This is a genomic window from Novosphingobium taihuense (assembly GCF_007830315.1).
Lineage (GTDB): Bacteria > Pseudomonadota > Alphaproteobacteria > Sphingomonadales > Sphingomonadaceae > Novosphingobium > Novosphingobium taihuense.
Genome location: NZ_VLKJ01000006.1, coordinates 111,857 through 226,278, shown reverse-complemented (window position 1 = coordinate 226,278; position 114,422 = coordinate 111,857). Strand labels below are relative to the sequence as shown.

Below are 114,422 nucleotides of genomic sequence, written 5' to 3'. Positions count from 1 at the left end.
AGACGCCCGGATCAACCTCCACGCCGACTTCGCATCGGTAATCGACACCGCGCTCACCGCGCTCGAAACCGCAGGCTCGCTGCCCGCCGGTCTGAACCGATCGGCGGTGACCTGCGAGCCGCCGCGAGATGTTTCGCATGGCGATCTTTCGACCAACGCGGCGATGGTCCTTGCCAAGCCGGCCGGCACCAATCCGCGCGCGCTGGCGGCGCTGCTGGTGGCCGAGCTGGAGAAGGAACCTCGCGTAATCTCGGCGGAAATTGCCGGGCCGGGGTTCATCAACCTGCGGTTGACCGACGATGCATGGCGCGGTGAGCTGGCGCTGATCGCTTCGGCCGGGGCAGACTATGGCCGTTCGACCATGGGCGGCGGCAAGGTCGTAAATGTCGAATATGTCTCGGCAAATCCGACCGGGCCGATGCACATGGGCCATTGCCGCGGTGCGGTGGTCGGCGATGCGCTGGCGGACCTGCTCGCCTACACCGGGCACAAGGTCATCAAGGAATACTACGTCAACGATGCTGGCGCGCAGGTCGATGTGCTCGCCCGCTCGGTGCACATGCGCTACCGCGAGGCGCTGGGCGAAGGCATTGAGATTCCTGAAGGTTTGTATCCCGGCGACTATCTTGTGCCGGTGGGCAAGGCGCTGGCCGAGGAGTTCGGCGACAAGTACGTCGGTGCGCCTGAGGGCGAATGGCTGATCCTGTTCCGCACCCGCGCGGTGGCGGCGATGATGGACATGATCCGCGCCGATCTTGCCACGCTCGGCATCCACCACGACCTTTTCTCATCCGAAGCGGAGCTTCAGGCTTCGGGCAAGGTGGACGCCGCCGAGAAGTGGCTGCGCGATCATGACCTTGTCTATGACGGCCAGCTTGAAGCGCCCAAGGGCAAGACGCTTGAAGACTGGGAGCCGGTGGAACTGCCGCTGTTCCGCTCGACAAAGTTCGGCGACGATCAGGACCGTCCGATCAAGAAGTCGAACGGGGCGTGGACCTATTTCGGCGCGGACTTGGCCTACCACTTCCAGAAGGCGCAGAATGCCGATGCTTTGGTGGATATCTGGGGGGCGGACCATGCGGGCACCGTCAAGCGGATCAAGGCGGCGGTGGCCGCACTGACGAGCGCCGATGGCGGCGTGGCAAAGCCCTTCGAGGTCAAGCTGGTGCAGATGGTGCAGCTGCTGCGCGATGGCGAGCCGGTGAAAATGTCCAAGCGTTCCGGCAACTTCGTGACGCTTTCCGACATGGTGGACGAAGTGGGCAAGGATGTGGTGCGCTTCACCATGCTGACCCGCAAGCCCGATGCGCAGATGGACTTCGACTTTGCCAAGGTGGTCGAGGCCAGCAAGGACAACCCGGTGTTCTACGTGCAGTACGCCCACGCGCGTATCTGCAGGAACATTCGCAAGGGTGCCGACGAAGGCTTTGCCCCGGCAGGAGAAAACCTGTCTCTCCTTGGCGAGGAAGAGCTGGCACTGGTGAAGCTGGCCGCGCAGTTTCCGCGCACCGTGGAAGCCGCAGCCGTGGCGCGCGAGCCGCACCGCATCGCGTTCTACCTCCACGACCTCGCTTCGGCGTTCCATTCCTACTACAATCTGGGGAACGACCGGCCCGAGAAGCGCTTCATTGTGGCACAAGACTCCGCAATGACCGCAGCCCGCCTTTTCCTCGCCCAACAAATCGGGCAGGTAATCCGCAATGGTCTCGCGCTGCTAGGCGTTGAGGCAGCTCAGGAACTTTGACGTCATTACGGGGCAGGGGCAGGCAATGATCGGTGAGAACGACCAAAACAGCTGGGACCAGGACAGCGGCGACCAGCAGCCAGGCAAGCCGTTCGACGTGTCCGCCGAACTGGCTGAACCTGTTGGCGGCGAACGCCTGGCGCTGGGCGACGAGGAGCGTCTACCCTGGCTCGAAAGCGCCGACGATATCGACGGCGAGGAAGAAGACAGCGGCAACGGGCGACTGATCGGCTTTGCGGTCATGGGCCTGATCGTGCTCGCCGCGCTGGTTGGCGGCATCTGGTATGCCAGCAACCGCACCTCCGGACCCGCGAACGCCGATGGCAGCCTGATCGAGGCGAGCAAGGAGCCCTACAAGGTCACGCCCAAGGACCCCGGCGGCAAGACATTCGCCGGCACCGGTGATTCGAGCTTCAAGGTGAGCGACGGTGAAAAGCCGATGGCAAACCTGGCTGACTCTGCCTCGCCGACGCCTGCAGTTGCAGCATCGCCAGCGGCCAAGCCAAGCGCGAGCGCGTCTGCCGCTGCGGCAGCACCCAAGCCCGCGCCTGCCGCAGGCGGGGTTGGCGTTCAGGTCGGGGCGTTCTCGTCCAATGCCGCGGCGGAAGCTGGCTGGCAGAAGCTCGTCGGAAATCACGATGCGCTCAAGGGCCTGTCGCACCGCGTGGTCGAGGGCAAGGCCGACATCGGGACGGTCTATCGCCTGCAGGCAGTGGCGGGCGATCTGGCTTCGGCCAGCGCGCTTTGCCAGAAGTTGCAGGCTGGTGGGCTGAAGTGCCAGGTGAAGCGCTGATCTGAGGCAAGCATCCAGTGGTGGAGGCCTAGGGGGCCCGTTTTCCCCCGCCTTCACCGCAGGCACCCTTGCCAAATCCGCGCTATTTCGCGCACTCAAACGCGATGTTGCCAGCAATTTTCGGGCTTTCGGGCCTGACCCTGACCGATGACGAGCGCGCATTCTTCCGCGATGCGGACCCGGCGGGGTATATCCTGTTCGGGCGCAATGTGGAGAGCCGCGCGCAGGTGCGGGCGCTGACCGACGAATTGCGCGCGCTGCATGGGCGCGAGCGCACGTTCATCTGCATCGATCAGGAAGGCGGGCGCGTTGCGCGAATGAAGCCGCCGGTCTGGGCGGCTTACCCTCCGGGCGAGCGGTTTGACCGGCTTTACGACGTGGCTCCTGCCAGCGCGATCGAGGCGGTGCGGGCCAATGCCCACGCGCTGGGACTGGATCTGGCCGAGGCGGGGATCAGCGTCGATTGCCTGCCGCTGCTCGATGTGCGGCAACAAGGCGCGCACGACGTGATCGGGGACCGGGCGCTGGGGTCCGAGCCGATGCGGGTGGCAGCACTCGGGCGGGCGACGCTCGACGGGCTGGCGCGGGCAGGTGTGGCGGGCGTGGTCAAGCACATGCCGGGGCATGGGCGTTCGATGGTGGACAGCCACAAGGAAACGCCGGTCGTGACCGCGAGCGCTGAAGAGCTGGAGCTGGATCTGGCACCGTTCCGCGCATTGAAGAACGCGCCCATCGCGATGACCGGGCATCTGCGCTTCACCGCATGGGATGCCGAGAATCCGGCCACGCTATCGGCTTTCGTGATCGAAGAGGTGATCCGCAAGGCGATAGGCTTTGACGGGCTTCTTCTGACCGATGACCTCGACATGCAGGCGCTGGGCGGCACGGTGCCCGAGCGTGCGGTGCGGGCACAGGCGGCAGGTTGCGACATTGCGCTCAACTGCTGGGCGAAGATGGACGACATGATCGGTATTGCCGAAGGGTTGACCGCCATGAGCGTCAAGACTGCCGAGCGGCTGGAGCGGGCATTGGCGGGGACGGGGGCGTTTGATGGGCCTGCCGATCTTGCCGGCCAGGCGGCTCTGATCGCGACGCGTGACCAGTTGCTGGAACTTGCCTGATGGTGGACGTCGTCGAACCTGCATTGTTTGACGGCGACGAGGCATGGGAAGGCATTGCCACGGCTCAGACCGGCGATGCCGCACTCTATCTCGAGCTGGATGGCTGGGAAGGGCCACTCGACCTGCTGCTGGAGCTGGCACGGAGGCAGAAGGTCGATCTGCGGACCATTTCGATCCTTGATCTGGTCGGCCAGTATCTCGACTATATCGAACGTGCCAAGGCGCTGAAGCTGGAGTTGGCGGCGGATTATCTGGTGATGGCGGCGTGGCTCGCCTACCTGAAGTCGCTGCTGCTGCTGCCGCGCGATCCCGAAGTGCAGCCGAGCCCGGAGGAACTGGCGCTGAAGCTGCAATTGCGGCTGCAGCGGCTGGGCGCGATGCGCGAGGCTGGCGGACGCCTGATGGGGCGCGACCGCGTGGGCCGCGATGTCTTTGTTCGAGGCAATCCCGAGGGCCTGCGGGTTGATCGCAAGGCGCTGTGGAAGTGCGATGTGTTCTCGCTCATCCAGGCCTATGGCGCGATCAAGCACCGCAACCGGCCTGTGGTGCATATGGTGCGCGAACGCGCGGTGATGACGCTGGATGCGGCGCTGACGCGGGTTTCCAGGATGCTGGGCGTGGCGATGGACTGGACCGATCTGCGCGCGTTCCTGCCGCTCGATGCCGATCCGCTCCTGCGCAAGTCGGCATTGGCATCAAGCTTTCTGGCAGCGCTGGAGCTGGCCAAGCAGGGCAAGGCGGAGATTGCACAGGACGAGGCTTTCGGGCCGCTGATGTTGCGGGCCGCGCGGGCATGAGCGAACGGCCTGGCGATCTGGAGCGCGCGGTGGAGGCGACGCTGTTTGCGGCAGAGCAGCCGATGACTGAGCTGGAGATTTCGGCGCATCTTGAAGGCGCAAGCGTTGGTCCGGTGCTGGAACGGCTGGCCGAGTTGTACTCCGAGCGCGGGATCAATCTGGTTGAGCGTGGCGGCCGTTGGCATTTCCAGACCGCTGCGGATCTTGCGCACCTGCTGCGGCGTGAGAAGGAAGAGCCGCGCCGACTTTCGCGTGCGGCGACCGAGGCGCTGGCGATCATCGCCTATCACGAACCGGTAAGCCGGGCGGAGATCGAGGCGATTCGCGGCGTGCAGACGGCAAAGGGCACGCTCGACGTGCTGCTGGAAGCGGGCTGGATTCGCATCGCCGGGCGGCGCGAGGTGCCGGGACGCCCGACGATCTATGCGACAACGCCCGATTTTCTCACGCATTTCGGGCTGCAATCGCGGCGCGACCTGCCCGGAATCGAGGAATTGCGCGCTGCAGGGCTGCTCGACCCGGTTGAAGAGGCGTTTGCCGTCTTGACGGGGGGCGACGATGGGGACACGGGGGCAGAAAGTCCGTCTGGCGAAGAAGACGCCGATTGACGCTACTTAAGAACTGGCAAGCGGGGCGCGCGATCCCTATCTAGGGGCTCGCAAAGGAGTTGGTATAATGGGTGGTCTTTCCCTTCCGCACCTGATCGTGCTTGCACTGGTCGTGTTGGTCCTGTTCGGCCGTGGCCGCATCTCCGAGATGATGGGCGATTTCGGCAAGGGCATCAAAAGCTTCAAGCAGGGCATGACCGACGAGGACAACAAGCCGATCGTGCCGCCTGCGCAAATCCAGCAGCAGGCCCCGCCGCCTGCGAGCCCTGCGCCGCAGCCGACCTCGACCGATCAGGCCCAGTAAGCCTCTCCTCGACAGCAAGGCGGCATAGCCGTGTTCGATATCGGCGCGTCCGAACTTCTGGTGCTGGTCATCGTGGCGATCGTGGTGATCGGCCCGAAGGACCTGCCGATGGCGCTGCGCACCGCAGGGCGGTGGGTGGCGAAGATGCGCCGCGTTTCCAACCACTTCAAGGCTGGCATCGAAACCATGATCCGCGAGGCGGAAATGGAGGAGATGGAGCGCAAGTGGAAGGAGCAGAACGAGCGGATCATGCGCGAAACGGCGGCGCAGGAAGCCGCTGCTGCACAGGGCCAGACCGTTGCCGCAGCCGAGGATCAGAACGACCCGTTTCCCGAACCGTTGCCGTCTGATGCGCCCGCCGCTCCTGCCGATCCGGTGATGATCGGGCCAATGCCGCCCGAGGAGAAGGTTTCGAGACCGGAGGCTCCGCAACCGTGATTTCGGACATCGACGAGACGCAGGCCCCGCTGCTCGACCACCTGCTGGAACTGCGCACGCGCCTGCTGCGCTGCGTATATGCGCTGGTGGCGACGTTTGCGGTGTGTTTCTATTTCGCCGACGACATCTTTGCGATCCTTGCTCAGCCGCTGGTTCATGCCTTCCCGCCGGGACAGGGCAAGCTGATCTATACCAAGCTTTACGAAGCGTTCTTCGTGGAGCTGAAGGTTTCGATGTTCGCGGCGTTCTTCGTGAGCTTTCCGGTGATCGCAAACCAGCTCTGGGCGTTTGTCGCGCCGGGGCTTTATGCGCGTGAGAAGAGGGCGTTCCTGCCGTTCCTGCTGGCCACGCCGATCCTCTTCACCGCAGGCGCCAGCCTTGCCTACTTCATCGTGATGCCGACTGCGTTCAAGTGGTTCCTCGGCTTCGAAGGCAACAAGGGCGGGTTGCAACTGGAGGCGCTGCCGGGGACGGGGGATTACCTCAGCCTGGTCATGCAGTTCATCCTTGCGTTCGGGATCAGCTTCCTGCTGCCGGTGCTGCTGATGCTGCTCAATCGCGCAGGGATCGTCAGCCGTGACCAGTTGGTCAAGGCGCGGCGCTATGCCATCGTGGTGATCTTTGCCGTAGCGACCGTGGCGACGCCGCCGGACGTGGTCTCGCAGTTGATGCTGGCGATCCCGCTGCTGTTCCTGTTTGAAGGAACGCTGATCCTGATGCGCTTTACCGAGCGGGCTGACGCCAGGCGGCGCGCTGAGGAAGAGGCAGAAATGCTGCCCGAGGGCGAGCGGCCTTCGCTGTTGCCATGAAGTGAAACGGGGGCCACAGCCCCCGTTTCGGTATTAGAGTATCAGAGCCGCATCAAGGGCTCGCGAAACCTCAGGAGAGAGGGCGGGTTCCGCGACGCAGCCATTGGGCAGCATCCGGAAAGATTGCCCCCCTAAGCCTTCCGCGTCGGCACCCTAACGCTTTGAGGTCGTTCCGGTTTCCATGCCTGTCTCAGCCGACCAGACCTTGCCCCCGCCAATCCAAGTTTCCAGCACTTTCGTCGCGCGGACCTGTGCAGGATTTGCGGTGAGCGGATCGGTATCGACCAGCACGAAATCGGCACGAAGGCCGGGGGCGAGGCGACCGAAGCGCGTTTCGGCGAAGCCCGCATATGCGGCATCGGCCGTGTAGGCGGCGAGCGCCTCGGCAGGGCTCACGCGCTCCTGCGGTTGCCAGCCGCCGGGTTGCTGGTCGTCCGGACCTTGGCGGCTGATCGCGGCAGAGAGGCCCGCCCAAGGGTCGGGCAGTTCCACCGGCGCGTCGGAGCCGAAGGCGAGGCGTACGCCTGCGGCCTTGAGCGACTTCCACGCATAGGCGCCAGCGAGCCGATCCGGCCCGAGGCGGGCTTCGGCCATCAGGCGGTCGGAGGTCTGGTGGACAGGCTGCATCGAGGCGATGGCGCCGCTGGCGGCGAAGCGGGCGAAGTCCTTGGGGTCGACGATCTGGGCATGCTCGATGCGCCAGCGACGGTCGCCCTTGTAGGTTTCGGCAAGGTCGGTGATTGCGCCGATGACGGTGGCATTGGCCTGATCGCCGATGGCGTGGATGGCGACCTGGAAGTTGTCCATCGCGGCGCGGCTCATCAGGTTGCCGAGCTGGGTCTGGTTGAGTTGGGGCAGGCCACGCGTGGTAGGCGCATCGGCATAGGGCGCCTTGAGCCACGCTCCTCGCGAGCCGAGCGCGCCATCGAGATAGAGCTTCACGCCGTTCAGGCGCAGGCGGTCCTGATAGAGCCAGGGCGAGGGGCCGGGGCCGCCGATCAGGATCATCTGATCGATGCCGCGAGCGTAGGCCATGATGCGGACGTAGAGCTTGTTGGCGTCGCCGGCACGGCGATAGGCCTGCCAGTCCTCGATACCGGTGCCCATGTCGGCGACGGCGGTGACGCCGCGCTTGAACAGGATCTGCTGCGCATTGGCGAGGGCAAGGTCGCGGTCTTCAGGCCGGGGGGTGGGGACCTTGGCGTCGACCAGTTCCATCGCGGCATCGACGAGGACGCCTTGGGGGGAGCCATCGGGCGCGCGGTCGATGCTGCCGCCCGCGGGGTCCTTCGTGGCGGCGGTGACGCCAGCGGCCTTGAGCGCGGCGCTGTTGGCCCATCCGGCGTGGCCGTCAACGCGCTGGAGCCAGACGGGGCGCGCGCCGGTCACGGCATCAAGTTCGGCGGCGGTGGGGAAGCGGCCGAGCTTCCACAATTCCTGATTCCAGCCGCGCCCGATGATCCATGGCCGGTCAGGGTGTTCCGCGCTGAACTTCGCGATGCGATTGAGGGCATCGGCAAGTGAGGTGGTGTCCGACAGGTCGAGGCTCAATGCGGCAAAGCCGATATCCATGACGTGGACGTGGGCGTCGATCATGCCCGGCAGCATGACGCGGCCCTGGCCGTCGAGGTGGTACTGGTACTCCTTGCGGGGCTTGGGCTTCTTGTCGCCCGCATGGATCACGCGCTTTACCACGCCTGCATTGTCGAACAGCAGGCCGGTGAAGGTTTCGACCTGACCGTTCGCGCCGATGGTCTGCCCCCGGACGTTGTCGATCAGGGTATCGGCATGGGCAGCAGAGGTGGTGGCGAGGAGCAGCGCGGCGAAGGCAGCGCGCTTCATGCCTTCTTGCTCCGGCGGGGCAGGCGGCGGATCAGGGCGGAGGTGTCCTCACGGCCGTAACCCATGGCCTGCACGTCGACATAGAACTGGTCCACGAGAGCGGTGACGGGAACGCTGGCGCCAAGGTTGCGCGCTTCGTCCATCGCGAGGCCGAGGTCCTTGCGCATCCAGTCGATGGCAAAGCCGAAGTCGAACTCGTCCTTGGCCATGGTGTGGAAGCGGTTGTCCATCTGCCACGACTGGGCGGCACCGCCCGAGATCGCTTCGAACACCTTGTCCATGTCGAGATGGGCGATCTGGGCGAAGCGGATGGCTTCGGACAGGCCGGCGAGCGCGCCTGCGATGCACATCTGGTTGGCCATCTTGGCAGTCTGCCCCGCACCGGACTTGCCGACGTGGACCACGCGCTTGGCATAGGCAGCGAGGATCGGACGCGCCGCATCGACGGCCTTGGCGCTGCCGCCGCACATGATCGCGAGCGTGCCCGCTTCCGCGCCGGACTGGCCGCCGGTGACCGGAGCATCGACGCAGAGCAGTTCCTTGTCACGCCCTTCGACCGCGATCTGGCGGGCAATGCGGGCCGAGACGGTGGTGTGATCGATATAGATCGCGCCACGTCTGAGCGTGGAAAAAGCGCCGTTGGGGCTGAGCACGACGTCGGCAAGATCATCGTCGTTGCCAACGCAAGTGATAACCACGTCCGCGCCCTCAGCTGCTTCGGCCGGGCTGGTGGCTATGCGCGTGGCAAGGCCGGGGTTGGCGGCTGACCATGCTTCGGCACGGGCCGTTGTGCGGTTATAGATCGTGAGGTGGTGCCCGGCCTTGCCGAGGTGGCGCGCCATGGCCCCGCCCATCACGCCAAGGCCGAGGAAGGAAACGTTCGCCGGTTCGGCTGCTGCTGCTGTATGTTCGCTCATGCAGGCATTCATATCCCGTTTTCGCGCCAGTGCCAGTGCCTGCGCCACGCTTGCCAAGACTGTTGCGGCGCAGCATAAACTGCGCCCCATGCAACGGCTTACGGATTTCGTCTCTCGCGCGGGCCGCGTGGCCTTCTGGCCTGCTCTGGTTTTCGCGCTGGTCATGGCGGTCCTGCCCAAACCGCCGACATTGCCGATCGACGATCTGGGCGACAAGTTCGCGCACATGCTGGCCTTCTTCACGCTCTCGCTGCTGGCAGGCGTTGGCTGGCCGAAAGCTTCGCTGCTGCGCGCGGCATTGTGGCTATCGGCGGTCGGGGCGGGAATCGAGGTGGTGCAGCTGGTCCCGTTCCTGCACCGCGATTCGGACTGGCGCGATTGGGTGGCAGACAGTGCAGCGATCGTTGTCGCCATGGTGCCGGTGCTCGGATTCCGCTGGCTGACAGCTTTGGGGTCCGATTCCGCAAAAGCTTGAGGTTTTCTTGGGGGCCGCTTTCCGTTAGGGCGCGGCCATGGAAAACGTAGCGCTCAAGCCCGAAACCCAGGGAACTTCCCTGCTGACCCTCGCCGATGTTCGCGCGGCGGCGGAGCGAATTTCGGGCCAGGTGGTGCGCACGCCCACGCTCTACAGCAAGACGCTGAGCCGGATTACCGGCGCGGACATCTGGCTGAAGTTCGAGAACCTCCAGTTTACCGCAGCCTACAAGGAGCGCGGCGCGCTCAATGCGCTGCTGCAATTGACCGAAGAGCAGCGCTCGCGCGGAGTGATTGCGGCATCGGCCGGCAACCATGCGCAAGGGTTGAGCTATCACGGCACCCGCCTCGGCATGCCGGTGACCATCGTCATGCCGCGCACCACGCCGACGGTGAAGGTGATGCAGACCGAGTCGGTCGGCGGCAAGGTCGTGCTGGAAGGCGAGACTTTCGACGAGGCTTATGCCCATGCACGCAAGCTTGAAGGCGAACTGGGGCTGACTTTCGTCCACCCGTTCGACGATCCGCGCGTTGCGGCAGGCCAGGGCACGGTCGCGCTGGAGATGCTGGAAGATGCACCTGAAATCGAGACGCTAGTCGTGCCGATCGGTGGCGGCGGACTGCTTTCGGGCATGGGCACAGCGGCGCGCGGGATCAAGCCGGGGATCGGGTTGATCGGCGTGCAGGCACAGCTGTTCCCTTCGATGTATGCAAAGCTCAAGCATCTCGACTTGCCGTGCGGTGGCGACACGCTGGCCGAAGGCATCGCGGTGAAGGAGCCGGGCGAGTTTACCTCGAAGGTCCTAGCGCAGATCGTCGACGACGTGGTGCTGGTGAGCGAGGCGGCGCTTGAGAGCGCGGTGGCGCTGCTGCTGCAGATCGAGAAGACCGTGGTTGAAGGCGCAGGCGCGGCAGGGCTTGCGGCGGTGATGACCCACAAGAAGCGCTTTGCCGGACGCAAGGTTGGCATCGTGCTGTGCGGCGGCAATATCGATACGCGCCTGCTTGCCAACGTGCTCCTGCGCGACCTTGCCCGCTCGGGCCGTTTGGGTCGTCTGCGCATCACGCTGCAGGACCGGCCCGGCGCGCTGTTCAAGGTGGTCGAGGAGTTCAACCGCCATCAGGTCAACATTCTCGAAGTCTGGCACCAGCGAATCTTCACTTCGCTTCCGGCCAAGGGCCTGACGGCCGAGATTGAATGCGAGGCGCGTGATCGCGAGCAGATCGACCGTCTCGTTGCCGGGTTGCGCGCCAAGGGCTACGATCTGGAGCAGGTCGAGCTGGGCTGAACCGAACTGCTTGCTGATCGGGTTAAGCTTTTGATCTGGCTGTGTCCCGAAACCGGACGCGGCCGATGGGCCCGGGGAAATCGCCGTTTCGGCCACGTTCTGGTGCCAATTTGTGCACCGGAACGTAGTTAACAGGCTTTTAGGATTCGCCTCGTTGATGCATGTTTGATGCTGACAGTCCGGACAGTCCGGTCTTAGGAGCATCATCAACGCCGTGACCGCGCCCGTCCGCTTCCCGCGCTTTTTCGTGACCAGCCCCGCGCCGTGCCCGTATTTGCCGGGCCGGAACGAGAGGAAGGTTTTCACCGAACTGAAGGGTGCCAATGCCGACGAGTTGAACGATGCATTGAGCCGGATCGGTTTCCGCCGCAGCCAGACCGTAGCGTACCGGCCGAGCTGCATCGATTGTTCGGCCTGCATCTCGGTCCGGGTCGTGACGAATGAGTTCCAGCCTTCGTCCACGCAGAAGCGCATCTGGAAGCGCAACCGCGATCTCGTGGCAAGTGTTTGCAAACCTTGGTCTACGCCGGAACAGTTTGAGCTGTTGCAGCGTTATCTCGCCGTGCGTCACCCGGGCGGGGGGATGGCAGCCATGGACGAGATGGATTTCGCGGACATGGTGGAACACACCCCGGTCAAGAGTTACGTCATCGAATACAGGGAGCCGACCACCGACGGTTCGCAGGGCAGACTGGTTGGGGCCTGTCTGACCGACGAGCAGGGCGATGGTCTCTCGATGATCTACAGTTTCTACGATCCACAACACGAGACGCGGTCCGGGCTTGGCACTTTCATCATCCTCGACCATATCCAGCGTGCAGCCCATGTCGGGTTGCCCTACGTCTATCTCGGCTACTGGGTCGAAGGCTCTGAGCGCATGCAATACAAGGTGCGCTTCCGGCCGATGGAGAAACTGGGCCGCGATGGCTGGGAACGGTTCGAACCTGCTGCACAGGCTGTCGCCATCGAGCGTGCTGTCTCTGCGCGGCATGCCCACGCTGGAGATAACGGGCGCCCTGCCATCGAGGGCGGGCTCAAGGATGGCGTTCACGGCGCGCAGGAGCGCTACGCTCACAGTTGAGCGGCCTCTGGTACGCGTTCTGGCTGCGCTGATCGCGCTGGCGCTGCCAAGTGGGCATGCCTTTGCCCAGTCCATGCAGGCAGATCAGGAGCTTGAAGCGCTGATCCCGGATTCAGCGGTGCAGGACCCGGAAAAGTGGGCGCAGGACACCGACGCTGCGCGTTCCGGAGCGCCCCCTTCGACGCTGATCGAGGAGATCGAGGCCGACACGGCCATGCCCGATATCCCCGGCATGACTATTGCCTGGCCCGATGGCAGTGAACTCCCCTCGATCGAACCGCTTTCGCCCGATCCCGACATCGAGGTGGCCGAGCAGTCCACCGATGAAGCGGTGGAGGCGCTGCCCGGTCAGCAGGATGCCGATGCGCCTGCGAGTGTCAGGCTTGCCGATGCCGATGTTTCACGGGTGGGCAAGCAGGTGGAAGTGGCGTTCCCCAGCGGCAAGGAGGCGATTGCCGAGGAAGGCCAGATCGTCAGCCGTTTTGCCGGACTGTCCAGCCTCAAGTCGTTCGATGATGACGAGGACAACCTCGCCCAGATCGTCCGCCGTGCGCGGACCGACCGCGAGACCCTGCAGGAGGTTATGCGGGTCTATGGCTATTACGACGCGCAGGTCTACCAGACGCTTGGCGGACTGGGCGAAAGCGCCGACGGCGAGACGGCTGCACCGGTGGACGTCGAGAAGGTCGTCGTGCGCTATGACGTGCAGCCGGGGCCGCAGTACCACGTCGGAAAGATCGCGCTGGGCGATCTTGCAGCGACGGGCACGGATTACGAGGGCTTACGCGGTGCGTTCAAGCTCAACACCGGCGATGCGATCAATTCGGACCGGATCGTGGCCGAGCGGCTTTCGCTGCAGACCGCGCTGGGCGAGACCGGCTATGCCTTTGCCAAGGTTGGCGATCCCGATCTGCTGATCGATCATGAGCGTCGCGAGGGCGATCTGACTGTGCCGGTAACGCCGGGTGGGGTCTATGCCTTCGGCAAGGTGAATTCCTCGCGCGAGAAGTTCCTCAGTTCGCGGCATCTGCAGCGGATATCGCGTTTCGATCCGGGCGACCGGTTCAAGCGTTCGGAAGTGGATGACCTGCGCCAGGCGATCCTGGCGACGGGGCTGGTGTCCTCGGTGACGGTCGATGCGCGCGAGGTGGCAAGCCCGGCGGCGGGTCAGCCGGGTGTGGTCGATGTCGACGTCAAGCTGACTCCGGCGCCCTTGCGCACGATTGCCGGGCTGATCGGTTATTCAAGCGGCGAGGGCTTCCGCGTGGAGGCGAGCTGGGAGCATCGCAACTTCTTCCCGCCCGAGGGCATGGTGCGCGTGCGCGCCGTCGCGGGTACGCAGGAGCAGCTGGCGGGCCTTACCTTCCGCCGCAACAACTTCCTGACGCGCGATCTCGTGCTGAATGCCGACCTCTATGCGCGCAACCAGACGAGCAGCGCGTTCGAGGCGCGGACGATCTCGTTCACGGCTGGGCTTGAGCGTCAGACGACGCTGCTGTTCCAGAAGCCGTGGGTGTTCGCGGCGGGGGTCGAAATTCTGGCAACCGGCGAGCGCGATGCGGCGGCGATCCTCGCCAACGAGCGGCGCAAGACCTACTTCATCGGCGCGCTCCCGATGCGCGCGGCCTATGATGGCAGCGACAACCTGCTCGATCCGACGCGCGGGTTCCGGGTGGGTTTGCGCGTATCGCCCGAAATTTCGGTGCTCAACGGCGTGCGGTCGAGCTATGGCAAGGCGCAGCTCGATGCGAGCTATTACCAGCCGATGGGCGAAAAGCTGGTCGTGGCCGGGCGCGTGCGGTTCGGCACGATAATCGGCACCGACATCACCAACATCGCGCCGTCGCGCCGGTTCTATGCCGGTGGCGGCGGGTCGGTGCGTGGCTATGGCTATCAGCTGATCGGCCCGCGCGACACGGCGGGTGAGCCGAGCGGCGGGCGCGCGCTCAGCGAGTTCTCGCTGGAGGCGCGCGTCAAGACGGGATTGCTGGGCGGGGCGGTGAGCCTTGTGCCGTTCGTCGATGCAGGTGCCGTCGATACGACGACGACGCCGCGCCTGCGCGATCTGAAGATCGGTGCGGGCATCGGCCTTCGCTACCAGACCAACTTCGGACCGATCCGCATCGACCTTGGCACGCCGCTCAATCCCTCGAAGGGGGATAGCAGGATCGGGGTCTACGTCGCGCTGGGACAGGCGTTCTGATGGCGGATGAGGTCACACCTCCGGCAGCCGAGCCGACGCCGCCCGCGCGGTCGCGCCGGTCGCGGTTCGTGCGCGGGTTTGCGCGGCGAGTGGCTATCCTGACGGCGGCGGGGCTGGCTTTGCTTCTGGCGGCGCTGGTGATTCTGGATTCATCGCTGGGCCATCGGCTGGTGGCAGACCGCATTGCGGCCATCACGCCCGGTTCAGGCCTGAGGATCGAAATCGGGCGGATCGACGGGTCGATCTATGGCGCGGCCAAGCTGCGCGATATCCGGGTGAGCGATCCGGAAGGGGTGTTCCTGACTGTCCCCGAAGCGGAGCTGGACTGGCGGCCGCTGGCCTGGCTGAAGACCGGGCTCGACGTCCGTTTGCTGGCACTGCACCGGGGCGTGCTGCGCCGCGCGCCGCGCCTTCGACCGAGCGAGGACAAGAACGCGCCGATCCTCCCGGATTTCGATATCCGTATCGACAAGCTGGTGATCGACAACCTGACCGTTTCCGAGGCCATGGCCGGGCAGAAGCGGCGGGTGGACGTGCTGGCCAAGGCCGACATTCGCGGCGGTCATGCCATCGTTGACGTTGCGGGCAAGATCGCCGGTGACCGCGTGCTGTTCCGGCTTGATAGCGAACCTGATCGCGACAAGTTCGAGCTGCGGCTTGCCTACGATGCACCCAAGGACGGCATGATCGCCAAGATGGCGGGCGCCGAGGGTGACATCCGTGCCGACGTGTTCGGTCGTGGCGGCTGGTCGCGCTGGGATGGGCTTGCCTATGCCACGATGGGCGGCAAGCGGCTGGCAGCGTTCCAGCTGGGCAATCAGTCTGGCATGTATCGGCTTGCCGGGCAGGCCTGGCCGGGCTCGCTGGTCAAGGGCACGGCGGCGCAGGCGGTGGGGCCAGCACTTTCGGTGCTCTATGATGGCACCTTTGCCGACAACGCCTTCGACGGCGCGCTGCGCACGGCTGGCGATGCTTTCAAGGTTTCGGCCAACGGAAAGCTCGATCTGGCGCAGAACGAGGCTGAGGATCTGAAGGTCCGGGCGCTGGTGCTCAAGCCCGGGAAGCTGATTTCGGCGCCAGAACTGGCGGGCGTGGCGATCGATGCGACGCTGGATGGGGCATTCTCCGACCTTTCAATCGAACACGACCTGCGCGTGCAGCGGCTGAAGCTCGGCACGCTCGATGCACAAGGACTGCGCTCCAGCGGCACGGCAACGTGGGACGGCAAGCGCTTCGTCCTGCCGCTGGCGGTGACGGCGCAGCGTGTTGTGACGGGCAACACGATGATCGACCCCCGCTTTCCGGGCGCGCGCATCGGTGGCGATCTGGTGTTCGAAGGAAGCAGGCTGACTTCGGACAACCTCTCGCTTGCGATGAAGGGCCTCGGGGCGCGACTGGCGCTGCGGGGCGACATGGCGCGGGGCGGCTATGCGCTGGCAGGGCCGGTGGTGGCGCGAGGCTTTGCGGTGCAAAACCTCGGTGCGGTGGATGGCACGGCCAAGATCCTGTTCAAGATCGGCAAGGGCGTTCCGTGGACGCTGCAGGCCAACCTTGCCGGGCGGATGACGCGGATCGACAACGAAACGCTGCAGACGCTGACTGGCGGCGGCGTGCGCTTTGCCGGTGGGCTGGCGCTGGGCGAGCGGGTGCCGATCACTTTCCGCAAGGCGACGATCAATTCGGCCAAACTGCAGATGGCGCTCGACGGCAAGGTCCTGCCCGGCGGCGCGGCTTCGCTGACCGGCAGCGGGCGGCATACCGAATACGGTCCGTTCACCGTCGAGGCGGCGATGACGGCCGAGGGGCCGAACGCAGTGCTGGTGTTTGCCAGTCCGCTTCCGGCTGCGGGGCTGAAGGATGTACGCGTGGCGCTTTCTCCCATCGCCGATGGCTTCCGCATCGAGACTGGCGGGGAATCGACGCTGGGGCCGTTTAACGGAACGCTGGGGCTGTTCATGCCGCCGGGCGGGGCGACGCGGATCGACATCCAGCAGTTCCGCGTGTGGCAGACCGATGTGACCGGCGGGGTAACGCTGGGCAAGGATGGCGTTGCCGGACAAATAGCGCTGGCTGGTGGAGGACTGAACGGCACCGTGGCGCTGGCTCCACGTGAAGGCGGGCAAGGTTTCGACGCCAACGTTACGGCGCGCAATGCCCGCTTTGGCGGGGCACGCCCCCTATCCATCGGCAATGCCAAGGTCGAGGCGACGGGTCTTCTCAAGGACGGACATTCGACCATCGAGGGCACACTGCTGGCCGAGGGCATCGGCATGGGCAAGGTGTTCATCGGCAAACTTTCGGCGGCCGCCTATCTGCAGGATGGTAGCGGTTCGGTCACGGCGGCAGTCTCGGGCCGTAGGGGCACGCGCTTTGCATTACAGGGCACGGCGGCGTTCTCGCCCGACCAGATCGTGGCATTTGTCTCAGGCGAATATGCGGGACGACAGGTTTCGATGCCCCGTCGTGCCGTGCTCACGCGTGAGGGCGAGGGCTGGCGGCTTTCTCCGACGCAGATTGGCTTCGGGCGCGGAATCCTCATTGCGGAGGGCCATGTGCTGGGCGGGCCGACGCAGATGCGCTTGCTGCTTTCGAAAATGCCGCTCTCGGTGGTGGACATCGTCGTGGCGGACCTTGGCCTTGGCGGCATTGCCTCGGGCATTGTTGAGTACAACAACGACGGCAAGGGTGCGCCTGCGGGCAATGCCGCGTTGATGGTGAAGGGCCTGTCGCGCTCAGGGCTGGTGCTCACCTCGCGTCCGGTGGACGTGGCATTGGTGGCGCGGCTCGATCCGGAGGCGCTGCAGATGCGCACGGTGATCCGCGAGGGCAGCGACATTCGCGGGCGGTTCCAGGCCATCGTCAGTGGATTGCCGCGGGGCGGTGGTTTCATGGACCGGCTGGAAGCAGGACGGCTTGCAGGGCAGCTGCGTTATTCGGGACCGGCCGATGCGCTGTGGCGGCTTACGGGCGTCGAGGTGTTCGACCTGACCGGGCCGGTTGGCGTGCGCGCCGACGTCTCGGGCACGATTTCCGCGCCGGTGCTGCAGGGCGCGGTCGCCTCGAAGGGGATGCGGGTACAGAGCACGCTGACCGGCACCGACATTGGGCAGGTGCAGCTCGCGGGCACCTTTACCGATTCCACGCTGCAGCTTGCGAGCTTCAGCGGGACAACAGCCAATGGCGGGCGAGTGAGCGGAAGCGGTACGATCGGGCTGGCCGAGCTTTCAGAGCACGGCCCTTCCATCGATCTCCGGCTTTCGGCGCAGAACGCGCAGCTGGTCAACCGTGACGACATGGCCGCGACCGTTACCGGTCCGTTGCGCATCGTCAGCAATGGCGTGGGCGGAACAATCGCCGGGCGCGTACGGATCGAACGGGCGCGCTGGGCGCTTGGACGGGCCAGCGCGGTTCAGGACCTGCCGGTTATCGCGACGCGCGAAGTTAATGCTCCGGCTGACGCTGCTCCGGCCAAGGCTGCATCCGCGCCATGGCGCTTCCTGATAGATGCGGCGGGTGCGAACCGGATCGACGTGCGCGGGTTGGGCCTCGACAGCGAATGGGGCGCGGACATTCGCCTGCGCGGATCGACGGCGGCGCCGCAGATTTTCGGCACGGCAGACCTTGTGCGTGGTGGCTACGAATTCGCGGGCAAGCGCTTCGAACTGACGCGCGGACGCATCCGCTTTGCCGGCGAAGTCCCGGTCGACCCGCAGCTCGACATCGTGGCCGAGGGGGATGCGAACAACATCAGCGCCAAGATCACCATTACCGGCACCGGCACGAAGCCCAATATCGCCTTCTCGTCGACCCCTGCGCTGCCTGAGGAGGAACTGCTCAGCCGCATCCTGTTCGGCAGCTCGATCACCCAGATTTCTGCGCCCGAGGCAGTGCAGCTTGCAGCTGCATTGGCGAGCCTGCGCGGCGGCGGCGGGCTCGATCCGATCAACAAGCTGCGCGCGGCCATCGGTCTTGATCGTCTGCGCATCGTGGGCGCAGACCCGACGGTGGGCTCGGGCACGAGCATCGCAGTGGGCAAGTACATCGGGCGGCGGTTCTTCGTGGAACTGGTGACCGATGGCGCGGGGTACAGCGCCACGTCGGTGGAGTTCCGCATCACCCGCTGGCTGGCGCTGCTTGGCACGATGTCGACGATTGGCGACGAAAGCCTCAACCTCAAGGTGAGCAAGGACTACTGACCGGGGCTGTCATGGCTCTTTCATCTGGTCCTCAAACTGACATCAGGCGGTGGCCAAGCATGGCGCATGAGCACGCCATCTGCCCCTTTGCTGATCTGTGACCTGACCCAGAGTTACGCGCCGCACGGCGGAGGGGGCATCGGCACTTACCTCCGCGAGAAGCAGCGCCATGTGATCGAGCGAACCGGCCATCGGCTGCTGCAGATCGTGCCAGGTCCGGAAGATCGCGTGATCGAGAATGGCCGCCACATCTGGGTCGAAGTCGGCGCGGAACAGGTGCGCGGCAGTCCGAACTATCGCTTCATCATGCGCACGAAAGTGGTGCGCGACGTGCTTGAGCACTATCGTCCCGACCTGATCGAATCACAGTGCCCGTGGGTGCTGCCATGGACCGCGATCAATTATCGCCGCGCATTTCCGGACACCGCGCTGGTGGCGGGATATCATACCGATTTCCCCAATGCGCATATCTATCGCGTGGGCTCTAGCCTGTTCGGCGAGTTTGTCGGGCGTGGTTTGCGGCGGCTCGCGATGGGTTACGCCGAACTGACGTACCGCGAGTTCGATCGCGTCTACACGCTGAGCGAAGCCATGGCCGATGTCTTGCGTGGCTATCGCATCGAGCATGTCGATGTCGTTTCGCTGGGCGTGGATACGGCGCTGTTTCATCCGGACCGGCGCGACCCTGAATGGCGCAAAAGTCTCGGCCTCAGTGCCAAGGGGCCGCTGCTGGTCTATGCGGGACGGATCGATAACGAGAAGCGTGCCGACCGGCTGCTGGCGATGTTCAGGCGCTTGCCGGTCTCGCTCGACGCCGGTCTGGTGATGATCGGTGATGGCAAGTTGCGCGAGGCATTGCAGGCCGAAGCGCTGGGGTTGCAGGTGGCGTTTCCGGGCTTCCTTGCGGATCGAACGGCCCTTGCCCGCGCGCTGGCATCGTCGGACATCTATGTTTCGGCGATGGCGGATGAGACGTTCGGCATTTCGGTGATAGAGGCACAGGCGAGCGGGTTGCCGGTGGTGGGCGTTCGCTCGGGCGCGATGATCGAGCGGGTCGTGCCAGGCACGGGAATCCTCGTGGGCGTTGATGACGCTGTAGCGATGGCAGCTGCGGTGGAAAGGATGTGGCAGGGCGGTCGTGCGCAAATGGGTGGTGTGGCGCGGGCCCACGTCGCAGGCCGGTTCGAGTGGTCGCACACCTTCGACGCTCTGCTGGGCGAGGTCTATCCAGAAGCCTTGCACAGAGCCCGGCAACGCACGAAGAAGGGCCGCGCCAGCGGCACGGCCCTTTCGTTGCTGGGAAACGGAATGATCAGGCGGGGAGGCCGCTGATCGCCTTCATTTCCATGAAGTCCTTGAGGCCATAAAGACCGCCTTCGCGGCCATTGCCCGACTGCTTGTAGCCACCGAACGGGGCGCCCGGAGTCGGGCCCCAGTTGTTGATCGCAACCATGCCTGCGCGCAGAGCGGGAGCGACTTCCGCCGCCTTGGCAGGATCGCCGGTGATGCAGGCCGAGAGGCCATAAGCGGTGTCGTTGGCGATCTCGATGGCCTGGTCGAGGCTGTCATAGGCCATGATCGTGGCGACCGGACCGAAGATTTCCTCCTGCGCGATACGCATGTCCGGCGTGACGCCCGAGAACACCGTGGGCTTGATGTAGTAGCCGCGGTTGACGTTGGCGGGCAGGTCGGGGCCGCCGGTCTCAAGCTTGGCGCCTTCGTCGATCGCGGACTGGATCAGCCCGCGGATCTTGTCGAACTGGGCCTTGTTGACGACCGGGCCGAGGTGCTGGCCTTCCTGCAGCGGATCGCCGACCGGGGTGGCCGAATACATTGCCGAGACGAAGGCAGCGGCTTCTGCCTCGCGCTCACGCGGCACGAGGATGCGGGTGGGCGAGATGCACGACTGGCCGGTGTTGACCAGCGGGCCGGAGGCGGTGGAGGGCAGGTGCGCGGCGAAATCGGCGTCAGGCAGGACGAGATTGGGCGACTTGCCGCCCAGTTCCTGATGGACGCGCTTGACCGTGTCGGCAGCGGCCTTGGCGACGAGGATGCCTGCACGGGTCGAGCCGGTGAAGCTGACCATGTCGATGCCTGGGTGCGAGCTGATTGCGGTGCCGACGCCCGGGCCATCGCCCTGGACGAGGTTGAACACGCCTGGCGGCACGCCTGCAGCATCGAGGATTTCGGCGAAGATCACGGCGTTGGTCGGGCATTCTTCCGAAGGCTTGAGGATCATCGTGTTGCCTGCGGCAAGCGCCGGGGCGACCTTCAGGGCGATCTGGTTGAGCGGCCAGTTCCACGGGGTGATCATCCCGACGACGCCGATGGGTTCGTAAGCGACCTTGTAGGCGCCGTTGTCTTCCATGAAGTTGAAGTTCTTGAGCGCGGCCATGGTGCCGAGGAAGCCGCCGATGCCGGCGCCGACCTGTGCGGTTCCGCCAAAGCTGACCGGAGCGCCCATTTCCTCGGCCATGGCAACGGCGAGATCAGGCGCGCGCTTCTTGAACTCGGCGACGATGCGATCCATCAGCGCGAGGCGTTCCTCGCGCGTGGTCTTGCTGAAAGACTTGAAGGCGCGCTGGGCAGCGGCGACGGCCTTGTCGACATCGGCCTGCGTGCCGAGCGTGATCGCGCAGATGGCCTCTTCGGTAGCCGGGTTGATCACTTCGTGGCGCTTGCCGCCTTCGCTGTCGACCCACTTGCCATCGATGTAATGCTGAAGCTTCTCGCGCATTGCCGTATCTCCCGATTGTGAGCGGGCCGGGCATGTCCTGCCCGGCCCCTAGCCTCATCGAAAGTAGGCAGCCGCGTTGCATTCTGCAACCTGCCGGCCGTGTCCGATCATGTCACCGAGAGGTCATCCTGGCGCGTCGGCTCAAATTCGTCGGCCGCGAAACAGGTGCACGAGACCGATCAGGATTGCGATGATCAGAACGATGTGGATGACAGCTGCCGTCACCTTGAAGGCGAAGACGCCAAGCGCCCACAGAACGAAAAGGATCAGGGCGATGGTCAAAAGCATAGAGGGACTCCGATGCGTTCCTCCCGCCCGCGCCCATTGGCCGATAAATCCGCGAAGCGGCGCGAAGTTCCTGTGTCGCAGAACCTATTCAGCGATAACCATTTATTCGGAACCGCTTGCTACGTCTTAGAGCATGGGGACGGGATCCACCTTCATGCGCGCCGGGATCCGGCACGATTCCGGCGCGGCAGGCGCCGCGTGGATCGTTGTCGGTACATTCCTTGCGCTGGTTGCGCTGACGGCAGCGCTGGTGGCGGCGTTCAGCAATTCGACGAGCATTGCCGACCGCTTTGCCCGGACCGAGGAGCAGAGGCTGGTCGCGCGATTCATCGAGCGTACCGAGCGTCAGATCCTCGAGGCAGACAAGTTGCAGATCGTCTGGGACGACGCGGTAGTGAAGCTCAATGGGCCCGATGCCGAGCAATGGGCGCGGAACTTCCTTGCCGGGTACTTTTGGGGCAGCCACCGGATCGACAGAATCTACCATGTGCGCTTCGACGGGACGGCGGTTCGGTGCTGGCGGGGCGCTCACCTGACGCAGGATTGCCGCTACGGCCAGCTCAGGTCGATGGTGAAAGGGCTGATCCGCCAATCGGTCAGTTTTGACGATGGTCAGAAGGTCGCCGATTTGCGGCCACAGGGCAGCGTTCTCTGGCCTTTCGACAGCAAGGGCCTGCCAATGTCGCGGGGGCTTTCGGCGGTGACATCATTCGATGGCCACCCGGCGATGGTTGCGGTGGCCTCTGTCGTGCCGGATGTGACGCCCTCGCTGATGCGTGGCGAGCCTGACTACATCGTGCTGGTGCGCTATGTCGACGAACGCGTGATCAGCGACTTGCAGTCCTCTCTGCTGCTGGACGGGGTGAAGTTCTCGACAGAGCCGGAAAACGACCCGGCGCGCAATTCGCTTGCTCTTAGCGATGCGCAAAGGCAGCAGATCGGATGGTTGTCATGGATATCCAAGCCGCCCGGCCCGGCGATCCTGCGCCAGACCGCGCCATTGCTGGCCATCTACATCCTTTTCTTCGTCGGCGTCGTGGCCGGCGGTGCGATCATCGTTCGTCGGATGCGGCGCACGACCAGCGAACTGGTGGCGAGTGAAGCGCAGGCACAGCACAACGCTCTGCACGATGCGATGTCCGGTCTGCCCAACCGCGCCCACTTCATGCAGCGTCTCCGTCAGGAACTGGCAGCATGTGTGGAACAGTCCGAGTTGGGCGATGTCTTCGTGGCCTATGTCGACATCGACCGGTTCAAGGTGGTCAACGATACGCTGGGCCACCATGTGGGCGACGAACTGGTGCGGCAAGTGGCTCTGCGGATGCGTCGCTCGCTACCGCCCGGTGATTTCCTCTCGCGCTTCGGGGGCGACGAGTTCGTGCTGTTGCGCCGTTCAACCGGAGGCCGGGTGGCGGCAGACATGCTGGGGCGCCAGCTCATGGCCATCGCGCGCGAGCCGTTCGTGATTTCGGGCAACAGCCTCGAAATCAGCTTTTCCTGCGGGATCAGCTGGGGGCCTGAGCAGAGCGAGGATCCCGGCGAACTGTTGCGCCGTGCTGATATCGCACTCTATCGCGCCAAGCAGCGCGGGCGTGCTCGCTATCGCCGCTTCACCCGCGACATGGATGCCTCGGTCAAGCTGCGGCTCGAGATGGAGATGGAGCTGCGCCGCGCCATCGTGCGCGACGAACTGACGCTTGCTTACCAGCCTGTGGTCAATGCAGCGGACGGAGCTGTTCTCGGTTTCGAGGCGTTGTTGCGCTGGCACCACCCCGAGCGCGGTCCGATCCGGCCGGGGCTTTTCGTGCCGGTGGCCGAGCAGGCGGGGCTGATGCTGGCACTCGGCAACTGGGTGCTGCGCCGCGTGTTCACCGAGTGTCAGGATTGGTCCGACTGCGAGATTTCGGTCAACCTCTCGCCGCTGCAGATCATGGCGAGCGACTTTCTCCAGACCATCGACGCGCTCGTGCGCGAAACGGGGGCAGACCCGCGGCGGTTCATCCTGGAAGTGACCGAAGGGGTCATGCTGGACCGGTCGGACCATGTCGTCGAAGTGCTGAAGGGGCTGAAGTATCGCGGATTCCGCATCGCGCTGGACGACTTCGGAATTGGCTATTCCTCGCTCAGCTACCTGCGCTCGTTCCAGTTTGACCGGATCAAGATCGACCGTTCGTTCGTGCAGAATATCGAGGCGGATCTCGATGCACATTCGATCCTGCGGGCAATCGTCTCGCTCGGCCATACCTTGCGGATGAAGGTGGTGGCCGAAGGCGTGGAAACGCCGATGCAGCGGGCGCTGGTTCAGGCGGCAGGCTGCCAGATGATTCAGGGCCATCTGTTCTGGGAGGCAATGCCGGGGGACGAGGCGAAGGCCTTGATCGTACCGCTGGAGCGCAAGCAGCGCCGCCTCGCTTGAAGCTGGCGCTCGCCGCCGTTGCGGATCAGCCCTTGGCGGGCTTTGCCGAAGAAGCGTCAGCCGTCAGGGTGCGGGGGTAGATGAAGCCCTTGGCTGGGCTGGCGCGCAGGCCCACCGAACGGGTCGGCGCATACCATACGCGGACTTCGCTCCAATCCCCGGCTGCCGAAACGTCGATTGCCATGACGCCCTTTTCGACCATGCCCGGACCTGACCAGTTGGCATGATCGATCAGGATGTGGCGCGCATCGACGACCTTGCGGACGACGGCGACGTGGCCATAGGGCATAGCGCGGGTGCCAGCAAAAGCGAGAACGGCACCGGCCTTGGGCTGCTGGCCACGATCGTAGCTGCCTTCCGCATTGCTCCACCAGTCACGCGCGTTGCCGCTGATCTGGACGTCGGAAATCTGGCGGGCGTAGGTTACGCACTGGAGCCGGGCATGCGCTGCCGAGGGCAGGGCGGCAAAGGCGAAGAGTGCGAGAAATGCTGCGACCGCGTTCTTTATCATGTGCAGCATGACTAAGGATTTCCGCGGATTCGAGGAGTCCTGCACCCCTCCGTTCATCCTGCCGCAATCACAGCTCGTCTCGGTTCGTCGCAAAATGTCCGGCGGCTGTGGATAAAATCACAAACTCGTGCGTTCCCCGCTGCAGGCGGCCCCCGCAAAACAATAAGGGCGCCCGGTTTCCCGGACGCCCTCTATGTCTTCGCTGACCGAATGGATCAGAGCGAGTAGTACATGTCGAACTCGACGGCCGACGGCGTGGTTTCCCAGCGCATCACTTCCGGCCACTTCAGTTCGATGTAGGCCTCGATCTGGTCCTTGGTGAACACGCCACCCTGAAGCAGGAATTCATGGTCGGCTTCGAGGCTGTCGAGCGCTTCACGGAGCGAACCGCAAACGGTCGGAACCTGGGCGAGCTCTGCCGGCGGCAGGTCGTACAGGTTCTTGTCCATGGCTTCGCCCGGGTGGATCTTGTTCTTGATCCCGTCGAGACCAGCCATGAGCAGCGCCGCATAGCACAGGTAGGGGTTGGCCATCGCGTCGGGGAAGCGGAACTCGACGCGCTTCGCCTTGGCGCCAGCGCCATAGGGGATGCGGCACGAGGCCGAGCGGTTGCGAGCCGAGTAGGCGAGCAGCACGGGGGCTTCATAGCCCGGCACCAGACGCTTGTAGCTGTTGGTGGTCGGGTTGGTGAAGGCGTTCAGTGCCTTGGCGTGCTTGATCACGCCGCCGATGAAGTACAGGCACATTTCCGACAGGCCGGCATAGCCGTTGCCTGCGAAGAGCGGCTTGCCACCGTCCCAGATCGAGATGTGGGTGTGCATGCCCGAACCATTGTCGGTCTTGATCGGCTTCGGCATGAACGTTGCGGTCTTGCCATAGGCCTGGGCGACCTGCTGCACGACGTACTTGTAGACCTGCATGCGGTCAGCCGTCTGAACGAGCGTGCCGAAGGTCAGGCCGAGTTCGTGCTGGGCCGAGGCCACTTCGTGGTGGTGCTTGTCGCAGGGCAGGCCCATTTCGATCATCGTGCGGACCATTTCGCCGCGAATGTCGACGCAGCTGTCAACCGGAGCGACCGGGAAGTAGCCGCCCTTGGCGCGCGGACGGTGACCGAGGTTGCCGCCTTCGTAGTCCTTGGCCGAGTTGGTCGGCAGTTCGATGTCGTCGATCTTGAAGCCGTTGCCGTCGTAGCCGTCGTAGAACTTGACGTCGTCGAACAGGAAGAACTCAGCTTCCGGGCCGACATAGACGGTGTCGCCGAAACCGGCCGACTTGACGAATGCTTCTGCGCGCTTGGCGGTCGAACGCGGGTCACGGGCGTAGAGTTCGCCGGTCGACGGTTCGACGATGTCGCAGCAGATGACCAGCATCGGCGAGGCCGAGAACGGATCGATGTAAACGGCATCAAGGTCGGGCTTGAGGATCATGTCCGACTCGTTGATGGCCTTCCAGCCTTCGATCGACGAACCGTCGAACATCAGGCCGTCTTCCAGCTCGTCTTCGCCGAGCACGGTCGAGACCATGGTCAGGTGCTGCCACTTGCCCTTCGGGTCAGTGAAGCGCAGGTCGACCCATTCGATTTCCTCGTCCTTGATACGGGCAAGGATGTCCTTTGCAGTTGCCATCGCTGGTCCTTCTTAATGCCCCGGCGGAGAGGTCCGGGGGTATCTGGGGTGGTTGTCTGGAGGCTGCCCGTCCACAGGCCACCCCCGTTATGCTGCCAGCCGGACGCGAACATCCGGACAGGCCTCAAACTGGTATTGTCATGCCGATCAGATCGCCCGATCAGATCGCATCGTCGTTGCGCTCTCCGGTACGGATGCGCAGCGCGCTTTCGACGGGGATCACGAAGATCTTGCCATCGCCGATGCGGCCGGTCTGGGCGGCGGAAGCGATCGCTTCGACGACCCGGTCAACCAGAGCATCGCCGACCACGACCTCGAGCTTCACCTTGGGCAGGAAATCCACGACATATTCGGCGCCGCGATAGAGTTCGGTATGCCCCTTCTGGCGGCCGAAACCCTTGGCTTCGGTCACCGTGATGCCCGACACGCCGATCTCGTGCAGCGCTTCCTTTACTTCATCGAGCTTGAAGGGCTTGATGATCGCTTCGACCTTTTTCACGTCGTTCAGACCCCTGCAACGCTGGCCGGGCCGCCGCAGTGGCGTTCCGGCAATGAGTTCCCGTGCGTGACGACGGCATTACAAGAATCGTGCCACGCGCTGAGGCAAAGCACTAGGCGATCACGCTGCAACGCGAAAGCCGTAAAATCAGGGGTTCGGCAAGATTTGAATCGAATGCACGAAGCCAACATGCGCAAGATTGCGCAGGCTTGTTCAATTCATGCATAATTTTTGCGCAACGCCTGCCTGTTTTTTGGGCAGGAGAGGGCAGGTCAAGCCGCGTAAGGAGGCTTGTCGAGGCCTTTCGGGCTGGCGGTAAAGATCTCGCAGCCGTCCTCGGTGATGCCGATGGAGTGCTCGAACTGCGCCGAGAGCGAGCGGTCACGCGTTACCGCCGTCCAGCCATCCTCGAGGATTTTCACGCCGGGCTTGCCGAGGTTGATCATCGGCTCGATCGTGAAGAACATGCCGGGCTTGAGTTCTGGCCCCGTTCCCGCACGGGCGGCGTGGACCACTTCGGGCGCATCGTGGAACAGGCGACCGAGGCCATGGCCGCAAAATTCGCGCACGACGCCGTAGCGCTGTTTTTCGGCATGGGCCTGGATTGCAGCGCCGATATCGCCCAGGCGCGCGCCGGGCCTGGCGTGCTCGATCCCCATCATCAGGCATTCATAGGTCACGTCGACGAGGCGTTTGGCCTTCAGCGGCACGTCACCGACGAGGTACATGCGGCTGGTATCGCCATGCCAGCCATCGAGCAGCGGGGTGACGTCGATATTGACGATGTCGCCGTCCTTCAGCGTCTTTTCCGAAGGGATGCCATGGCAGACGACGTGATTGATCGAGATGCAGCAGGAATGGGTGTAGCCGCGATAACCGAGCGTTGCCGGGACCGCGCCGCCATCGAGCGTCATCTGCCGAACGACGTCGTCGAGATAATCGGTCCGGACTCCGGGCACCACCAGCGGGGCCAGGGCATCGAGAATCTCGGCGGCAAGGCGTCCGGCCTTGCGCATCCCTTCGAAGCCTGCGGGGCCATGGAGCTTGATGGTGCCGTCACGCAATTGGACGTCGTGGTCTTCAACGGTCAGATATTCGGTCATGCTGGCCATGTAGCGACATTGCCTGCAAATTGCGACCCTCTGGCCACGGCGGATTTCATCGTGCGACGAAAGCGGCGCGGTATTCGGGCCTGACGGCGGCGAGCACCTTGGGCGTTACCGGCACTGTCACCTCGTAATCGCCCTCGGCATAGGGGCCTGCGGCATAGGGGGAGATGAGGATGCCGATGCGGTCAAAGGCCTTGCCATTCGACGAGCCGAGGATGACCGTTTGTTCTGCCGGGTCGATGCATTCGCTGAATTCGGCGATGTCGCCCATGTTCTGCCCTTCGCGCTTCCTTGCCCGCTGGCGATCGAGTTCCTTGCAGAACGGTGCGCGGATGGACTCGGTCAGCGCGGCTTTGGAAGTGAACAGATCAATCGGCGCGCGGCGTTTGCCTGCGATCCTGTCCCACAGGATGGTATCGTAGACGTAGTTGGGATGCGCGCCGCCGCTGTAGAAGCCGACCAACGTCGACATGCTCAGCCACGCCGGGAGGTCGGTGACGACCTTCCATTCGACGCTGTGGCTGTAGGGGTTGAACGGATAACCGCCTTCCTGGGCCAGCTTCTGACCTTCCGTGGCTTCTGCCTTCAGTTCCCGTCGGGCTTTCTCGAGTTCACCGTCCAACAGCGCCTTCAGAGCCGGAATGCTACCGGCGGTGGCAGGGTAGGAGTAGTCGAACTCGTAAAGGTCGTTCTTTTCGTGGACTTCGCGTGCCGTGACCGGGATTTGTGCTGGCGGGGCGGTAGGCGCGGGTGGTTGCGCTGAAGCTTCCATGCTGGGCGCTGGAGCGGGCGCTTTCTCGGCCGAGCAACCTGCGAGCAGCGCAAGCGAGGTGAAAAGCAGAATACGCATCAGGCAATTTCCTCTCGCAACGTGCCGCGCCATGCGGCATGTCCTTGTGCAACATGACTGACAGAAACGCGCTGATCCAGCCCGATCGCGGCCAGCAGGCCATTGCACTCCATCTGGTCGACAAGGCGACGCTGCCCGACTTTCTCAAGAGCCTCAACGGCGGCCAACGCGCCGCGCTTGTGGCGCAGAAGTTCGAGGGCGGGGGGTACGAGCACGCGATCGTGCCTGACGGCGATGGCTGGTTTGCCGTGGCGGGCGTGGCGAATGTGAACGACCTGTCCTCGTGGTGCATGGCCAAGCTGGCCGACGTCCTGCCAGGCGGCACTTATCGACGCGTCGGTGGCGAACCGGGCAAGGCGCTGCATGGCTGGGTAACCGGACAATACCGCTTTGATCGCTACCGCAAGGATGCCAAGGACGCCGAACCGCGCATCCTGCTGACCAAGGATGTCGCGCTGATCGAGCCTGCGCTGGCCGAGGCGACGGCTGTGCTGATGGTACGCGATCTGGTAAACACGCCGGCAGAGGACATGGGCCCGCTGCAGCTTGAGGCCGAGGCGCGGGCGCTGGCCAAGCGGCATCATGCCGAAGTTCACGTCGTTTCCGGCGATGCGCTGGAGCACGACTATCCGATGGTCCATGCTGTGGGCCGCGCTGCTGCGCGCAGCCATGCGCCGCGCCTGATCGAGATCGAGTGGGGCGATCCCAAGCATCCGCGCGTGGCCATTGTCGGCAAGGGAGTGTGCTTTGATTCGGGAGGTCTCGACATCAAGCCGTCCTCGGGAATGGCCTTGATGAAGAAGGACATGGGCGGGGCGGCGCACGCGCTGGCGCTGGCAGGTCTGATCATGGCGATGGGCTTGAAAATCCGGTTGCACGTGCTTGTTCCTGCAGTCGAAAACGCGATTTCAGGCAACGCGTTCCGGCCGGGGGACATCCTGCGGTCTCGCGCCGGGCTTTCGGTGGAGATCACCAACACCGATGCGGAGGGCAGGCTGGTGCTGGGCGACGCGCTGACCCGCGCCACCGAGTTGAAGTCCGAACTCGTGATCGATTTTGCCACCCTGACCGGAGCGGCACGCGTTGCGCTCGGACCGGATCTGCCCGCCATGTTCGCGCGCAAGGCGGAAACCGCGCAGGGACTGCTGACCGCAGGTATCGAGCGGGACGACCCGTGCTGGCAACTTCCGTTGCACGATGGGTACCGCGAATACCTCAAGTCGGATGTGGCCGACCTGCAGAATTCACCCGCGAACGGCTTTGCAGGGGCGAGCGTTGCGGCGCTGTTTCTTGATCGTTTCGTCGGCGAAGGCATTGATTGGGCGCACTTCGATACCTTCGCCTGGCGCCCCGTGGGCAAGCCCGGGCGTCCGAAGGGCGGTGATGCATTGGGACTTCGCGCGGCCTGGGGGTTGCTCAAGAGCCGCTATTCGTGATGCACCACAGCTTGCCTGACAGCGCCGACGCCGCTAATCGCCCGGCTTTCCTGCTGCGGGGACACCCTGAATTGACCGTCGAAGCCATGCCACTTTCCACCGAACTGCCTAGCGGACAGCTCCAGCTGTCGCGTCCGGCTGACCGATCGGACAAGCCGCACCTGCCGGTGCGTGGTGACCTTGCGCATATCGGCCTCGCGGGGAAATACTTCGTGCCACACTATGCCGTGCCGATGCCGCACGCGGTCAAGAGTGGTGCGGTGCTGCGCGGTGCTGGCAAGGCTGATGCGGCGGAACTACGCGCCTTGGCCGCCGGTGAAATGTTCGACGTTCTTGACATGGCGGGTGGCTGGGCCTGGGGCCAGGCGCAATCGGACCAGCTTGTCGGTTATGTCGAAGTCGGCAAGCTGGAAGCGGTAGCGTGACTACTTCAGTATTCATCGACGGTGCAGCAGGCACTACGGGCCTCGAGATTGCCGAGCGGCTTGCCGGGCGCAGTGAGTTTGCGCTGATCGCGCTCGACGATGCGCGGCGCAAGGACGATGCTGCCCGCGCCGAGGCCATCAACGACGCCGATGTGGTGATCCTGTGTCTGCCTGATGACGCCGCACGCGATGCCGTGGCGATGATCCGCAACGATCGCACCCGTGTGATTGACGCTTCGACCGCGTATCGTGTTGCCGATGGCTGGACTTATGGTTTCCCCGAGATCGTCGGACGCGAGACGGTGGCCGAGGCCAAGCGCGTTTCGAATCCTGGCTGCTATCCCACCGGCTTCATCGGCCTGCTCGCGCCTTTGGTGCACAACGGACTGCTTCCGGCTGCATGGCCCTACAGTTGCAATGCTGTCTCGGGCTACTCGGGCGGCGGCAAGGCGCTGATCGGGCGGTTCGAGGCTGACACCGACATCGCCTGGCGTGGATATGGCCTGACGTTCGGTCACAAGCATGTGCCCGAGATGCAGCGCTACACCGGCGTTGCCATCCCGCCGCTGTTCAGCCCTGCAGTGGTCAATGCCCATCGCGGCATGGTTGTCGAAATCCCTCTGCCGCTGGGCGTGATGCCCGGCAACGTGCCTGCAGAACTGCTGCGCGCTGCACTGACGCAGTTCTATGCCGGATCGCCGATCGTCACCGTGGCGCAGGAGCTTCCTGCTGATGGCGAGATGCTGATGCGCGCTTCGATGGAGCCGTGGGACGGCCTTGCGCTGCATGTGATGGGCAGCGCCGATGGCGAACAGGCGCGGCTGGTGGCCGTGCTCGATAACCTCGGCAAGGGGGCAAGCGGGGCTGCGGTGCAGACGCTGAACCTGATGGCCGGGTTGGACGAGACGGCGGGGCTGCGGCTCTAACTCCCGATACCATAAATGCTGCGTCCCCGCGTAGGCGGGGACCCCAGTGGGTTTGCGCTGATGCTCTAGCAACACCGAGGCTCCCGCCTTCGCGGGGGTGCTTGCATTTTCGCGTGTGTTTCAACCTCATGCGTCAAAAAAAGAGGGGCGACATCGCGAGATGCCGCCCCTTCAGTTTCTGGAAACGTGACGTAGAAACTACGTTACGTGGACTTAAAAGTCGGCCTGGAAGCCAACCTTGAAGTAACGGCCAAGGATGCCCTGTCCGCCTTGGATCGGGTTGTAGAGGTGCGCGCCGTAGGTCACGACATCGACCGGCGGCATCTTGTCGAACAGGTTCAGCGCGGTAAGCGACAGCGTGAAGCGGTCGTTGACCTTGAAGCGCGTCTGCAGGTCGAACGTGATGTAACGCGGAACGTCGCAACCGGTCGGGCTGTAGCCGGGGTTCTGGCCGCAGTCCTTGTAGAGGTCGCCCTGGTCCATCGCCGAGAGGTTGTAGCCACCGAAGTAGTTTACAGTGGTGTTGATCTCGAGATTGTCGTCGAACTGCAGGCCGTTCAGCCAGTAGCCGTGCCACTTCGGAGTCCCCGAACCTGCCGTCAGGTTGAAGTTGCCGAGCGTCCCGTCATAGCGCTCCACGCCACCGCCACTGTTGGTCAAGTCCGATTCCAGCTTGATGATGTAGCTGGCTTCGAGATGGCTGGTGAAGCGGATGTTGTCCGTCAGGTTGATCCGGCCGTCGATCTGGAAGTCGAGGCCCGACACGGTCTGCGTGTTCGCGTTGATCAGCTGCGACTGGATGAAGGCGAGGCGTGGCGTCGCATTCGGGAAGTCGGGGCTGGGAGCGTCCGCGATCACGGTGTAGCCCGCCGGGATTGGCTGGCCGGTGTAGTAAGCTTCAAGCGCTGGTGCGTTCGAAGGCTGCGTGATCACGCCGGTCTTCTTGATGTTGTAGTAGTCGACCGACAGCGTGAAGTTGCGGACCGGCTCGAACACGAAGCCAGCGGTGAAGCTGCGCGAACGTTCCGGCTTCAGGTTCGGCGAGGCCAGCGTCGTCTGGCCATAGGAAGCTGAGCGGATGTAGGTCGGGCAGGTGCTGTAGCCGTTCGGGTTGCTGTCGGAAGTCGTGCCGGTGTTGCAGCCGTACTGCGCCAGATAGGCATTGTTGAAGATGCCGGCGCTGTTGGTCACGAAGCCCGTCGTCGGCAGGGCGTTGGCCTCGCCGAACGAAGGAATGCGGAAACCCTTCGACCAGGTGCCGCGGATCAGAAGTTCGTCGATCGGCTTGAACTTGATGCCAGCCTTGGGGCTGAAAGCGTTCTGGCCGCTCGAGTATTTGTCATAGCGACCCGCGAGGTTGATTTCGACCTTGTCGACGATCGGCGCGTTGATTTCGGCAAAGCCCGAATAGACCCAGCGGCTGCCCTTGGTGCCGAAGGCGTTCAGCGTGAAATAGCGCTGCGTCGGACCGAAATAGTCGGGGTTGCCCGAAGGCGCATCGACCGCTTCGTACCGGGCGCCGGCGCCGACTGCGACTTGCAGCTTGCCACCCGGCAGATCGAACAGATCCGCACCGAGCGTGCCCTGGAACTGTACCTGGTCAGAGGTGGCGTTCAGGATCTGCGTCGGGCGAATGAAGTCGTTCTGGGCCTGCGTGTTCTGGGTCGGATCGACGAAGTTGTAGGTGCCGCGCGCGATCGCCGTCAGCAGATTGGCGATGTAGACATAGCCCTTCTGCGTGCGCCGCAGATCGTCGTGCATCGCGGTCGCGCCGAAATCGAAGTTGATGCTGTCGGTCAGGTCGCCCTTGATGCCGATTGCACCACGATAGGCCCGGTTGCGGGTTTCATTGAAGGTCGCCTGATCAAACAAGCGGCCTTGGATACGGGCAAGCTGTCCGGCACCGGCGAACGGGTTGTTCGGGTTGAGCGTGCCGTTGGTGGCATTACAGCCCGTGTTGAGGCCGCTCGCATCACCCACGCCATTGGCGCAGACATAGACCGGCAGGGTCAGCGCGAACGAACCCGGCGCGCGGCTGGCAGCGTTGTTCGAGGTCGAGAAGCCCGGGAAGAGAATGCCGGCATTGGCATTGCGAGAGATCGCTTCGGGCAAGCCGCTGTAGGCAGACTTGCTCTGGATGAAGTTGAACTCTGCGTACCCTTCAATGCTGTCAGTCAGTGCCGCCGTGACGCGGGCTGAAACGCCCCAGCGTTCGATTTCTGGCTGGATCACGCCGTACTTGCGGGTGAGGTCAACGGTGCAGGTCTGCAACGGCTGCGCTGCGTTCGCCGCCCCCGCAAGCTGCGCGGGCGTCAGGGAATACGCACTGTCGCACCCGACGTTGTTGAGCAGCTGGAAGCGGCCCAGCGCCGTGGTGTTGGTCGGATCGTAGGGACGGACAATCAGCGGGCCGCCCGCACCGGTAAAGCTGGTTGCCGTGGGCGAATTGATGCGGTCGTCGCTGCCGCAATTGCCATCGGGCGAGCACACGCCGCGCAGGTCATCCGTGTTGAAGGGATAGCCGCGGTCGCGGTTCATGAGCTTGTTGCTCTTGTAGTAGAACCCCGAGACGTAGGCGTTGTAGCCGTTCTCTTCGATGTCGCCCACGCCAGCGGTCAGCGACAGGCGGTATTGCGAGGCATCGCCGCGATCGGAAATGCCGGCTTCGCCACGGGCGCGCACGCCCTTGAATTCACGCTTGGTAATGATGTTGACCACGCCGGCGATGGCGTCCGCACCGTAGGCGGCTGAAGCACCGTCACGCAGGATCTGGACGCGATCGACGATGTCGTCTGGGATTGTGTTAAGGTCGACGAAGTTGCGCGAGCCGTCGTCAGCCAGCGGATAGTAGGCCGCGCGCATGCCGTCGAACAGCACCAGCGTCGAGTTGGTCGAAAGGCCGCGCAGCGAGATGGCCGATGCACCGGCTGCGAAGGCACCATTGGCGGTGAACGAGTTGGTCAGCGCCGGGCCGTTGTTAGCCGCCAGCGACTGCAGGCCTTCCTGCACGGTCGAGATGCCGCGCTGGTCGAGGTTTTCCTGTGTGACCGTGGTGACCGGCGAAACGGTCTCGGTGTCGGTGCGGCGCAGGATCGAGCCGGTGACGACGATTGCCTGTGTATCACCACAGCTCGGATCATCTGGCGTGATGCTGCAGTCGATGCTTTGCGGCGCTGCCGTAGTTGTTGCATCCTGGGCGAATGCTGCGGTGGAGACGAGCGCGAAGCCCATCGCCAGAGGGGTCGCGCCCGAGCGGAGCGCGGCGAGATAGTTGATGTTCACGTAGGCGACCTCTTGTCCTGAACGTCTGCCGCCATGGAGCACGGCGGCAGCCCCGCGCGCCCAGTCCGAACGCTGCCGCAATTGCGGTCAGCCGGTGCATGGGTGCGAGAGATGCGCCTGTGTGACGACGCGAACTTGCGCTTTCAAACCGCAAATCCAGATTTTCACATTAAGCGAAAGTTAGTGTTGCGTTCATGTGACAAGGATTGAAAATGCAAAGCTTCATCGCGCTTGGCAACACTTTGTCGCAAATTGAAAGTAGTGTTTCCATAACTTTGGTTAGAGGCAAAGATAATTACGCAGGAAACTATCTTCAGAGTCCGGATGTTGCTGGAACCCAAGGGCTCGGCCGGTGAACAAACTGCGCCTGAAAGCAGTCGCACGCGCGAGCTGCATATCCGTTCCCGGAAATATCGATGAAGCGAAAACGGTTGATCGCAAAATTCCGCGGCGGCTTTCGCCAGACGGGTGGGGCGGGCTGCGCGTGCCAAGAAAAAGGGCCCGCGCTCCGGGTGGAGGCGGGCCCTTTTTCGGCGCAAAGGCTGGAAGGATCAGTCTTCCGGCGCGATCGTCACGCGAAGGCCCTCAAGCGCGCTGGTGAGCTGCACCTGGCACGAAAGACGTGAGGTTTCGTTGCGATGGTCCGAGCTGTCGAGCAGGTCGTTCTCGTCCTCGCTCATCGGAGCGACCTTGTCTGCGAATGCCGGGTCAATATAGACGTGGCACGTGGCGCACGAGCAGCAGCCGCCGCACAGCGCGAGCAGTTCGTCGAATCCGTTGTCGCGGATCGCTTCCATCACCGAAAGGCCGGCATCGGCCTCTACGGTCTTTTCTTCACCCGCACGATTGACAACCACGATCTTCGGCATCGTTCGTTCTCCAAATGCGGCGACGGGCCCAAACGCATACCTGCGCCCCCTGTTCGCCTTTGGGTGGGGCTGCTATCGCGCCATTCCGGCTTTGGCAACTGCCGATCCGGCCAGATCACGGATGCGGAGAATTAAGGTGGGACTTTCAGCCGAGGCCATCCGCGAAGGCCTGGACCACATCGCGGCGCGCAATCCGCTGCTGGCGAGCGCGATCGAGCGAGTGGGCTATCCCGAACCACGCATTCGCTCGACCGGCTATCGCACCCTGCTGCGCACTATCGTTGGCCAGCAAGTGAGCGTTTCGGCGGCCGCTTCGGTATGGAACAAGCTGGAGGCACTGCTGGGCGAGGATTTGCCGCCGCACGACCTGCTTGCCGCCGATTTCGATTCGCTGCGCGCCTGCGGCCTGTCGCGTCAGAAGCAGGGCTATGCGCGGTCGTTGTGCGAGCTGGTTGTGTCGGGCGAACTCGATCTTGGGGCGCTGCCAGCAGACGATGAGGAGGCGATTGCCGAGCTGGTCAGGATCAAGGGCATCGGGCGGTGGTCGGCGGAAATATATCTGCTCTTTGCCGAAGGTCGGCCGGACATCTGGCCTGCTGGCGATCTGGCCGTGCAGGTCGGGCTGGGCAAGCTGCTGGGCCTTGCAGAGAGGCCAAGCGAGAAGGAGACGCGTGCGCTGGCCGAGGACTGGCGGCCTCATCGCGGGGCGGCGGCGATCTTCACGTGGCATTGCTATAACAATGCGGCGCTGTAATCTGCTGCTGACAATAATGTGAGCAGGAGGGGCCGCGTGGCGCGCAAGACGATCTTCATTACTGGCGGCGCATCGGGCATCGGGCGCGCGGTGGCGCAGCGCTTTGCGCAAGGCGGCTGGTTCGTCGGGATAGCGGACATCAACGAGCACGGCATGGCCGAGACCGCGACAATGCTGCCGCCGGGGCAAAGCTCGCTGCACAAGCTGGACGTGCGCGACCGGGCGGCGTGGGATCAGGCTCTGGCCGATTGCGCGAAGGCTGCGGGCGGCGGGATCGATGTGGTGTTCAACAATGCCGGGATTCCGATTGGCGGGGCGATTGTCGATCTGACGTCTGAGGAGATCGAGCGCACGCTCGACATCAATCTCAAGGGCGTGATCTTCGGGGCGCAGGCGGCGCATACATGGTTGAAGGCAAGCGGGCCGGGATCGTGTCTGCTCAACACGGCGAGCGCGGCAGGCATCTATGGCTCGCCCGGAGCCTCGGTCTATTCGGCGACCAAGTTCGGGGTGCGTGCGGTTACCGAAGCGTTGGATGGCGAATGGGCGGATGACAGGATCAAGGTGCGCGACCTGATGCCGGGGTTCATAGAGACGCCGCTGCTCGACCACGCCCCCAACCGCGCCAGCAATGAGGATATCCGGACGCGCGTGCGCGGCGCGGGGCTGGAAATCACGCCGGTGAGCGAGGTGGCCGAGGCCGCCTGGGCGGCGGTGCATGGGGACAAGGTGCACACGCTGGTCGGCAAGACGGCGCGGCGGCTGGCGTTTGCCTCCCGCTGGATGCCGGGGGCTTTGCGCAAGCAGATGCGGTCTGGGGAGCGGCCTTTGGGGAAGTAGAGTGCCTTGCTTGTGCCGCCCAAGAAAAGCGGGGCCCCGGATCAGGTCGGGGGCGACGGTGGGTTTTGGGATGTGATGTGAAGTACTTGGATGACGGGAATGGGGTGGAAAGGTGCCAGTGAAGTTATTGATCCGTGATGGACTTTCTTGAGGCAAAGACGAGAGAGATGGCCACAAGCGGAAGTCCGTAGCAAAAAAGGAACAAGCAAACCCACACGATGAAATCGGTTTGAGTGCCTTGCGTGACCGGCGGCCAGAGCGGAGTACTACCTCCCCAGAGGTAACCTAAGAATATAAACGGAGCCACAAAAAGCAGCCAGAACAGTCCGAGTAACAATCTAAGTTTACGCGCCATGCAGAAATGGTGTCATAGCTTCGCCACGTTCGCAACGACGTTGCGTATGGAACGGTTGATTTCAGTCAGAGACTTCGAAAAATTGCCGTTTAGTCAAGGAATTCGGGGCTTCAAAGAAACCCCATCACACGCGCAATTGCCGCGCCTCTTAAGTTCCGTCTTCCCAGCTTATTCCCTCGATCGATTTTTTGCGGTCCCACGCCTCCTGAGCCGTTAGCTTTTCAACGCCGCAATGGGCGAGGCTGCAGGCTCGGGGATAAGAGCCGTCAATCAGGGAGATACCCCAAATTTCGTCGTCTTTCTCGCTCACGCCGATGCACAGGCACGGGTGTTGAGCGCAATCCTCATAGATGTCGCCCGGCACAAATTGAGACATCAGAGATAAGTCTCAATCGCTCGCGCCATTGCCGCATCCCTTGCCGACAGCCCATCAGCGTCATGCGTCGTCAGCGTCACCTCCACGCGGTTGTAGACGTTGAACCATTCGGGGTGGTGGTCGGCTTTTTCGGCGTAGAGGGCGACGCGGTTCATGAAGGCCCAGCTTTCCGAGAAATCGGCGAAGCGGAAGGTGCGGGTGATGGCGAGGCCGTCGTTGCGCAATTGCCATTCTGGGAGTTCGGCCAGCAGCGAGTCGCGTTCGGCGTCGGTCAGGCGGGTTACGGTCATGATTGGTCCTTCGGCATCCTTGGCAGTTGCCGCCGTTTCCCCTATCGGATGGCGCCATGCAAGAGTGCGGTCTCGTCGCCACGGATATTGCCTGCAGGCGCGGGGACCGGATTCTGTTCCGGGGGCTGTCGTTCGATCTGTCAGAGGGTGAGGTCGTGCATCTGGCCGGACCCAACGGCATTGGCAAATCGAGCCTGATCCGTATCCTGGCAGGCCTGCTGCGGCCTTTTGCCGGGACGGTGGAGCGAACGGGCGGTCTGGCGCTTTCTGATGAACGATTGGCGCTGGATGGACACGAGCCGCTTGAGCGCGCGCTGGCCTTCTGGCGGCGGATCGACCGTGCGCCGCAGGTGGAGGCCGACTTCGGGCTGGCTGACCTGCTCGACGTGCCAGTGCGCTATCTTTCCACCGGCCAGCGCAAGCGCGCGGCTCTTGCGCGGGTTGCGGCGAGCGGGGCGCCGTTGTGGCTGCTGGATGAACCGCTGAACGGGCTCGACACGCACTGGTCGTGCATCGCGCAGGCTGCGATCAAGGCGCATTGTAATGCGGGCGGGGCGGTGATCATCGCTTCGCATCAGCCGCTCTCGCTGGATGCGGTGAAGGTTGTCGAACTGCTGGACTTCAAGCCGTGATCCGCAAGTTGTGGCCTATCTTCGTGCGCGATCTGGTGCTGCTCACACGAGGCGCTCAGGGCCGTGGCGGCGCAGTGTTGCCGCTGCTGTTCTTCCTTGCCGTGGCGATGCTGTTTCCCTTTGCGGTGGGGCCGGACGCGCGGTTGCTGGCGCGGACCGGGGCGGGGGTGATCTGGGTGGCGGCGCTGCTGGCAGCGATCCTGCCGCTGGACAGGTTGGTCGAGCCGGACGTGGAAGCGGGCATGTTCGACCAGTGGGCCTTGCGCGGGATTTCCGAAGAAGCGCTCATTCTGGTGCGGATAGTTGCCCACTGGCTGAGCTTTGGGGTTCCGCTGATGTTGGCCGCGCCGATTTCGGCGGGGCTGCTCTCGCTTGATGCGCAGCAGCTTTGGACGGTGGAGGTGGGGCTTCTGCTCGGCACGCCGGGGCTGGCGGCAATTGGCGTAACCATTGCAGCTTTGACTGCCGGGTTGCGTGCCGGGGCCGCGCTGGGCGGGTTGCTGGCGATACCGTTGGCAGTGCCGCTGCTGATCTTTGGCGCAGGGTCCTTGCAGCCGGGGGGCGAGGGCGGACTGATGCTGCTGGGGGCGTGCAGTCTGGTGGCCATCGCCGTTGCGCCGTTTGCAGGTGGCGGGGCAATCCGCGCCGGACGCGAATAGCATTGCGAGCAGGGCTTGGCGCACCCAAAGCGCAAATTCGTTGGCATTTGCGCGAAGTGCCCCTAACTCGGGGCGCATGATGGCTCCTTCGATTGCACCCGATACTATTTCGCTCATCGGCAACACGCCGCTCGTCCTGCTGAAAGGGCCGAGCGAGGCGGCAGGGGCCGAGATCTACGGCAAGTGCGAGTTTGCCAATCCCGGCGCATCGGTGAAGGACCGCGCGGCGCTGTGGATCGTGCGCGATGCCGAGGAGCGGGGCGTGCTGAAGCCCGGCGGGACGATCGTGGAAGGCACGGCGGGCAATACCGGCATCGGCCTTGCGCTGGTCGCCAATGCGCGTGGCTACAAGTCGGTCATCGTCATGCCCGAAACGCAATCGCGCGAGAAGATGGACACGCTGCGCGCGCTGCGGGCTGAGCTGGTGCTGGTGCCGGCCGCGCCGTTCTCGAACCCGGGGCACTTCGTCCATACCTCACGCCGGATTGCCGAGGAGACAGAAGGTGCGGTCTGGGCCAACCAGTTCGACAACATCGCCAATCGCCGCGCCCATATCGAAAGCACTGCGCCCGAGATCTGGGAGCAGATGGAGCGCCGCATCGATGGCTTTACTTGCGCTGCAGGCACTGGCGGGACGATTGCGGGCACGGGGCTGGGGCTAAAGGCCTTTGACGAGAACGTGACCATTGCGCTGACCGACCCGCACGGCGCGGCGCTCTATAATTATTACGCCAATGGCGAGTTGAAGGCGGAGGGGTCTTCGGTAGCCGAGGGCATCGGGCAGGGACGCATCACCGCCAATCTGGAAGGTGCGCCGATCGACACGCAGTTCCGCATCTCGGACGAGGAAGGGCTCTACTGGGTCGAGCGGCTGCTGGCGGACGAAGGCCTGTGCCTTGGCCTGTCTAGCGGGATCAACGTGGCAGGCGCGGTGGCGTTGGCCAAGCAGTTGGGCAAGGGCAGCCGCGTGGCGACGATCCTGTGCGATACGGGCTTCCGCTACCTCTCGTCGCTCTACAATCCAGAGTGGCTCAGGGCCAAGAATCTGCCGGTGTTCCCTTGGCTGGAGCAATAGGCTAGACTGCCACGATGGCAATGTTCGGCTTCCCCGCTGCACGACCGGCTCCCCCTCCGACCGAGGCGGAAATGGCTGCTGCGAGCGCGCTGGCCCACGTGCCGCCGACGACGCGGGAATTGCGGGCTCAGGCTGTGCACCGGCTGCAGGTCGGACTATTCGGTCTTGCCGGGATGCTCCTGCTTGTCAGCCTTGCCAACGTCATCATGGACCGGGCGAAGTACATTGATGCGAGCGCGGTCAACACGGCTGCCCCTGCCGCGCAGGCGAGCGAGACTTCGGCCAAGGACCCTCTCGCCGATATGGGCGTGGCCCCGCAACTGCCGGTGACCGCCAAGGAAAAGCCGACGGTCTCGATTTCGCCGGCTCCTCCGCCCGCAGCCCCGCCCACGGTGAATGCGCCAGAGAACTGATCGGCGATGGGCCGCCGTTTTCTGATCCTCTTGCTGATCGCTGTCGTTGCCTCGGCTACGCTGTGGGCGATGGTTGGACGAAGCAAGCCCGACGAACGGTCGTTGGGCCTCTTTACCAGCCTGCCGATCGTCTGGAATGAGGCTGGCGATCTCAAGGGCCTGGTTGATGGGCCGCAGCAGGCTCACTGGGCCAGAGCCGTGCTGGAGCGGCATGGGCATCTGGTCCCGCTCGATACGCTGTTGCATATTTCCCGCATCGAAGCGCTGGTCATCGCGCAACCCCGACCGCTCATGCCCGAAGAGAACGTCGCGCTCGACACCTGGGTGCGGCAGGGCGGGCATTTGCTGATGTTTGCCGACCCGATGCTGACGCAGGAAAGTGCCTTTGCCCTTGGAGACCGTCGCAGGCCGCAGGACGTGGCGCTGGTGTCACCGATCCTTGGGCGATGGGGACTGGAACTGCAATTCGATGAGCACCAGCCTGCAGGTTTGCGGGAAAGCGCGGGCGAGCACGTTCCGGTGAACCTTGCTGGTGCCTTCCGACCGAGAACTGGTGGGATAGACTCCCGCTGTTCCATCACGCCGGACGGCCTCATCGCCCGGTGCGAGGTCGGGAAAGGGCGGGCCGTCCTCGTGGCAGATGCTGCGGTGCTTGAAGCATCCGATAGCCCGCAGTCGCGCGAATCCGCGCTTTCCGACCTGCTCGGCGAAACATTTGCCGACTGAACTCCCGCTTCGGTGCGGGAAAACACGGGTCAGATCCGGGCGGGGCTATCCCTGCGCTGGACAAGTCTTGGATTCTCGAGGATTCTGTTGCCGCGAATTGAGGCAAGTTATGGTTACCATCACGGTAAGGTGCGGAAAAAATGCTACGGAATCATAACTAGTCCGCATTTTCCCGCATTTTCCCCTTTTCGCCCGCCCGGTCCCGCGTTAGTAATGTGTCTATCGGGACGAGTTTCCATTCGCATCCGCGGGGGATGAGTCGGCTTTGCGCGATGGTGCAGGGCCGAGCGAAGGAGCGCGCGTCCACGAGCGGGGTGTCCAGGCGTGACGGGAGGGCCGGTAAATCTGGTGGGACAGGGCTTTTCGCCGCGTGGCGAAAAGGGCCGCTTCGTCCTGCCTGCCGACTTCCGCTCCGATATCTACACTGCCTCGGCCAATCAGCGCATCCTCTGCCTCGACAAGCATCCCCGTCTGCCCTGTCTGACCGGATTCGGCCTGTCCCGCCTTGCCGACTTCGCAGCGGAGATCGACCGCGAGGAAGAGAAGAAGTTGCGCCTCGGCCTCGATTTTGACCGCGATGCTGCCGAAGGTCAGGTCTACGGCTTCTACCGCGCCAGCTTCGACGAAAGCGGCCGGTTCGTCCTGCCCGATTATCTGTCAGAATTGGGGAAGGTGGAGGATGGCCTCTACTTCCACGGGGGTGGTCGCCAGATCACCATCTGGAATCCGAGCATCTTGTTCGAGCAGGGCGAGGCATGGGCCGGTGCACAAGCTGGTTGCCGTGCCAAGATGGCCGAAGCTGCAAAGGGGAAGCGCAAGTGAACGCTGTTCCTGCCAAGGCCCCGCACATTCCCGTGCTGCTCGAAGAGGTGGTCGACGCGCTCGATCCAAAGCCGGGCGATCTTATTGTCGACGCGACGTTCGGTGCCGGCGGCTACACTCGCCGGTTGCTGGAATCGGGCGCGACGGTCCATGCGTTCGATCGTGATCCCGATGCTATCGCCGCGGGAAAGCTCTGGGGAGAAACCTGTGGAAAAGATCCACGGCTGGTCCTCCACGCACGCCGCTTTTCCGAACTCGCCGAGGGACTTGCAGAAGCCGGAATTGCGGGCGTTCAGGGCGTCGTGTTCGACATCGGAGTGAGCTCAATGCAGCTTGATCAGCCGGGGCGCGGATTTGCCTTCTCGTCAGACGGTCCGTTAGACATGCGAATGTCACAGGACGGTCCAAGTGCGGCGGATTTCCTGAATGAAGCAGACGAGGGGGATATAGCGGACGTTCTCTACCGCTATGGCGAAGAACGCCAGTCGCGCCGGATTGCCCGCGCCATCGTCGCTGCCCGCCCGCTGACCACGACCGGACAATTCGCCAACGTCGTGCGCAAGGCGCTCGGCTATCGCCCGGACATCAAGGGCCCCAAGGCGCAGAAGGACCCGGCGACGCGCAGCTTCCAGGCGGTACGCATCCACGTGAACGGCGAACTGGACGAACTGATCGCTGGCCTTGCCGCTGCGGAGAAAGTGCTCGTGCCCGGCGGCCGGATTGCGGTGGTGAGCTTCCACAGCCTTGAGGACCGCATCGTCAAGCAGTTCCTCCGCGAGGCGGCAGGGGCCGTGCCTGCAGGTTCGCGCCATCTGCCGCAGGTGACTTCCCGCGTGGAACCTGTCTTCGCCAAGCCTTCGTCCGCGATCCGCCCGACGCCCGAGGAAGAGGAGCGCAACCCGCGCGCCCGCTCTGCCACGTTGCGCTGGGCCGAACGGACCACGGCGCCGGCGCGCAGCGGTGCAGGGAGGGCTGCGGCATGATCACGACGGCAAGCCGCCTGCGCTCGATCGGGTGGCTGGTTTTGCTCGGCCTGTGCCTGGCGCTGGTCATGGTGCTGGCGTTCCGCGTCAACGCGCTGCGCAGCCAGATCCATCATGCCGAAGCGCGTATCGTCGCGCTGAAGCAGGAGAAAATGTATCTCGAGACCGAATTCGAGACCCGCTCCAACCAGCAGCAACTCAAGACCTGGAACGACGTCGAGTTCGGCTACACCGCGCCGAATGCCAGCCAGTACCTCGAAGGCGAACGCCAACTTGCCGAACTGAGCCTGCCATCACGACCCGATGCGCCTGCGCCGATCCGCGTGGCCAGTGTGGATGACAGCGTGATCGCATCGGCAGCGTTTCCCGCGATGGTCTCTCCGCTGACTGGCAAGGTTCTGGCAAGCAACGATCGCAAGGTTGTCGCAGTCTCTGACGAGGATGACTCCCGCGACGATCGTCCCTCCCGCAAGGTGGCGCATGACGAGGCGGTCGAGACACTGAAGGACCGGCTGGGCAAAGTGGTCGATGCTCGGCCGCGTGGACCCGTGCGCAAGGAAACCGCGTCGGACAAGGAGCGCCCAGCGAAGAAGGTCGAGGCCAAGGTTTCCAAGACTGCCAAGGAAAAGCCTGCAGTCGCCAAAGCGGACAAGGCCAAGCCCAAGGCCAAGGCTGTCGCAACTGCGGATAAGTCGGCCCCGAAGAAGGACAAGTCGCCTGCGGCCCCTCGCGCCGCAAAGGGCAAGGAGGCTAAGGCAGCCCGGTGAACGCACTCACCGCCTCCGCCGCCATCGCCTCGGGCCGCGTCAAGCTGGCCAATGTTCGACAGCGCTCGCTGGTTGAGGCCAAGGTGCGCGCGTTGGTGGTAGCAGGCTTCATCCTGTTCTTCGGCTTTGCCGCGCTTGCCCGCATTGCCCAGCTGGGCTTCTTCGAGGGCGCGCCCGAGCGGCGCTCGTTGGCCGAGGCGCTTCTGCCCCCGCGCGGCGAGATCACGGATCGCAATGGCGTTCCGCTGGCCCGTGCGTTTCCGTCCTACGCTCTGTGGTACAATCCGAAAGCGTTCGGCGAGAACGGATCGCCACTGGTCAAATCGCCCGAGGAAGTGGCCAGGGCGCTACTCACGATCTTTCCCGACGCGGACTACAACGATCTCCTTCGCCGGTTGAAGTCCGACAAGCCGAGCTACCTTCGCCAGCGGGTCATGCCCGAAGAGGCGAACCGCATATTTGCGCTGGGCGAGCCCGCTCTTGAATTCCCGCGCGAGAACCAGCGCTACTATCCGCAGGGATCGCTGGGAGCGCACGTTTTGGGCTATGTCGACAGCGAAGGCCACGGCCACGTTGGAATGGAGCAGGTGCTTGAGAAGCAGCTCCTTGATCCGGCGCAGCGCGGCCAGCCGGTAGCACTGTCGATCGACATGCGGGCGCAAGGCGCGCTTGAGGACGAACTCGGACGCGGCATGCTGGAAACCGAGGCCAAGGGCGCCGCTGGTGTGATCCTCGACGTGGATACCGGCGAAGTCATCGCGCTTGCCTCCCTGCCATCCTTCAACCCGAACCGCTCCGACAAGGCGCTGAACAACCTTGTGTTCAACAAGGTCACCAACCAGGTCTACGAACTGGGCTCCACGTTCAAGCCGCTCTCGATTGCCGCCGCGATCGATGCTGGCGTGGTGACCGATCTTTCGGTGCGCTATCCCTCCGATCGGCCGCTCGAAATCGGCGGGTTCCGCATTCGTGACAGCCACAGCTTCGGGGCATCGCTGAACGTGCCCGAGGCGCTGATTCATTCCTCGAACATCGTTACCGCGCAAGTGGCCGACAAGCTTGGCGGACCTGCGCTCAAGAAGACGATGGCGGCTCTCGGCATGAACGAGCGGCCCTACATCGAACTGCCCGCGCGCGGCTTCCCGCTCTGGCCGCGCGGGCACGAGAAGACCGGCGAGTGGGCCCGGATCACAACCATGACGGTCAGCTACGGCCACGGCATCGCTGTCACCCCGTTGCACCTCGCCGCCGCCTATGCAGCTATGGTCAACGGCGGCATCTGGCGGCCCGCAACCCTGTTCAAGCGTGAGCCGACACAGATCCCAGAGGGCCGCCGGGTGTACAAGGCTTCGACCAGCGCGCGCATGCGCCAGCTGCTGCGGATGATTGTGGTCGATGGCACTGGCAAGACCGCCAATGCCGCAGGCTTCCGGGTTGGCGGCAAGACAGGCTCGGCGGAGAAGCCAGGTGGAAAGGGCGGCTACAACCGCACCTCGCTCGTCGCGACCTTTGCCGCCGCGTTCCCGATGGACAAGCCGCGCTACGTGGTGATTGCCATGCTCGACGAACCCAAGGGCACAGCGGCCACCTCCTATCAGCGCACTGCTGCATGGAACGCCGCGCCGATCGTGGGGCGCGTGGTGCCTCGCATCGGACCGTTCCTTGGTGTCGTGCCAGACGATACGCGCGACATCGACATTTCAGATCTTTCGCCGCTCGTCGGCAACGGAGAAGGTGAATGAAGCTCGGCGCGATCCTCGATGCGGCGGGCTTCGCGGTCGAGAACGGCGATGCCAACGTCACAGGTTTTGCCATCGACCATCGCAAGGTGGCGCCCGGCACGGTGTTTGGCGCATTTCCCGGTACGCGATTCAACGGCGAGGACTTCATTGCCGATGCGGTGAAGGCGGGGGCCGTCGCGGTCGTTGCACGGCCTCAGGCAACAGTCGAGGGCGCGGTTCACATTGCCGACGAAGAGCCGCGCCGTGCCTTTGCCGCGCTGGCTGCACGTTTCTTCCAGCCTGTGCCCGAAACGGTTGTCGCCGTCACCGGGACGAACGGCAAGACCTCGACCGTCGAAATGACGCGGCAGATCTGGCGGATGGCCGGATATTCTGCGGCTTCCATCGGCACGCTTGGCGTGACCACGGCAGACGAAAGTGTCTCGACCGGCCTCACCACGCCGGACATAGTGACATTCCTTTCGAACATGACCGGTCTTGCTCGTGAAGGCGTGACGCACGTCGCCTATGAAGCGTCCAGCCACGGCCTCTCGCAGTACCGCAACGAAGGCCTGCGCGTCGTTGCCGGAGCCTTCACCAACCTCAGCCGCGACCATCTCGATTATCATGCGACGATGGACGACTATTTCGCGGCGAAGATGCGCCTGTTCGACCATGTCGTGGAAGAGAGCGGCACGGCCGTCGTCTGGATGGACGACGAATGGTCTGAACGGGCGGTAGAGCACGTCCGCCGGCGGGGTCTGCGGCTGCTCGGTGTGGGCGAGCAGGGGACCGAGATCCGCCTGCTAGCCCGTACGCCCACGCAACTCGGGCAGACGCTCGAGATCGAATTCGAAGGCAAGACCCGCAAGATTAACCTGCCTTTGATCGGCGCCTATCAGGCTGCCAATGCGCTGGTCTCGGCAGGGCTGGCGATGGCCGCAGGGACTGATGCTGACAAGGTATTCGATGCTCTCGGTCGACTGCAACCGGTTCGCGGTCGGCTTGAGCGGGCGGCGATCAATCGCGCAGGTGCGCCGGTCTACGTCGACTATGCGCATACGCCCGATGCCATCGAAGCGGCAATTGCGGCGCTGCGGCCCCATACCAAGGGCAGGCTGATCACAGTGTTTGGCGCAGGTGGTGACCGCGATGGCGGCAAGCGCCCGGAAATGGGGCGCGCGGCTTGTGCAGGCTCTGATCTGGTAATTGTCACGGATGACAATGCGCGCGGCGAGGACCCGGCGGAAATCCGCGCGGCTGTAATGGCTGGATGTGATGACAAGGCGCGCGAGATCGGGGATCGCCGCGCCGCGATTGCCGCCGCTATTGCCGAGGCCGGGCGCGACGACATCGTCCTTGTTGCAGGAAAGGGGCACGAGCAGGGGCAGATCGTGGGCAGGGGAGATGCCACGCGCGTCCTGCCGTTCGATGACGTACAGGTCGCAAGGGAGTGCACCACATGACCGCCCATCCCGCTCTGATTTCATGGCCCGAGGACCCGTCAGATGCGGCGGGCCTTGCGCTTTGGACAAGCGAGGAGATCGCGCGCGCAACCGGCGGCAGGGCGAGCGGGACGTTTGCCGTATCCGGCGTCGAGATCGACAGTCGCGAGGTGGTCGACGGGGACCTGTTCTTCGCGCTCAAGGGCGAAGCCTCAGATGGGCATCGCTACCTCGAGGGCGCTTTCGGTCGGGGGGCGGCCGGCGCGGTGGTGGAGCACGGCTGCTTCGGCTCCCACGTCCTCGTTCAGAACACTTCAACTGCCCTCGAGGATCTGGGAAAAGCCGCGCGAAATCGCGTAGATGCGGGCATCATCGGAGTGACCGGCTCAGCTGGCAAGACCGGGGTCAAGGAAGCGCTCTATGCCGCGCTCGACCGGGCGAGCAGGGGGCGTGCGCACAGGTCGGTCAAGAGTTACAACAACCACGTCGGCGTTCCGCTGAGCCTTGCGCGCATGCCCGCACGCACCAGCTTCGGCGTGTTCGAGATGGGCATGAACCACGCGGGAGAGCTGGCGGCGCTGACGCAACTGGTGCGCCCGCACGTGGCGATCGTGACCACCATCGCGCCCGCCCATATCGGCCATTTCTCGGGTGAGGAGGCGATTGCCGACGCCAAGGCGGAGATCTTCGAAGGGCTCGAACACGGCGGCGTGGCGATCATTCCGCATGACAATGGCCATTACGAGCGTTTGCATGCCAAGGCGGTCCAGTACGCGGAACGTGTGGTAAGCTTTGGCCGTCATGGTGATGCCAGCGTCCGTCTGATTGATGCAGTACCAGCCTCCGGTGGCGGCACATTGGTGACGGCGGACCTCGGCGGACGTAAGGTATGCTACACCATCTCGCAGCCGGGCGAGCACTGGGTGACCAATTCGCTGGCAATCATGGCTGCTGTCGAAGCCATTGGCGGCGATTTGGGCGCGGCAGGGCTTGCGTTGGCCGAGATGGAAGGCCTTGCCGGGCGAGGCGCTCGGCACGAAATCGCTGCGACCGGCGGCGACGATTCGGGCAAGGCGCTGCTGATCGACGAAAGCTACAACGCCAACCCGGCCTCGATGGCAGTCACGCTGCGTCAGCTGGGCGCTACGCCTGCCACGCGCCGCGTTGCCATTCTGGGCGCGATGAGGGAGCTGGGCGAGGCCGAGGCGCGCTATCACGGTGAACTGGCTGGCCCCATCTCCGAGGGCAAGGTCGACAGGCTGGTGCTGGTCGGAGCCGAAATGGCGCCACTGGCCGACGTGCTGGGGAAAAACGGCTCGTCCTCGCTTGCCGGTCAGATCGATGTAACGCATGTGCAGACGGCTTCGGAAGCGGCGGAATGCCTGGCTGCCGATGGCGTACGCGGGGGTGATGCCATCCTCGTGAAAGGGTCGAATTCGGTGGGACTTGGCGCGATCGTGCGCTCGCTTACCGCCAAGGAACGGTGAATGCTCTACCAGCTGGCCGAGTGGCTGCACTTCGAGGGATTCAGCAACCTCATCCGCTATCAGACGTTCCGCGCCGGGGCGACGCTGCTGACCGCGCTGCTGATCGGCCTTATCATAGGCCCGCGCTTCATCAACATGCTGCGCGTGCGCCAGGGCAAGGGCCAGCCGATCCGCGAGGACGGTCCGCAATCGCACCTGGCCAAGCGCGGCACGCCGACTATGGGCGGACTGATGATCGTCACGGCACTGACGCTGTCGCTCCTGCTGTGGATGGACGTAACCAGCCGCCTTGTCTGGGCCTGCGTCGTGGTTACGCTGGGCTTCGGCCTGATCGGCTTCCTTGACGATTACGACAAGGTTACCAAGTACGCGCACAAGGGCGTGCCGGCAAAGGTGCGCCTTGCCGGTGAGTTCGTAGTCGCAGCCCTCGCTGCTTGGCTGGCGGTCGGCGAGACCAACCTCTACGTTCCGGTATTCAGCAATCTCTACATCCCGCTTGGTCCGTTTTATTACTTGTTCGCGATCTTCGTGATCGTGGGGGCGGGCAATGCGGTGAACCTGACTGACGGGCTCGACGGTCTGGCGATCATGCCGGTGATCATTGCAGCTGGCACCTTTGCAATCATCGCCTATCTTGCGGGCCGCGTGGACTATTCGTCCTACCTCGGCATTCCACACGTGAAGGGAGCAGGCGAGCTTGCCATCTTCTGCGCGGCGATGATGGGGGCAGGGCTTGCCTTCCTGTGGTTCAACGCACCTCCTGCCGCCGTGTTCATGGGCGATACCGGCAGCCTTGCCCTTGGCGGTGCCTTGGGCGTGATCGCGGTGGCCGCGCATCACGAGATCGTGCTTGCCATCGTCGGTGGCTTGTTCGTGATGGAGGCCGTATCGGTGATCGTGCAGGTCGCCGTCTACAAGCGCACCGGCAAGCGCGTGTTCCGCATGGCGCCGATCCATCACCACTTCGAACAGCTCGGCTGGAAGGAATCGACTGTCGTGATCCGCTTCTGGATCGTGTCGATCGTGCTCGCGCTGATCGGCCTTGCCACGCTGAAGGTGCGATGATCGTCTCGCCCGCCTTTTCCGGCAAGCGCTTTGCCGTGCTCGGCTTGGCCCGTTCGGGGCAGGCGAGCGTCGAAGCACTGCTGGCAGGCGGGGCCGAAGTCACCGTGTGGGACAGCCGCGAGGAGCCGCGCGCAGCCTACGAAGGCCGCTGCACCATCGCCGATCCGTTGGCGATAGACCTGACAGGGTTTGCAGGTGTGGTCGTCAGCCCGGGCGTGCCTCTTAACCGCCATCCAATTGCTGCCCATGCTGCTTCGTTCGGCGTGCCGGTCATCGGCGACATCGAACTCTTCGCGCAGGCCCGCGCCGATCTGCCCGCCCATCGCGTCGTCGGCATCACCGGTACCAACGGCAAGTCGACCACGACAATGCTGGTTCATCACATCTGCAAGGCTGCAGGCCTCGAGGCGCGGCTCGGCGGCAATATCGGGTTGCCGGTACTCGGACAGGAGCCTTTGCCGGAAGGCGGGGTCTATGTTCTGGAGCTTTCGAGCTATCAGATCGACCTGACGCAGAGCCTTGATTGCGACGTTGCGGCGCTGATCAACCTCAGCCCGGATCACCTCGATCGATACGACGGCTTTTCCGGATATGCCGCCGCAAAGGCACGGTTGTTTGAGATGCAGTCTGCGCAGCACCACGCGGTGTTCGGGTGCGGTGACGAACATACACTGAAGATCGCGCGCGAAGCTTCGGCCACGCATGACGCGGGTTTCGTTCACGTGGTTCAGCCCGATATACTCGAAGGACAACTCGCCTGGCCATCGCTGCAAGGGCCGCACAACCTGCAAAACGCGGCGATTGCAGTGGAGATCGCGCGCCAGCTTGGCATTGGCGAAGATGTGTGGCGCCCGGCGCTCGCCAGTTTCGTAGGCCTGCCTCACCGCATGGAGCGGGTAGCTGAGGCGGGCGGCGTCCTCTTCGTCAACGACAGCAAGGCGACCAATCCGGCATCGACTGCCCCTGCGCTTGGCGCCTATCCGCGCATCCACTGGATCCTCGGCGGCCTGCCCAAGAGCGACAATCTCGACGAGTGCGCGCCCTACTTCGACCATGTCGTTGCGGCTTATACCATCGGCGAGGCAGGGCCGATGTTCGCCGACATTCTCGAACCTGTCATGCCCGTCAACCGCAGCGAGATGATGTGCGATGCGGTGCGGCAGGCGATGGAAGCGGCGCAGCCCGGTGATGTCGTGATGCTCTCCCCCGCCTGCGCCAGCTTTGACCAGTTCCGCGATTTCGAGGCGCGGGGCGACAGCTTCCGCCAGATTGTTGAGGCGCTGATCGAGGATCGTGAGGCTCCCTGCCCACCGGGGAAGGGGTCATGAGCACGACGCCGACCCCAACGCGCCTTGTGACGACGACGATGCCCGATGGCGGCGTTCGCGTGGTTGGCCACGGCGCTCGCTTCCGCCGCAGCCGCCGCAGCGAACTGCTGATCTGGTGGCGCGAAATCGACCGCGTGCTGCTGACGCTGATCCTGTCGCTGGTGACGATTGGCTGCATTGCCGTGGCAGCGGCTTCGCCGGCTTCCGCCCATCGTCTTTCGACCAGCAGCAAGTCGTTGGGTGATCTCTACTTCTTCTGGATTCACCTGCGCTGGGTCGCGGTCGGTCTGGTGGCGATGTTCTTCGCCTCGGTCCTGCCCAAGGAGGCGGCGCGGCGTGGGGCGATCCTGTTGGCGGGAGCAATGGTCGTTGCTCTGGTGCTCGTTCCGCTGGTCGGCAGCGAGGTGAAGGGAGCCAAGCGCTGGCTGTGGATCGGCTTCAGCCTGCAGCCATCGGAATTCCTCAAGCCGGGCTTTGCGATTGCGCTGGCGTGGATACTTTCGTGGCGCGTGCGCGATCCGAACATTCCTGTCATCCCGATCACGGTGGCGATCATGGGCCTTGTTGGCGTGCTGCTGATGGCCCAGCCAGACTTCGGCTCGACCATGCTGTTCGGTGGCGTCTGGTTCGTGCTGGCGCTGCTTTCGGGCCTCTCGATCAACAAGATCCTCTACTCGATGGGCGGGCTCGTCCTCGTGGTTATCGCCGCGTATTTCTTCTATCCCAACGCCACACACCGTATCGACAACTTCATCTCGGGCGGCAGCGAGTTCGACCAGGTCGACCTTGCCATGCGGACCCTGATGAACGGCGGCTGGAGCGGGACCGGCTTGTGGCTCGGCAGTCGCAAGAACGCGCTGCCCGAAGCGCACACCGACTACATCTTTTCGGTGGTCGGTGAGGAATTCGGGCTGATTGCCTGTGCCGTGATCGTCACGATCTATTGCGCGATCGCGTTGCGCGTGCTGATGCGACTGCTTGATGAGGACGATCTGTTCACCATCCTTGCGGCAGCCGGGCTGACCGCACAGCTGGTAGGGCAGGCGTTCATCAACATCCTTGTGAACCTGCAACTTTTCCCTTCGAAAGGCATGACCTTGCCGCTGATCAGCTACGGCGGATCGTCCACCATTGCGTTGCTCATGGGTGTCGGGCTGCTGCTCGCGATCACGCGGCGCAACCCCTACCTTTCGCGCGAGAAGTTCGACGTTACGGAACTGGTGCGCAGATGAGTGGCGCTTCACGGCATTACGTGCTCGCGGCAGGCGGCACGGGTGGACATCTCATTCCAGCCTTTGCGCTGGCGGTGGAACTGGAACGGCGCGGCCATCACGTCGCGTTGGTGACGGACGAGCGTGGCGCCAAGATCCCCGGCAAGCCGGATTTCATGCCCGCGCATGTGCTCCCGGCCGGGCGGCTTGCGAAGAACCCGGTTGCGTTGCTCAAGGGCTTGCGCGCAATCTGGCAGGGCCGCGCGATGGCGCTGCGCCTGTTCGAAAGCTTCGAGCCATCCTGCGTGATCGGCTTCGGCGGCTATCCTGCGTTGCCTGCGTTGCTGGCCGCGCATTCGGCCAAGATCCCGACGGTGATCCATGAGCAGAACGCTGTGCTGGGGAGGGTGAACCGCTTCCTTGCGAGCCGCGTCGATGCGATCGCCACCGCCTATGGCGAGGTTGACCGCCTTGATCCCAAGCTGTGGGGCAAGGTCCATCGCGTGGGCAATCCGGTGCGTCCGGACGTATTGGCGCTGCGTGGTGAGCCGTTCCCCGAGTTCACCGAGGACAGCCTGTTTCGCGTGCTGGTGACGGGTGGCAGCCAAGGCGCTTCGATCCTGTCCGAAGTCGTGCCCGACGGTCTTGCCATGCTCCCGCCTGCGCTGCGTCATCGACTGCAGGTGACCCAGCAGTGCCGCCCCGAAGACTTGGAAGCCGTCCGCGCCCGCTATGCCGCTCACGAGATTCCGGCCGAACTGGGCACGTACTTTGAAGACATGCAGGCGCGCCTTGCGGGCACGCACTTGTTCATCGGTCGTGCCGGGGCATCGACAATTGCCGAACTGACCGCAGTCGGCCGTCCCGCGATCCTCGTCCCGCTGCCCATCGCTACCGACGATCATCAGGCCGCCAACACGCGCGAAATGGTCGCTGCGGGTGGAGCACGCGCAATCCGGCAGACCGGCTTCACTCCCAAGGAACTGGCGAAACAAATTCAGGCTATGGCCCAGCACCCGCATACACTAGCCAATGCCGCGCACGCCGCGTGGAATTGTGGCCTGCCCAACGCCGTCAGTGATCTTGCTGATCTGGTCGAAAGCTTTGGCGGCGAGTCGATCATGGACGTTATCCGCGTCGACACGCGTAGCCCAGCACCATCTGCGCAGGGACAACTGGCATGAAGGGCGTCGGTACCGAGATCGGGACGATCCACTTCGTTGGCATCGGCGGCATCGGCATGTCCGGCATTGCCGAGGTCATGCACAACATGGGCTACTCGGTGCAGGGCTCGGACATTGCGGAGAGCTATGTCGTCGAGGGTCTGCGGTCGCGCGGCATCAAGGTGATGATCGGGCAGAAGACCGAGAACGTCGACGGCGTGGCAGTGGTCGTCACGTCGACGGCCGTGAAGCGAGACAATCCGGAAGTCGTCGCGGCACTTGAGAACCGCATCCCCGTGGTGCGCCGCGCCGAGATGCTGGCCGAACTGATGCGGCTAAAGAGCACGGTCGCGGTTGCTGGCACGCATGGCAAGACGACGACGACTTCGATGGTCGCCTGCCTGCTCGACGCGGGCGGGATTGATCCGACTGTCATCAACGGCGGTATCATCAATTCCTACGGCTCAAACGCCCGTCTGGGTGACAGCGAGTGGATGGTGGTCGAGGCCGATGAGAGCGACGGCTCGTTCCTGCGGCTGGACGGAACGCTGGCAGTCGTCACCAACATCGACCCCGAACACCTTGATCACTATGGCAGCTTCGACAAGGTCAAGTCGGCCTTTGTCGAGTTTATCGAGAACGTGCCGTTCTATGGCGCGGCGATGCTGTGCATCGATCACCCTGAAGTTCAGGCGATCATCCCCAAGGTGCGCGATCGCCGCGTAGTGACCTATGGGTTCTCTGCGCAGGCCGATGTTCGGGGCGAGAACGTCACACCGATCCCGGGAGGCAACCGCTTCACCGCCGTGTTGCGGCAACGTGATGGCTCCTTCCGCCGCATCGAGGGCATCGAACTGCCCATGCCGGGCCGCCACAATGTCCAGAATGCACTCGCTGCCGTCGCGGTCGCCGTGGAAATGGGCGTATCCGAAGACCTGATCCGCACCGGCTTCGGGAAGTTCGGCGGGGTCAAGCGTCGCTTCACCAAGGTTGGCGAAGTCAATGGCGTGACGGTGATCGACGACTACGGCCACCACCCGGTCGAAATCCGCGCCGTGCTTGCTGCAGCGCGTGAGGGAGTGCAGGGCAGGGTCATCGCGGTGGTACAGCCGCACCGCTTCACCCGTTTGCGCGATCACATGGAAGATTTCCAGGGCGCGTTCAATGATGCCGACGTGGTCTATGCCGCGCCGGTCTATCCCGCTGGCGAGCAGCCTATCGAGGGCGTGGACAGTGCTGCGATGGTCGAAGGCATCAAGGCGCGCGGGCATCGCTCGGCGCATCTGACGGCCGGGCCGGACGCGCTCGCCAAGGAACTTGCCGCCACGGTGCAGCCGGGTGACATGGTTGTCTGCCTCGGCGCGGGCGACATCACCAAGTGGGCGGCGGGCCTTGCCGATGCGATTGCGCGTGAAAGGGGGCAGGGGTGACCACGCTCACGCTGCCATCGGTTCGCGGCAAGCTGACGCCCAATGCACCGCTTGCGCCGCTGGTCTGGTTCAAGTCGGGCGGAACGGCCGATTGGCTGTTCGAGCCAAGGGACGTTGCCGATCTGCAGGATTTCCTTGCCGGCCTCGCGCCGGCCGTGCCGGTCATGGCACTTGGGCTCGGCTCCAACCTGATCGTTCGCGATGGCGGGGTGCCGGGCGTGGTCATCCGCCTCGGCAAGGCCTTTGCCAAGGTTGAGAAAATCGACGAAGTTACGCTGAACTGCGGCGGCGGGGCGAGCGGGATTCTCGTGTCCTCCACCGCGCGCGACAATGGCATCGCGGGCCTCGAATTCCTGCGCTCGATCCCCGGCACGGTTGGCGGCTTCGTCCGCATGAACGGCGGGGCCTATGGCCGTGAAGTGAAGGACGTGCTGATCGACTGCGACGTGGTGATCCGCTCGGGCGAGATCGCAACGCTGCCCTTGAGCGAACTCGGCTACACCTATCGCCATTCCGACCTGACCGATGGCTCCATCGTTGTCGCTGCGCGGTTCCGAGGTCATCCCGGCGAGCCCGACGCCATTCAGGCCGAGATGGACCGTATCAGCGCTGCCCGTGAAGCTTCGCAACCGCTGCGCTCGAAGACCGGCGGCTCCACCTTCAAGAACCCCGAAAGTGGCAAGGCATGGGAACTGGTCGACAAGGCCGGATGCCGCGGGCTGTCGCTCGGCGGCGCGCAGGTCAGCGAGAAGCACACCAACTTCCTGATCAACACCGGTGAAGCGACCAGCGCCGAGATCGAGGCGCTTGGCGAGGAAGTGCGCAAGCGCGTGAAGGACATGTCGGGCGTCGAGCTCGAATGGGAAATCAAGAGGATTGGCAGACCGTGACGCTTTCTAAACTCCACGTCGCGGTGCTGATGGGCGGCTGGTCGAGCGAGCGGCCTGTGTCGCTGATGTCAGGCGAGGGCGTGGCCAAGGCGCTTGAAGCCAAGGGCCATCAGGTAACTCGCATCGACATGGATCGTCAGGTGGCTCTGCGTCTGGCCGAGGCCAAGCCCGATGTCGTGTTCAACGCGCTCCACGGCACACCCGGAGAGGACGGTTCGATCCAGGGCCTGATGGATATCATGGGCCTGACCTATACCCATTCCGGCCTCGCCACCTCGGTCATCGCGATCGACAAGGAACTGACCAAGCAGGCGCTGGTGCCGCATGGCATTCCGATGCCCGGTGGGCGCATCGTGCGCACGGAAGAGCTGTACAAGGGCGATCCCTTGCCACGCCCCTATGTGCTCAAGCCGGTTAACGAGGGCTCCTCGGTCGGCGTCGCCATCGTCACGGCGGACGGCAACTATGGCAATCCGATCAGCGCCGAGAGCAAAGGGCCCTGGCAGGAATTCGACGAGCTTCTGGCCGAACCCTTCATCCGTGGCCGCGAACTGACCACGGCGGTCATCGGCGACCGTGCGCTGCTTGTCACCGAACTGCGGCCGAAGTCCGGCTTCTACGATTTCGATGCCAAGTACACCGATGGCATGACCGACCATATCTGCCCTGCCCAGATCCCCGAAGAGATCACCGAGGCTTGCAAGCAGATCGCGCTGCGTTCGCACCAGTTGCTCGGTTGCAAGGGCACCAGCCGTTCGGACTTCCGCTGGGACGATGAGCAGGGCGTCGAAGGTCTGTTCCTGCTAGAAGTGAACACGCAGCCGGGCATGACCCCGCTCAGCCTCGTGCCTGAACAGGCCAAGGCGATGGGCATGGGTTATCCCGATCTGGTCGAGGCAATCATCGCCGAGGCCATCAAGGACGCCAAAGCTGACGGAAGGAAGGCCTGAACCATGGCGCAGACGATCAAGCGTGGCGGAAAGGGCGTGCGGCGGGCAGCGGCTGCGCGCACGACGCAGCGCAAGGTCCAGTCAGCGCGCCAGCAGACCGGCTCAATGCTCGACACTGTCATGCATTGGCTTCCGTTCAGCGAAGAGACTCTCCACCGGATCGTGATGACGGTGATCCTAGCCGTGGCCGTCGCCCTGGTCTGGACCGTCGCGGTCATGGCCGGGATTCCGGCGCTGGCTTCGGAACAGGCGGCACTGATCGCCTCGGACGCAGGCTTCAAGGTAAGCCACCTCGAAGTGCGCGGCGTCAACCGCATGAACGAGCAGCGGATCTATGAGCGCGTGCTCGGCCAGAACGACCGGGCAATGACCACGCTCGATCTTGCCGCCTTGCGCGACGAGCTGAACCAATTGCCTTGGGTCAAGGACGCCCGCGTCTCGCGCAAGTTGCCTGATACGCTGGTCATCGACATCGTCGAGCGTAGCCCTCACGCGGTGCTGCGCAAGCCCGACCGACTGGTCCTGATCGACGATACAGGCACCGAACTGGAGACGGTCAAGCCCGACAAAGCCAAGGGAATGCTGGTACTCTCCGGCCTCGGCGTCGGCCAGCGGGTCGAAGACCTGACGCGCTTGCTCGATGCCGCCCCCGCGCTGAAGCCGCAGGTCGCCGAGGCTGAATGGGTCGGAAATCGCCGCTGGAATCTGACCTTCAAGACGAAGCAGGTTCTTGCCCTACCTGAAGGCGACGAGAAGTCGGCCGGTGCATTGCTGAGCTTTGCGCGGATGGACGGCGTCAACCGCCTCCTCGGCGGCAAGGTCGCGGCGTTCGATATGCGCGCGCCAGACCGCATCTATATGCGCGTACCCGGTCATGCTGAAGAAGTCGCCGCCCAGAAGCGCGCTGCCGAGCAGGCCAAGTCTGAAGCCAAGCGTCTTGCCGCCGCCGCCAAGAGCGACGAGGGCTGATCCGGCACAATGGCAACGCCCCGCATCACCAAGGTCTTTGCTGCCGTCAATATCGGCTCGTTCCGCGTGTCCGCGATGATCGCGGGGCTCTCGGAAACGGGCGAAATGGTCGTGCTGGGGTCAGGCCATCGCGCCGCGCAGGGCATCAAGCGCGGCTATGTGACCGACATGCAGGCCGCCACGCATTCGGTCCGCGATGCTATCGAGCGCGCAGAGAAGATGGCCAATGTCGATATCCAGAAGGTCTGGATCGGCTGCTCGGGGGCCGGCCTTGCCAGCACAACGGCACGGGTCGAGGTCGAAGTGGGCGGTCGGCGGATCGAGCAGGACGATATCGAGCATCTGCTGGTAGCAGGGCGCGAGGTTATCCAGCCCGACGGCCGCACCGTGCTTCACGCCCAGCCTGCACACTATACGCTCGATGGCGCTCACGGCGTGCCGAACCCCAAGGGTCTCCACGCCGAGCGCCTTGCCGTCGACATCCACGTCATGCTCGCCGACGGCGCGCCGGTGCGCAATATCCGCGAGGCGGTGCAAAACGCGCATCTCGATGTCGAGGCCGTCGTCGGCTCCCCTGTCGCCGCAGGACATGCCTGCCTGACGCCCGAGGAGCGCGAGCTTGGCGTTGCGCTGGTGGAATTTGGCGCTGAGGTCACCACCGTGTCTGTGTATGCGGCCGGCATGTTACTCGGGATGCAGGTGATCCAGTACGGGTCAGGCGACATTACCGATGCCATCGCTTCGGCTTTCGGTATCCGCCGCTATCAGGCAGAACGGCTCAAATGCATGTCCGGCTCGGCCATCGCCAGCCCCGCCGATCACCGCGAGATGATCCCGGTCAACGCGCCCGGCGATCCCGAAGGCGGCCCCGTTGCGCGCCATGCTGACGACAAGAACCGCATTCCGCGTGCTGAGCTGATCTCGGTCATCACCCAGCAACTCGGCTTCTTCACCGAGGAAGTCGGCAAGGCGCTCAAGGCGATGGGCTTCGTCGGACAGACGGGCCAGCAGGTCGTCCTCACCGGTGGCGGCGCTCAGTTGCCGGGGCTTGCGGACTATGCGCAGGCCGCACTCGGACGCCCCGTCCGCATCGGCTCGCCGCCGACCATGCTTGGTCTTCCGCCGGGACATGCGACGCCAAGTTCCTCGACACTGGTCGGACTCGTGCTCTTTGCTGCGGCCGATCCGGTCGACATTCGCGCGATCGGGCCGGCCTTCGCGCCGAGCGGATCCTACAAGGGCATGAACCTGCTGATTCGCCTCTGGCGCGCAGTAAAGGATTACTTCTGAAATGGAATTTCGGCCGAACCGGTCCGAAGTCGACGAATTGCGGCCTTTGACGCCCATGCAACCTGTGGAAAAGGCAAAACCGCCTTTGATTCGGCTGGCTGCGTTGTGCAACAGGTTAATGTGAAGTTTTACAAACTCGCTGAACGCGCATGTCTGCCATCAGTGAGGCCAATGACCCGATTGGGAGACCGACTATGAGCATCAACATCGGACCGCCGGCTATCGACGAACTTCGTCCCCGGATCACGGTGATCGGGGTTGGTGGTGCAGGCGGCAATGCCATCGCCAACATGATCAATGCTCAGATTGAGGGCGTAGAGTTCATCGTCGTCAACACTGACGCGCAGGCGTTGAACAACTCGATCGCGGAAAACCGCATTCAGCTCGGCCCCGACATTACACAAGGCCTGGGTGCTGGTGCCCGCCCTGAAGTGGGTCGTGCTGCCGCGGAAGAAACCATCGAGGAACTCGAACGCGCTCTCGAAGGCGTGCACATGGTGTTCATCGCCGCTGGCATGGGTGGCGGTACCGGTACTGGTGCGGCTCCCGTCATCGCGGAGGCAGCACGCCGCAAGGGCGTGCTGACCGTGGGTGTGGTGACCAAGCCATTCCTGTTCGAAGGCACGCGCCGCATGCGCTCTGCCGAAAGCGGGATCGAGGAGCTGCAGAAGCACGTTGATACGCTGATCGTCATCCCGAACCAGAACCTGTTCCTTGTGGCCAAGGCAGAGACGACCTTCAAGGAAGCGTTCCAGCTGGCCGATGAAGTGCTTCAGCAGGGCGTTCGCTCGATCACCGACCTCATGGTCATGCCGGGCCTGATCAACCTCGACTTTGCCGACGTCCGCTCGGTCATGGGCGAGATGGGCAAGGCGATGATGGGTACGGGTGAGGGCGAAGGTCCGAACCGCGCACTCGAAGCGGCCGAACGCGCCATTGCCAACCCGCTGCTCGATGGCGTTTCGATGCAGGGCGCCAAGGGCGTGATCATCTCGATCATCGGCGGCGATGACATGAAGCTGCTCGAAGTCGACGAAGCGGCTAACCACATCCGCGAACTGGTCGACCCGAACGCCAACATCATCTGGGGTTCGGCGTTCAACCCGGACCTTGATGGCAAGATTCGCGTCTCGGTGGTCGCCACCGGCATCGAACAGAGCCAGGAACAGGCCGAAATCGCCTCGCGCCCGGTTTCGATCCCGAATACATCGCGTGGCCCCGCCGTTCCAACCGCAGCACCTGCCGCGCCGGTCTACACTCCGCCTCCGGCCGAGCCCGCTCAGCCTGCTTGGTCGCCTGCGGCTGAGCAGGTGCAGCCCGCTGCGCCAGCGGCAGAGCCTGAACCTGAGCCGTTCGATCTGACCCTCGATCTTTCCGAGGCGCAGGAAGAGACCGATTCAGGCGAACTGTCGCTGGGCGGTATGGAAGCGCCAGTTGAACCGGCCCCCCAGGCTGCTCCGGAACCGGAGCCTGCTCCGGCCATGCCACGCCTTGGCCGTGCACCGGAGGCTGAGCCTGCCAAGCCTTCGGGCGGCAGCACGCTGTTCGAACGCATGGCCAATCTTTCGCGCGGCAATCGCGGCGGGGACGATGATGGCGACGACGATGGGAGTGCGCTCAACATTCCGCGCTTCCTCGGTCGTCAGAACAACCAGTAAAATGGGATGAGCGGTGGCACCTGTTGCCGCCGCTTCATCTTCGGATCGGTATAGAGCGCGGCAGGATGATCAACCGCTTCCCCATCGCGCGTTTTCTCGGCACCGGCAGCATGCGCCTGACGGTTGCCCTCTTGCTGGCAACGGCCTCGGCTCCGGTTCTCGCGCAGGCATCGGGCAAGGGCGACGACGATCCTGACGGTCCGGTCTCGGTTTCACGCCCGGTTGTTCAGTCGACCGCCCAAAGCCCCACGCGTGATCTCAACGCCGCGCTTGCGCGTCTTGCTGCCGATCCGCGCAATGTCTCGGCCCTGTTCGACGCAGCTGACGCCGCGCTGAAGTTGGGCGACAGCGATGCCGCTATCGGTTTTCTGGCAAGGGCGGACGAGGTCCAGCCCGGCAATGGCCGGACCAAGGCGCTGCTCGGCAAGGCGCAACTCGTCGCTGAAAATCCGGTCTCGGCGATCAGTTCGTTCGACGAGGCCGAGCGAGCGGGTGCCGACACCTTCGCCATGGCGGCTGACCGAGCGCTGGCCTACGATCTTGTGGGTGACAACGGTCGTGCCCAGCGCTGGTATCAGGTGGCGCTCAGCCGTGGTGCCAACGACGAGATCACGCGTCGCTATGCGATGAGCCTTGCCATCGCGGGTGACCGTCGCGGCGCTGAGGCCTTGCTCGCACCCTTGATCGAGAAGCAGGACCGCGCGGCGTGGCGCACCCGCACATTTGCCATGGCCGTCACCGGCGGGTCGGACGAGGCGGTGGCCATCGCCTATGCGTCGATGCCACAGGACCTCGCCGCCGGAATCGCCCCGTACCTGCGCTATATGCCGCGCCTCACACCTTCGCAGCAGGCAGCCGCGGCCAATTTCGGCCGTTTCCCGCGCGCCGCAGACATTGGTCGGGACGATCCGCGTGTCGTGCAATATGCCGCGCTCAATCCCCGCGCACCCCGCATGGCCGAAGCTGGCCTGATCCCGAGTGGTGCCCCGCTTGGGCCGTCTTCGGCTTCGACAGACAAGCCGAGCCGCGAGAAGCGGCGGCGTCCAGGCAGGGGCGAGACCACCGCAGTTGCAACGGCGAGCGCTCGTCCGGTCACGGCAACCGTGGCACCCGCGCCCGTTCCTTCGCAGACCTACACAAGCGCGTCGCCGCTTCCGTCAGCAACCACACCCGCCGTGCCACGTCCGACCGTGCTCTCGGCCCTCGACGTGCCACCGGGTTCGGCGCGACCTGCGGTGCCACCAATCCGTGCGACGCAACCGGCTGCAAGCCGCCCGGTCTCCACGCCCACGCCGACCACCACGATTGCGCCATCAGCGTCCACAGCTGCCAGACCCGGATTTCAGCAGGATCTTACGGCACCACCGGCTGAAACACGGACGATCGCTCTGGGGCAAGTGGCAGCAGCAACCACGGTTCCGCCAAGAGCTGCAACGCCTCCGCCCCAGACAGTTACCCAGCCTCAGCCATCGCAGACTGCATCTGCCCCTCAGCGTTCGACGCTCGGCACCGCAGGCAGCTTCGATCTGGCCAAGGTCGGATCGACCGGCACGCCGCAGAATGCCCCGGGAACTGTACCGCCACCGGTTGCGATGGCTGCCCCAGCTCCGCTAGCTGTCACGCAGACGGCAGCAAGCGCGCCAACACCGCCCGCAACGACGGCTCCGACCCCGCCCGCAATCACGCCACCGGTACAAACGGCCGCCGCCGCGTCACCGCCGCCGCCGCGCGATCTGGCTTCTCTGTTCAAATCTTTCGCCCCGCCCGAGGAAGAGCGCAGCGCGCAGGTCGCTGCGGTCGACATCACGCGGATCGCGCCCAAGCCGACGGCGAAGGCCACCAAGGCGGACGCACGCGGCGAGCGACCCGATGGGCCGACAGACGTGTCTCGCATCCCCGCCAAGGAGCCCGAGAAGCCGTCTGCTAAGGAAGCGGTCAAGCTCGGGAAGGATGGCAAGCCGATCAAGGATCCCAAGGCTGCGGCAAAGGATGCCAAGACCAAGAAGGCCGCGCCCAGCCACCCCAGCCGCATCTGGGTCCAGGTCCTGACCGGCGGCAACAAGGACGTGATGGACAACGAGTGGCGCCGCCTGGTGAAGGAAGCGCCCGAAGTCCTGCGTGGCCGCAAGCCCTATCTTTCGCCTTGGCGCAGCAACTTCCGCCTCCTCACCGGACCCTTCGAAAGCGAAGCCGAAGCGCAGGAATTCGTCACGAGGCTCAAGAAAAGCGGCGTCTCCAGCTACCAGTGGACCAGTCCTGCAGGCCAGGCGGTGGATACGCTTTCGCTCAAATAGCCCTGCTTGGCAGGAACATGTGCGGACCGGGCTGTTCACTCCTTGTCCACAGCTTTCCCACAAGGTTGTCGAGTTTTGCCCAACCGCCTGTTAACCCGCGATTGTCGGGTGGGGGTGTGAACCGCCATTGACGAGATGAGCAGCAGTCAGGGCAGATCGCCCTGCCGGGCCGACCAGCCGAGGAGGCCCGATCACGTGTTCAGGGGACGTACCATGCGGACCGGCCATGACGACAACGAGCGCGAAGAGGCAGCGCCTGTCGACATGATCGCCTCGTTGTTCGAGGCGCGCGGCTGGCCGTGCGAATTCGTCTCGGACGATGAGGTGACTGGCGAAATCCAGGGTTCGTGGGCGAACTATCAGCTCCGTGCAATCTGGCGGATCGAGGACCATGTCCTGCAGATTCTGTGCCTGCCCGATATTCGCATTCCCGACGACAAGAAGCTTGCGGTCTACGAGCTGATGGCGTTGATCAACGAGCAGGTCTGGATCGGTCACTTCGACATCTGGTCGAACGGCTCGGTCCTGCTCTATCGCCACGGACTGATGCTGGGCGACGAAGGTCTTTTGTCGATCAGCCAGGCGCAGGCCGCAATCGAGGCCGCCGTGGACGAGTGCGATCGGTTCTACCCCGCGTTCCAGTTCATCCTGTGGGGTGACAAGAGCCCGGCCGATGCCCTTGCCAGCGCGATGGTGGACGCAGCCGGAGAAGCCTGAACCGTTTGGCGTCACAGCGAAGGCGGGGAAGCAGGGCTTTCTTGATTGCGGGCAGCCCAGAGCCACGGCATTGAGCCCGCAAACGCGACTCAAGGAATCTGCCCATGACCATGACTTTCCTCCAGTTCGGCTGCGGCAACATGGGCGGCGCCATGCTCAAGGGCTGGCTCGCGGGCGGCATCGCGCCCGAGACCTTCACGATTGTGGATCCCTATCTCGAAGCTGCTCCGCAGGGCACGCGCCTGCTCAAGTCTGCGCCCGAAGGCGAGGGGGCGTTTGATATCGTCCTGCTGGGCTTCAAGCCGCAGCAGTTGCCCGATGCCGCCGCTACCGTGCGTCCGTTCGTCGGACCGAACACGCTGCTGCTGTCGATCCTTGCAGGCGTCGATCTCGCGACGCTCCGGTCGAACTTCCCCGATGCGCGTGCCATCGTGCGCGTGATGCCCAACCTCGCCGCCGCGCTCGGCAAGTCGCCGATCGCGCTCGTTGGTGATGCCGATGCCGCAGCGCGGTCCCAGACCGATGCACTTATGGCGCCGCTGGGCCAGGCCGAATGGCTTTCGGGCGAGGACCAGATGGACCTTGTCACCGCGCTCGCAGGGTCCGGTCCAGCATTCGTCTATCGTTTCATCGATGCGCTGGCCGAAGGCGCCGCGGCACTCGGGCTGCCGCGCGAGCAGGCGGACCGACTGGCGCTGTCGATGGTCGAAGGGGCCGCAATGCTGGCCGCAGCCTCCGAACACGGTCCCGGCGAGCTCGCACGCCGCGTCGCCAGCCCCGGCGGCGTTACGCAGGTAGGCATCGATGTTCTGGACAAGGACTGCCGTCTTGTTGCGCTGATGGAAGACACTTTGCGCGGCGCGCGCGACCGCAGCGCGGAAATGACCGAGCAGGCCCGCGCCAAATCCTGATCGCGCGCAACAATTCGTTACATTTGATTGCCAGTTCATTGCTTCGGTTTCACTTGAAAGCGGGCCGCAAAGCGCCGATATTCCATCTACGTGGCCAAAGGGGCCACAGAACGGAGCTTTGAAAATGGCAAACTGGAACGACCCTCGGCCCACCGGAACGGGCTTCGGCGCGTCTCCGAGCCTTTCCGGCATCCAGGCCCGCGGCGAAGTGTTCGACGCAGGTCTGCGCCGTCACATGCTGTCGATCTATAATTACATGGCCTCAGGCGTGATGCTCTCGGGCGTCGTCGCGCTGCTTTCGGCCTCTACCGGCCTGACCGTGTCGCTGCTCGGCACCCCGCTGATCTGGCTGGTGATGCTCTCGCCGCTCGCCTTCGTGATGTTCATGAGCTTTGGTGCGAACAAGTTTTCGACCACCGCGCTTCAGGGCATGTTCTGGGGCTTTGCGGTCGCCATGGGGCTGTCGCTTTCGACGATCTTTCTCGTCTACACGGGCGCTTCGATCGCGACGACGTTCTTTGCCACTGCTGGCGCTTTCGCCGGTCTGAGCCTCTATGGCTACACGACCAAGAAGGACCTGTCGGGCATGGGCAGCTTCCTGATCATGGGCCTGTTCGGCATCATCATCGCGTCGCTGCTGAACATCTTCCTGAAGTCGTCGGGTCTTGGCTGGGCGATCAGCTTCCTCGGCGTGCTGATCTTCGCAGGCCTCACCGCCTACGATACGCAGAAGCTCAAGGAGCAGTATGCCTACGTCGCCGGAACCGATTTTGCCGGCAAGGCCGTGGTCCTCGGTGCGCTGAGCCTCTACCTCGACTTCATCAACATGTTCCAGTTCCTGCTGCAGTTCATGGGCGATCGTCGCTGATCCGCTGAAGCAACCGAACCGAACCAGATTGACCCGGCGGACCGCAACGGTTCGCCGGGTTTTTCTTTTTCAGGGGATTCTCTTGTGTAAACACTGCCGCTAGTGTCGGCTTCATCTTGCAGCAAGGATGATCGGCGCAATTTTGCACGTTGCGTCAACGGGATCATCGGCCAATCGGCTACCTTTGGGGGAATGCCAATGTTTCGTCTCCGGCGTCTTCATGCGCCTACCATCGCGGCACTGGCCTTGGCCATCGGCCTTGCCTCTTGCGCGCCACCACCACCGCCTCCGCCACCACCTCCGCCGCCTCCGCCGCCCAAGGTCGTGGTCATTCCGCCCAAGCCGATGCCGCCCAACGGCGCGTCGGACAATATCTACCTGCCACCGGCCGATGCGAACGGTTTGCGCCAGTCGGTGAACCGCAATATCACGACAGCGCAGATGGTTTGGAACCTGCGTTCGGCCTACAATGTGGCGGCGCTCAATTGCACCGGGCCCAAGCACGCCGACATCCTGCCGCGCTACAAGGCTTTCCTGACCACGCATGCCAAGGCGCTGAACGTGGCCAACAAAAAGCTCGATACCGAGTTCAAGGAGAAGTACGGGCAGAAGTTCATCGCCCCGCGCGAGGCATATATCACCTCGGTCTACAATCATTACGCCTTGCCGCCGACGCTCTCGGACTTCTGCGATGCCGTCATGGCGGTGACGCGCGATGGCGCGGCGATCAAGTCGGCAGAGCTTGAGGCTTTCGCGGTCCGCAGCCTGCCGAGCATCGAAGTCGTGTACGACGATTTCTACCGCCGCTACGAGGTCTATCGCAATGATCTGGCTATCTGGCAGTCTCAGTACGGCGCGCTGGTGAATACGCAGCAACCACCTGTTGTGGTCTCGTCCACCAGTGTCACCGATCGCAGCGGGGCCGGCAACTGATCGCCGGGCGCGGCCAAAGAATCTCGAAAATGCCACTTTTCACAGCTGGGACGCTGCGCTAATGGCGGCGCTCCCTGCGGTAGTGTCGTGGGGCGATACCGGGAACGGGGCCGTAGCTCAGATGGGAGAGCGCGTCGTTCGCAATGACGAGGTCAGGGGTTCGATCCCCCTCGGCTCCACCAGGTATCATCGAACCGCCTGATTGGCAGGCGCCTTGCGGTTCGAGGCTCCAGGAACTCCATGAACGGGACCAACAGGCTCGCTTAGGGGGCCCGGCGCTATTGCATTCGGGCCTGTCAGTGGACACGTTACCCAGATGCATTTTCTCGATCAGGCCAAGATCTTCATCCGCTCGGGCCAGGGCGGCCCCGGCGCGGTCAGCTTCCGCCGCGAAAAGTACGAAGAGTACGGCGGCCCCAATGGCGGCAATGGCGGCAAGGGCGGCGACATCGTGTTCGAGGCCGTCGCCGGACTGAATACCTTGATCGACTTCCGCTACACCCAGCACTTCAAGGCGCAACGCGGACACGGCGGTGCGGGCTCCAACCGGACCGGCGCGGGCGGTGAGGATCTCGTGATCAAGGTTCCCGTCGGCACGCAGGTGCTTGATGATGACCGCGAGACCGTGCTGCTCGACCTCACCGAAGTGGGCAAGCGCGTGGTCCTGCTGCGAGGCGGTGATGGCGGGCGCGGCAACGCATCCTACAAGTCTTCTACCAACCGCGCCCCGCGTCAGCACGGCCCAGGTTGGCCGGGCGAGGAAATGTACGTCTGGCTTCGGCTCAAACTCATGGCCGATGCAGGGCTTGTTGGCCTGCCAAATGCGGGCAAGTCGACCTTCATCAACAAGATCACCAACACCAAGGCAAAGGTCGGCGAGTACGCCTTCACCACGCTGCGCCCGCAACTTGGCGTGGTCAGCCATCGCAACCGCGAGTTCGTGCTGGCCGACATTCCCGGACTGATCGAGGGTGCGGCTGAAGGTGTCGGCATCGGTGACCGCTTCCTCGGCCATATCGAGCGCTGCCGCGTGCTGATCCACCTGATCGACATCCACAGCGAGACCGATCCTGCTGAAGCCATGCAGATCGTCGAAAGCGAGCTTGAGGCCTACGGCGGCGGTCTCGACGAAAAGCCGCGCCTGATCGCGCTGAACAAGATCGACCTTGTCGATGCCGAACTGGTCAAGGCCTTCACCAAGGAGCTGCGCGCGGCCGGTGCTCGCAAGGTCTACCCGATCTCCGGCGCGACAGGGAAGGGCATGGACGCCCTGCTTGACGCCGTGCTCGAGCACCTGCCTGCCGCTACGGTGACCGAACGCCCGACCGGCCAGGTCGAGGAGCAGGCGGACGAAAAACCCTGGTCGCCGATCTGATCGTCCAAACGCACTGCGTGCAGGACCGGTAACCCTTCCCGCCCCGTCACAAATACCCTAAGCGGCCCTCATGAAGATCAGCCAGCTTGCCCATCTGACGAACGCCGCCACCTGTCCGCGCCTTGTGGTCAAGGTCGGGTCGGCGCTGCTTGTCGGCAAGGACGGCGCCCCCCGGCGCGAATGGCTGACCGCGCTGGTGGCCGAGATCGCCGCAGCACGCGCTGCAGGGCAGGAAGTGATTGTCGTCTCCTCTGGCGCGATTGCGCTCGGCGCGCGCAAGCTGGGGCTGGCCAAGGGCGGGCGCGGCAGTCTGTCAGATGCCCAGGCTGCGGCGTCGGTCGGCCAGATCGCGCTTGCAGGCCTCTGGGCCGAACTTCTCGCTGCGCATGGCCTTACCGCCGCGCAGATCCTGCTGACGCTCGAAGACCTTGAGGATCGCCGCCGCTACCTCAATGTCACCGCCACGCTCGGCACGCTTCTCGCAGCCGGTGCAGTGCCGGTGATCAACGAGAACGATTCCGTCGCCACGCAGGAAATCCGCTTCGGCGACAATGACCGGCTGGCCGCCCGTGTCGGGCAGGCGGCAGGGGCAAGCGGCGTGCTGCTGCTGTCCGACATTGACGGTCTCTATGACCGCGACCCGCGCGAACCGGGTGCCACCCGCATTCCCGTGGTGAAGGGCGTCACTCCCGAAATCCATGCGATGGCCACGGGCGGTTCGTCCTCTGGCCTCGGCTCGGGTGGGATGACCTCAAAGCTGCAGGCGGCAGAGATCGCCGAACTTGCCGGCATGGCACTCGCCATCATCGACGGGCAGCCTGTCTCACCCATCAGTTCCGCCATGAGCGCGGATCGCGGCACGCTGTTCCTGCCGCGCGGGCGAAAGCAGGCGCGCAAGGCTTGGCTTGGTGGGCGGATGCGGATGCGTGGGGTCGTCCACGTTGATGCCGGGGCTGCTGCGGCACTCGCCCGCGGCTCCAGCCTGCTCGCTGCCGGGATCACCAGCGTCGAAGGCGATTTCCAGCGCGGCGATGCCATTGCCGTTGTCGGCCCTGATGGCCAGACTCTCGCACGCGGCCTTTCCGAATACGATGCCGCCGAATGCGCCCGCCTCAAAGGCCGCCACAGCCGTGAGCACGAGGCGCTGCTCGGCTACGCGCCCCGCTCGGCTCTGATCCATCGCGATCAGATGGTGCTGCTGTAATGGCTGCAGAATTGCTGGCGATTACCGGGGCGACCGGGTTCGTCGGTCAAGCCGTGCTCGATTACGCCGCCCGCGCCGGGATCGAAGTCCGGGCTCTTGCCCGTCGCCCGCAGGATGCCCGCGCCGGAGTGGAATGGGTGCAGGGCGACCTTGGTGACAAGCGCGCGCTCCAGCGCCTCGTTGGCCGCGCCAGCGTGGTCCTGCACATCGCGGGCGTGGTCAACGCGCCCGATCCCCAAGGGTTCGAGGATGGCAACGTCTGGGGCACGCTCAATGTCGTCAACGCCGCGCTGGAGGCGGGCGTACCGCGCCTGTTTCACGTTTCCTCGCTCTCCGCGCGCGAGCCGGACCTTTCGGTCTACGGCCGGTCGAAGCTGCGCGGCGAGAAGATCGTCAAGGCCAGCAGCCTCGACTGGACCGTGGTCCGCCCGCCCGCCGTCTATGGCCCGCGCGATACCGAGATGTTCGAGCTGTTCAAGCTGGCCCGGCGCGGCGTGGTGCCGCTGCCGCCGCAGGGCCACCTCTCGATCATCCACGTCAACGACCTCGCCCGCCTCCTGCTCGCCCTGATCCCCGGCGGCGAGGAGGTGACGCACATGACCTTCGAGCCCGACGACGGCACCCCCGGCGGGTGGACCAACACCGATCTCGCCCGCGCCATCGGCATGGCCATGGGCAAGCGCGCCACCGCGATCAACCTGCCCGCCGGAATGTTGCGCCTCGGCGCAAGGCTCGACGCGCGCTTCCGTGGCAAGGGCGCCAAGCTGACGATGGATCGCGTCGGCTACATGTGCCACCCGGACTGGCGCGCAGGCGAAGGCAACCAGCCCCCGGCAGACCTGTGGCTCCCCCAGGTAGAAACCCGCATGGGCCTTCACGCCACGGCGGCGTGGTATCGCGAGGCGGGGTGGTTGAAGTGATAATGTGCCAAAACACACTTTCGTTTCCCTGAACTGCGGTTAACCATTGCTTCCAAACTGGATGTATTGGGGCGGGAATGGTTAGGGCAATCTGGTTCGCGGCACTTCTGGCAGTAGCATCACCGGGGTTTGCACAATCGGCAGAGCAGGTTTCTTCATCCCCGCGAAGTCTTGCCGATGAAGTGAAGGCTCTCAAGACCATGGACACGGCGGGCAAGCCCGACGAGGCGCTGGCAAAGATCGATGCGGTGCTCGCTCGTGCTCGAAAGACCAAGGGGATTGACCGGCTGGACATGATCTACGCCGAGGCCAGCCGCGCCAATGCCCTGTTCTGGCTCGATCGCTATGACGAGGCATTGGGAATCTACCACAGGCTCGAGGCCGAACTGGAATCCGGCAAATACCCGATGACCCCCGACCGGGCCGAACTCGTCAACAATATCGGCTCGCTCTACTCCTCCCTCGGCAAGCTTGAAGAAGCCACCCGCTACAAGCTGCGAGCGCTCGACCTTACAGCGCAGACAGCCGGTCCCGAGAGCATCGAATACGCATCGGCGCTTTACGGTATGGCTCTGGTAGAGTTCCGGCAGGGCGAGCCTTTGAAAGCACTGCCGCGAGTGCGCGAAGCGCTGCGCCTGGCCCGTGCGCATGCCAATCTGACCGGTGATGATATCGAACAGCCAGCAATCTTTGGGCTGAGCCTGGCCGCTCTGCTTATTCAATCTGGTGATACCGCGTCCTCCATTGAGCCGGCTCGAGAAGCGGCGGTATGGGCCGAAACGCATCTGGGCGAAGACCACCGTGTTACTATGGCTGCCCTGAATCAGTTGGGCGCATCACTCAGTGAGTCCGGACTCTTTGCCCAAGCCATCCCGGTCATACGCAGAACTCTGGATCTGCGCACCAAGGCCTACCCTGCCGGGCATCAGGACATTGCGTTCTCGCTCAGTGCTCTGGGCTTTGCGCTCGATAATTCCGGGCACAAGGATGAGGCGCTACCCTTCTACGAGCGCGCCGCCGAGATTTTTGAGAACAGCAACACTGAACGCAAAGAAACGGTAGGCGCTACTGCCATTGGCCAGTTGGCGCGGCTTGCCGCTTGGCGTGGCGACAAGGCACAATCGCTGGTCCTGCGTGAAAAAGCGCTGCAAGTGGGGCGAAAGCGCGCGGCCTCTGCAGAACATCCGGACGTGCTTCTGGCAGAGGTCAATCTGGCGCGCGAATACATCGCGAACCGCCGTCTTGATGACGCGTCCATTCTGCTGGATCATGCCAACGCCGCTTTCAGGCAACGGGCCCTCGATGCCAACTTTCGCCGGCTTTGCGGCTTGATTTTTGCCGAGCAGATTGCCGCAGCCAGAGGCGATGTGGCCGGAGCGCTAACCCGAACCGTTCAGATTCTGGCGCCAGCGCGAGCCCGCCTGCTTGACCGCGCCACGCCGCGCGGCGAGGTCATGAGGCTGGCGGAACAATATCATTTCCTCTTTGTCCAGCAGGCGCGGTTTGCCGAAGCGGCAAACGATCCAGCGCAAGCGTTCGAGGCATTGCAACTGGCCAACCTTGGCGATCTGCAGAGTGCCATGTCCAGCCTGGCCATGCTGCGCGACGGCAATGGCGCCGAGGCGACCGAGGTCATCCGGCGCTACCAGTCGCTCGCCGCCGATGGAGCGAGACTACGCCGCACGCTCAACGCGCAAGTCGCGGCGGGAAAGGGCGATACCGTCGACGCGCTCAATCGCCAGCTTGCTGAGATCGATGCCCATATCCGGCAAGAGGATGCGCGTCTGGCGGAACTGATCCCCGGCTATTCGCTGCAGACCGCAGTGGAGCCGGCTTCTCTCTCGGCTGCCCAGAAGTCATTGGCCAAGGGACAAGCTCTTGTGCTCTTCGGGCAGGACGAGGACGGCCTGGTGATCCTTGCCGTAACGGCTGACAAGGCGGTGGTTGCCGAAAGCGCGATTGCCCCGCGGCCACTGCTGGACCTGATCAAGCGCATGCGCGGTTCTATCGACCTTGGCCTTGTCAACAACGGTGCAGGAGGCTTCGATCGCAAGGCTGCGTTCGAACTTTACCAACTGCTCTTCCCGGCACCGATCCGGCAGGCCATCAAGGCTGCGCCAGACTTGCGCATACTCGCCCCTGGTGGCCTTGCCGCGCTGCCCTTTTCCGCGTTGGTCACGCAAGCACCGCAAGGCTCCGATGACGCACCTGCAGCGCTGCGAAGCACACGCTGGTTGGCAATGGATCATGCGGTCTCTGTCCCGCTTGCCGCCGTGCCGCTTCCGCAACGCGAAGGCGGCAAGCGCGAAGTGACCTTCGCCGGCATAGGTGCGCCAGTGTTGGGCCAGCCCGTTCGCCTGGCCACTCGTACTGCTCTGCTGCTGCGTTCGGGAGATACCAGCACCAAGGCCCTGCGCGAGCTGGCCAGCTTGCCCGGCGCGGCTGACGAACTGCGGGCCATGGCCACGGCTTTTCCCGGCAAGCCAGCCTTGCTGATTGGCGCGGATGCGACCGAAGCAGCGGTCAAGGCAGCGCCACTGGAACAGGCCAGCGTTCTTGCCTTCGCCACGCACGGTCTTGTCAGCGGAGCCTTCCGCGATCTGGTCGAGCCTGCTCTGGTTCTCACGCCGCCCGATCAGCCGAGCGAGACCGACGACGGCCTGCTCACTGCCTCTGAAATCGCCAAGCTGCGGCTCGATGCCGATTGGGTGATCCTCTCGGCCTGCGATACTAGCGCCGGCGACAGCGAAAGCGCGCCAACCTTTTCGGGCTTGGCGCGGTCCTTTGTCGCGGCAGGCGCACGTTCCTTGCTGCTCTCGCACTGGCCTGTCCGCGATGACGTTGCCAGCCGCCTTACTCTCGACACGCTGAAAGGCGCAGGTAAAGGCTTGTCCCGGGCTGAGGCCTTGCGTCGTGCGCAACTGGCCATCCTGAAGGACTCAAAGGTGCCTGGCGGCGCGCATCCCGCAACTTGGGCACCTTTCGTGCTGGTGGGCAACTGACGCCGGATGTGACCGCCGATACTTGCGCGAATTTCCAATCCGTGTTCGTCTGCGTCTACTTTGCCGGTCGAGGGCAAAGTCAAAAGGGGGAATGCCATGGAATGGATGATGATGCCCTATCGCCGTTACGCCGATTTTTCGGGACGTTCCCGGCGTAAGGAATACTGGATGTTCGTGTTGCTGTCGCTGATCGTCACCATGATCTGCATGATGCTCATGCTTGGCGGCGGCATGATGTCGGCTGAAGAGACAGGCAGCGAGCCCGGTCTGCTGTTCTGGCTCGGCGCGGGCCTTCTGGGGATTTTCGTCCTCGGCAGCTTCATTCCTTCGATCGCGGTACAGGTGCGCCGCTTTCACGATCAGGACAGGTCGGGCTGGATGGTGTTGCTTGGTTTCATTCCCTATGTCGGTGGTCTGATCGTGTTCATCTTCATGTGCCTTGACGGTACGCGCGGGCCGAACCGTTTCGGAAGCGATCCCAAGAATCCGCACAACGCGGACATTTTCGCCTGACCCAGCTACGGGAGCGGCCCGGTGCCGTGCCTGAAAGGGAATGCCTGATGAACTGGATGATCCAGCCCTATCGCCGCTATGCCGAGTTTTCTGGCCGTTCGCGGCGCAAGGAATACTGGATGTTCGCGCTGTTCTACGTGCTGGTGATGATCGCGCTCAACGCGGTCTTCGGCACCAATGAGGTCACGCGCGGCAACGGCGCGTTCGTCTATGGCTCGCGGCTTGTCGGCACCGGGGGATGGATCGGCGGCCTGTTCTGGCTAGTGTCGATTGTTCCGGGCCTCGCTGTTTCGGTCCGTCGTCTCCACGATCAGGATCGGAGCGGCTGGCTCCTGCTGCTTTGGATAATCCCGTTCCTCGGCTGGTTCGCGATCTTCGTGCTGATGTGCCTCGATGGCACGCGCGGGCCAAACCGCTTCGGGCCCGACCCGAAGAATCCAACGCCCGCTGACGTCTTTTCCTAAAGCTCGCGCAGCACCTGTGCCGGTCGGGTTCGCAGCAGCCCGACCGAGCCTGCCACCGCCAGCACCATCACCAGCGCCACCCCGCCGCCAAGCACGCCAAGGATGCGCGGCCAGTCGGGCAGCCAGTCGAACTCGAACAGCAGCACGATTACGCCCCAGGCGACGCCCGTGCCGAGCAGCAGCGCCACGCCAGCCAGCAACGCGCTGAGCAGTCCGTATTCCGCCAGCAGCAGCACCAGCAACTGCCGCCTGCTCGCGCCGAGCACGCGCAGGATCACGTTGTCATAGGTCTTGCGCTCGCGCGCCGCCGCAATCGCGCCTGCCAGCACCGCCATCCCGGCAAGGATCGCCACGCTTGCTGCTGCAAGAATTGCCGTCCCCATCTGCGAGAGGATTTCGCGAGCCTGTCCCAGCACCGGCCCGATCTCGATCACCGAGCTTGAGGGCAGGGCCTTCACAAGGCCGCCCAGAATGGCGCGGCGAACCTCGGGTGTCTTCGACTGATCGGGCAGGCTGATCGTCGCGGCAAGGTTGTGTGGCGCATCGGCAATCGCGTTGGGGCTGAACACCAGCACATAGTTGAAGCCCATGTTCTCCCAGTCGATCCTGCGGAACGAAGCGATCTTCGCGCTGCGCTCCACGCCGAGGATGGAAACCGCGATCCGGTCGCCGAGCTTCAGGCCCAGCGCCTCGCGCAAGTCGTCGTCGACCGAGACGAGCGGCTCGCCGGAGTAGCCCTTCGGCCACCATTCCCCGGCGGTCAGCACGTTGCCTTCGGGCACTTCGTTCGAATAGGTCAGCCCACGATCCCCGCGCAGTGGCCAGGCAATCTCGGGGATTTCCTTGAGATCGGCCACGCGGATCATTGCGCTCTGTGGACCATAGGCGGTGATCGAGCCGCGCAAGGCGGGAACCTTGCGGACCACCGCTTCCGGCGCCGCTGTCTTAACGATCCGGTCGAACTCGGTCGTCTTGCCCTGCGGCAGGTCGAGCACGAAGTAGTCCGGCGCCTTGTTGGGCACGCGCAGTGCAATGTTGCCATCAAGGCTGGTCTGCACGCCTGCCAGCAGAACGAAGGCGGCGAGCCCGAAGCCTAGCGCCACGACCAGCGCTGACGTCTGCGCACCCGGCCTATGCAGGTTAGCCAGTGCCATCCGTGCAATCGCGCCCTCGGGGCGGGGCAGCTTTGCCGCCATCCGCTGTAACCCCCACCCGAGCAAGGAAAGCAGCACGAACAGCGCAGCCGCTCCGCCGAGGAACCCCGCCGCCAGCAGCTTTTGCGGTGCAGTCAAGACCGCGAGCGCAACGATCCCGCCAAGACCCAACGCTACCGGTAGCACCGCGCCCTGCCAGCCACCCGACAAGGGACTGACCCGCGCCCGCATCAGAGCCATCGCCGGAAAGGCCTTGGCCCGCGCCAGCGGCGGCGCGGCGAAAGTCAGCGCGATCAGCGCGCCATAGGCTGCCGCAATCGCCAGCGCGCCCCAGTCCAACACAAACCCGGCCTCAATCGGCAGCAGACCTTGCAGCGCCTTGCCGATCAGCGGCGTGATGCTCACCCCGATCGCCAGCCCGCCAAGAATCGCCAGGGAGGAGGCGGCTGCCAGCTGCAGCAGGTAGATTCGCGCAATGTCCCCGCTCGACGCGCCAAGAATCTTGAGCGTGGCAATGCTCCCGCGCCGGGCTTCGAGGTAGGAATTGACCCCGTTGCCGATGCCGATCCCGGCAATCGCCAGCGCCGCCAGCGCCACCAGCACAAGGAACTGCCCCATCCGCGAAACGAACCGGTCCAGCCCCGGCGAGGCCTTCTCGCGCGTGCGCACTTCGTAGCCAGCCAGCGGAAACTGCGTCTTGATACGTTCGCCCAGCGCCACCGCGTCCGCACTGCCAGGCAGCTTCACCCGCAATTTGGTCCGAACCATTGATCCGGGCTGCACCAGCTTCGAGGCATCGAGCGCGGCCTTGCTGACGATCACCGTTGGCCCGAGCGAGAACCCCTCGGCCAGTCGATCTGGTTCGGACCCGATCACCCCGCCCACAGTCAGGTCAGCTTCACCCACTCGCAATCGGTCACCAACGCGAACGCCCAGCCGATCCGCCACACCGGGCGCAATCCACGCGGCCATGCCCTCAGGCGCACCTGCCGTCTTTCCACCCTCAAGCGTGAACTGCCCATAAAGCGGCCACCTGCCATCGACCGCCTTCAATTCGACCGGCGTCGTGCGCGTATCATCGGAAGGCACTCGCGCCATCGCCTGCAACCGCGCCCCTTCCGAAACCTCGCCCAGCGCTGCAATGGCTGCGCTCTCATCGGGTGAAGGTTGCCGCGCGGCCAGCGTGAATTCCAGATCCGCGCCCAGCATCTCGCGCCCGCGCGTTGCCAGTTCCCGCTCGATTGCGCCGGTCAGGGTGCCGATGGCGGAGAGGGCGGCGGTACCCAGCACGAGGCACACCAGCAGCAGGCGCAGGCCCTTGAACCGCCAGTCCAGTCCGCGCCGTGCCAACGCCCATGCGGCGCCCCATGAAAGGTTCACGCGCCAGAATCCGATGGCGCGTCCGAGGCGATGCGGCCATCGGCCAGTCTCACGATCCGCCCGCATCGCGCAGCCAGCGCTTCGTCGTGCGTAACCATGATGAACGTCGCGCCCGCCTCTGCCGCCCGCGCAAACAGCAGGTCGGCAACCGCTTCGCCGGTCGCATGGTCGAGGTTGCCGGTCGGCTCGTCAGCAAACAGGATTGCGGGCTTTGGCGCTAGCGCGCGGGCAATCGCCACGCGCTGCTGCTCGCCGCCCGAAAGCTGTGCCGGATAGTGATGCAGCCTATGCCCGAGGCCAACCGCGACCAGCTCCGCCTCGGCCCGCACCATGGCATCGGGCATGCCTGCCAGTTCCAGCGGCGTGGCAATGTTTTCCAGCGCGGTCATCGTCGGCAGCAGGTGGAAGGCCTGCAGCACGATGCCGATCCGCCCACGTCGCGCGGCGGCAAGCCCGTCCTCGTCCAGCGCGGTAAAGTCGGCACCCGCTACGTTGAGCGAACCGGCACTCGCACGCTCAAGCCCCGAAAGGATCGCCAGCAGCGATGACTTGCCCGATCCAGATGGTCCGAGCAGCGCCAGAGTCTCGCCAGCGATTACCGAAAGATCGATTCCGCGCAGGATTTCGACCCGCGCCTCTCCGCTGCCAAGCGAGAGCGTCAGGGCCGAAGCGGCGATTACCGATATGGGGGAGCTTGTCACAGGCCTCACGTGGCATAGATTGGTTGCAGCGTGCAACCGGCACTTGGGGGCGCGCCCTAGGAGTTTCAATGCGCCGCTTCGTTCTTGCCGCCACCCTTGTGATTGCCGCCTGCTCGCCGGAGAAGGTCCCTGACCCCCAGCCATCGACCGCCGCAAGCGCCGCCGCGCCTGTTCCCGCCGACGCTCCCGTGATCCTTGCCTTCGGTGACAGCCTCTATGCCGGCTACCAGCTTAACCCCGGGGAGGGCTATCCGCCGCGCCTGGAAGCAGCGCTCAATGCACGGGGCGTGCCGGCAAAGGTGGTCAACGCCGGCGTGTCGGGGGACACGACCGCTGCCGCCTTGCAGCGCCTGCAGTTCACGCTCGACAACCAGCCGATCAAGCCCACGCTCGCGCTCGTCGGCCTTGGCGGCAACGACATGCTGCGAGGGCTGCCGCCGTCTGAAACCCGCGCCAACCTCGATGCGATCCTGACCGAGTTCGACAAGCGCGAGATCCCCGTCGTCCTCACCGGCATGCTCGCCGCGCCCAATCTCGGCGCGGACTACCAGAAGCAGTTCAACCCGATCTGGCCGGACCTTGCCAAGAAGCACAAGGCAGGCCTCGTCCCGTTCTTCCTCGCGCCGGTGCTCGGCAACAAAGCGCTGATGCTTGAGGACAACGTTCACCCCAATGCAGACGGGGTCGACAGGATTGTTGCTGCAACGAAGGATCAGGTGGCAGAGGCGCTGAAGGCGGCGGTTGCGGAGTAACTACGCGCGCTCGACAACCCCATCGCGCACTGTCCAAACAGCGCTGACTTCCGAAACCTCCGCAAAGGGGGCCATTTCGGTTCCCGTCATCCAGACCTGCGCCCCGCTCTGTGCCAACCGCTCGAACAGCGCCGCCCGCCGTACCGGATCGAGATGCGCCGCGATCTCGTCGAGCAGCAGCAGGCGAGGGCGCTCGCCCGCCGTCAGCCCGGCATGGGCGAGGACAATGGCGATCAGCATCGCCTTCTGCTCGCCGGTCGAGCAATCTGCCGCCGGGGCATTCTTTGTTGCAAGCGTCACGGCCAGATCATCACGGTGCGGCCCGATAAGCGAACGCCCCGCAGCCCGGTCCCGCCGTCGCCCGTCCCGCAGCATATGGCGCAGGGCCTCGGCCTCCAGTGGCACCTCGCTGGCATAGCGCAGCGAAGGTCGCGCAAACGGCTGCTCCGGCACAGTCTCCAGTTCCCGCCCGAGATCTGTCACCAGCGCGGCCCGTGCCGCCGCCATGGCTGTGCCAGTCTCGGCCATCTGCGCCTCGATCCCGTCGAGCCACAGCGGGTCAGGTTCTGAAGGCTCAGACAGCAGCCGGTTGCGCTCGCGCAGAGCCGTCTCATAGCGCGTGGCGTTGCGCGCATGGCCGGGCTCCCGCGCCAGCACCAGCCGGTCCAGAAACCGCCGCCGCGAGCCTGCGCTTTCGGCAAAGAGCCGGTCCATCGCAGGCGTCAGCCAGGTGATAGAAAGCCACTCGCCCAGCCGCGCCGCCGGGCCTTCCGCACCGTTGATCCGCACCACGCGGCGATTGGGCGCGGAAGCATCGGTCGACGTGCCGATCTGCACGCCTCCGTCCTCCATCTCCGCCACCACGGCAAACCCGCCATCGCCGTTACGCCCGGCCATTTCCACCGGCTGCGCCCGCCTGAGCCCACGCCCCGGCGCGAGCAGGCTGATCGCCTCGAGCACATTGGTCTTGCCCGCCCCGTTCTCCCCCGCCAGCACATTGAACGCACGCATCCCTTCCAGCCGCGTTGCGGCATGGTTGCGAAAGTCGCGCAAGGTGAGGCGGGTGAGGGACATTACTGCGAGGCGTTAGTGGGTTTGCGCTGAAAGCGAAACCTCAACCCTTATCACTCAACCCATGCTTCTTCATGCAATGGCGCAGCTGGTCATAGGTCAGCCCCAGCGCCTTGGCCGTCTGGCGCTGGTTGAAGCGGTTACGGCCCAGATGATGCTCGATGATCGCGCGCTCATGCGCATCCACCGCCGCACGCAGGTCGGCCACGCTGTCGAGATCGCCTGAGGGCGCGACTGTCCGCATCGGAGCGCTCGCCTCGCCTTCCGCCGTTTCCGGTCGGACTGGCGCGACCGGCTTCCAAGGGCTTTCAAACGGATCGAACTGCACGTGGCCGATCGGCTTGGTCCAGTCGTCCCAGCGATACACTGCACGCTCCACCACGTTGCGCAATTCGCGCACGTTGCCGGGCCAGAGGTATTCCTCCATCGCCTTCTGCACGATGGAGGCAAAGCCGGGCCAGGAATCCCAGTGCAGTTCCGCTGCCATGCGCCGCCCGAAGTAATCGGCCAGCACGGCAATGTCGCCCTCGCGCACGCGCAGCGGGGGCAGGGTGATCACCTCGAAACTCAGCCGATCGAGCAGGTCAGGGCGGAAGCGGCCCTGTTCTGCCATCTTCGGCAGGTCCTCGTTGGTCGCCGCAACGATGCGCACGTCCACGCGCACCGGCTTGCTCGATCCGATCCGAGTGACTTCGCCATATTCCACCGCGCGAAGCAGGCGCTCTTGCGCACCCATCGAAAGCGTGCCGAGTTCGTCGAGGAACAGCGTGCCCTTGTCCGCCTCCTCGAAGCGTCCGGTCCGTGCCCGTGTCGCGCCGGTGAACGCACCCGCCTCATGTCCGAACAGTTCGGCCTCGATCAGCGTCTCGGGCAGGGCCGCGCAGTTCATCGTCACCAGCGGTTCGGTCCAGCGCGCGGACAGGCGGTGGAGGCGTTCCGCGATCAGTTCCTTGCCGGTCCCGCGCTCGCCGATCACCAGAACCGGGCGGCGCATCGGCGCGGCGCGGCTGGCGCGTTCGACCGCATCGAGAAACGCGCCCGACTGGCCGATAAATTGAACCTCCCTGTCCATGGCACAGGATTAGCGCATTTTCCCAAGTCTCGGCAAGAATTCCCAACATTAAAGGATGCTAAAGCGCCAAAACTGGCGGATTTCTGCGCAAATCGCAGTTTGGCACACCCCTTGCTCTAACATGAACATCCGGCAGACAGCCGCCATGAACCAGACAGTAACCCGCCGAAAGGTCACGAAAATGTACACCGCCCGCTTCTTCTCCACCCAGCTCGGCCGCGCCAGCCTTGCCAGCATTGGTGCGATGGTCGTGATGTGCTGCTTCGCCCTGACCCAGCAGGTGAACGCCGTTCCCACCGTCATGGCCTCGAGCGCTGCGATCACCGGTGAGCTGGCATGATGGCCGACGAGCTCACCCCGATCCGCTCCGAACGTCAGGAGGGTGGCCGTTCCACCCGCCTCGACGCGGAACTGGATCGCCTTCGCAATTTCAGCAATGGTGGCGGCAATGGCCAATCCCGCCCCCTCTTCACTCCCGGAGTCAACCTGATGGGTATCTTCTCGCGAACTCGCGACATCATTGCCGCCAATTTCAACGACTTGCTTGATAAGGCGGACGATCCTGCCAAGATGATCCGGATGATCATCATGGAGATGGAAGAGACCCTCGTGGAAGTCCGCGCCTCGGCCGCGCGCACCATCGCCGATCAGAAGGAAATGGGCCGTCACGTGTCAAAGCTCGAACGCCTTCAGGCCGATTGGTCGGAAAAGGCCCAGCTCGCGCTGTCGAAGGACCGCGAGGACCTCGCCCGTGCGGCTTTGGTCGAGAAGAAGAAGGCCGCCGACATGGCCGACCAGCTCAAGACCGAGATCACGGTGCTCGATGATGCGATGCGCGCCTACGAGCAGGACATCGAGAAGCTGCAGACCCGCCTGCGCGAAGCCCGCAGCCGCCAGACTGCGATCGCCGCGCGCCTCGAAAGCGCCGAGAACCGCGTCCGCCTGCGCTCGCTCCTCGCCAACGAGCGCGTGGACGAGGCCATGGCCCGCTTCGACCAACTCGAACGCCGCGTCGACTATGCCGAAGGCCGCGCCGATGCGCTGAGCCTGGCCGATGGCAACTCCAAGCCGAGCCTTGCGGACGAGATCGCCGCGCTCGCGGGCAAGGACAAGATCGATGAGGAACTCGAAGCCATGAAACGCCAGCTTGGTAAGGAAGGCTGATCCATGGAAGACGTTGTTGCCATTATTGCGATCGTCCTCGGCCTGCCGTGGATCATCTTCCACTACATCACCAAGTGGAAGACCGCCGCCACCTTGACGACCGGTGACGAGGCATTGCTGGAAGAACTCTATCAGCTCGCCCGCCGCCTCGACGAACGCATGGACACGGTCGAGCGCCTCGTTGCAGCCGACAACCCCGAATTCAAGCCGGCGCGGATCATGCACGATCGCGAAACCGACAATCAGAAACTGCGCGAACTGGACCGCCTGTTCGCCGAACAGGGAAGGACCTCGAAGTGAACAGCCCCCGCACCCGCTTCTATCGCGACAAGGTCAACGGCAAGTTCATGGGCGTCTGCGCCGGGATTGCCGACTACACCGGGGTCGATGTCCTCTGGGTTCGCCTTGGTTTCCTGATCCTGGCCTTCTCGATGGGCTGGCCGTTCCTCGTCTACTTCGCCCTTGGTTTCCTGGCCAACAAGAAGCCGGCGAACCTCTACGGCGATCGGCAGGAGCAGCAGTTCTGGCAGCGTGTCCGCCAGTCTCCGGCGCGCACCGCCCGCGAAGTCCGCGCCGAATTCCGCGACATTGATCGCCGCCTGGCCGATGTCGAGAGCTTCTACGTCAATTCCAACCCGCGTCTCTCGGCCGAAATCGAGAAGCTGCGCTAAGAAAACAACTGTCCTGAGGGGGACTGAACCATGGGACCAGCAGAAATTGGCAGCCTGATACCGATCGTTGCCCTGAGCATCCCGATCGTCGCGATCTGGACCAAGCACCGTACCAAGATCGCCGAAATGCAGATCAATGCGACCGCTGAACTCAGCGCCGAAAAGGCCGCACAATACGCCCAGCATACCCGCGAACTCGAAGAGCGCGTCCGCGTCCTCGAAGCCATCGTCACCGACAAGGGCTTTGATACTGCCGCGCAGATCGAAGCGCTCCGCCGCGATACGGCCGCGCTTGAAGACCGGAGGCCACAATGAACTGGGGCGGCCCCGAGTTCGTCCTTGCCATCATCGCCATCTCCACCGGCGGCTGGGTGATCAACAACTGGATCCGCGCGCGGCACGGCTATGCCCTCGAGGACGAATGGGGTGGCAAGACCGACCGCGCCGATCTTGAGGCCTATGCCAAGCTGCGCGAGGAAAACGCCTTCCTGCGAGACCAGTTGGACAAGACCCATCAGCGTCTTGCCAACGTCGAGGCCATCGTCACCGACAGCGGCTTCGACGTCTCCCGCCAGATCGACGCCTTGCGCCCGGCTCAGGAGAGACCGCAATGAACGAGGATGTCGTCCTGACCCTGGTGTTCATGGTCATCGTCCTGCCCATCGTCCTCGGCATCGGTGCAGACATCTACAAGCGCCGCCTCGCTTTCCGTGAACGCGAACTGGAACTGCTCTCGAAGCAGACCGCCGAGAAGGCCGCGCAATATGCGGCACAGGCCGAACGTCTCGAACAGCGCGTCCGCGTTCTCGAACGCATCGCCACCGAAAACAACACAGACCTCGCGCTGCAGATCGAAAACCTGCGCGACGTCAAGGTCAACTGAGGACTGAAGAAGTGGGCCCCGGATCTACCATCGTCGCAATCATTGCGATTATCGCTTTCGTGATTATCCGCACCAACCGTGATCGAGTCCGTGGTGGCCACATTAACCAACCGCCGGTCGACCCCGCCTACACCGCTAGCCTCGAGCGTGAAGTCGCCGACTTGCGCAAGCGGCTCGAAGTGCTCGAACGCATCGCGACCGACGAAGGCGAAACCCGCCGCCTCTCGCGCGAGATCGAATCCCTGCGCGACCGTTAACCTGCGACCGCTGACGAACAGGAGCATTCCCGATGTCCTCCGAACTCGTTCTATCCCTTTCCGGCCTGACCGGCCTCGCCATGATCGCCCTTGCTGCCCTGCGCGGCTGGGATGGCTGGCTCGCCCTCAAGCGCATGGAACTCCAACGGACAGAAACAGGTGATGCCGGCAGCCTGATCGAACTTGCCGACATGCGCGAGCGTCTGCGCAAACTTGAAGCAATCGCCTCGGGAGTAGACCTGTGAGCCGCCACACCGAAGGCGCCGCCAAGGCCGGCATCGGCCTCGGCTCGGCCATCGCCGTCACCATTTCGTGGAGCCTGCACAAGTCGATCGTCTGGGCGCTGGTCCATGGCGTCCTCTCATGGATCTACGTCATATGGTACGCTTTTACGCGCCCCGGTGGCCTTTCGGGCTGATCGGTCTGGAGGTGGTGGACGCACCTTGCGCCGCCCGCTAATGCCACTTCATGCGCAGCCTTGAAGACATCCTCGAAGATTACGAATTCCTTGACGGCGACGAGCGTTACCGGCTCCTGATCGAACTCGGGCGAGAGCTTGAGGACATGCCAGACGCGCTCAAGACCGATGCCACGCTTGTGCGCGGCTGCTCGGCCAGTGTCTGGGTCTATCCCACGCAGGGCGAGGGCGGAAAGCTGCACTTCCTCGCTGATAGCAACGCCGCGATCACCAAGGGCATCGTCGCGCTGGTCCTCGCCGCCGTGCAGGACAAGCCTGCCGCCGAAGTCGCCGGAACCGATATTGCCGAGGAACTGGCTCCGTTCGATCTCAAGAAGCAGCTGTCCTCGAACCGCACGCAGGGCGTTCCCAACATGATCGCGCTGGTAAGAGAGCACGCCGCGCGCATCGCCGCCACGGCCTGACGGCAGGGCAGGGGACTTGCGCCGCCACCTCTACCTCGCGGGCGGCGTGATCAGCGTGGCGCTTGGGGCCATCGGTGCATTTCTGCCGATCCTGCCCACTGTACCTTTCCTGCTCCTTGCCACCTTCTGCTTCGCCCGCTCCAACCCGGCGTGGGAACAGCGCCTGCTCGATCACCCGCGCTACGGCCCGCCCTTGCGCCAATGGCGTGAGCGCCGCGCCATCTCGCGCAAGGCCAAGCAGGGCGCGCTCATCGCGATGGGCGCGGGCGTTGTGTTGACAGGCGTCACCGCAGGCTGGCCCTGGGTGCTGATTCCTGCGCTGGTCATGGGCGTGACCGGCACCTGGATCTGGACGCGGGCCGAATAGCCTTGTTCTATATTTGTTCCAATTCTGATAGGGTGACAATGCACTTGAAAGGATTGGATTCGCTGGATGCTCTCGCTCACTATCGGTCCCGCCGAAGGCTCGACCGACTGGCTGACTTGGACAGCTTCGGTTCTCGGCTCGCTCGCCTGGCCACTCTCCGCGCTGGTCATCGCCCTGATCTTCCGGCGGCCGCTGCTTGCGCTTCTCTCCCGGCTCGATGAACTGAGCTGGGGCGACAAGTCCGCCCGTTTCGCGCAACGATTGGACCGGCTCGAATCCGAAGCGCCAGCGCTGCGACCGGAGCCGGAAGCAGTGCCGGACCTCGCTCTGTCAGGCGATCACGGGCGGTTTCTGCAACTGCTCGATCTGTCGCCCAACGCCGCCGTGCTCGATGCGTGGTCGGGGGTGGAAGAGGCGCTCACCGCGCTCGCGCACGATCACCTCATCGCCAGCCCGGATGCAGCCGAAGCCAGCCGTGCGCTGGGCAAGCGCGGCATCCTGCCCACCCGCACCCTCGGCATGATCGGCGAGATGCGCGCCCTGCGCAACGCTGCCGCGCACAACCAACCCATCTCCGTCTCCGACGCCCTGCGCTTCCGCAATCTGGCCAAGGGCGTGCTTAACGAGATCAGGCTGGCTTGAGGCTTCGTCCCACCAGAGCCGATGTATTGCGCCACCAGCTATCGGCAGTCACACCTCCGGCGAGAGCTGAGTAGACGTACAGCAACAAGAAACTTGCATCGCCTTCCTGGTCGCCCGTCGTCGCAAAAAGCACCGGGAATGCCAGAAACCCAAGAATTACGCCGGCAACGACGTGGGCGCGCTTCGTGTACTGCCCCAGTCGTCTCAGGAGGATGCTTGTTGGCAAACCGATCATGAGGCTGACGCTCGTTATCACTGCGGTGATACAGGCAAGCGCGATTACGAAGACGTACAATGTTACCAAGGCTTGGGTTGGTTCACCTGTGACGATGCTGGCTATCAGGATCACGACCGCAAAAAGAAAAGGCAGGAAGCTTGCCGTCAGCACGCCCGCCAGTGTGGAGCGCAGGAACGGGACGACGTACCGCCTCAATCGACCGCTTCTCGCAGCACCGCAATCCCCCGCTCGCGCTGCGCCCGCAGTTCCCTCTTCAGCACTTGCGGATCGCGGGCGATGATGAAGCCGAAGCTCACCCCGCCTTCCTTGCCGATCGTCGCGTGGTGCAGCTTGTGCGCCTGGACCAGCCGCTTGGCATAGCCCTTCTTCGGCACCCAGCGGAACCAGCGCTGGTGGACCAGCCCGTCGTGCACCAGCGTATAGATAGCGCCATAGGCCATGACGCCAAGGCCGATGAACGTCGCCGGCCACCACGCGTCCGCGCCCAGCACCAGCGGGCTGCCCAGCATGAAGAAGCTGATCGAGATGGCGGCCCCCACCACCGCGTAAAGGTCGTTCTTCTCGAAGAACCCGTCGTGCGGCTCGTGATGATCGCGGTGCCAGCCCCAGCCGAACCCGTGCATCACGTACTTGTGGCTGGACCAGGCCACGAATTCCATCACCAGCACCGTGGTGATGACGATCAGTATGGCAACAAGCGTCTGCATGGCGCTCCCTTACACCGACCTATCGCGGCTCGCGACACATTCTTACACTTTGCCTGAAAGCCGCGACGCCTCGTTTTTCTGGCGTTCAGCCGCCAGACGGCACTTTGCCCTCACTGACCAATGAGGAGCTTATCCCATGCGAAAGACCATTATCGCCACTGCCCTTTCAGCCATGCTCGCCACAGGCTTTGCTGCTGCTCCGGCCATGGCGCACGACAACGATCGCTACCCCGGCAACAATCGCGCAGAAGCTGCCTACCTTACACCGGCACGCAACGCCGAGATTCGCCGCGACATCTGGCAGCTCGACAATCGTATCGCCCGCGCCCAGCGCAATCGTGCAATCTCGCCACGTGAGGCACAGGGCCTGCGCCGCGACGTGCAGAACCTGAAGTTCGCCTACAACCGCTCGGCAAACCGTGGTCTTTCCGCCGGAGAATATCGCCACCTCGAACGCAAGGTTTCGCAGATCCAGTACCGCCTGCAGGTCGATCGTCGCGACCGCGATGGTCGCCGTGGCTGAAAATGACGTGTTGGCGTAACATAATTGCGCCCGAACAGCGACTGGCCCGCCCTTTCCTGCTTGAATTGCGGGAAGGGCGGGCCTAACCGCGTGGGCCATGTCGAACACCGCAACACCCCGCACGCTCTACCAGAAAATCTGGGACGCCCACGTCGTCGAACAGCGCGACGATGGCACTGCGCTCATCTACATTGACCGTCACCTCGTCCATGAAGTGACCAGCCCGCAGGCGTTCGAGGCTCTGCGCGTAGCCGGTCGCAAGGTGCGCCGCCCCGATCTCACGCTCGCGGTGCCGGACCACAACCTGCCCACCACCGCACGGCGCACCGCCGATGGCCAGCGCGTGCCCATCGCCGATCCGGAATCGGCGCAGCAGCTTGAAGCGCTGGAGCGTAACGCCCCTGCTTTCGGCATCCGCTATATCGGCGATGCCGATGCCGAGCAGGGCATCGTTCACGTCGTTGGGCCGGAGCAGGGCTTCTCGCTGCCGGGCGCGACGATTGTCTGTGGTGACAGCCACACCGCCTGCCACGGCGGCCTCGGCGCGCTGGCCTTCGGCATCGGCACCAGCGAGGTCGAGCATGTGCTGGCCACGCAGACCCTGCTGCTCAAGCAGTCGAAGTCGATGGAAGTGCGCGTTGAAGGCACCCTGATGCCCGGCGTCACCGCCAAGGACGTCGTCCTGCACATCACCGGCGTACTGGGCGCAGCGGGCGGCACTGGCTCGGTCATCGAATATACCGGGCAGGTCATCCGCGATCTGTCCATCGAAGGCCGCCTGACCATCTCCAACATGGCCATCGAACACGGCGCCCGCGCAGGCCTCTGCGCGCCCGATGAAAAGACCTTCGCCTACCTCAAGGGCCGCCCCTATGCGCCCAAGGGTGCCGATTGGGACAAGGCCGTGGCATGGTGGACCAGCCTCGCCACCGATCCGGGCGCGACCTACGACAAGGTCGTGGTGATCGATGCCAAGGACATTGCCCCCTCGGTCACGTGGGGCACCAGCCCCGAGGACGTCCTGCCGATCAGCGGCCTCGTCCCCGCGCCGGAAAGCTTCGCCGATCCATCCAAGCAGGAAGCCGCCAGGGCGAGCCTTGCCTACATGGGCCTGACGCCGGGTCAGCGCATGGAAGACGTCGAAGTGCAGAACATCTTCATCGGCTCGTGCACCAACAGCCGCATTGAAGACATGCGCGCCGCCGCCGCCGTGCTGAAGGGCCGCAAGAAGGCCGATAACGTCAAGTGGGCGATCGTCGTCCCCGGTTCCGGCCTCGTCAAGAAGCAGGCCGAGGATGAAGGGCTCGACCGCATCTTTACCGAAGCCGGCTTCGAATGGCGCGAACCCGGCTGCTCTGCCTGCCTCGGCATGAACCCGGATAAGGTCCCCGCCGGTGAACGCTGCGCTTCCACTTCGAACCGCAACTTCGTCGGCCGCCAGGGCCCCGGTGCCCGCACCCACCTCGTCAGCCCGGCAATGGCCGCCGCCGCCGCCGTCACCGGCCGGTTGACCGACGTGCGCAAGCTGATCGGCTGACGCAGTCGTGGCAGGCCTTCCGACAGCCGCGCTCCAACTCGCCGGGTTTCTCATGGCCCATGCGTTCTGGACCGCGTCGGACCTGCCGCCCGGCGGCCACTACCAGCCGCAATCGCTGTGCATGCGAGCTGACGGCAATCGCCAGCTCCAGACCTTCGAGGGGGCGAGCGCCAAGGAGCAGGACGAAGCCGCCCGTGCCTTCATCACCGGAGGCGCGGCGCAGTGGCCCGATTGTGCCATCGCCCGCCAGGTAAAGGTCGGCACGCCCACCGGCGAGGTTGATGCTTTGGTGATCGACGTCGTTCAGTACGGCGGCAGCGTGATGACCGTGGTGCAGGCTTTCCGGCCCGGCCAGCAGGACTTCCGCCTATTGGGTGACGAACTCATGCTGGGCGACAATGGCCCGCTCGCCCCGCTTCCCGCCGCTCAGGCCGCCGCCGCCATGCGCGAAGGCGCGCTCGACCACCCCGGCCTCGGCGACAAGTGGGAGCAATGGGAAACAGGACGCGACCCGGTCAGCCCACTGGTCCAGAAGTAGGCTCAGCCGATTTACAACGTCCCGTCCGAAGCTTAGCCTCCCCTCAAACCAAGGAGGGGTGATCCATGGACATGATCAAGGGCGTACGCGTGCCCGAACGCGTCTATCGCGGCGTGCTCTGGCTGGTCTCGATCGTCTTTGCCGGCTTCATTATCGGCCTCGGCAATCTCGTCATCGGTGATCTGCCGATGGTCGAGGAACAGGTCTATACCGCCCCTGCCGACGACACCCCCGCGATCCGCGCAGTCCGTGACGAGATCCGCAAGATAGCTGACGGCAGGACCGCTATCGACGACAAGCTCGAAATCCAGCGCCTGCAGCTCGATCAGGCCCAGCGCCAGTCAAACACTGCCAACGAGACATTCAAGGCCTGGATCGCCGCGCGCACGGCCACCACCAACCCGCAGCAGGACCCCGAAGTCCTCGCCCGCACGCGCGAACTTGAACAGCTCAAGGCCAACGAGCGCACGATCCAGCAGGCTATCGCGGAACTCGAAAACCAGCGCGCCCCGCTCGACCAGCGCGAGAACGCGCTGCGCAGTGAAGAAAACCGCCTGATCACCGACGCCATCCCCGCGCAGCAACGCGCGATGTTCTGGCAGGAACTGCGCGTCTTCGCCTTGCGCTTGGCTATCACCCTGCCGATGCTGGCAGTTGCTACATGGATGGTGGTCAAGAAGCGCAAGAGCGATCACTGGCCGCTGATGCGCGGCTTCGTCCTTGCCGCCGTGTTCGTGTTCTTTGTGGAACTCGTGCCCTACCTGCCAAGCTACGGCGGATACATCCGCTATGTCGTCGGCATCGTCCTGACGTTTGCTGCCGGGCACTTCCTGATCAAGAACATGCGCGCCTATCTCGCGCATCGGCAGGAGGTCGAAGCCCAGGCCGAACAGGACCGCCGCGCCCGCGTCAGCCATGACGAGGCGTTCAAGAAGATGGCCGCCAAGGTCTGCCCGGGCTGCGATCGCCCCATCGCCACGACGGGAGACGCCGAGTCCAACTTCTGCGTCCACTGCGGCATGACCCTGTTCGACCATTGCCACAGCTGCAACACCCGCAAGATGGCCTTCTTCCGCTTCTGCATGACCTGCGGCACGCCCTCAAATGACGATGTGGCTAAGACCAGTATCTCTCCTGCGCCGGCGTGACAGGGCGCAAATCTTCCTTCGCCCCCGTTGTCGACGAACGCACCCGCGTCCTCATCCTGGGCAGCCTGCCGGGCGAAGCGAGCCTTGTTGCCGCACGCTACTACGCCAACCCGCGCAACCAGTTCTGGCGATTGCTCGGCGCGGTGATTGCAGAGGACCTTGTAGCGCAGCCCTACGACGAACGCCTCGAAACCCTGCTCGCCCACCGCGTCGGCTTGTGGGACTCGATCGGCTCGGCCACCCGGCGCGGCAGTCTTGATGCCGCCATTCGCGAGATTGCGCCCAACCCGCTGGCCACACTCGCCGCCTCGCTGCCTGACCTGCGCTGCGTGGCCTTCAACGGCGCGAAATCGGCCAGCGTAGGTGCGCCGCAACTGGCCGGGGCTGGGGCGTTCGAACGCCTTCGCCTGCCCTCCAGCAGCCCCGCGCACGCCGCACTAGCATTCGACGCCAAGCTCGAAGAGTGGACGAAGCTGCGGAAATTCCTCGCCTGATCCTTGCAATCGGCGTCTGGTCGGCCAATCTTGGGTGCCGGATTCAAGGAGTTTCAAGCGTGACGAAGAAGACGGACTGGACCGGAAAGGCAGCCATGGCGGGCGCGGCAATCGGCTCGGCAGCACTGGCCGCGGCCCTCCTCTACGCCTCGCGCCGCAAGGAGCGCGCCGAAAAGACCGAACCCAAGGCTCCGCCGGTCGATACGCCCGAGACGGATTGAGGTTCTTGCATCGGGCGTCCGCGCAGCTATAGCGTGCGCCCATGGAACCGGTGAAGCAGATCGAAGGACGGGCCATCCCGTTCGGCCGCAAGAACGTCGACACCGACGTGATCATCCCCGCCAAGTGGCTGAAGACGATCACCCGTCAGGGCCTTGGCCGTGGCGCGTTTGAAGCTCTGCGCGCCGATCCGGACAACATTTTCGACAGCGAAGAATTCTCCGGCTCGCCGATCCTGATTGCTGGTGACAATTTCGGCTGCGGCTCGAGCCGCGAACACGCCGCCTGGGCGCTTGGCGACATGGGCATCAAGGCTGTCATCGCGCCGTCGTTCTCCGACATCTTCTCTGGCAACGCCTTCAAGAACGGCATCCTCACCGTTGTGGTCCCGCAGGAAGCGATCGACCGGCTGATGGAAGTCGCGCAGACCGACCCCGTTTCGATCGACCTTGAAACCCAGACCGTGACGACCCCGTTCCAGGATCGCTTCATTTTCGAGATCGACCCGTTCCGCAAGCACTGCCTGCTCAATGGCCTCGACGAAGTCGGCCTGACAATGGCGCGTGGCGATGCCATCGCCACGCACGAGGCGAAGATGCGCGAAAGCCTGCCTTTCCTCGCCCGCGGGACGGATGCCGTAGCGGCAGCTTAATTGCCCGTTTAACAGGGCTTCCCAAGCCCGCCAAAACTTGCTTCCCTGTGCCCCAAGCGGATTGATTCCGCACAGGCATTAGGGAGAAGTTCGATGAAGGCTCTGCGCACCCACGCCGCGGGAGGCCCCGAAACGCTGGTCATGGACGAACTGCCCGATCCCGTACCGGGCAAGGGCGAAGTGCTCGTTCGCGTCCACGCCTGCTCGATCAATTTCCCCGACACGTTGATGATCCGCGATCTCTACCAGTTCCGCCCCGAGCGCCCCTACGCGCCTGGCAGCGAGCTGGCGGGCGAGATCGAGGCTCTGGGCGAGGGCGTTACCGGCTGGGCCGTGGGCGACCGTGTGATCGCCATGATCGGCAACGGCGGCTTGGCCGAGAAGGTCGTCGCTCCCGTCGCACGCCTGTTCCCGCTGCCTGATGGCGTGGACTATGCCACCGGTGCGTCACTGCTCATGACCTACGGCACCACCATCCACGGTCTCAAGGACCGTGGCCACATCAAGGCGGGCGATACCGTGCTCATTCTTGGTGCGGCAGGTGGCGTTGGTCTCTCCGCCGTCGAACTCGCCAAGGCTTTCGGCGCCCGCGTGGTCGCCGCCGTCTCCAGTGAGGAAAAGGCACAAGTCGCCCGCGAAGCCGGTGCTGACGACGTGGTGATCTATGGCCGTCCGCCCTTCGACAAGGCCCAGTCCAAGGCGCTGGCTGACCAGTTCAAGGCCGCATGCGGCCCTAATGGCGCGAATATCGTCTACGATATCGTTGGCGGCGACTATTCCGAACCCGCATTGCGCGCCATCGCTTGGGAAGGCCGCTTTCTTGTCGTCGGCTTCCCCGCCGGCATTGCAAAGCTTCCGCTCAACCTTACGCTCCTGAAATCCTGCGATGTCTGCGGCGTTTTCTGGGGCGCGTGGACCGCTCGTGAACCCGCCGCCTTCAAGGCCGAAGTCGAGGAGCTTTTTGCCCTGCTCAAGGCGGGCAAGATCAACCCCCGCGTATCACAGCGCTACACGCTCGATGAGGGGCGTGAGGCCATCGCCCTGCTCGAAAACCGGCAAGCCATGGGCAAGGTCGTGGTTGAAATGATCGGCTGACCTCGCCGTCTCCCTTCCCGCTCGCGGGAGGGGGGCTGGGGCATGTCTAACCCTCGCGCTCTGCCGAATAGACCGGCAACCCCAGCCGCCACCAGATCGCCGCGCCCCGAAGGCCGAAACCCGCAACTGCCGCCACCGGCCAGACCAGTCCCTTGTCCAGCCCCAGCACCGCGCCACCCGCACACAGCACCGAGGATAAAGCCGCCGCCGTCACGTAAAGCTCGGGCCGCATCAGGATCGAGGGCCGCCCTGCCAGCACATCGCGGATGATCCCTCCGACACATCCGGTAATCACGCCCATCAACACCGCAGGCACCGGCGGCACTCCGAAAGCCAGCGCCTTGGCGGTGCCCAGGACCGCATAGGCTCCAAGCCCTGCCGCGTCGGCCCATTCCAAGACTGGCTTGTCCCACCAGCGACGCGGCGTGAACCAACTCACCAGCGCTACAGCAAGGCAAACCGGCGCAACCCAGGGGTCGCGCACCCAGAACACCGGCGCGCCGATCAGCAGGTCACGCACCGATCCGCCGCCCACGCCCGTCACCAGCGCGAAGAACGCCATGGTCACGAACGTCTGCCGCAACTGCGCCGCGAGCAGCGCGCCCGTCAGCGCGAACACCGCAATGCCGACAAGGTCTAGCAGTCCGATCAGTGCGGAGAGATCGGCGCTCGGCATTTCAGGCATCGAAACCCGCCTCCCGCGCCAACACTTCGACGAGTTCCCCCGCAGGCATCGGCCGCGCCCGAGCAAAGGCCGTCCCAGCCCAATGCGCGCCCCAACCCAGTTCACCCGCAGCCTTCGCCGCTGCAATCAGCGCCTTGCCCGCGTCATACGTCATCGGATAGCCCGGGATCGTCGCCGTCGCCTCACGCGCCCAAGCCACGAAGGCATTGTCCAGACATCGCGCCGGTCGTCCGGAAATCGCTGCCGTCAGCGTCGTTCCCGCAGCCTCCGCCAGTAAAGCACGATATCCTTCGTCCGCAGCACTTTCAGGACAGCCGACAAAGGCCGTGCCCATCTGCACCGCATCCGCTCCCGCATCCAGCGCCGCCCGGATCTCCTCGCCATCCATGATCGCGCCCGCAGCGATGACCGGCAGACCGATCCGCCCGGTAAGCTGCCGCACCAGATCAAGCGTGCCCAGCCGCGCGTCAGGCGCATCCGGATCGAACACGCCACGATGCCCGCCTGCTTCAAACCCTTGCGCGACGATGGCATCCATGCCCGCCGCCACACCCGCCTCGGCTTCTGCCAAAGATGTAGCGCTCGCCACCAGCAACGACCCACGCGCCTTCAACGCCGCCACAGTCTTTGGCAGAGGCAGTCCGAAATGAAAGCTCACCACGGCAGGAGCGGCCTCTATCAGCACCTCCAGCATGTCCGGATCGTCGTTCAGCGAACGATAGATTTCGCGCAAGTCTTCAGGCGGCTGCGCCCCGAAACGCTCGAACAGCGGGCGCATCGCCGCAATCCACGCTCGCTCGAGCGCAGCATCGCGGTCCGCCTTCCGATGCACAAAGGCATTGACGTTGAACGGCCTCGCCGTTCGACCGCGCAGGTCTGCGATCATCGCCCGCGCTGCGCCAGCATCGACCGCGCCTACCGCGATCGAGCCGAGCGCGCCCGCCTCGCACACAGCAGCGGCGAGGGCGGGGGTGGATGTCCCTGCCATCGGTGCCTGCACCAGCGGATAGCGCAGGCCCAACGTGCGTGCGAGGCGCACCGCGCCTTACTGCCCCAGCAGCGCTTCCAGCCGTGCCTTCAGTGCCTGAATGCGTTCGGCCGCTTCGGTAAAGGTCTTCACGTCCTCGCGGTTGTTGTTCCCGCGCGCTTCCTTGGCCGATTCCAGATAGCCTTCCATGTCAGCTTCCAGCGCATCGATCAGGATTTCGGTCTCGTCTTCGGTCAGGGTAAGCTTGATCGCCATTGCGGCACTCCTTCGATTCAAACCCTGCGGTTACCGCCGGGAGCCCAAGCGCACAAACGAAAAGGGCCGCCCCGAAGGACGGCCCTGTTCATATGGCTATAGCCAGCGATCACATATGGATCGGCTTGCCCGTCACCGCCATCGCTGCTTCCTTGAGCGCTTCCGAATGAGTCGGGTGCGCGTGGCAGGTGTAGGCGATGTCTTCGCTGGTCGCGCCGAATTCCATCGCCTGCGTCGCCTGCGCGATCATCGTTCCGGCAACCGAAGCGATGCACCAAACGCCCAGCACGCGGTCGGTCTTGGCGTCGGAAATGACCTTCACGAAGCCGTCAGGCTCATGGTTGGTCTTGGCACGGCTGTTGGCGAGCATCGGGAACTTGCCAACCTTGATCTCGCCATTCTCCTTCGCTGCCTCTTCCGTGAGGCCCACGCCGGCAAACTCGGGCATGGTGTAAACAACGCCGGGGATCAGGTCGTGGTTCACGATGCCGGTCAGGCCGGCAATGTTCTCGGCCACGGCAATGCCCTCATCCTCGGCCTTGTGCGCCAGCATCGGGCCGGGGATCACGTCGCCGATCGCCCACACGCCATCGATCTTGGTGGCAAAGTCATGGTCGGTCTCGATCTGCCCGCGCGCGTTCAGCTCAAGGCCGATCTTGTCGAGGCCCAGGCCATCGACATTGGGGCGACGCCCGATCGCCACCAGCACGCAATCGGCCTCGATCGTCGAAGCCTCGCCGCCCTTCGAAGGCTCGACTGTCAGCGTCGCGGTCTTGCCGTTCACCGCAACGCCGGTCACCTTGGTGCCGAGCTTCAGGTCCATGCCCTGCTTCTTGAAGATCTTGGCGGCTTCCTTGCGCACGTCGCCGTCCATGCCGGGCAGCAACTGGTCGAGGAATTCCACGACCGTGACCTTCGCGCCAAGGCGGCGCCACACTGAACCCAATTCAAGCCCGATCACGCCGCCGCCGATCACCACCATGTGGTTCGGCACACGATCCAGCGCCAGCGCGCCGGTGCTGTCCACGATCACGCCAGCGTCGTTGTCCACGGTCACGCCGGGCAGGGGCGTCACGTTCGATCCGGTGGCGATCACGATGTTCTTCGCGGTCACCTTCTGGCCAGCGACAGTCACACTGTGCGCGTCCTCGAACTGCGCATACCCCTTGAGCCAGGTCACCTTGTTCTTCTTGAACAGGAACTCGATGCCACCGGTCAGCTGCTTGACCGAATCCAGCTTCTGCGCCTGCATCGCGGTCAGGTCGAGCTCGACCTTGCCGGTCTTGATGCCATAGGTATCGAACGTGCCGTTCACCGCCTCGTCGAACTTCTCCGATCCGTGCAGAAGCGCTTTCGAAGGAATGCACCCGACGTTGAGGCAGGTCCCGCCCAGCGTCTCGCGCGCTTCTGCACAGGCCGTCTTCAGCCCCAACTGCGCCGCCCGGATCGCCGCGACATAGCCGCCGGGACCGGCACCGATGACAAGGACGTCGTAATCGTATTCAGCCATTTTCCGGCTCCATTGCGCGTTCGTGCCTTGTGTAGCTCAGGACGAACGGCGTCAGAATCAAGTCAGTCGCGAAATATCAATCACAGATCGATCAGCAGGCGGGTCGGATCTTCGATCGCTTCCTTGATCGTCTTGAGCGCGGTCACCGCCTCGCGACCGTCGATGATACGGTGGTCGTAAGACAGCGCGATGTACATCATCGGGCGGATCACGATCTCGCCGTTGCGGACGACCGGGCGGTCTTCGATGCGGTGCAGGCCGAGCACCGCCGACTGCGGCGGGTTGATGATCGGGGTCGACATCAGGCCGCCGAACACGCCGCCGTTCGAAATCGTGAAGGTGCCACCGGCCATATCGGCCATGGTCAGCGTGCCGTCACGCGCGGCCTTGCCATAGTTGGCGATGGCCTTCTCGATATCGGCAAAGCTCATCTTGTCGACATTGCGCACCACCGGCACGACGAGGCCGTTCGGCGCCGAGACCGCGACCGAGATGTCGACGTAATCGAAATAGACGATCTCATCGCCCTGCATCTGCGCGTTGACCGCCGGAATGTCCTTGAGCGCCAGCACCGAGGCCTTGGCGAAGAACGACATCAGGCCAAGCTTCACGCCGTGCTTCTTCTCGAACACGTCCTTGTACTTGTTGCGCGCTTCCATCACCGCACTCATGTCCACGTCGTTGAACGTGGTGAGCAGGGCGGCGGTCTCCTGCGCGCTCTTCAGGCGCTTGGCGATGGTCTGGCGCAGGCGCGTCATCTTCACGCGCTCTTCGTTGCGACCGCCCGTTACCGCAGCAGCAGGTGCTGCAACCGGAGCCGAAACCGCCGGAGCAGGCGATGCCTGCTTGGCGGCAGCGGCAGCCATCACGTCTTCCTTGGTCAGGCGACCATCCTTGCCGGTGCCCTTCACAGTCGAAGGATCGATGCCGTATTCCAGCACCGCGCGACGCACGGCAGGAGACAGCGCCGCAGCATCGCCCGAAGACGCAGCAGCAGCCGGAGCCGCAGCAGGCGCTTCCGAAGCCGAAGCGGGCGGAACGGGCGCTTCGGTGCGCGGGGCAGGGGCCTGTGCGCCCGCAGCCGCCACGCTGTCCTCGATCAGCGCGAGCAGCGCGCCGACGTTCACCGTGTCACCCTCATTGGCCACCAGCGCGCCGAGCACGCCAGCGGCAGGCGCAGGCACTTCAACCGCGACCTTGTCAGTCTCGAGGCTGACGATGGGCTCGTCGAGCGCCACGGCCTCGCCGGGCTTCTTCAGCCACTGGCCGACGGTTGCTTCGCTGACGCTTTCGCCCAGCGTCGGGACCTTCACTTCAATCGACATAGTCTCATTCCTCGGGGAGAAGGAAAATCAGTTCTTCTTTTGACGACGGATCTCGCCGCGCACCGAAAGGCCCAGTGCGTCGGCCACCAGCGCGCCCTGCTCGCTGGCATGGCGGCTGGCGAGACCCGTGGCGGGCGATGCCGCAGCGGTACGACCGGCATAGCGCGGACGCGACACCTTGCTCTTGGCGGCCTTCAGCGATTCCTCGATCAGCGGCTCGACAAAGAACCACGAACCGTTGTTGCGCGGCTCTTCCTGGCACCACACCACTTCTTCCAGGTTCGGCATCCGCGAAAGGCGCAGGGCCAGCGGCTCGCCGGGGAAGGGGTAGAGCTGTTCGAGGCGGATGATCTGCGTGTCGGTGATACCGGCCGCATCGCGCGCTTCGATCAGGTCATAGGCGACCTTGCCCGAACACAGCACAACCTTGCGGGTGTCCTTGTCCGCTGCAGGATTGATGTCCGACAGGATGCGCATGAAGTGGCTGTCGCCGATGAAGTCCGAAGCGACCGACTTTGCCAGCGGGTGGCGAAGCAGGCTCTTGGGCGTCATGATGATCAGCGGCTTGCGGAACGGACGGTGCATCTGCCGGCGCAGCACGTGGAAGTAGTTGGCCGGCGTGGTGATGTTGCACACCTGAATATTGTCTTCAGCGCACAGCTGCAGGTAACGCTCCATGCGTGCCGACGAGTGCTCTGGCCCCTGGCCTTCATACCCGTGCGGCAGCAGCATGACGAGGCCGTTGGCGCGCAGCCACTTGGCTTCGGATGCAGCGATGTACTGGTCGATCACGATCTGCGCACCGTTGGCGAAATCGCCGAACTGCGCTTCCCACAGCACGAGGCTCTTGGGGTCGGCGCTGGCATAGCCGTACTCGAAGCCGAGCACGCCATATTCCGAAAGCGTCGAATCCAGCACCTCGAACGTGCCGTGCGGCAGCGTCTTGAGCGGCACGTACTTGCGCTCGTCAGTCTGGTCGACCCACACCGCGTGACGCTGGCTGAAGGTGCCGCGTCCGCAGTCCTGCCCGGACAGGCGCACGCCATAGCCTTCGGAGACGAGGCTGCCGAACGCCAGCGCCTCGCCGGTCGCCCAGTCAAAGCCCTGGCCGCTCGAGAACATCTCGCGCTTGGCGTCGATCACGCGGCCCAGCGTCTTGTGGACGGTGAGGTCGGCGGGAACCGTGGTCAGCGTGCGGCCAAGGCTGTCGAACAGCTTCTGGTCGATGCCGGTGCCGACGTTGCGGCGCGCGGTGACTGGGTCCGCCGGCTTGTTGAAGCCGGACCAGCGACCGCCGAACCAGTCGGCTTCGTTGGCCTTGTAGCCCTTCGATGCCTCGAACTCGGTCTCGAGCGTCGCCACGAAGTGGCTCTCGATCTCGCCCTTGTAGTTCGCGTCGATCACGCCTTCGCCGACCAGGCGCTTGGCATAGATGTCGCTGACGCCGGGGTGCTGGCGGATCTTGGCATACATCAGCGGCTGCGTGAACGAAGGCTCGTCGCCCTCGTTGTGGCCGAAGCGGCGATAGCACCACATGTCGACCACGATGTCGCGGCCGAACTTCTGGCGGTAGTCGATCGCCATCTTGCAGGCGAAGGTCACAGCTTCCGGATCGTCGCCGTTTACGTGCAGGATCGGTGCCTGCACGCCCTTGGCCACGTCCGACGGGTAAGGAGACCCGCGCGAGAACTGGGGCGAGGTGGTGAAGCCGATCTGGTTGTTGATGATGAAGTGGATGCAACCGCCGGTGTTGTAGCCGCGCACGCCCGAAAGGCCGAAGCACTCCCAGACGATGCCCTGGCCTGCAAAGGCCGCGTCGCCGTGAATGAGCACGGGCAGCACCTGCTTGTGGCGGGCATCGGGGCCGACGTCATCGCCGATGTCGTCGCGGAAAACCTGCTGGGCACGAACCTTGCCGAGCACGATCGGGTCGACCGTTTCGAGGTGCGACGGGTTGGGCACAAGGCTCATGTGCACCTTGGTCCCGTCGAACTCGCGGTCGGTCGAGGTGCCGAGGTGGTATTTCACGTCGCCCGATCCGCCCACGTCCTGCGGGTTTGCGCTGCCGCCCGAGAACTCGTGGAAGATCACGCGGTAAGGCTTGGCCATCACGTTGGCGAGAACGTTGAGGCGGCCACGGTGGGCCATGCCGTAGATGATCTCCTTGACGCCCAGTTGGCCGCCGTACTTGATCACCGCTTCCAGCGCCGGGATCATCGATTCCCCGCCATCAAGCCCGAAGCGCTTGGTGCCGACATACTTCTTGCCGAGGAACTTCTCGTACTGCTCACCGCGCACCACGGCAGCGAGGATTGCCTTCTTGCCGTTGGGCGTGAAGTCGACCGACTTGTCGCCGCCTTCGATGCGGTCCTGGATGAAGCGGCGCTCCTCCACGTCCGCGATGTGCATGTATTCGAAGCCGATATGCCCGCAGTAGTTGGCGCGCAGGATCGCCACCAGTTCGGTCAGCGTTGCCCATTCAAGGCCAAGCACGCCACCGATATAGACCTTGCGGTTCATGTCGGCCGCGGTGAAGCCATGGTATTCGGGCGAGATGTCGGCGGGAAGCTTCTGGCGGGCAAGGCCGAGCGGATCGAGATCTGCTGCCAGATGGCCGCGCACGCGGTAGGTGCGAATCAGCGTCATCGCGCGGATCGAATCCATCGCCGCCTGCTGCAGCGCAGCCTCGTCCAGCTGCGCGCCGCCCTTCTTGGCGGACTTCTCGATGGCAAGCTTGAGCGCCATCGGGTCCATTGCCTGGGTCAGGTCGTCGCCAGCGGCAGCATCTGTGATCGGCCATCGCTTGCTTGCCCACGAAGGTCCGGGCTGCGGACCCTCCTGAGCGGGATCCACGTCGAAATCGTGCAGTTCAGAACCCATTTTCAACTCCTGGTCCCCCCGGGGAGGTTGGGGGCTTCGGACATTTTCCCGCTCTGCTTCTGGACAGAGCCGACCCTTCCGGCGCACCGCGACCCGGCGCGCAAAAACTCGTTGCCACGGCAGGCGTCCGCAAGTGCGTGGGCCTACCGGAAAATCTTGAAGCAACCGCCCGGCGGCACCCTACGCAAGGTTGCCTATCCGGGCGGTAGCTTGTTCACGCGATCAGACGCGTTCCTTCAGCACTTCGGCGAGAGTTTCGCCGAGCAGCGAAGGCGAGGACGAGACCTTGATCCCGGCCGCTTCCATCGCTGCGATCTTGCTTTCGGCATCGCCCTTGCCGCCCGAGACGATTGCACCCGCATGGCCCATGCGGCGGCCCGGAGGCGCCGTGCGGCCCGCGATGAAGCCGGCCATCGGCTTCTTGCGGCCACGCTTGGCCTCGTCGATCAGGAACTGCGCGGCCTGCTCTTCGGCATCGCCGCCGATTTCGCCGATCATGATGATCGACTTGGTGGCTTCGTCCGCTAGGAACAGTTCGAGCACGTCGATGAAGTTGGTGCCGTTGACCGGGTCACCGCCGATGCCGACAGCCGTGGTCTGGCCAAGGCCGATGGCCGAGGTCTGGAAAACTGCTTCATAGGTCAGCGTGCCCGAGCGCGAGACCACGCCGACCGAGCCTTCCTTGAAGATCGAACCGGGCATGATGCCGATCTTGCACTGGTTCGGCGTCAGCACGCCGGGGCAGTTCGGGCCGATCAGGCGGCTCTTCGAACCCGAAAGCGCGCGCTTGACCTTGACCATGTCGAGCACGGGAACGCCCTCGGTGATCGCCACGATCAGTTCCATCTCGGCGTCGATCGCCTCGAGGATGGCATCGGCGCAGCCCGAAGGCGGCACATAGACGCACGAAGCGGTCGCGCCGGTCACGGCCTTGGCTTCGGCCACGGTGTTGAACTGGGGCAGGCCGATGTGGTCGGTGCCGCCCTTGCCGGGTGTCACGCCACCAACCATCTGCGTGCCGTAATCAAGCGCGGCCTGCGTGTGGAAGCTGCCGGTCTTGCCTGTCATCCCCTGGGTGATGACCTTGGTATTCTTGTCGACGAGAATGCTCATGTCGTTCCTTTCCGTTTTTGCCACCCGCCGCCGCAGATTGCGGGACGGGCGGCTCGGCAGTCAGGTGGCCCCAGGGGAGGATGGGGCGCAACTGTTGTTGAGATGTAATCAGGCCAGCGAGGGATCGATGCCCTTGCAGGCTTCGAGCAGTTCCTTGACCGCGTCGACCGAGACCTGAAGGTTGCCCTTGGCTTCGTCGTCGAGTTCGATCTCGATCACCTTTTCCACGCCGTTCGCGCCGATCATGACGGGCACGCCAACGTAGAGACCGTTCACGCCATACTCGCCGTCAACATAGGCGGCGCAAGGCAGGATGCGCTTCTGGTCGTTGAGGTAGGCTTCGGCCATGGCGATGCCCGAAGCGGCAGGCGCGTAGAACGCCGAACCGGTCTTGAGCAGGCCAACGATCTCGCCGCCGCCCGAACGGGTGCGCTGCACGATCGCGTCGATCTTTTCCTGGCTCGACAGGCCCATCTTGACGAGGTCGGGCACCGGAATGCCGTTGACGGTCGAGTACTGGGTGACCGGCACCATGGTGTCGCCGTGGCCGCCGAGCACGAAAGTGTTCACGTCACGGATCGAGACGCCGAATTCCCAGGCGAGGAAGGTGCTGAAACGCGCCGAGTCGAGCACGCCTGCCATGCCGACAACCTTGTTGTGCGGCAGGCCGGAGAATTCGCGCAGCGCCCAGACCATCGCGTCGAGCGGGTTGGTGATGCAGATGACGAAAGCATCAGGTGCGTTGGCAGCGATGCCTTCGCCCACGGCCTTCATCACCTTCAGGTTGATGCCGAGCAGGTCGTCGCGGCTCATGCCCGGCTTGCGGGCAACGCCTGCGGTCACGATGATCACGTCGGCACCGGCAATGTCGGCATAGTCGTTGGTGCCGGTGATCTTGGCGTCGAAGCCTTCGACCGGGCCGCACTGCGACAGGTCGAGCGCCTTGCCCTGCGGCACGCCTTCGACCACGTCGAACAGGACGATGTCACCCAGTTCCTTCTGGGCGGCGAGGTGGGCGAGCGTGCCCCCGATATTGCCCGCGCCGATCAGCGCGATCTTCTTGCGTGCCATGCTCTACGGTCCTTTCCCGTTCGCGGGGACAAGCATACAGATGCCAGCAGAGCTTTCGCCCAAGTCCCTCCCGTGCCCCGCGAGACAGGAAAGTTCTGGCAGAATGACTTGGGGCCCTAAGCCTGCACGCACACGAATGCAACCGCGAAAAACGGCTAGTTTCCGGGTTTTTGCGATAACAGTTCGCAATAGCAAGAGGAGTGTTTCCGAACGATTGCCTCGCTACGCTCCCGCAGCGCGAGAGGTCGGGTCAGGCGCAGGGATGCAACCTGCCAGCACGAACTATCCGAACAGCAAAAAGCCCCGGCGTTTCCACCGGGGCTTCGATTTGCGCTTTTCCTCTCCGCAAAGTCGTAAGGGACAAAATCCGCAACGCTTAAGTCAGCTCTGTCGCCGCTTCATGAAATCCCGCGCCATGCGCCGGTCAAGCGTCGCACAGACTTCAACCCAGAATTCGACCCGTCCGGCTTCGCCGCTGTGCTCTGCAATTACTGCCGCATCGCGGGCGCGCGCCGCAGCCGAAAAGCCGTGTGCCGCAAACAGCCGAAGCGCCGTATCGAGCGCCTCGTCCTGCTGCGCCCACGATCCGCTCCAGTTCTCGGCATTGTCATTCACCGCCCGCAAGTGCCGTCCCTGGATCGAGCGCGACAGGCAGGGGGAAATGATGCCGTAGCGGGGCGCAAAACGCAGCATGGTACCTCGTATCTCTCACCGGCCCCGGGGACATTCGGAACCGTTCTCCACGACCCCGTTCTAGGCTCATCTGCGCTAAGAGTGTGTGTGGCGACACGGTAAAGGAAGCGATAACCACCCGTCCTGAAACGGATTTGCGATCAGTTGCAGGATTCTCCCCGTTTTCGCGCAGGACTAACGGGGAGTGGGCACCAGCAAAGACGGTGGTGGCGAGGCCCCATGCACCATCCTTCCGAAGATCAGGCCCCCGGCTGAGCAATCCACTTGTTGGCGTTCTCGTATCCCGGCAGCACTGAACCGCTGCCCGAAACAGGAGCCTCGGCTACGCCCGCCTTCATCCCCGGCAGCACTTGCGGCCGCACGAGGCTCTGTCCCGGCATGGCCTGCGGCACTGCAGCCACAGGCAAGGCATTCGCGGCAGTCGGCGCCACGATGCGCCCCGTTTCGTAAGCCTTCTCCAGCGCCAGCGGGTCGGCAATGTCGACAGGCGAGGGCGTCCACGTTCGCGGATGGGGCGCGGCCACAGGCTCCCCGCCGAAGTAGCGCGCGGTAAACGCCGCCGGACGCCCCGCCGCGCCTGCCCAGCTGTAAAAGCGATGTGCGCCGATTGTGCCGATGAAGTTCAGGCTCGGCGCCCAGTAGGGGTGCACCGCCGTAGTATGGTAATGCGTGGCAAGGCCAACCGGCGCATAGACGTATCCGGCCAGCGCATCGGCGGCAACGCGCCGCGCCCGGTCCCAGAATGCTTTCATCGGCCGCCGCGCCAGCGATCCGTCACAGGCGAACGAGAACTGGCAGCTGGGCCGCTCCGACCCCTGATAGACCACGCCGCACACCGTGTTCGGCCAGGCTGGATGCGCCACGCGGTTGAGCACCACTTGCGCCACCGCACGCTGCCCGGCGTCGGGCTCGCTTGCGGCTTCATAGTAGATGGCCGAGGTCAGGCACTGCAGCGCGCGCCAACGATCCTCGCTGCTGCCCGCCGCCATCACCGGGCGCGCCGAGGCAATAAACGCATCCGACCGGCTCTGGTCCCACTTGGCCTGAGCCTCGGTCGGCGCGATCAGCCCGCTGTCGCTGGTATCGAGCCAGTAGAACGCCGATCCCGGAAAGCTGTCGCCCCCGCGCTCGAACGGCTGGAGCCCGGCCATCTGCGATCTGGCGACTGCCGCATGCACGCCGCCCGGCTCGCCCCACCCGGTCGGCCCGAGCAGCAGCGCCAGAATTCCGAACATCGCCACGCCGCCCAGCCGTTGCCGCATGATCGATGGCGCCTGCAACGCCTTGCGGATCGAGCGCATGTCCCGCCGCCGGATGCGCGCGGCAAAGTCGCGCGGCCGCAGCTCAGCCGTGCTCACCGCCGCTTGCGCTGGCAGTTCGATCGGCGAGTAGGCAAGCTCGAGTGGCATGGGTTGGCAGCGAATCCTGAAAATCCTCAATTGCGCTAACCCTTTGCGGTCAGCACTGCACTCGCGCTTTCGTCGCTGTCCCGATGCGGCACAAACCGCTGCCATCCGGTTAACCAGCGCCCAGACCTGCACTGAAGTACGTAGTCGCTCTTGCAGCGCAGCAAAGTTCCCGCTAGTTCCGCCGCCGACGCCAACGGTGCCCGCTGACCCGGGCTAAGAGGGAAGCCGGTTCCAATCCGGCGCTGCCCCCGCAACTGTAACCGGAGAGCGCGTCGCCCTGAATGCCACTGGAGCAGGTCCGCCTGCCCTGGGAAGGCGGGCGACGAGCGATGACCCGGGAGCCAGGAAACCTGCCGATGGTAGTCGTTCCGCGGCCGGGCGGGGTGTACCGGGCGCACGCGACGAGGCGCGCCTATTCCAAGGCCCAGCGCACCTCTCGCCATGGACGGCATCAACCGTTCGTGGCCGGAGTTACGTTTCGTGAACAAGTACCTACTTTCCGTTTCCGTCCTCACTCTGGCTACGCCTGCGTTTGCCCAAGAGCGTGAAGACCTCATACTGACGAGCTTTCCACGCCCAGAAACGATCACCGTCATCGCCACCGGCAGCGAAACGCCGCTGAGCAAGACCGGCCAGCCCGTGACTGTCATCACCGCCGCCGAAATCCAGTCGATCCAAGGCCCCGATATCACCCGCGTCCTCGAACGCGTCCCCGGCATCACCATTACCCGCAACGGCGGCCCCGGCAGCTTCACCGGCGTGCGCCTGCGCGGCTCGGATGCCGAACAGGTCCTCGTCCTCGTCGATGGCGTCCGCCTCGAAGACGTCTCGGCCCCCTCGGGCGGCTTCGACTTCGGCACGCTGACCCCCGGCGGCGTCGAGCGCATTGACGTGCTGCGCGGCTCCAACTCCATCGTCTGGGGCTCTGCCGCCATCGGCGGCGTGATCGCGGTCCAGTCACGCGATCTCAACGGCGTCGAAGCCAGCGCCGAACTCGGCGCAAACGACAGCTACCTCGCCGATGCCGCAGCAGGCATCTCCGGTGACTTCGGCGCGCTCACCCTCAACGGCGGCTACAGCCGCAGCGACGGCGTCTCGGCTGCAGCGGTCGGCAGCGAGCCCGATGGCTTCCGCCAGTGGCGCGTCGGGGGCAGGGGCCGCGTCAACCTCTCGCAGGATCTCGCCATCGTCGCCACTGCCCGCTACGCCGACACCCGCACCGACATCGACGGTTTCGGCCCGCCGACCTACCTCGTCTTCGGCGATACTGCCGAATACCAGACCACCCGCCAGGCCTCGGGCCGCGTCGGGCTGCGCTACACCGGCAGCGATCTCACGCTCAACACCGGCTTCGCCATCTCCGACACCAAGCGCGACTACTATGACCCGACCTTCGGCACCGACCCGTCCTTTGGCTACAAGGGACGTTCCGAACGCGTCGACCTGAGCGGCCGCATCAACCTGCCTGCCGATTTCACCCTCGATTTCGGCGGTGACAGCGAATGGACCCGCTTCTCCAGCACCTTTGATGCCGAGGCCAAGGCACGCCTCACCTCCGGCCACGCCCTGCTCGGCTGGAGCACGGATCGCGCCAGCCTTGCCGCCGGCGTCCGCGTCGACGATCACAGCCGCTTCGGCACCGCCTGGACTTTCGGCGCCAACGGCGCGTTCGAACTGGTCGACAACCTGCGCCTGCGCGCCTCCTACGGCGAGGGCTTCAAGGCCCCCACGCTCTACCAGTTGCTTTCGGACTACGGCAACGCCGCACTCAATCCCGAGCGCTCCAAGAGCTATGACGCAGGCCTTGAATGGGGTGGGCCCTATGACAAGGTCCACGCTGCCGTCACCGTCTTCCGCCGCGACAGCCGCAACCTGATCACCTTCGTCTCCTGTGCAAGCCTCAACGCCTGCGCCACGCGCCCCTTCGGCCTCTACGACAACGTCGGCCTCGCCCGCGCGCAGGGCGTCGAAGCCGAACTCGGCGCGCGTCCCACCGACACGCTGCACCTGCAGGCCGCCTACACGTACCTTGAGACCGAGAACCGCACGCGCGGCACCGCGAACTTCGGCAAGGACCTCGCCCGCCGTCCGGCCCATGCGCTCACCCTGTCGAGCGACTGGACAACACCGCTCGCAGGCCTCACCCTCGGGGCCGATCTGCGCCTTGTGGGAGACAGCTTTGACAATGCGTCGAACACCCGCCGCCTCGATGGCTACGCGCTGACCACCGTGCGCGCCAGCTTCCCCCTCACCGAGAAGGTCGAACTCTACGGCCGCGTCGAGAACGTCTTCGACGTCAACTACCAGACCGTGGCTGACTACGGCACCTGGGGCCGCGCCGCCTACCTCGGCATCCGCGCACGCTACTGATGAAGGGGCGTTTCGTCTCGCTGGCGAAACGCCACCCGTTCCCCTTCCGGAGACGGGAGGGGCAACGCAATTTGCCCCCCTCCCGTGTGCGGGAGGGGTTGGGGGAGGGCCTGTTCCCCCGAACCCCCTTCACCAGAGCAGCCCTCCTCCTCACCGCCGTGGCTTTGCACGGCTGCATCCCACATACCAACGCCACCCCCGAAGCCCGCGCGCAGGCGCACCCCACGCTGGTCAGCCTCAATCCCTGTACCGACGCGATTCTCGCCGAAGTGGCAGACCCCGCGCAGATTCTCGCCATCTCGCATTACAGCAAGGACCCGCGCTCTTCCTCGATGGACGCACGCCTCGCCAGCGCATTGCCGTCCACGCGCGGCACGGTTGAGGAAGTCCTCGCGCTCAAGCCCGATCTCGTCCTCGGCAGCACCTTCATCGATCCCGCCACGGCGAGCGCCTACAAGCGCCTCGGCCTGCGCCTGGAAACGATCGGCATGGCCAGCACGGTCGAGGCCAGCCACGAACAGATCCGCCAGATCGCCGGGCTCACCGGTCATCCGGATCGCGGCGAGGCTCTGATCAACCGCATTGATGCCGCGCTTGCCGCCGCCGCGCCACCACCCGGCGCAAGGCCAATCGCCACCGTCGTCTGGCAATCGGGCGGCATGGTCCCCGGCGACGGCACCTTGATCGCGGACCTTCTGCGCCGCACCGGCTACGCCAACTTCGCCGCCGCGCGCGGACTGGGGCAGGCCGATCTGCTCCCGCTCGAGAAGATGCTGGCCGACCCGCCCGAACTGATCCTTGTCGCAGGCCAGACCGCCGAAACCGGAAAAGGCGACGACCGCGTTCTTGGCCACCCCGCCCTGGAAGCGCTGAAGACGACCCGCCGCGCTACGTTGAACCCCAAACTCCTCTACTGCGGCGGCCCCACCCTGATCACCGCCGCGCAAAGGCTGGCGCAAGTCCGCAATTCCTCCCCGGCAGGGGAAGGGGGATCATCGAAGATGGTGGAGGGGCACTTGCAGTGACCCGCAACCCCACGGCCATCCTTCTCGCCGCCCTCGCGCTGGCTTTCCCGCTCTCGCTTTTCGCAGGCCAGGTCTGGATCGACCCGTTCGGCCCCCCCGTCCCCAATGCCACCGCGATCCTGATGGAACTGCGCCTCCCCCGCGCGCTGCTTGCGCTGATCCTCGGCTCAGGCCTCGGCGCAGCAGGCGCGGCCATGCAGGGCTACTTGCGCAATCCGCTTGCCGATCCCGGCCTGTTCGGCATAGCCCCCGCCGCAGCCCTCGGCGCCGTCCTCTCGTTCTACACCGGTTACGAGAGTCAGGCCCTCACGCTCCCGCTCTTCGCCCTCGTCGGAGCTGCCGGAGCCATGACCCTGCTCGCCCTGATCGCAGGACGCAGCGGTGGCATTGCCCTGTTCACGCTGGCCGGCATGATGATCGCCAGCCTTGCGGGCGCGCTGACCAGCCTCGCCATCAGCCTCTCGCCCAATCCCTTCGCCCTGTCCGAGATCGTCACCTGGCTGATGGGCGCGCTGGCCGATCGCGGCTGGCACGAAGTTCGCCTCGCTGCTCCGCTCACGCTGCTCGGCCTCTTCGCCCTGTGGCGTGCCGCCCCCGCGCTCGATGCGCTTGCGCTGGGTGAGGCTGCCGCTCGCTCGCTTGGCGTCGATCCCGCGCGCCTGCTCGGCCTGATGGTCGTCGCCATTGGCTTGATCGTCGGCAGCGGTGTCGCGGTAGCGGGCATGATCGGTTTCGTCGGCCTGATGGTCCCGCACTTCGTCCGCCCCTTCACCGACCAGCGCCCCTCGGCCACCTTGCTCCCCTCGGCACTCGCCGGAGCGCTCCTGCTCCTCGTCGCCGATTGCCTGTGCCGCATTCTCCCCTTGCAGGGCGGCGAATTGCGCCTTGGCATAGCGCTCAGTCTCGCCGGAGCCCCGTTCTTCCTGCGCCTGCTCCTCAAGCTGCGACGGGAGCTGGCGTGATGCTGGAAGCACCATGTTAGAAGCCTTGGGCCTTACCATCGCGCACCGTCTGCACGAGGTGACCGTGCAACTGCGCTCGGGCCGCGTAACTGCCATTGTCGGCCCGAATGGTGCAGGCAAGTCCACCCTGCTGGCGGCGCTGGCTGGGTTGATCCAGCCAACCTCCGGCGCGGTGACGCTCACCAGCCACCCCCTGACGCAGCTTCCCCCGCAGGAGCGGGCGCGCCGCATCGGCTATCTGCCGCAGTCGGGCGAAGTCGCCTGGAATCTCGCAGTCCGCACGCTGGTCGGCCTCGGCCGCCTGCCTCATCGCACTGATGCGGCCGAAAATTACGCTGCTGTCGCTGACGCCATCGCCACGATGCAGCTTGAGCCCCTCGCCGACCGAGCGCTCTCCACCTTGTCAGGCGGAGAACGCGCCCGCGCGCTGCTCGCCCGCGTCCTTGCCACCCGGCCGCAATGGATACTCGCTGATGAGCCGCTCGCCGCGCTTGATCTCGCTCACCAGCAAGCCCTGATCCGGCGGCTCCGCGATCTGGCGCAAGAGGGCAGGGGCGTCGTCCTCGTCGTCCACGATCTGGCGCTGGCCATGAACCACGCCGATCATGTTCTTGTGTTGGATCGCGGCCGCCTGATCGCGCAAGGCCCCCCGCAAGACGCGCTGTCGGAAAACGTCATCGCCAAGGTCTGGAACTTGAACGCCAGCTGGCTCGGCCAACCCGGCCACAAGGCACTCGCTCTTTAGGTCGCGCACACTCTCCCGCGCTTACTGAGGTTATCGAAGGATCGAAGCCTCAAGCTGCGGTATCGGCACTCCGCTCGTCGTTCTCGTGACGATGTTCGGTCATTGCCGCCGCAAAATCGGCAGCAAAATACGCGGCAAAGCTCTCGCGCACCCGAAGGGAGATTGCTGGGCGATCATCATGGGTTGCTCCGCTCCGGCAGAAAAGGCTCTGCGCAGGCACGCGCCGACCCACAATTTCAACCATTTCGGATGAAATGTTTGCAGATGCATTCGCAGGTTCTCGTGGTGCTTCGATAACCATTCCAAAAGATCCAAGAACTTACTTTTCGCAAGGGGCCCATAGCAAACTTTCGTAACGGACGATTGTATGGTTTCGACAAAGTTGCGATCCGGATCGGTCTAACGACAGCAAAATCTGGCTTGCCATCACAATCGGCTGCCTTATCGAACGAATGTGGGAAGAGCATCTCTGGATAGGCAATGGACATTCCGTGCCGCAGCAAGCGTGGTTTTGATCGGCGTTCCGCTGCAGACGTCCCGTGCGCAGGAAGCCCCTGTAGCGCCGGTCGCGCCGGTGCAACCGGATCAACCGAAACCACTCCAACTCAGCGCTGCTCAACTGTTCCAGTTCGCCGATGCCGCGCGCGACTCGGGCGATTTTGCATCCGCCGAGGCCGCCTACCGCGCGCTCGCCACCAACCCGGACATCGAACTCCGCACCGAAGCCCGCTTCCGCCTTGCGCTGATGCTGGCAGATCGCATGGGCCGTCCGCGCGATGCCGCGATCGAATTGCGCCGCATCCTCGATGAAAAGCCCGATGTCGCCCGCGTCCGCCTCGAGCTTGCCCGGATGAACGCCTTGCTCGGACGTCTCGGAGCGGCCGAGCGCGAGTTCCGCGCAGCGCAGGCAAGCGGCCAGTTGCCCCCCGATGTCGAGCGTGCGGTGCGCTTCTATGCCTCCGCGCTTGCCGCCGCCAAGCCGATCGGTGGCAGCATCGAGCTTGCCCTTGCGCCCGACAGCAACATCAACCGCGCCACCCGCGCCGACACGCTGGGCACCGTCATCGGTGATTTCACGCTCAGCGACGATGCCCGCGCCAAATCGGGCCTCGGCCTTTCCGCCCGCGCACAGGGCTACGCCCGCCTTCCGCTCGGCACGAAGACCCGCCTGCTCGCCCGCATTTCGGGCAGCGGCGATTTCTACCGCACCGGCCAGTTTGACGATTACGCCCTCTCGCTCCAGCTTGGTCCCGAGTTCCAGTGGGGCGCCGATCGCATCACCTTTTCGGCTGGCCCCTCATGGCGCTGGTTCGGGCAGCAGCCCTTCAGCAAGGGCTGGGGTGGTACTGCGGTCTATCAGCACCCCCTTGGCAAGCGCACCCAGTTGCGCGCCGAAACCGCCCTCTCACGGCTCGACAACCGCCGCAACGATCTGCAGGATTCGACGATCTACGCCGCCACCCTCGGGCTCGACCGTGCGTTCAGCGCGCGCTTCGGCGGAGGGATGCAACTGCGCGCCAGTCGCACCGCCGCGCGCGATCCAGGCTGGTCCGACTGGACCGGCGGCGCTTCGGGATACCTTTTCCGTGAACTTGGCCGCACCACGCTGGTCGTTGACGGCAGCTACGCCCGCCTCACTGCGGACGAGCGCCTGTTTCTCTATCCGAAAAAGCGCGTCGACGAGCGGCTGGGCATCGGTCTTTCCGCCACGTTCCGCGCCATTCAGTGGAAGGGCATCGCCCCCTTCCTGCGCCTTCGGGCAGAGCGAAACCGTTCGACAGTCGGTATATTCGATTTCAGCCGCCGCGCCGCAGAACTGGGCGTCACATCGGCATTCTGAGGGGAGAGCGTAAAATGACAAATCATAATCGTCGCGCCGCAACCGCATCGGCCCTGACCATCGCGCTCATGCTGGCTGCCTGTGGCGGTGGCGGCGTCAGCAGCACGCCCACCCCCGTGCCAACACCGACTCCAACACCAACGCCAACGCCAACGCCCACGCCCACGCCCACGCCGACGCCTACCCCGACGCCGACGCCCACGCCGACACCGACTCCTACGCCCACACCCACCCCGACGCCAACTCCAACTCCAACTCCAACTCCAACTCCTACGCCCACACCGACGCCCACCGCAAATACCAGCCTCGTCGCCCCGCTGGTCAGCGAAAGCTTCAAGAACGTCGCCTCCGTCGGCACGATCAGCGTGCCCACCAGCGGTGCTGCGGTCAGCACCTCGGCCTCGGCGCTGACCCTGACGGTGTCCTACAACGCCACCAACCGGTCATGGACCGTGTCCGATGGCACCCGCAGCCGCACCTTCGCGCAAGGCGACATCGATCCCACCCAGTCGAACAGTGCGATCACGACCTACAAGGTGGTTTCCGGCAACACGACCGAGTTCCTCTCGCTCACCACCACAGGCACCGCCGCCGGGCAGACGCGCTACGTCGGCGCGGGCATCTGGCAGCGTCAGGTCAATGGCTCGACGACGATCGACGGGCGCATCTCCGCCTTCGCCTATGGCGTGCAGACGCCCAACGGCAGCCTGCCCCGCACGGGCGCGGCCAGCTTCGACGTCAAGCTGCTTGGCGCCCGCACCTTCAGCACGAACCTCTACGCGCTGGGCGGCACCGGCAAGCTCTCGGTCGATTTCCTCTCCGGCGGCATCGCAGGCTCGGGCTTCTATGACGAGACTGACGTCCAGACCAACGTCACCGCCCGCGGCTACAACTGGAGCGCCTTCGCCCTCCTGTCCAAGAGCGCCAACTCTTTCCTCGGCCAGCTCACTCTCGGCAGCGCCGGTACCGGCGAACTCCATGGCACCTTCTTCGGTCCGAATGCCGAGGAGGTCGGCGCGGCTTTCTCGCAGAACCCCAACTCCGATGTCGCCGCCACGGGCGTGATCTACGGCGCGCGCGGCACCACGCCGGTCAACACCTCGACCAGCCTGGACGTCCCAGCCACCGACCAGTTCTACCAGCCGCTCTCGGCCTCGGCCAAGGGCACGCTCGATGGCGCGGGCAACCTCTCCGCGGTCGGCGCAGGGCAGGGCCTTGCCTCGGTCCACCAGGGTATCAACGGCTCCCCGCTTGTCTTCTACGGCAACGATGGCCGCATCGTCTGGCAACCGACCCGGGCATCGAACGTCAACCTGTCGTATGAGTACTACACCGGCACCGATTACCTGCGCGCCGGCATCCTGACCGACCGCCGCTCGAGCCTCGGCCAGATCGATGCCTTCGTCTATGGCTTCGCCACCACCAACGCTGCCACCCCGCGCACCGGCTCGGCCGCGTTCAACGTCACGCTCAACGGCGGGATCATGGCCAACAGCGCCAAGATCCAGTCCGTCAACGGGCAGGGCAGCGTCAACGTCAACTTCCAGTCAGGCGCGATCTCGACGCTCGGGGCCTACACCGTCGGCAATGCCATCCCCGGCACCGGCGCAGGGCTTCCCGGCACCCAGTCCGACTCCGGCAACTGGACCGGCAGCGGCACCCTGTCGTCCAGTGCCAACAGCCTCACCGGCACCATCGCGTTCGACGGTACCTCCGATTACAACGGCACGCTCACCGGCAAGCTCTTCGGCCCTGCCGCCGAACAGATCGGCGCGGTCGTCCAGGCCAGCAGCAGCGGCGGCGCGGTGATGGCGGCAACCCTTGCCGGCGCCCGCGGGGCTGACAGCACCGCCTCGCAATCGGGCCTTGCCGCGCTCACCACCACCACCGTGCTCACCGGCAGCGATGCGCAGTACTACGCCGTCCCCGCGCTCGGCTCGAACACGAGCCTGACCGACAGCAACATCGAAGTCACCTACAACCCTACCGACAAGTCCTACATCCTCACTTCGAAGACCACCGGGACCAACTTCGGCACCGCCAAGCAACTCGCGCAGACCCTCGCGGCTGCCGACTTCAAGGTTGCCGAGAGCACCAGCACCTTCGACGTCTATCGCGGCGCGGACTACACCGCCCGCGTGTTCAAGCCCGGCAGCGGCAACCCCGCTCTCGCGCTGACTTACGCCAGCTTCGCCGAAGTCGTGCGCACCGATACGATCGATGGCCGCGAGGTCACCACCCACTACTACGTGCCCTTCGGCGGCCTCACGCCGACCTTCCAGATCCCCCGCACCGGCTCTGCCAGCTACAGCGGCGTGGTCTATGGCTATGGCCGCAACGGTGCGACCCAGAACGAGGCCTCGCTGTCCGGCACCAGCACCTTCACCGCAGACTTCGGTGCAGGCACGGGCAGCGCCGTGCTGGCTATCACCGCCACAGACGTCACCAGCAACGCCGCCAGCAGCCTCGGCAGCTTCACTTACAGCGGCTCGCTTGCGGGAGTTTGCCCCGGCTGCGGCGTCGGCAACAGCTTCTCCCTGCGCGGTACCGGTGCCAACATGGGCAGCACCAGCGTCCTCAACGGCCTGTTCTTTGGCGTCAATGCGGCGGAATGGGGCGGCGCCTTCACCCTCAACCTCGATTCCACCAATGGCCAGAGCGCAACCGCCTCAAGCTTCTCGGGCGTAACCCTCGGCAAGAAGAACTGACTCCAGTTCCTCCCCCGCCGGGGGAGGGGGACCATCCGCAGGATGGTGGAGGGGCGCCATTGCAATGGTGCCACGTAGAAAGAGCAAGAACCACCCTCACGTCCCCCTTCCCGCAGGCGGGAGGGGGCAGGGGTGGGCCTGTCACTTCCCCCCCGTCCCACATCTGACTGCCGCCAAGAAATGTGATAAAAATCACATATTTGCGCCCAATATGTGTTCGCGAGTCGCATCGCTTCTGGCTATTTCTTGCTCCGAACTGGTGTCCGGACGCGGGGATTCGGGCCAGCAACGGGGGCAACCGTGAACCGCAAGATCCTGACCGCAACGGCGACAATGTTTCCCGCTTTTCTCCTCGCCTCGTGTGGTGGTGGCAGTGATGGCGGAATGGCTTCAACCCCGGCACCTGTTTACAAGACCCTTGCCGAACTCTCGGGCGACCAGACTTTCCAGTCTGGCGGCATTGTCGGCGATCCCGCGGGGATTGAACTGCGCAGCGAAAGCACCGTGGCCTTCGGGCAGGGTGTAGAGATCAAGTACTTTGCCGCATCCGATACCTACAATCTCAACAACGGCAGCGGGCTTGTCGTGGAGTTCACCCCGGCGCAGG

General features: G+C 64.5%; 110 protein-coding genes, 1 tRNA gene and 1 riboswitch (2 of these 112 running past the window's edge). Of the genes, 82 read left to right on the top strand and 29 right to left on the bottom strand.

The features are described 5' to 3' along the window. The 8 genes from argS to tatC form a co-directional block, all read left to right on the top strand. Positions 1–1,744, top strand: partial view of an arginine--tRNA ligase gene (gene argS / locus IQ25_RS13690; protein ID WP_144906892.1) — the 3' portion only. It extends 5 nt beyond the left edge of the window; 1,744 of the gene's 1,749 nt are visible here — the last part of the coding sequence; the start codon falls outside the window, past its left edge; its stop codon occupies positions 1,742–1,744. Positions 1,745–1,769: 25 nt separating this feature from the next. After that, positions 1,770–2,537, top strand: coding sequence for an SPOR domain-containing protein (locus tag IQ25_RS13685; protein ID WP_144906746.1), 768 nt, complete (start codon positions 1,770–1,772; stop codon positions 2,535–2,537). 104 nt (positions 2,538–2,641) lie between these two features. Continuing rightward, on the top strand, positions 2,642–3,658 hold the full coding sequence (gene nagZ, locus IQ25_RS13680; protein ID WP_144906744.1) for a beta-N-acetylhexosaminidase: 1,017 nt from the start codon (positions 2,642–2,644) through the stop codon (positions 3,656–3,658). Further along, positions 3,658–4,455, top strand: coding sequence for a segregation and condensation protein A (locus IQ25_RS13675; protein ID WP_144906742.1), 798 nt, complete (start codon positions 3,658–3,660; stop codon positions 4,453–4,455). Before nagZ ends, IQ25_RS13675 begins: the two co-directional genes overlap by 1 nt. Continuing rightward, the gene (gene scpB / locus IQ25_RS13670) at positions 4,452–5,063 is read left to right on the top strand and encodes an SMC-Scp complex subunit ScpB (protein ID WP_144906739.1); all 612 of its coding nucleotides are present in this window, start codon (positions 4,452–4,454) and stop codon (positions 5,061–5,063) included. The genes IQ25_RS13675 and scpB overlap by 4 nt, the downstream gene beginning before the upstream one ends. A gap of 67 nt (positions 5,064–5,130) precedes the next feature. Further along, positions 5,131–5,367 (top strand): twin-arginine translocase TatA/TatE family subunit, encoded by a 237-nt coding sequence (locus IQ25_RS13665; RefSeq protein ID WP_144906737.1) that lies wholly within the window; start codon positions 5,131–5,133, stop codon positions 5,365–5,367. Positions 5,368–5,397: 30 nt separating this feature from the next. Next, on the top strand, positions 5,398–5,805 hold the full coding sequence (tatB, locus tag IQ25_RS13660; RefSeq protein ID WP_144906734.1) for a Sec-independent protein translocase protein TatB: 408 nt from the start codon (positions 5,398–5,400) through the stop codon (positions 5,803–5,805). Then, complete coding sequence (gene tatC / locus IQ25_RS13655) at positions 5,802–6,614, top strand: twin-arginine translocase subunit TatC (RefSeq protein WP_144906732.1); 813 nt, start codon at positions 5,802–5,804, stop codon at positions 6,612–6,614. Before tatB ends, tatC begins: the two co-directional genes overlap by 4 nt. Positions 6,615–6,767: 153 nt before the next feature. On the opposite strand, the gene IQ25_RS13650 is transcribed toward tatC, so the two are convergent. Then, on the bottom strand, positions 6,768–8,456 hold the full coding sequence (locus tag IQ25_RS13650; protein ID WP_144906730.1) for an amidohydrolase: 1,689 nt from the start codon (positions 8,454–8,456) through the stop codon (positions 6,768–6,770). Further along, a complete protein-coding gene (locus IQ25_RS13645; RefSeq protein ID WP_144906728.1) occupies positions 8,453–9,373 on the bottom strand; it encodes an NAD(P)-dependent oxidoreductase in 921 nt (306 codons plus the stop codon). Before IQ25_RS13645 ends, IQ25_RS13650 begins: the two co-directional genes overlap by 4 nt. A gap of 88 nt (positions 9,374–9,461) precedes the next feature. On the opposite strand from IQ25_RS13645, the gene IQ25_RS13640 reads away from it, so the two are divergent. The 6 genes from IQ25_RS13640 to IQ25_RS13615 all read left to right on the top strand — a co-directional run bounded on the left by IQ25_RS13640 (position 9,462) and on the right by IQ25_RS13615 (position 19,948). Continuing rightward, entirely contained in the window at positions 9,462–9,848 is a 387-nt protein-coding gene (locus IQ25_RS13640; RefSeq protein ID WP_144906726.1) for a VanZ family protein, read from the top strand. Between the two features lie 37 nt (positions 9,849–9,885). Beyond that, positions 9,886–11,136 (top strand): threonine ammonia-lyase, encoded by a 1,251-nt coding sequence (locus tag IQ25_RS13635; protein WP_144906724.1) that lies wholly within the window; start codon positions 9,886–9,888, stop codon positions 11,134–11,136. Between the two features lie 214 nt (positions 11,137–11,350). After that, on the top strand, positions 11,351–12,217 hold the full coding sequence (locus IQ25_RS13630; RefSeq protein WP_144906722.1) for an arginyltransferase: 867 nt from the start codon (positions 11,351–11,353) through the stop codon (positions 12,215–12,217). Next, a complete protein-coding gene (locus IQ25_RS13625; RefSeq protein ID WP_246415782.1) occupies positions 12,177–14,420 on the top strand; it encodes an autotransporter assembly complex protein TamA in 2,244 nt (747 codons plus the stop codon). The genes IQ25_RS13630 and IQ25_RS13625 overlap by 41 nt, the downstream gene beginning before the upstream one ends. Next, a complete protein-coding gene (locus IQ25_RS13620; RefSeq protein ID WP_144906720.1) occupies positions 14,420–18,616 on the top strand; it encodes a translocation/assembly module TamB domain-containing protein in 4,197 nt (1,398 codons plus the stop codon). Before IQ25_RS13625 ends, IQ25_RS13620 begins: the two co-directional genes overlap by 1 nt. Positions 18,617–18,682: 66 nt before the next feature. Next, positions 18,683–19,948: a glycosyltransferase gene (locus IQ25_RS13615; protein WP_144906718.1), complete on the top strand. Its 1,266-nt coding sequence runs from the start codon at positions 18,683–18,685 to the stop codon at positions 19,946–19,948. Here the strand turns inward: IQ25_RS13615 and IQ25_RS13610 are convergent. Continuing rightward, complete coding sequence (locus IQ25_RS13610) at positions 19,929–21,353, bottom strand: aldehyde dehydrogenase family protein (RefSeq protein ID WP_144906716.1); 1,425 nt, start codon at positions 21,351–21,353, stop codon at positions 19,929–19,931. The two genes, IQ25_RS13615 and IQ25_RS13610, sit on opposite strands and share 20 nt — an antisense overlap. Before the next feature lie 141 nt (positions 21,354–21,494). Further along, positions 21,495–21,641 carry a lmo0937 family membrane protein gene (locus IQ25_RS13605; RefSeq protein ID WP_144906714.1) on the bottom strand — a complete coding sequence of 49 codons (147 nt, stop codon included), beginning with the start codon at positions 21,639–21,641 and terminating at the stop codon, positions 21,495–21,497. A 154-nt stretch (positions 21,642–21,795) separates the two neighbouring features. On the opposite strand from IQ25_RS13605, the gene IQ25_RS13600 reads away from it, so the two are divergent. Further along, the gene (locus IQ25_RS13600; RefSeq protein WP_246415781.1) at positions 21,796–24,057 is read left to right on the top strand and encodes a bifunctional diguanylate cyclase/phosphodiesterase; all 2,262 of its coding nucleotides are present in this window, start codon (positions 21,796–21,798) and stop codon (positions 24,055–24,057) included. 25 nt (positions 24,058–24,082) lie between these two features. Here the strand turns inward: IQ25_RS13600 and IQ25_RS13595 are convergent, their stop codons facing one another. From IQ25_RS13595 to IQ25_RS13575, 5 genes are all read right to left on the bottom strand, one after another. After that, positions 24,083–24,577 carry a CHAP domain-containing protein gene (locus IQ25_RS13595; protein ID WP_338112227.1) on the bottom strand — a complete coding sequence of 165 codons (495 nt, stop codon included), beginning with the start codon at positions 24,575–24,577 and terminating at the stop codon, positions 24,083–24,085. Between the two features lie 206 nt (positions 24,578–24,783). Then, positions 24,784–26,193, bottom strand: coding sequence for a type I glutamate--ammonia ligase (gene glnA / locus IQ25_RS13590; RefSeq protein WP_144906709.1), 1,410 nt, complete (start codon positions 26,191–26,193; stop codon positions 24,784–24,786). Positions 26,194–26,353: 160 nt separating this feature from the next. Further along, positions 26,354–26,692 carry a P-II family nitrogen regulator gene (locus IQ25_RS13585; RefSeq protein WP_144906707.1) on the bottom strand — a complete coding sequence of 113 codons (339 nt, stop codon included), beginning with the start codon at positions 26,690–26,692 and terminating at the stop codon, positions 26,354–26,356. A gap of 272 nt (positions 26,693–26,964) precedes the next feature. Continuing rightward, complete coding sequence (map, locus tag IQ25_RS13580; RefSeq protein WP_144906705.1) at positions 26,965–27,804, bottom strand: type I methionyl aminopeptidase; 840 nt, start codon at positions 27,802–27,804, stop codon at positions 26,965–26,967. 46 nt (positions 27,805–27,850) lie between these two features. Next, positions 27,851–28,651, bottom strand: coding sequence for a DUF4163 domain-containing protein (locus IQ25_RS13575; RefSeq protein WP_144906703.1), 801 nt, complete (start codon positions 28,649–28,651; stop codon positions 27,851–27,853). Positions 28,652–28,704: 53 nt separating this feature from the next. Between IQ25_RS13575 and IQ25_RS13570 the strand changes: the two genes are divergently transcribed. The 3 genes from IQ25_RS13570 to argC are packed head-to-tail and all read left to right on the top strand — an operon-like array spanning position 28,705 to position 31,438. After that, positions 28,705–30,087 (top strand): leucyl aminopeptidase family protein, encoded by a 1,383-nt coding sequence (locus tag IQ25_RS13570; RefSeq protein ID WP_144906701.1) that lies wholly within the window; start codon positions 28,705–28,707, stop codon positions 30,085–30,087. Continuing rightward, positions 30,087–30,512: an SH3 domain-containing protein gene (locus IQ25_RS13565; protein ID WP_258537039.1), complete on the top strand. Its 426-nt coding sequence runs from the start codon at positions 30,087–30,089 to the stop codon at positions 30,510–30,512. Before IQ25_RS13570 ends, IQ25_RS13565 begins: the two co-directional genes overlap by 1 nt. Then, positions 30,509–31,438: an N-acetyl-gamma-glutamyl-phosphate reductase gene (gene argC / locus IQ25_RS13560; RefSeq protein WP_144906699.1), complete on the top strand. Its 930-nt coding sequence runs from the start codon at positions 30,509–30,511 to the stop codon at positions 31,436–31,438. The genes IQ25_RS13565 and argC overlap by 4 nt, the downstream gene beginning before the upstream one ends. A 213-nt stretch (positions 31,439–31,651) precedes the next feature. Here argC and IQ25_RS13555 read toward each other — a convergent pair whose 3' ends face one another. Continuing rightward, complete coding sequence (locus IQ25_RS13555; RefSeq protein ID WP_338112226.1) at positions 31,652–34,801, bottom strand: TonB-dependent receptor domain-containing protein; 3,150 nt, start codon at positions 34,799–34,801, stop codon at positions 31,652–31,654. Between the two features lie 470 nt (positions 34,802–35,271). Next, complete coding sequence (locus tag IQ25_RS13550; RefSeq protein WP_144906697.1) at positions 35,272–35,589, bottom strand: 2Fe-2S iron-sulfur cluster-binding protein; 318 nt, start codon at positions 35,587–35,589, stop codon at positions 35,272–35,274. Positions 35,590–35,725: 136 nt separating this feature from the next. Here IQ25_RS13550 and IQ25_RS13545 point away from each other — a divergent pair, with 136 nt between their 5' ends. After that, complete coding sequence (locus IQ25_RS13545; RefSeq protein ID WP_144906695.1) at positions 35,726–36,343, top strand: DNA-3-methyladenine glycosylase family protein; 618 nt, start codon at positions 35,726–35,728, stop codon at positions 36,341–36,343. Between the two features lie 36 nt (positions 36,344–36,379). Beyond that, entirely contained in the window at positions 36,380–37,183 is an 804-nt protein-coding gene (locus IQ25_RS13540) for an SDR family oxidoreductase (protein ID WP_144906693.1), read from the top strand. A 730-nt stretch (positions 37,184–37,913) separates the two neighbouring features. On the opposite strand, the gene IQ25_RS13530 is transcribed toward IQ25_RS13540, so the two are convergent. Further along, complete coding sequence (locus tag IQ25_RS13530; RefSeq protein WP_144906682.1) at positions 37,914–38,204, bottom strand: 4a-hydroxytetrahydrobiopterin dehydratase; 291 nt, start codon at positions 38,202–38,204, stop codon at positions 37,914–37,916. 56 nt (positions 38,205–38,260) lie between these two features. Between IQ25_RS13530 and ccmA the strand changes: the two genes are divergently transcribed. The 33 genes from ccmA to IQ25_RS13365 all read left to right on the top strand — a co-directional run bounded on the left by ccmA (position 38,261) and on the right by IQ25_RS13365 (position 74,089). Continuing rightward, entirely contained in the window at positions 38,261–38,836 is a 576-nt protein-coding gene (gene ccmA, locus IQ25_RS13525) for a heme ABC exporter ATP-binding protein CcmA (RefSeq protein ID WP_144906680.1), read from the top strand. Next, the gene (gene ccmB / locus IQ25_RS13520) at positions 38,833–39,495 is read left to right on the top strand and encodes a heme exporter protein CcmB (protein WP_144906678.1); all 663 of its coding nucleotides are present in this window, start codon (positions 38,833–38,835) and stop codon (positions 39,493–39,495) included. Before ccmA ends, ccmB begins: the two co-directional genes overlap by 4 nt. Before the next feature lie 76 nt (positions 39,496–39,571). Next, entirely contained in the window at positions 39,572–40,570 is a 999-nt protein-coding gene (locus IQ25_RS13515; RefSeq protein ID WP_144906676.1) for a cysteine synthase A, read from the top strand. Between the two features lie 14 nt (positions 40,571–40,584). Further along, positions 40,585–40,983: a hypothetical protein gene (locus tag IQ25_RS13510; RefSeq protein ID WP_144906674.1), complete on the top strand. Its 399-nt coding sequence runs from the start codon at positions 40,585–40,587 to the stop codon at positions 40,981–40,983. Positions 40,984–40,989: 6 nt separating this feature from the next. After that, complete coding sequence (locus tag IQ25_RS13505) at positions 40,990–41,709, top strand: motility-associated ABC transporter substrate-binding family protein (protein WP_144906672.1); 720 nt, start codon at positions 40,990–40,992, stop codon at positions 41,707–41,709. Between the two features lie 324 nt (positions 41,710–42,033). Next, positions 42,034–42,531 (top strand): division/cell wall cluster transcriptional repressor MraZ, encoded by a 498-nt coding sequence (locus tag IQ25_RS13500; protein ID WP_144906670.1) that lies wholly within the window; start codon positions 42,034–42,036, stop codon positions 42,529–42,531. Next, the gene (gene rsmH, locus IQ25_RS13495) at positions 42,528–43,514 is read left to right on the top strand and encodes a 16S rRNA (cytosine(1402)-N(4))-methyltransferase RsmH (protein WP_144906667.1); all 987 of its coding nucleotides are present in this window, start codon (positions 42,528–42,530) and stop codon (positions 43,512–43,514) included. The genes IQ25_RS13500 and rsmH overlap by 4 nt, the downstream gene beginning before the upstream one ends. After that, entirely contained in the window at positions 43,511–44,281 is a 771-nt protein-coding gene (locus tag IQ25_RS13490) for a hypothetical protein (RefSeq protein WP_144906665.1), read from the top strand. Before rsmH ends, IQ25_RS13490 begins: the two co-directional genes overlap by 4 nt. Next, positions 44,278–46,023, top strand: a complete 1,746-nt coding sequence (locus tag IQ25_RS13485) for a peptidoglycan D,D-transpeptidase FtsI family protein (RefSeq protein ID WP_144906663.1) — start codon at positions 44,278–44,280, stop codon at positions 46,021–46,023. The genes IQ25_RS13490 and IQ25_RS13485 overlap by 4 nt, the downstream gene beginning before the upstream one ends. Then, positions 46,020–47,468, top strand: a complete 1,449-nt coding sequence (locus tag IQ25_RS13480) for a UDP-N-acetylmuramoyl-L-alanyl-D-glutamate--2,6-diaminopimelate ligase (RefSeq protein ID WP_144906661.1) — start codon at positions 46,020–46,022, stop codon at positions 47,466–47,468. The genes IQ25_RS13485 and IQ25_RS13480 overlap by 4 nt, the downstream gene beginning before the upstream one ends. Then, entirely contained in the window at positions 47,465–48,934 is a 1,470-nt protein-coding gene (locus tag IQ25_RS13475) for a UDP-N-acetylmuramoyl-tripeptide--D-alanyl-D-alanine ligase (protein WP_144906659.1), read from the top strand. The genes IQ25_RS13480 and IQ25_RS13475 overlap by 4 nt, the downstream gene beginning before the upstream one ends. Continuing rightward, on the top strand, positions 48,935–49,999 hold the full coding sequence (gene mraY / locus IQ25_RS13470; protein WP_144906657.1) for a phospho-N-acetylmuramoyl-pentapeptide-transferase: 1,065 nt from the start codon (positions 48,935–48,937) through the stop codon (positions 49,997–49,999). Then, on the top strand, positions 49,996–51,327 hold the full coding sequence (gene murD, locus IQ25_RS13465; protein WP_144906656.1) for a UDP-N-acetylmuramoyl-L-alanine--D-glutamate ligase: 1,332 nt from the start codon (positions 49,996–49,998) through the stop codon (positions 51,325–51,327). Before mraY ends, murD begins: the two co-directional genes overlap by 4 nt. Positions 51,328–51,365: 38 nt before the next feature. Then, complete coding sequence (locus IQ25_RS13460; RefSeq protein ID WP_144906882.1) at positions 51,366–52,559, top strand: FtsW/RodA/SpoVE family cell cycle protein; 1,194 nt, start codon at positions 51,366–51,368, stop codon at positions 52,557–52,559. Further along, positions 52,556–53,722, top strand: coding sequence for an undecaprenyldiphospho-muramoylpentapeptide beta-N-acetylglucosaminyltransferase (gene murG, locus IQ25_RS13455; protein WP_144906654.1), 1,167 nt, complete (start codon positions 52,556–52,558; stop codon positions 53,720–53,722). Before IQ25_RS13460 ends, murG begins: the two co-directional genes overlap by 4 nt. Beyond that, entirely contained in the window at positions 53,719–55,131 is a 1,413-nt protein-coding gene (murC, locus tag IQ25_RS13450) for a UDP-N-acetylmuramate--L-alanine ligase (protein WP_144906652.1), read from the top strand. The genes murG and murC overlap by 4 nt, the downstream gene beginning before the upstream one ends. Next, entirely contained in the window at positions 55,128–56,021 is an 894-nt protein-coding gene (murB, locus tag IQ25_RS13445) for a UDP-N-acetylmuramate dehydrogenase (RefSeq protein WP_258537034.1), read from the top strand. The genes murC and murB overlap by 4 nt, the downstream gene beginning before the upstream one ends. Beyond that, on the top strand, positions 56,018–56,971 hold the full coding sequence (locus tag IQ25_RS13440; RefSeq protein ID WP_144906650.1) for a D-alanine--D-alanine ligase: 954 nt from the start codon (positions 56,018–56,020) through the stop codon (positions 56,969–56,971). Before murB ends, IQ25_RS13440 begins: the two co-directional genes overlap by 4 nt. Before the next feature lie 3 nt (positions 56,972–56,974). Beyond that, positions 56,975–57,940 carry a cell division protein FtsQ/DivIB gene (locus IQ25_RS13435; RefSeq protein WP_144906648.1) on the top strand — a complete coding sequence of 322 codons (966 nt, stop codon included), beginning with the start codon at positions 56,975–56,977 and terminating at the stop codon, positions 57,938–57,940. Between the two features lie 9 nt (positions 57,941–57,949). After that, on the top strand, positions 57,950–59,230 hold the full coding sequence (ftsA, locus tag IQ25_RS13430) for a cell division protein FtsA (RefSeq protein ID WP_144906646.1): 1,281 nt from the start codon (positions 57,950–57,952) through the stop codon (positions 59,228–59,230). Between the two features lie 194 nt (positions 59,231–59,424). Further along, positions 59,425–60,888: a cell division protein FtsZ gene (gene ftsZ / locus IQ25_RS13425; protein ID WP_144906645.1), complete on the top strand. Its 1,464-nt coding sequence runs from the start codon at positions 59,425–59,427 to the stop codon at positions 60,886–60,888. A 65-nt stretch (positions 60,889–60,953) separates the two neighbouring features. Next, complete coding sequence (locus IQ25_RS13420; protein WP_144906643.1) at positions 60,954–63,182, top strand: SPOR domain-containing protein; 2,229 nt, start codon at positions 60,954–60,956, stop codon at positions 63,180–63,182. Between the two features lie 213 nt (positions 63,183–63,395). Continuing rightward, on the top strand, positions 63,396–63,899 hold the full coding sequence (locus tag IQ25_RS13415) for a type III secretion system chaperone family protein (protein ID WP_144906879.1): 504 nt from the start codon (positions 63,396–63,398) through the stop codon (positions 63,897–63,899). Between the two features lie 104 nt (positions 63,900–64,003). Further along, positions 64,004–64,810 (top strand): pyrroline-5-carboxylate reductase family protein, encoded by an 807-nt coding sequence (locus tag IQ25_RS13410; protein WP_246415779.1) that lies wholly within the window; start codon positions 64,004–64,006, stop codon positions 64,808–64,810. A 124-nt stretch (positions 64,811–64,934) separates the two neighbouring features. Then, a complete protein-coding gene (locus tag IQ25_RS13405; RefSeq protein WP_144906641.1) occupies positions 64,935–65,678 on the top strand; it encodes a Bax inhibitor-1/YccA family protein in 744 nt (247 codons plus the stop codon). Positions 65,679–65,876: 198 nt separating this feature from the next. After that, positions 65,877–66,611 (top strand): hypothetical protein, encoded by a 735-nt coding sequence (locus IQ25_RS13400; protein ID WP_144906639.1) that lies wholly within the window; start codon positions 65,877–65,879, stop codon positions 66,609–66,611. A 106-nt stretch (positions 66,612–66,717) separates the two neighbouring features. Continuing rightward, positions 66,718–66,793, top strand: a tRNA-Ala gene (locus IQ25_RS13395). Positions 66,794–66,927: 134 nt separating this feature from the next. Further along, a complete protein-coding gene (gene obgE, locus IQ25_RS13390) occupies positions 66,928–67,986 on the top strand; it encodes a GTPase ObgE (protein WP_144906637.1) in 1,059 nt (352 codons plus the stop codon). 70 nt (positions 67,987–68,056) lie between these two features. After that, positions 68,057–69,190 (top strand): glutamate 5-kinase, encoded by a 1,134-nt coding sequence (gene proB, locus IQ25_RS13385; protein ID WP_144906635.1) that lies wholly within the window; start codon positions 68,057–68,059, stop codon positions 69,188–69,190. After that, complete coding sequence (locus tag IQ25_RS13380) at positions 69,190–70,110, top strand: NAD-dependent epimerase/dehydratase family protein (protein WP_144906634.1); 921 nt, start codon at positions 69,190–69,192, stop codon at positions 70,108–70,110. Before proB ends, IQ25_RS13380 begins: the two co-directional genes overlap by 1 nt. 77 nt (positions 70,111–70,187) lie before the next feature. After that, entirely contained in the window at positions 70,188–73,112 is a 2,925-nt protein-coding gene (locus tag IQ25_RS13375; RefSeq protein ID WP_144906632.1) for a CHAT domain-containing protein, read from the top strand. Between the two features lie 96 nt (positions 73,113–73,208). Beyond that, the gene (locus tag IQ25_RS13370; RefSeq protein ID WP_144906630.1) at positions 73,209–73,625 is read left to right on the top strand and encodes a DUF805 domain-containing protein; all 417 of its coding nucleotides are present in this window, start codon (positions 73,209–73,211) and stop codon (positions 73,623–73,625) included. A gap of 47 nt (positions 73,626–73,672) precedes the next feature. Next, the gene (locus IQ25_RS13365) at positions 73,673–74,089 is read left to right on the top strand and encodes a DUF805 domain-containing protein (RefSeq protein WP_144906628.1); all 417 of its coding nucleotides are present in this window, start codon (positions 73,673–73,675) and stop codon (positions 74,087–74,089) included. On the opposite strand, the gene IQ25_RS13360 is transcribed toward IQ25_RS13365, so the two are convergent. Beyond that, positions 74,086–76,623 (bottom strand): ABC transporter permease, encoded by a 2,538-nt coding sequence (locus IQ25_RS13360; RefSeq protein WP_158637746.1) that lies wholly within the window; start codon positions 76,621–76,623, stop codon positions 74,086–74,088. The two genes, IQ25_RS13365 and IQ25_RS13360, sit on opposite strands and share 4 nt — an antisense overlap. Beyond that, the gene (locus tag IQ25_RS13355) at positions 76,620–77,324 is read right to left on the bottom strand and encodes an ABC transporter ATP-binding protein (RefSeq protein WP_181447250.1); all 705 of its coding nucleotides are present in this window, start codon (positions 77,322–77,324) and stop codon (positions 76,620–76,622) included. Before IQ25_RS13355 ends, IQ25_RS13360 begins: the two co-directional genes overlap by 4 nt. 68 nt (positions 77,325–77,392) lie before the next feature. Between IQ25_RS13355 and IQ25_RS13350 the strand changes: the two genes are divergently transcribed. Continuing rightward, positions 77,393–78,076 carry an arylesterase gene (locus IQ25_RS13350; RefSeq protein ID WP_144906623.1) on the top strand — a complete coding sequence of 228 codons (684 nt, stop codon included), beginning with the start codon at positions 77,393–77,395 and terminating at the stop codon, positions 78,074–78,076. Here the strand turns inward: IQ25_RS13350 and recF are convergent, their stop codons facing one another. Both recF and pspF read right to left on the bottom strand, forming a co-directional pair. Continuing rightward, positions 78,077–79,150 (bottom strand): DNA replication/repair protein RecF, encoded by a 1,074-nt coding sequence (gene recF / locus IQ25_RS13345; protein ID WP_144906621.1) that lies wholly within the window; start codon positions 79,148–79,150, stop codon positions 78,077–78,079. Positions 79,151–79,190: 40 nt separating this feature from the next. Beyond that, positions 79,191–80,219, bottom strand: coding sequence for a phage shock protein operon transcriptional activator (gene pspF, locus IQ25_RS13340; RefSeq protein ID WP_144906619.1), 1,029 nt, complete (start codon positions 80,217–80,219; stop codon positions 79,191–79,193). A gap of 145 nt (positions 80,220–80,364) precedes the next feature. Here pspF and IQ25_RS13335 point away from each other — a divergent pair, with 145 nt between their 5' ends. The 13 genes from IQ25_RS13335 (at position 80,365) to IQ25_RS13280 (ending at position 85,085) form a co-directional block, all read left to right on the top strand. Then, positions 80,365–80,559 (top strand): hypothetical protein, encoded by a 195-nt coding sequence (locus IQ25_RS13335; protein WP_144906617.1) that lies wholly within the window; start codon positions 80,365–80,367, stop codon positions 80,557–80,559. Further along, positions 80,559–81,383: a phage shock protein PspA gene (pspA, locus tag IQ25_RS13330; protein WP_338112224.1), complete on the top strand. Its 825-nt coding sequence runs from the start codon at positions 80,559–80,561 to the stop codon at positions 81,381–81,383. The genes IQ25_RS13335 and pspA overlap by 1 nt, the downstream gene beginning before the upstream one ends. A 3-nt stretch (positions 81,384–81,386) precedes the next feature. Further along, positions 81,387–81,683 (top strand): envelope stress response membrane protein PspB, encoded by a 297-nt coding sequence (pspB, locus tag IQ25_RS13325; RefSeq protein ID WP_144906615.1) that lies wholly within the window; start codon positions 81,387–81,389, stop codon positions 81,681–81,683. Continuing rightward, positions 81,680–82,054 carry an envelope stress response membrane protein PspC gene (gene pspC / locus IQ25_RS13320; protein ID WP_144906613.1) on the top strand — a complete coding sequence of 125 codons (375 nt, stop codon included), beginning with the start codon at positions 81,680–81,682 and terminating at the stop codon, positions 82,052–82,054. The genes pspB and pspC overlap by 4 nt, the downstream gene beginning before the upstream one ends. Positions 82,055–82,084: 30 nt before the next feature. Further along, positions 82,085–82,369, top strand: a complete 285-nt coding sequence (locus IQ25_RS13315) for a hypothetical protein (RefSeq protein WP_144906611.1) — start codon at positions 82,085–82,087, stop codon at positions 82,367–82,369. Beyond that, a complete protein-coding gene (locus tag IQ25_RS13310; protein ID WP_144906609.1) occupies positions 82,366–82,668 on the top strand; it encodes a hypothetical protein in 303 nt (100 codons plus the stop codon). The genes IQ25_RS13315 and IQ25_RS13310 overlap by 4 nt, the downstream gene beginning before the upstream one ends. Then, complete coding sequence (locus IQ25_RS13305) at positions 82,665–82,937, top strand: hypothetical protein (RefSeq protein ID WP_144906606.1); 273 nt, start codon at positions 82,665–82,667, stop codon at positions 82,935–82,937. The genes IQ25_RS13310 and IQ25_RS13305 overlap by 4 nt, the downstream gene beginning before the upstream one ends. Before the next feature lie 11 nt (positions 82,938–82,948). After that, the gene (locus tag IQ25_RS13300) at positions 82,949–83,194 is read left to right on the top strand and encodes a hypothetical protein (RefSeq protein ID WP_144906604.1); all 246 of its coding nucleotides are present in this window, start codon (positions 82,949–82,951) and stop codon (positions 83,192–83,194) included. Positions 83,195–83,226: 32 nt separating this feature from the next. Beyond that, entirely contained in the window at positions 83,227–83,439 is a 213-nt protein-coding gene (locus IQ25_RS13295; RefSeq protein WP_144906602.1) for a hypothetical protein, read from the top strand. Next, positions 83,436–83,612 carry a hypothetical protein gene (locus IQ25_RS21175; RefSeq protein WP_181447249.1) on the top strand — a complete coding sequence of 59 codons (177 nt, stop codon included), beginning with the start codon at positions 83,436–83,438 and terminating at the stop codon, positions 83,610–83,612. The genes IQ25_RS13295 and IQ25_RS21175 overlap by 4 nt, the downstream gene beginning before the upstream one ends. Before the next feature lie 50 nt (positions 83,613–83,662). After that, the gene (locus IQ25_RS13290; RefSeq protein WP_144906601.1) at positions 83,663–84,076 is read left to right on the top strand and encodes a SufE family protein; all 414 of its coding nucleotides are present in this window, start codon (positions 83,663–83,665) and stop codon (positions 84,074–84,076) included. 16 nt (positions 84,077–84,092) lie between these two features. Further along, on the top strand, positions 84,093–84,443 hold the full coding sequence (locus tag IQ25_RS13285) for a YbaN family protein (RefSeq protein WP_144906599.1): 351 nt from the start codon (positions 84,093–84,095) through the stop codon (positions 84,441–84,443). A gap of 66 nt (positions 84,444–84,509) precedes the next feature. Beyond that, positions 84,510–85,085 carry a hypothetical protein gene (locus tag IQ25_RS13280; RefSeq protein ID WP_144906597.1) on the top strand — a complete coding sequence of 192 codons (576 nt, stop codon included), beginning with the start codon at positions 84,510–84,512 and terminating at the stop codon, positions 85,083–85,085. On the opposite strand, the gene IQ25_RS13275 is transcribed toward IQ25_RS13280, so the two are convergent. Then, complete coding sequence (locus IQ25_RS13275; RefSeq protein ID WP_144906595.1) at positions 85,072–85,518, bottom strand: hypothetical protein; 447 nt, start codon at positions 85,516–85,518, stop codon at positions 85,072–85,074. The two genes, IQ25_RS13280 and IQ25_RS13275, sit on opposite strands and share 14 nt — an antisense overlap. Continuing rightward, a complete protein-coding gene (locus tag IQ25_RS13270) occupies positions 85,515–86,030 on the bottom strand; it encodes a sterol desaturase family protein (RefSeq protein ID WP_144906593.1) in 516 nt (171 codons plus the stop codon). The genes IQ25_RS13275 and IQ25_RS13270 overlap by 4 nt, the downstream gene beginning before the upstream one ends. A gap of 136 nt (positions 86,031–86,166) precedes the next feature. On the opposite strand from IQ25_RS13270, the gene IQ25_RS13265 reads away from it, so the two are divergent. From IQ25_RS13265 to IQ25_RS13230, 8 genes are all read left to right on the top strand, one after another. Then, positions 86,167–86,553: a hypothetical protein gene (locus IQ25_RS13265; protein WP_144906591.1), complete on the top strand. Its 387-nt coding sequence runs from the start codon at positions 86,167–86,169 to the stop codon at positions 86,551–86,553. A 97-nt stretch (positions 86,554–86,650) separates the two neighbouring features. Then, positions 86,651–88,090, top strand: coding sequence for a 3-isopropylmalate dehydratase large subunit (gene leuC / locus IQ25_RS13260; protein ID WP_144906589.1), 1,440 nt, complete (start codon positions 86,651–86,653; stop codon positions 88,088–88,090). A gap of 7 nt (positions 88,091–88,097) precedes the next feature. After that, positions 88,098–88,628: a hypothetical protein gene (locus tag IQ25_RS13255; RefSeq protein ID WP_144906587.1), complete on the top strand. Its 531-nt coding sequence runs from the start codon at positions 88,098–88,100 to the stop codon at positions 88,626–88,628. A 65-nt stretch (positions 88,629–88,693) separates the two neighbouring features. After that, positions 88,694–89,776, top strand: a complete 1,083-nt coding sequence (locus IQ25_RS13250; protein ID WP_246415778.1) for a zinc ribbon domain-containing protein — start codon at positions 88,694–88,696, stop codon at positions 89,774–89,776. Then, the gene (locus IQ25_RS13245) at positions 89,773–90,270 is read left to right on the top strand and encodes a DNA-deoxyinosine glycosylase (protein ID WP_144906585.1); all 498 of its coding nucleotides are present in this window, start codon (positions 89,773–89,775) and stop codon (positions 90,268–90,270) included. Before IQ25_RS13250 ends, IQ25_RS13245 begins: the two co-directional genes overlap by 4 nt. A gap of 59 nt (positions 90,271–90,329) precedes the next feature. Continuing rightward, on the top strand, positions 90,330–90,491 hold the full coding sequence (locus IQ25_RS13240) for an LPXTG cell wall anchor domain-containing protein (RefSeq protein WP_144906583.1): 162 nt from the start codon (positions 90,330–90,332) through the stop codon (positions 90,489–90,491). 41 nt (positions 90,492–90,532) lie between these two features. After that, positions 90,533–91,141 carry a 3-isopropylmalate dehydratase small subunit gene (gene leuD, locus IQ25_RS13235; protein WP_144906581.1) on the top strand — a complete coding sequence of 203 codons (609 nt, stop codon included), beginning with the start codon at positions 90,533–90,535 and terminating at the stop codon, positions 91,139–91,141. Between the two features lie 93 nt (positions 91,142–91,234). Beyond that, complete coding sequence (locus IQ25_RS13230; protein ID WP_144906579.1) at positions 91,235–92,236, top strand: NADPH:quinone oxidoreductase family protein; 1,002 nt, start codon at positions 91,235–91,237, stop codon at positions 92,234–92,236. Between the two features lie 46 nt (positions 92,237–92,282). Here IQ25_RS13230 and IQ25_RS13225 read toward each other — a convergent pair whose 3' ends face one another. From IQ25_RS13225 to IQ25_RS13180, 10 genes are all read right to left on the bottom strand, one after another. Next, positions 92,283–92,921: a trimeric intracellular cation channel family protein gene (locus IQ25_RS13225; RefSeq protein WP_144906577.1), complete on the bottom strand. Its 639-nt coding sequence runs from the start codon at positions 92,919–92,921 to the stop codon at positions 92,283–92,285. Then, positions 92,914–93,960, bottom strand: coding sequence for an NAD(P)H-dependent flavin oxidoreductase (locus tag IQ25_RS13220; RefSeq protein WP_144906575.1), 1,047 nt, complete (start codon positions 93,958–93,960; stop codon positions 92,914–92,916). Before IQ25_RS13220 ends, IQ25_RS13225 begins: the two co-directional genes overlap by 8 nt. Positions 93,961–93,966: 6 nt before the next feature. Beyond that, positions 93,967–94,164: a hypothetical protein gene (locus IQ25_RS13215; protein ID WP_144906573.1), complete on the bottom strand. Its 198-nt coding sequence runs from the start codon at positions 94,162–94,164 to the stop codon at positions 93,967–93,969. A 109-nt stretch (positions 94,165–94,273) separates the two neighbouring features. Continuing rightward, positions 94,274–95,674, bottom strand: a complete 1,401-nt coding sequence (lpdA, locus tag IQ25_RS13210; protein WP_144906571.1) for a dihydrolipoyl dehydrogenase — start codon at positions 95,672–95,674, stop codon at positions 94,274–94,276. An 80-nt stretch (positions 95,675–95,754) separates the two neighbouring features. After that, complete coding sequence (gene odhB / locus IQ25_RS13205; protein ID WP_144906569.1) at positions 95,755–96,999, bottom strand: 2-oxoglutarate dehydrogenase complex dihydrolipoyllysine-residue succinyltransferase; 1,245 nt, start codon at positions 96,997–96,999, stop codon at positions 95,755–95,757. A gap of 27 nt (positions 97,000–97,026) precedes the next feature. Continuing rightward, complete coding sequence (locus IQ25_RS13200; protein WP_144906567.1) at positions 97,027–99,879, bottom strand: 2-oxoglutarate dehydrogenase E1 component; 2,853 nt, start codon at positions 99,877–99,879, stop codon at positions 97,027–97,029. A gap of 222 nt (positions 99,880–100,101) precedes the next feature. Next, the gene (sucD, locus tag IQ25_RS13195) at positions 100,102–100,992 is read right to left on the bottom strand and encodes a succinate--CoA ligase subunit alpha (protein WP_144906565.1); all 891 of its coding nucleotides are present in this window, start codon (positions 100,990–100,992) and stop codon (positions 100,102–100,104) included. A gap of 108 nt (positions 100,993–101,100) precedes the next feature. Next, positions 101,101–102,063, bottom strand: coding sequence for a malate dehydrogenase (gene mdh, locus IQ25_RS13190; RefSeq protein ID WP_144906563.1), 963 nt, complete (start codon positions 102,061–102,063; stop codon positions 101,101–101,103). 381 nt (positions 102,064–102,444) lie between these two features. Then, positions 102,445–102,756, bottom strand: a complete 312-nt coding sequence (locus IQ25_RS13185; protein WP_144906561.1) for a hypothetical protein — start codon at positions 102,754–102,756, stop codon at positions 102,445–102,447. A 239-nt stretch (positions 102,757–102,995) separates the two neighbouring features. Continuing rightward, positions 102,996–104,165, bottom strand: coding sequence for a cell wall hydrolase (locus tag IQ25_RS13180; RefSeq protein ID WP_144906559.1), 1,170 nt, complete (start codon positions 104,163–104,165; stop codon positions 102,996–102,998). Between the two features lie 177 nt (positions 104,166–104,342). Then, positions 104,343–104,537: riboswitch (cobalamin riboswitch) on the top strand. A 108-nt stretch (positions 104,538–104,645) separates the two neighbouring features. On the opposite strand from IQ25_RS13180, the gene IQ25_RS13175 reads away from it, so the two are divergent. From IQ25_RS13175 to IQ25_RS13160, 4 genes are all read left to right on the top strand, one after another. Next, on the top strand, positions 104,646–106,535 hold the full coding sequence (locus IQ25_RS13175) for a TonB-dependent receptor plug domain-containing protein (RefSeq protein WP_181447248.1): 1,890 nt from the start codon (positions 104,646–104,648) through the stop codon (positions 106,533–106,535). 158 nt (positions 106,536–106,693) lie between these two features. Next, complete coding sequence (locus IQ25_RS13170) at positions 106,694–107,560, top strand: ABC transporter substrate-binding protein (protein ID WP_258537033.1); 867 nt, start codon at positions 106,694–106,696, stop codon at positions 107,558–107,560. Further along, positions 107,557–108,522 carry a FecCD family ABC transporter permease gene (locus IQ25_RS13165; protein ID WP_144906553.1) on the top strand — a complete coding sequence of 322 codons (966 nt, stop codon included), beginning with the start codon at positions 107,557–107,559 and terminating at the stop codon, positions 108,520–108,522. The genes IQ25_RS13170 and IQ25_RS13165 overlap by 4 nt, the downstream gene beginning before the upstream one ends. Before the next feature lie 13 nt (positions 108,523–108,535). Beyond that, a complete protein-coding gene (locus IQ25_RS13160; RefSeq protein WP_144906550.1) occupies positions 108,536–109,267 on the top strand; it encodes an ABC transporter ATP-binding protein in 732 nt (243 codons plus the stop codon). 49 nt (positions 109,268–109,316) lie between these two features. Here IQ25_RS13160 and IQ25_RS13155 read toward each other — a convergent pair whose 3' ends face one another. Beyond that, positions 109,317–109,568 carry a hypothetical protein gene (locus IQ25_RS13155; RefSeq protein WP_144906548.1) on the bottom strand — a complete coding sequence of 84 codons (252 nt, stop codon included), beginning with the start codon at positions 109,566–109,568 and terminating at the stop codon, positions 109,317–109,319. A gap of 204 nt (positions 109,569–109,772) precedes the next feature. Between IQ25_RS13155 and IQ25_RS13150 the strand changes: the two genes are divergently transcribed. The 3 genes from IQ25_RS13150 to IQ25_RS13140 all read left to right on the top strand — a co-directional run. Then, positions 109,773–111,107: a surface lipoprotein assembly modifier gene (locus IQ25_RS13150; RefSeq protein ID WP_258537032.1), complete on the top strand. Its 1,335-nt coding sequence runs from the start codon at positions 109,773–109,775 to the stop codon at positions 111,105–111,107. Between the two features lie 14 nt (positions 111,108–111,121). Further along, positions 111,122–113,815 (top strand): transferrin-binding protein-like solute binding protein, encoded by a 2,694-nt coding sequence (locus IQ25_RS21225; protein WP_220094548.1) that lies wholly within the window; start codon positions 111,122–111,124, stop codon positions 113,813–113,815. Positions 113,816–114,115: 300 nt separating this feature from the next. Then, a protein-coding gene (locus IQ25_RS13140) for a transferrin-binding protein-like solute binding protein (protein ID WP_144906547.1) crosses the window boundary here: on the top strand, positions 114,116–114,422 show its start. The gene runs 581 nt beyond the window's last position; the window shows 307 of its 888 coding nt (coding positions 1–307); the start codon lies at positions 114,116–114,118; the stop codon falls past the right edge of the window.

Coding starts and splice junctions, on each gene's coding strand:
- IQ25_RS13610 (WP_144906716.1), bottom strand. CDS start 21,353: ATGCGCGAGAAGCTTCAGCATTACATCGATGGCAAGTGGGTCGACAGC.
- map (WP_144906705.1), bottom strand. CDS start 27,804: ATGGCCAGCATGACCGAATATCTGACCGTTGAAGACCACGACGTCCAA.
- IQ25_RS13215 (WP_144906573.1), bottom strand. CDS start 94,164: ATGGCGATCAAGCTTACCCTGACCGAAGACGAGACCGAAATCCTGATC.
- IQ25_RS13565 (WP_258537039.1), top strand. CDS start 30,087: ATGCACCACAGCTTGCCTGACAGCGCCGACGCCGCTAATCGCCCGGCT.
- IQ25_RS13600 (WP_246415781.1), top strand. CDS start 21,796: ATGCGCGCCGGGATCCGGCACGATTCCGGCGCGGCAGGCGCCGCGTGG.
- IQ25_RS13615 (WP_144906718.1), top strand. CDS start 18,683: ATGAGCACGCCATCTGCCCCTTTGCTGATCTGTGACCTGACCCAGAGT.
- leuC (WP_144906589.1), top strand. CDS start 86,651: ATGTCGAACACCGCAACACCCCGCACGCTCTACCAGAAAATCTGGGAC.
- IQ25_RS13570 (WP_144906701.1), top strand. CDS start 28,705: ATGACTGACAGAAACGCGCTGATCCAGCCCGATCGCGGCCAGCAGGCC.
- murC (WP_144906652.1), top strand. CDS start 53,719: ATGAAGGGCGTCGGTACCGAGATCGGGACGATCCACTTCGTTGGCATC.
- ftsA (WP_144906646.1), top strand. CDS start 57,950: ATGGCAACGCCCCGCATCACCAAGGTCTTTGCTGCCGTCAATATCGGC.
- IQ25_RS13480 (WP_144906661.1), top strand. CDS start 46,020: ATGAAGCTCGGCGCGATCCTCGATGCGGCGGGCTTCGCGGTCGAGAAC.
- IQ25_RS13370 (WP_144906630.1), top strand. CDS start 73,209: ATGGAATGGATGATGATGCCCTATCGCCGTTACGCCGATTTTTCGGGA.
- IQ25_RS13460 (WP_144906882.1), top strand. CDS start 51,366: ATGCCCGATGGCGGCGTTCGCGTGGTTGGCCACGGCGCTCGCTTCCGC.
- IQ25_RS13475 (WP_144906659.1), top strand. CDS start 47,465: ATGACCGCCCATCCCGCTCTGATTTCATGGCCCGAGGACCCGTCAGAT.
- mraY (WP_144906657.1), top strand. CDS start 48,935: ATGCTCTACCAGCTGGCCGAGTGGCTGCACTTCGAGGGATTCAGCAAC.
- odhB (WP_144906569.1), bottom strand. CDS start 96,999: ATGTCGATTGAAGTGAAGGTCCCGACGCTGGGCGAAAGCGTCAGCGAA.
- IQ25_RS13375 (WP_144906632.1), top strand. CDS start 70,188: ATGGTTAGGGCAATCTGGTTCGCGGCACTTCTGGCAGTAGCATCACCG.
- IQ25_RS13380 (WP_144906634.1), top strand. CDS start 69,190: ATGGCTGCAGAATTGCTGGCGATTACCGGGGCGACCGGGTTCGTCGGT.
- IQ25_RS13350 (WP_144906623.1), top strand. CDS start 77,393: ATGCGCCGCTTCGTTCTTGCCGCCACCCTTGTGATTGCCGCCTGCTCG.
- IQ25_RS13650 (WP_144906730.1), bottom strand. CDS start 8,456: ATGAAGCGCGCTGCCTTCGCCGCGCTGCTCCTCGCCACCACCTCTGCT.
- IQ25_RS13200 (WP_144906567.1), bottom strand. CDS start 99,879: ATGGGTTCTGAACTGCACGATTTCGACGTGGATCCCGCTCAGGAGGGT.
- IQ25_RS13575 (WP_144906703.1), bottom strand. CDS start 28,651: ATGCGTATTCTGCTTTTCACCTCGCTTGCGCTGCTCGCAGGTTGCTCG.
- pspB (WP_144906615.1), top strand. CDS start 81,387: ATGGAAGACGTTGTTGCCATTATTGCGATCGTCCTCGGCCTGCCGTGG.
- IQ25_RS13185 (WP_144906561.1), bottom strand. CDS start 102,756: ATGCTGCGTTTTGCGCCCCGCTACGGCATCATTTCCCCCTGCCTGTCG.
- IQ25_RS13305 (WP_144906606.1), top strand. CDS start 82,665: ATGAACGAGGATGTCGTCCTGACCCTGGTGTTCATGGTCATCGTCCTG.
- sucD (WP_144906565.1), bottom strand. CDS start 100,992: ATGAGCATTCTCGTCGACAAGAATACCAAGGTCATCACCCAGGGGATG.
- IQ25_RS13155 (WP_144906548.1), bottom strand. CDS start 109,568: ATGGTTATCGAAGCACCACGAGAACCTGCGAATGCATCTGCAAACATT.
- mdh (WP_144906563.1), bottom strand. CDS start 102,063: ATGGCACGCAAGAAGATCGCGCTGATCGGCGCGGGCAATATCGGGGGC.
- IQ25_RS13620 (WP_144906720.1), top strand. CDS start 14,420: ATGGCGGATGAGGTCACACCTCCGGCAGCCGAGCCGACGCCGCCCGCG.
- IQ25_RS13685 (WP_144906746.1), top strand. CDS start 1,770: ATGATCGGTGAGAACGACCAAAACAGCTGGGACCAGGACAGCGGCGAC.
- IQ25_RS13640 (WP_144906726.1), top strand. CDS start 9,462: ATGCAACGGCTTACGGATTTCGTCTCTCGCGCGGGCCGCGTGGCCTTC.
- IQ25_RS13180 (WP_144906559.1), bottom strand. CDS start 104,165: ATGCCACTCGAGCTTGCCTACTCGCCGATCGAACTGCCAGCGCAAGCG.
- IQ25_RS13515 (WP_144906676.1), top strand. CDS start 39,572: ATGATGGCTCCTTCGATTGCACCCGATACTATTTCGCTCATCGGCAAC.
- IQ25_RS13280 (WP_144906597.1), top strand. CDS start 84,510: ATGCTCTCGCTCACTATCGGTCCCGCCGAAGGCTCGACCGACTGGCTG.
- IQ25_RS13270 (WP_144906593.1), bottom strand. CDS start 86,030: ATGCAGACGCTTGTTGCCATACTGATCGTCATCACCACGGTGCTGGTG.
- IQ25_RS13310 (WP_144906609.1), top strand. CDS start 82,366: ATGAACTGGGGCGGCCCCGAGTTCGTCCTTGCCATCATCGCCATCTCC.
- IQ25_RS13490 (WP_144906665.1), top strand. CDS start 43,511: ATGATCACGACGGCAAGCCGCCTGCGCTCGATCGGGTGGCTGGTTTTG.
- IQ25_RS13675 (WP_144906742.1), top strand. CDS start 3,658: ATGGTGGACGTCGTCGAACCTGCATTGTTTGACGGCGACGAGGCATGG.
- obgE (WP_144906637.1), top strand. CDS start 66,928: ATGCATTTTCTCGATCAGGCCAAGATCTTCATCCGCTCGGGCCAGGGC.
- nagZ (WP_144906744.1), top strand. CDS start 2,642: ATGTTGCCAGCAATTTTCGGGCTTTCGGGCCTGACCCTGACCGATGAC.
- IQ25_RS13335 (WP_144906617.1), top strand. CDS start 80,365: ATGAACCAGACAGTAACCCGCCGAAAGGTCACGAAAATGTACACCGCC.
- IQ25_RS13315 (WP_144906611.1), top strand. CDS start 82,085: ATGGGACCAGCAGAAATTGGCAGCCTGATACCGATCGTTGCCCTGAGC.
- ccmA (WP_144906680.1), top strand. CDS start 38,261: ATGCAAGAGTGCGGTCTCGTCGCCACGGATATTGCCTGCAGGCGCGGG.
- IQ25_RS13665 (WP_144906737.1), top strand. CDS start 5,131: ATGGGTGGTCTTTCCCTTCCGCACCTGATCGTGCTTGCACTGGTCGTG.
- IQ25_RS13645 (WP_144906728.1), bottom strand. CDS start 9,373: ATGAGCGAACATACAGCAGCAGCAGCCGAACCGGCGAACGTTTCCTTC.
- proB (WP_144906635.1), top strand. CDS start 68,057: ATGAAGATCAGCCAGCTTGCCCATCTGACGAACGCCGCCACCTGTCCG.
- IQ25_RS13365 (WP_144906628.1), top strand. CDS start 73,673: ATGAACTGGATGATCCAGCCCTATCGCCGCTATGCCGAGTTTTCTGGC.
- IQ25_RS13510 (WP_144906674.1), top strand. CDS start 40,585: ATGGCAATGTTCGGCTTCCCCGCTGCACGACCGGCTCCCCCTCCGACC.
- IQ25_RS13265 (WP_144906591.1), top strand. CDS start 86,167: ATGCGAAAGACCATTATCGCCACTGCCCTTTCAGCCATGCTCGCCACA.
- IQ25_RS13410 (WP_246415779.1), top strand. CDS start 64,004: ATGACCATGACTTTCCTCCAGTTCGGCTGCGGCAACATGGGCGGCGCC.
- IQ25_RS13160 (WP_144906550.1), top strand. CDS start 108,536: ATGTTAGAAGCCTTGGGCCTTACCATCGCGCACCGTCTGCACGAGGTG.
- IQ25_RS13400 (WP_144906639.1), top strand. CDS start 65,877: ATGTTTCGTCTCCGGCGTCTTCATGCGCCTACCATCGCGGCACTGGCC.
- leuD (WP_144906581.1), top strand. CDS start 90,533: ATGGAACCGGTGAAGCAGATCGAAGGACGGGCCATCCCGTTCGGCCGC.
- IQ25_RS13230 (WP_144906579.1), top strand. CDS start 91,235: ATGAAGGCTCTGCGCACCCACGCCGCGGGAGGCCCCGAAACGCTGGTC.
- IQ25_RS13530 (WP_144906682.1), bottom strand. CDS start 38,204: ATGACCGTAACCCGCCTGACCGACGCCGAACGCGACTCGCTGCTGGCC.
- IQ25_RS13405 (WP_144906641.1), top strand. CDS start 64,935: ATGGCAAACTGGAACGACCCTCGGCCCACCGGAACGGGCTTCGGCGCG.
- IQ25_RS13505 (WP_144906672.1), top strand. CDS start 40,990: ATGGGCCGCCGTTTTCTGATCCTCTTGCTGATCGCTGTCGTTGCCTCG.
- murD (WP_144906656.1), top strand. CDS start 49,996: ATGATCGTCTCGCCCGCCTTTTCCGGCAAGCGCTTTGCCGTGCTCGGC.
- IQ25_RS13295 (WP_144906602.1), top strand. CDS start 83,227: ATGTCCTCCGAACTCGTTCTATCCCTTTCCGGCCTGACCGGCCTCGCC.
- pspA (WP_338112224.1), top strand. CDS start 80,559: ATGGCCGACGAGCTCACCCCGATCCGCTCCGAACGTCAGGAGGGTGGC.
- IQ25_RS13415 (WP_144906879.1), top strand. CDS start 63,396: ATGCGGACCGGCCATGACGACAACGAGCGCGAAGAGGCAGCGCCTGTC.
- scpB (WP_144906739.1), top strand. CDS start 4,452: ATGAGCGAACGGCCTGGCGATCTGGAGCGCGCGGTGGAGGCGACGCTG.
- IQ25_RS13595 (WP_338112227.1), bottom strand. CDS start 24,577: ATGCTGCACATGATAAAGAACGCGGTCGCAGCATTTCTCGCACTCTTC.
- IQ25_RS13550 (WP_144906697.1), bottom strand. CDS start 35,589: ATGCCGAAGATCGTGGTTGTCAATCGTGCGGGTGAAGAAAAGACCGTA.
- ftsZ (WP_144906645.1), top strand. CDS start 59,425: ATGAGCATCAACATCGGACCGCCGGCTATCGACGAACTTCGTCCCCGG.
- IQ25_RS13605 (WP_144906714.1), bottom strand. CDS start 21,641: ATGCTTTTGACCATCGCCCTGATCCTTTTCGTTCTGTGGGCGCTTGGC.
- glnA (WP_144906709.1), bottom strand. CDS start 26,193: ATGGCAACTGCAAAGGACATCCTTGCCCGTATCAAGGACGAGGAAATC.
- IQ25_RS13435 (WP_144906648.1), top strand. CDS start 56,975: ATGGCGCAGACGATCAAGCGTGGCGGAAAGGGCGTGCGGCGGGCAGCG.
- recF (WP_144906621.1), bottom strand. CDS start 79,150: ATGTCCCTCACCCGCCTCACCTTGCGCGACTTTCGCAACCATGCCGCA.
- IQ25_RS13250 (WP_246415778.1), top strand. CDS start 88,694: ATGGACATGATCAAGGGCGTACGCGTGCCCGAACGCGTCTATCGCGGC.
- IQ25_RS13225 (WP_144906577.1), bottom strand. CDS start 92,921: ATGCCTGAAATGCCGAGCGCCGATCTCTCCGCACTGATCGGACTGCTA.
- IQ25_RS13420 (WP_144906643.1), top strand. CDS start 60,954: ATGATCAACCGCTTCCCCATCGCGCGTTTTCTCGGCACCGGCAGCATG.
- lpdA (WP_144906571.1), bottom strand. CDS start 95,674: ATGGCTGAATACGATTACGACGTCCTTGTCATCGGTGCCGGTCCCGGC.
- murG (WP_144906654.1), top strand. CDS start 52,556: ATGAGTGGCGCTTCACGGCATTACGTGCTCGCGGCAGGCGGCACGGGT.
- pspF (WP_144906619.1), bottom strand. CDS start 80,219: ATGGACAGGGAGGTTCAATTTATCGGCCAGTCGGGCGCGTTTCTCGAT.
- IQ25_RS21225 (WP_220094548.1), top strand. CDS start 111,122: ATGACAAATCATAATCGTCGCGCCGCAACCGCATCGGCCCTGACCATC.
- IQ25_RS13290 (WP_144906601.1), top strand. CDS start 83,663: ATGCGCAGCCTTGAAGACATCCTCGAAGATTACGAATTCCTTGACGGC.
- IQ25_RS13635 (WP_144906724.1), top strand. CDS start 9,886: ATGGAAAACGTAGCGCTCAAGCCCGAAACCCAGGGAACTTCCCTGCTG.
- IQ25_RS13625 (WP_246415782.1), top strand. CDS start 12,177: ATGGCGTTCACGGCGCGCAGGAGCGCTACGCTCACAGTTGAGCGGCCT.